Source organism: Rhizobium sp. IY2, from assembly GCF_047532935.1.
Lineage (GTDB): Bacteria > Pseudomonadota > Alphaproteobacteria > Rhizobiales > Rhizobiaceae > Rhizobium > Rhizobium anhuiense.
Genome location: NZ_JBLKNU010000011.1, coordinates 168367 through 258917, shown reverse-complemented (window position 1 = coordinate 258917; position 90551 = coordinate 168367). Strand labels below are relative to the sequence as shown.

The window sequence follows — 90551 nt, the reverse complement described above, 5'->3', positions numbered from 1 at the left end:
CACACCGCAGATATCAGCCGTAGATCAAAATCTCCATAGCCTCCGACTGTGGTCCGCGGGTTCCTTCCTCGGGGACTTTCGTACGCCTGGCGGCGCCCGAAACTCTTCACGTAAGCCGACTGGCAGCTTTTTGGCGCTCACACGCGATAACAGACATCCAGCGAGGAAAGATCAGCGCCATCCCTGACCGATGCGGACGCTTGATCACTATGAGCGTTTCTTCCGCTTTGCGGCCAAAAGCGGTGAGCAAGCGGTAACTATGCGACCAAACACCAACTGTTCGAGTAAGATCTTCAGCTTCGACGGATTTGGGTCTAGAGAGCATTTCCCCGACATCTGAGTTAGTATTGCGACTGAGGAACCGAATTCAGCCACAGGAGAGCTGGTGTGGACGTTGCCGCTTGGTTGCGAGGAATCGGTGTCACAGCCCTTGAATAGCGTCGACCTCTGATAGTGGTGAAGCCTGCCGTCCACTTTTGCCTCGCGCTCCTTGATCGGAAAAGTCGAGATGGGTCGATACCCGAAATTCGAGAATGCTGAACAAGATTCGGGAGCACGCCAACAAGCAGAAATCGCATGAGCTTGATCTCTGCTATGGAATTTCAGCATAGCGGATGATGCTCTGATTTTGGACGTTGGCGACTAATTCATCAGAGCGAGACAAAAATCGGCGGAGCAAAGGTGAGGAATTTGAATCGTTGTATCCTAAGGTGAGATCAATTGTCGGAGGCACACCCTCAAGTGCTCTAGCAACGACATTTGGCGTCAGCATATTTTGCGCATAAAGCGGAATAAGCGTTATTCCACCTGTAGACACGACGAGCGACATTGCTGACGGCAGGCCTTCGCCTTCGTACTCTGCCTTGAGGGTGATCCCAACGTTCGACGCGTAATCTTGGATCACGGATTGCAATACGGGAGAAATTCTAGCCGAACTGACGTAAGTTTCGCGGGCAAGGTCCTGCGGCCGGATCTTTTTGCGCGACGTCAAGCGATGGTCCGCCGGCAGTACGGCGATCAGTGGCTCCTTGGCTAAAAACTTGAAGGACACACCAACACTCTGCGTCTCGGGGCGAAGGAACGCGACGTCCAGCTTGCCTCGCATCAGTGCCAGAGCAAGGTCCGGGGAAGACTGACTGGACAATATGATTTCAACCTCCGGCGCTTCCTCACGAATAATGCGCAATGCATGGGGTAGCCACACGACCTCTTGCCCTGCGAGAAAACCGATAGTGAACGACTGCTTTTCTGGCCGTTCTGCCCGCCGGGCCCCTTCCGCAGCCGCCTCGACTTGCAATAACGCCAGCCGCGCGTGATCAAGAAACACTTTACCGGCGGCGGTGAGCGTCACGCCGCGCGACTGCCGTTCCAGCAGCTTTACACCGACTTCGGTTTCCAGATCGCGAATTTGCCTGCTGAGTGAGGGCTGGGACGTGTGAAGCCGCCGCTCTGCTGCGGTCAGTAAGCTTCCCTCCTCCGCAACAGCAACAAAATAGCGCAAATGCCTCAGCTCCATCGGATCCTCGCTATACCTTTAAGGCATAGCTCGAACGTACAAGGTATTTGTCTTCGATAGAAGGGGGATTTAATTAACGTCGCAATTTCGGGATACAATCGAACGCGCCTCACCGGAGTATTTCGCCTGCGCTTCGAAAAGAAAGATGAGGCATGCGTGGCAATATTGCGTTGATTATTGCAGTGGCGCGTGGATGAATGGCTCTAATTGATTATTTTGACCTTCAAAGGAATGTTTAACAGCGCAGAGGGAGAGACTCGATGCCTACAATCACTACCACGGACGGCGTAAACATCTTCTACAAGGACTGGGGCTCAGGCCAGCCGATCGTTTTCAGCCACGGCTGGCCGCTGTCGGCGGACGATTGGGACGCCCAGATGACCTTCTTCCTTCGCCAGGGCTACCGGGTGATCGCCCACGACCGGCGCGGCCACGGCCGATCCGACCAGCCCGGCACCGGCAACGACATGGACCACTGGGTTGCCGACCTCGCGGCCCTGACCGAGCACCTCAACCTGCGCGACGCGATCCACATCGGCCACTCCACAGGTGGCGGTGAGGTGGCTCGCTATGTCGCTCGCCACCCGGAGCGCGTCTCGAAGGCGGTACTGGTCGCTTCCCTGACGCCGAACATGTACCGGAGCGAGGAAAACCCGTCCGGTCAGCCGCCGGAGTGGTTCGATGCGATCCGAGCGGGCGTGCTGGGCAACCGGTCGCAGTTCTTCCGGTTCGTCCCTGAGAACCCGTTCTACGGTTACAACCTCGACGGGGCCGAGCCTTCGGAGGCGATCATTGCGAACTGGTGGCGCCAGGGCATGGCCGGTGGTGCCCTGGCTCACTACGCGACTGTCGACTCTTGGCTGGAAGATTATACCGAAGACCTCAAGAAGATCACCGTGCCGGTGCTGGTGATGCATGGCGAGGCCGATCAAGTCGTCCCCTTCGCAAGTTCCGTGCCGCGTGCGGTCGACCTGCTCAAGAACGGGTCGCTGAAGACCTACCCGGGCTACCCCCATGGCATGCTGACCACACATGCAGATGTCCTCAACCCCGACCTGCTCTCGTTCATCAGGTCTTGACGACATCGACCGGACCGCGGCCTTCATCCAACGTCGGCCGGACGATCTGTCACCCGGCAGTGCCGGGTGACACCTGTTGGTGCTGGTACGTGGAGCGTCCCCGGAGGGTGCTTCCGACAGTGGCAATTTGCTTGGCGCGTAGTGAAAGATGCAACTTGTCGCGCTTAAATTTTTCGTTGCGGTGGCCGATTACTCCACCGGCCGAAATGGCTCGGCGTCTCGGCTTCGACATCTGGGAATTAAGAGCGGGGGGATGTCCGTCGATTTAATGTCGGAAGTACCACCGGCTTCCGAAGTGCTCATTATAGGCGCTCAGCTCGATGGCAGCTTTTGGAACACTGACCATAGTGTCTGAACGGCTGAAATGAGGCGCAAAGCGGTCATGAATGCAGAGAGCGCCAACGGCAGCTGAGAGCCATCAGCAGTCATTGGTGCCACTTGTGACGTGACGGAATACCAGAAAGTTCCAGCAGCCCCGGGCAATCCTTCGCGCCGCCGAACATTGCGTCTGTCCGCCGACTTTCCTTGAGCCTCAGATCTTCCTGAACGTCAGATAGGCCGAAGAGCGGCCCTCGCGCCGGGCCTTGGTCTCGTAGCGCGTGCTCGGCCAGCCCGCATAGGGGGTGAGCCAATCCGCTGCATTCTCGGCCACCCAGTCGAAGCCGCCATGGTCGCGGCATTTGAGCAGCGTCCAGTTCACATAGGTGTCGATGTCGGAGGCGAAGCAGAACAGGCCGCCGGGCTTCAGCACGCGATGAAAGCGGTCGAGATTGGTCTTCGAGACGAAGCGCCGCTTCCAGTGCTTCCGCTTCGGCCAGGGATCGGGATAGAGCAGATCGATCTGATCGAGCGAGGCGTCCGGCAGCCAGTCGAGCAGCTGTGTCGCGTCGTCATTATAAACGCGGATATTGGACGTGCCGGTCTCGCCGATGCGCGACAGCAGCTTCTGCATGGAATTGACGAAGGGCTCGACGCCGATGAAGCCGGTCGACGGCGTCTCCAGGGCGCGGTGGATCAGATGTTCGCCGCCGCCGAAACCGATTTCCAGCCGCAAGCGCTCGACCGGAACCGGGAAGAGGGACGTCAGCGGCGCCGGGGGCGCCGCCGAGAGATCGATCAGGAATGCCGGCAGCAGGCTGTTCAGCGTCTCGGCCTGCTGTTCGCGCAGAGCCTTGCCTTTGCGGCGACCGAAAAAGGCTTCGGTCGCCCGGCCGCGACGTTCCATATCCGTCATGCTTTATCTCAGGCCTTTACGCTTTCCTTGAGCGCCTTCACGAGGTCGGTGCGCTCCCAGGAGAACGAGCCGTCGCGGCCGGCCTTGCGGCCGAAATGGCCGTAAGCGGAGGTCTTGGCGTAGATCGGCTTGTTGAGGTCGAGATGGCGGCGGATACCGGTCGGCGAAAGGTCCATGTTCTTGCGGATCGCTGCCTCGATCTGATCCTCGGTAACCTTGCCGGTGCCGTGCAGGTCGACATAGATCGACAGCGGCTGGGCGACGCCGATCGCGTAGGAGATCTGGATCGTGCAGCGGTCGGCAAGGCCGGCGGCGACGACGTTCTTGGCAAGGTAACGGGCGGCATAGGCGGCCGAACGGTCGACCTTCGTCGTGTCCTTGCCGGAGAATGCGCCGCCGCCATGCGGAGCGGCACCGCCGTAGGTGTCGACGATGATCTTGCGGCCGGTGAGGCCCGCATCGCCGTCCGGTCCGCCGATGACGAACTTGCCGGTCGGATTGATGTACCACTTGCAATCGTCAGCGATCTTCAGCTCGCCCAGCGCTTCGCGGATATAGGGCTCGACGACGGCGCGAACCTTGTTCGAATCCCAGCTCTCGTCAAGATGCTGGGTCGACAGCACGATCGAGGTTGCTTCCGACGGCTTGCCGTCGACGTAGCGCACGGTCACCTGGCTCTTGGCGTCGGGGCCGAGCTTGGCGACTTCGCCGTCGCCCTTCTTGCGGGCGACTGCCAGCAGCTGCAGGATCTTGTGGGAATAATAGATCGGGGCCGGCATCAGGTCCGGCGTTTCGCGGCAGGCGTAACCGAACATGATGCCCTGGTCGCCGGCGCCCTCGTCGCCCTGCTGGTCGGCGGCGCTGTCGACGCCCTGCGCGATGTCGGCCGACTGCGAATGCAGCAGCACGTCGATCTTGGCCTTCTTCCAATGGAAGCCGTCCTGCTCGTAGCCGATATCCTTGATGGCGCGGCGCGCGGCGGCCTTGAACTTCGACGGGTTGATGACGTCCTTGCCGTCCTTGTCCTTCTTCATCAGGCTCGGCGGCAGGCGGACTTCGCCGGCGATGACGACGCGGTTGGTCGTCGCCAGCGTTTCGCAGGCAATGCGCACGCCCCACGGATTGACGCCGGTCTTGGCCGCTTCGCGGTAGACCAGATCGACGATCTCGTCGGAGATGCGGTCACAGACTTTGTCCGGATGACCCTCGGCAACAGATTCGCTGGTAAAGAGATAATTCGCGCGCATTTCGGGATTCCCCTCAAAGAATAAAAGCCAGCTAGTAGGTACTCAGTTCGAGGCTTGATGACAAGCGCAGAAGGACATAAATATATCTTTATATCTGCGGCAAAGTGACAAATTTTGCCCCAAAAACGCAGAAAAGGCGGCCTTTCGACCGCCTTTCGAATTCCACGCCTGATGTGGTTCAGTCGGCGTCGGCTTCAGCCGCAAGCGCCTTCACCAGCTCCACGACCTTGCGGCGAACCTTGGGATCGGAAATCTTGACGAAGGCGCGGTTGAGCTGCAGGCCTTCCGAGGAAGACAGGAAATCGACGACGTAATTCGAGCTGGAGGCCTCGGCCATGCCGCCCATGGAGCCGGTATGTTCGCCGGGCGCGTCCTCGAAGAAAAAGGAAACCGGAACATTGAGAATGTTCGAGATGTTCTGCAGGCGGCTTGCGCCGACGCGGTTGGTTCCCTTCTCGTATTTCTGGATCTGCTGGAATGTAATGCCGAGACTTTCGCCCAGTTTCTCCTGGCTCATGCCAAGCATCGTTCGGCGGAGACGAATACGGCTGCCAACGTGGATGTCGATGGGATTTGGCTTCTTCTTGTTTTCAATCATGGTCGTGCCCTAGCTAAGAATTTCAACTGTTTCTAACCGGCATGCCCCTGATCCATCCCAAAACGCCACGTTGCAGGCGGTAAGAACCCACCTTCAAACATACGCTAAGAACGCCGATTGTCATCACTATGCAATTTTAGGGGTTTTTGGTCAATTCAACCCGGAAATAAAACCTCTACGAGAAATTAGCGCAATCAAAATGAGCAGCGACTCGGTCAACCAGAAGTATGTTTGCCGGGGGATTGGCGTTCCGTCCCCTTCGCCGAGCCTATCAAGAGTTGCATCGATAAAGCCGGTTTGCTCGAGATCGAGACCGGCGATAATTTCCCCATGTGCGTTCACCAGCGCCGAAATGCCGCTATTGGCATCACGAATCAACGGCAGGCCGGTTTCGACAGCCCGGACCCGCGCCTGCTGGAAATGCTGATAGGGTCCGGGTGTCGCGCCGAACCAGGCATCATTGGTGATATTGAGGATCGCATTGGCGTCTTTGATGTCGCCGGTCATTTCATCGGGGAAAATAATCTCGTAGCAGATCAGCGGATAGAGATTGAGCCCGCCGGGCAGCGCCAGCAGGTGCCGGCTTGCCGCGGCCGAAAATCCTCCCGGTATCTCGACGACATTCTGGATGCCGAATTCGGTGAGCACGTCCTCGAACGGCAGATATTCGCCGAAGGGCACCAGATGCACCTTGTCGGAGGCGGCGATGATCTGGCCGCGGCCGTCGATCACGTAGATGGAATTATAGTAGCGCGCAGGCGTGCCCGGTCCCATCTCCTCGGCGCGGACGGCGCCGGCGATCAGGATCTGGTTGTCGTCGAGCGTATCGGCGATCCGCGTCAGCGCATCCTGATTGTCTGTCAGGATGAAGGGGATCGAGGTTTCCGGCCAGACGATGATGTCGGGCTTGCGTCCGCCATTCCTCGGCGCTTCGGCCGACAGCTTCAGATGCGTCTCGAAGATCGCATTGCGGTCGGCGTCGTTGTCCATCTTCGCCGCCTGATCGATATCAGGCTGCACCAGCCGCACCACCGGCCGCTTGTCCTCGGGCAAGGCTTCCGGCCGCGGCGCGAGATGGAGGGCATAGGCCCCGTAACCGAGATGGGCGGCAAACAGCGCCACGGCGAGCGCGATGCCGCCGCGTGCATCTTGGCGTGTCCCGGCAAGCGCCGGGGCGGAAAAGATGAAGACGGCAAGCGCCGTCACCCCCATCGCCCCGATCACATGCGCCGACTGCATCATCAGCGGAACGGGCATCATGCCGTAGCCGATGGCGTTCCAGGGAAAGCCGGTGAGGATCACGCTTCGCAGCCATTCCATCAGCCCGAAGCCGGCCGCCAGCGCGGCGATCCGCCCCATGCCATCCGACCAGAAGATGCGGGCAAGGGCGGTCGCCAGCCCGTAGAAGATCGCCAGACAGGCCGGCAGCCCGAGGATGGCTAAGGGCAGCGCCCAGGCGAATTCCTCCTGATCGACCAGCAGCGCATGGCCGAGCCACCACAGGCCCGCGACGAAATAGCCGAAGCCGAACAGCCAGCCGGTTGCAAATGCCGGCCACAGCCTGCCGACCAAGCCGCTTTCAGGCGAAGCCGCCACCCCGTCGATCAGCCAGACGAGCAGCGCGAAGGAGATGAACATTGCCGCGAAAAAGCCGATGGGCGGCAGCGCCAGAACCGCAAATGCTCCGGCGGCGATGGCCAGCAGCGACCGTTTGAAACCCCAGACGAGGATAACCCTGTCCGCAAGCCGCTCCATGCGCACTCCCATCAAACCGCGAATCAACCCGTTCGCAGTCTTTCAAAAAAGCGGCTCTTTGTCCTGTTAATGGATGTTAATGCATGTCGCCCGGAGATGTGCGGCGGTGCCGGGACAACGACAGGCACAAAAACCAACAACTGAAGGGCATCGCATCAATCAAATGGAATGCGACGCTCCAACCTTCACGCATCGTGCTTTCCGAAAATCGATTCCAATTTTCGGGCCGAAGCGCTAGTTGGCAGCCGATTCCGCCGGCCGGTCGTCGCCGGTCTCGGAGCCGGGAGTGGAGTCGCCATCCGCCTTGGCGCGGCGGCGCATCGCATGGCGCTTGCGGGTGATACGCAGCCGCTTGATGCGGCGCGGATCGGCGTCGAGAATATGGAATTCGAAGCCGGGCAATGCCTGGACGACCTCGCCGCGCACCGGGATGCGGCCGAGCGCCGAGAAGATCAGCCCGCCCAGCGTATCGACCTCGTCGACCTGCTCGCTGATGTCGAAATCCGGCCCGATCGCTTCGGCGATCTCTTCCAGTTCGACACGAGCATCGGCGATGAAGACGTCTTCGGCGACGCGCTTGAACATCACCTCTTCGTCGTCATGTTCGTCGTCGATGTCGCCGACCACCATTTCGACGATGTCCTCGTGCGAGGCGAGCCCGTCGGTGCCGCCATATTCGTCGATGACCAGCGCCATCTGGGTGCGGTTCACCTGCATGCGGCGCAACAGGTCGGACGCCAGCATCGACGGCGGCACGAACAGGATCTTGCGGATGATGCCGGCCTCGGCCAGCGTCTTCTGCAGGTCGACGCGGGCGAGATCGAAATTTGGCTTGGCCGAACGCGTGGGCTTCTGGATGTTCTCAGGCGCAACCTCGATCGCCGGTACGCCAGCGGCCGGTTTCGCCGGGCCGCGGCGCTTGTTGCGCGCCTGCTTGGCGACATAGGAGAGCAGGTCGCGGATATGCACCATGCCGCGCGGATCGTCGAGCGTATCGGCATAGACGGGCATGCGCGAGCGGCCGGATTCCTCGAACAGGATCATCAATTCGCCGATGGTGATGTTCTGGTCGACCGCCTCGATATCGGCGCGCGGCACCATCACGTCGGCGACGCGCACCTCGCGGAAGCGCAGGATATTGTGCAGCATCGCCCGTTCGTCGGGCGAAAAGGCGTCGTCGCCGGCCGCATCGGTCATCAGCGCGTCGGCGAGATCCTCGCGCAGTCGCGAGCCCTGCTGCGGGCGAAGGATGCGCGCGGCGCGCGACCAGAAGGATTGGGATCGGCCGGATGGCCGACTACTACTGCCCGCCTCGTCCGAAGAGGAGGATGGCTCGGAGTCCTTGGCGTCTGCCGCCGGCTTCGTCGTAAAGTCGCTCATGGTTCCATTTTAAGGTCTTGACCCTCGTAGGGATCAGATAGGCCGAGCTGCGCCAAAATGCGAGTCTCCAGCCCCTCCATAATTTCGGCTTCAGCACTATTCATATGGTCGTAGCCGAGAAGATGCAAGAAACCGTGCACCAGAAGATGGGTCAGGTGGTCGTCGAAACTCTTTTCGAGCTCGTGGGCTTCCCGCTCCACCGTCTCCCGGGCGATGATGATGTCGCCGAGCATCGGACCGGGCATTTTGCCGGGCTGCACCGGAAAGGCCGGAAACGACAGCACATTGGTCGCCTTGTCCTTGCCGCGCCATTCGGCGTTGATGTCCTGGATCGAGGCATCGTCGGTAAAGACGAGCGAAACCTCGGGCGGCATCTTGGGGAAGGGCTGCTTCTCGCTGTCGCGGAGATAGATTGCCGCGGCGCTGAGCACGCGTTCGCAAAACGACAGCAGCGTCTCCTCGCCGGGCCAGCCGATATCCTCGACGCTGATCTGGATGTCGAGTTCGGCCATCAGTCCTGCCGGCTGACGTCTTCGGCTTCGACGGCATAGGTGGAATCATAGGCCCTGACGATGCGCCCGACCAGCGGATGGCGCACGACATCGGTATCCTTGAAGCGCACGATCGAGATGCCCTCGACGCCGTTCAGAAGCTGCAGCGCCTCGACGAGGCCGGATTTGACACCGCGCGGCAGGTCGATCTGGCTCGGGTCGCCGGTGACGATCATGCGCGCATTTTCGCCGAGACGCGTCAGGAACATCTTCATCTGCATCGATGTCGTGTTCTGCGCTTCGTCGAGGATGATGGCGGCGTTGGCCAGCGTCCGGCCGCGCATGAAAGCGAGCGGCGCGATTTCGATGACGCCGGCGGTGATCGCCCGATCGACCTTGTCGGCCGGGATCATGTCATAGAGCGCATCATAGAGCGGGCGAAGATAGGGATCGACCTTTTCTTTCATGTCGCCGGGCAGGAAGCCGAGGCGCTCGCCGGCTTCGACCGCCGGACGCGACAGGATGATCTTTTCGACCGCCCCGCGCTCCAGGAGCTGGGCGGCATGGGCGACGGCGAGATAGGTCTTGCCGGTGCCGGCCGGGCCGACGCCGAAGACCAGCTCGGCACGCTCCAGCGCCCTGATATAGGCGTCCTGGGTCGGGGTGCGGGCGATGATCGTTTTCTTGCGGGTGGAAACCTGTGCCATCGTCAGCTTTGCCTTGCGCTCCATTGTGGGCAGGCTGAGCTGATCGTCGGCGGCGACCGCCATGCGGATTGCGCCCTCGACATCGGATCTTTCCACGCTGCCGCCTTTCTGAAGCTTTTCATAGAGATAGTCGAGCGTGCGCCGCGCCTGGTTGGTGGTCACGATATCGCCTGTGATGACGACCGAATTGCCCCGCGCCCGCGCATCGATATTGAGCCGTTCCTCGAGCAGCTTGAGGTTCTGGTCGAATTGACCGAAGAGCTCGCTAGCGAAGCGGTTGTTCTCGAACGTCAGGACGAAGTGATTGGTATCGCTCGGCGTGCGGGGGTGGCGCGGTGAAGAAGAAACCAATTCTTGTCCGTTCAAGCGGTCGGGCTCCTTGGGTTAAACCGCAGCCTCTGCGCGTTCGGCAAACAGGCTGTTCGTTCCGGTTCCGGTGATTCGCACTTTAATAATGTCACCGATTTGCGATGCTTTTGCATCAACATTCACGGATTGAAGCCAGGGAGAACGTCCGATCAGTTGTTCCGGCATGCGACCGGGCTTTTCGAGCAACAGGTCGATCTCTTTGCCGATGCAGGATTCGGCAAATTCCTGCTGCTGCTTCAGGAGAAGCGTTTGCAGGCGTTCCAGCCGTTCTGCCTTGATCTCTTCCGGCACCTGGTCCTTCAGTTCCGCGCCGGGAGTGCCCGGCCGTGTCGAGTATTTGAACGAGAAGGCCTGTGCATAACGAACCTCCTCCACAAGCCTGAGTGTATCCTCAAAATCCTTGTCTGTCTCCCCCGGAAAGCCGGTGATGAAATCGCCAGACAGGGCGATGTCGGGCCGCACCGTGCGGATGCGCTCGATCAGCGTCAGATATTCGGCCGCCGTGTGGCGTCGGTTCATCGCTTTCAAGATACGGTCCGACCCCGATTGCACCGGCAGGTGCAGATAGGGCATCAGCGCTCTCAAGTCGCGATGGGCGTCGATCAGCCGGTCGTCCATGTCGCGTGGATGGCTGGTGGTATAGCGCAGCCGCGCCAGGCCGGGGATCTCGGCAAGGCGGTAGAGCAGGTCGCCGAGGCTCCACGCCTCGCCACCCGGCCCGGCGCCGTGCCAGGCATTGACGTTCTGCCCGAGCAGGGTGATCTCGCGCACCCCGCCCTCGACGAGCTTTTCAGCTTCCTCGACGATCTGGGAAACCGGCCGCGACACTTCCGAGCCGCGCGTATAGGGCACGACGCAGAACGTGCAGAACTTGTCGCAGCCCTCTTGCACCGTCAGGAAAGCGGTGACGCCGCGGGCGCGGATTTTTCGGCTCTCTGCGATCGGCAGATGCTCGAACTTGTCCTCGATCGCATATTCCGTATCGACGACGCGTTGACCCTGCTTGGCCCGGCGCAGCGCCTCCGGCAGGCGGTGATAGGTCTGCGGGCCGATGACGACGTCGACGGCAGGCGCCCGGCGCAGGATCTCCTCGCCTTCGGCCTGGGCGACGCAGCCGGCAACGCCGATCATCATCTCCCGGCCATCCGCCGCCTTCTTCTTTTTCATCTCGCGCAGCCGCCCGAGCGCCGAATAGACCTTCTCGGCCGCCTTCTCTCTGATGTGACAGGTGTTGAGCAGAACGAGGTCCGCCTCTTCCATGTCTTCGGTCGGCTCATAGCCGTCACGGGCGAGCGCATCGCTCATGCGCGTCGAATCGTAGACGTTCATCTGGCAGCCATAGGTCTTGATGAAGACCTTGCGGCTGTTGCTGCCGTCGGGGATTGCCTCCGGGGCCTGGAGAAGGGCGCTGTCCTGTGTCATGGCGCGCTATTTAGTGGTTTTTGCCGCCCGAGAAAATCGAAATCTTGTTTCAGGAGATTTCCCTCCCGCGCAGGCGGCTGTTCAGGAGGTTGCGGATGCGCAAGGCGATCGTCGCGCTCACCTCCTTGCGATTGGTCTCGGTGCGGTAATCCACCGCCTCGCCGAAGGAAACCTCGGCGTCGATGGCGCCGCATCGGACGATATCGAGGAGATGCGGCAGGAGTTCGATATCACCCGGCCAGGCGGCGAGCGGCCTGTGATAGCGGCCCATGGCGATACCGTGCACGCGGGTATAGGCAACCGCCACCGGCTGCACCACGACGGTTCCCGTTGGCGAATAGGGCACGGCCATCGCGGCGGCGCCGAACAGCGAAGACTTGACCTCCAGCAGCCGGTTGCCGTCCGAGGTCGTGCCCTCGGGGAAGAGCACGACGATCTCGCCGTCGGCCATGCGCCCGGCGATCTCGTTTGCCTGGTGACCGGTCTTGCGCCTCTCCTCGCGCACGACGAAGACGCTCTTCTGCAGCTTGGCGAGCGTGCCGAAGATCGGCCAGTCGCGCACCTCGATCTTGGCGATGAAGGCGACGTCGGCAACGGCCGACATCACCATGATATCCATCCAGGACGAATGGTTGGAACAGAGCATCAGCGGCCGGCGGTCTTCCAGCCTGCCGGTCACGCGGACGCGGATGCCGAGGCAATAGCAGACGATGCGGTGCCAGATGCGCGGGAGCCTGCGGCGCAGCCGCCAGTCGAAATAGAGCGCCAGCAGCTGCAGCGGCATCAGCACGATGCTGGCCGCGAGAATGACGACAGCGGCCAAGGCGATGCGCAGCCAGGCGATCAAATGCTGGTCTCCCGGGCTGCCATTGCTTCAGAGGTCTTCCTTCTTCAACGGAACGCCGTAGAGCTCCAGACGATGGTCGACCAGCCGGAACCCATGCTCGCGGGCAATACGCTCCTGCAGCGCCTCGATCTCGGGCGAACGGAATTCGATCACCGTGCCGGTCTTCAGGTCGATCAGGTGGTCGTGATGTTCTTCCGGCACCGTTTCGTAGCGCGAGCGCCCGTCGCGGAAATCGTGGCGGGCGATGATGCCCGCGTCCTCGAACAGTTTCACGGTGCGGTAGACGGTCGAGATCGAGATCTTCGCATCGACCTTCACCGAGCGGCGGTAGAGTTCTTCGACGTCGGGATGGTCTTCCGAGTCTTCCAGGATGCGCGCGATCACGCGGCGCTGCTCGGTCATGCGCATGCCGCGTTCGGTGCAAAGCTCCTCAAGGGTCTTGGCTACATCAGACATGGCCCGCCTTTAAAGAAATTCGTGTTTCGACAACGCCGCACGGCGTTCGCGCCGGCCTGCATGTCATCTCGCTGACAGGGAACTACCGAAGAACGCGCTTCATGACAAGCGCCGTGGAGAGGGCGCCGTTTTCCTGCTTGTAGTAACCTTGGCGCTCGCCGACTTTTTCGAAGCCGAGCTTGCGGTAGAGGCCAAGCGCTGCGGTATTGCCGTTGTCGACCTCGAGAAACATGCTCTCGCCGCCGCGGGCGCGCGCCTCGCGCATCGCCGCCTGCATCAGCCGCCAGCCAAGCCCGGCGCGGGCGACCTTCGCCTGCACGGCGATCGTCAGGATCTCCGCCTCGCCGGCGACATGGCGGGCAAGAATGAACCCCGGAAGCGGCTTTTTCAGGATGGCGTTGGTCTGGCGCGCGACGAAGCCGAACACGGTGTCCTGCATCAGCAGGCCGTGAAATTCACCGTCGCCCCAGGGCCGGGCGAAGCGCTCGCCGTGCAGGATGGCGACATCGCGGCAATCCTCGCGCTCCATGGCGATGATTTCGAATTCCGGTTTCAGCGTCAGATAGGCTTCCAGCATCGTCATACTCGTCGGGCAATCGCATACCCGGCCTGCGGCTTGGCATCGGGTCCGCGCAGATAAAGGGGCTTCGGCTTTCCGGAATCGGGGGAGGCGGCAGCACCGAGGCGCGCCACCACGGAGATCGGGAATCGGTTGGCGTGATCGCCGCCGGCATCCGCCTTCAGCAGCGGTGTTGCCGAACCGGTGATCTCGCCGTCGAAGCCGGCGGCAAAAGCCTGGGCCTCCCCAATGCTGACCGCCCGGGGGGCGTCGAGCGGAGAACCGTCGGCTGCAAAGGATTGGAGATAGATTTCGTCCCGCTTGGCGTCCATTGCCGCGAGCACCGCGCGATCAGGCGTCTTGTCGCGCTGGGCAGCGGCCATGACTTCGAGCGTGGTAACGCCGACGGCCGGCACATTGAGGGAAAGCGCAAAACCGCGGGCTGCGGCAACACCGACGCGGATACCGGTAAAGGAGCCGGGACCGATGGTGACGGCAAGCCGGTCGATATCAGAAAGGGCAAGTCCCGCCTGATCCAGCGCGCGATCGACGATACCAATCAGATGTTCAGCATGCCCCTTGCCGATCATGTCCGATGCCTCCCCCAGCATCGTATTCCTGCCGCTGTCGTAGACGCCGGCAGCGCAATCTACACCTGCCGTGTCGAGCGCCAGAATGATCATGCCATCAATTTCCGAATAAACCAGTGTCGCCTATCGATAAATTCGCCTGGCCGAACCTGAGATGAACGACAGGGACGAATTCAAGATTTTTAAGCGGCAATCACTTCCTGCACTTCCGGAACGAAATGGCGCAGCAGGTTCTGCACGCCGTGCTTCAGCGTTGCCGTCGAGGATGGGCAGCCGGCGCAAGAACCCTTCATGTTCAAATAGACCTTGCCGTCCTTGAAGCCGCGGAAGGTGATGTCGCCGCCGTCCTGGGCAACGGCCGGGCGCACGCGGGTCTCCAGAAGCTCCTTGATGGTCAGCACGATCGATTCATCGCCTTCGTCGAAGAATTCGTCGCCGGCATCGGCGTCTTCGGAGAGGATGGAGGCATCGCCCATAACCGGCTTGCCGGACATGAAGTGCTCCATGATCGAGCCCAATATAGCCGGCTTAAGATGCTGCCATTCGGCATTGTCCTTGGAGACGGATATGAAATCATAGCCGAAATAGACGCCGGTGACGCCGGGGATTTCGAACAGGCGGGCGGCGAGCGGCGACGCTTCAGCTTCTTGCGCGCTGCGGAACTCGGCCGTGCCGTTTTCCATCACCACCTTGCCCGGCAGGAACTTCTGCGTGGCGGGGTTCGGCGTGGCTTCGGTCTGAATGAACATCTGGTTCTCCATGCGGACGGCCCGTCGGCTCCGCCGTCTTTAGAATTCTTCAAAAGAAGATAAGCCCATTGCCTGAGCTAATCAAGAGACTTGTACTCAAGAAAAGCTAGCAGAGGGCGTCGATTTCCTCGTTGGTCAGCGTATCCGGCAGCACGGTGACCGGGATCGGAAAGGCGGCGGCGCGGCCGGCGACCGACGAGACCAGCGGCCCCGGGCCTTCCTTGGCCGAACCGGCGGCCAGGACCAGGATCGCCACGTCGCGGTCTTCCTCGATCACGGTATTGATCTGTTCGGCGGCACTGCCCTCGCGGATGACGATCTCGGGCTCGATACCGATCGTTTCGCGCACGATCTGGGCGATCTTGGCAACGACCGCCTCGGCCTCCTCGCGCGCTTCCGCCCGCATGATCTCCTCGACTCCAAGCCATTGCTGGAAATCCCCGTCGGGGATGACGTAGAGCAGCACCAGCCCGCCATTGGAATTCTTCGCGCGCCGGCCGGCATAATGAACGGCGCGTTGGCATTCGGGTGTACCGTCGATCACCGCCATGAATTTGCGGCGATGACCTTCGAGCCGTGAGAGTCGTTTCGATACCATGGCGCGGACTCTGACACCCGAAGCGGGAAATTTGCAAGCCCAGTTTTTGCCCTGATGTCCGAGAACAAAATCCTCTTCTCCCGCGGCGGGGAGAAGAGGAGATCTATCTCAGTAGAGGAAGCCGATGACGTCGCGCACCTGGCGCATCGTCACCTCGGCGCGTGCCCTGGCGCGCTCGCCGCCCTGGCGCAGGATCGCGTCGATGTGGCTGGTATCGTCCATCAGCCGGCGCATTTCACCGGTGATCGGCGCCAGCACCTGGATGGCGAGGTCGACCAGCGCCGGCTTGAAGACGGAGAATTGCTGGCCGCCGAATTCGGCGAGCACATCCGCCTTCGACTTGTCGGCAAGTGCGGCATAGATCGCCACCAGATTGTCGGCTTCCGGACGGCCCTGCAGCCCGTCGACCTCGCTCGGCAAACCGTCCGGATCGGTCTTTGCCTTGCGGATCTTCTTCGAGATCGCGTCCTCGTCGTCCATCAGGTTGATGCGCGACAGGTCGGAAGGATCGGATTTCGACATTTTCTTGGTGCCGTCGCGCAGCGACATGACCCGCGGCGCCGGTCCGCCGATCAGCGGCTCGACCATCGGGAAATAGGCGTGCACCGGCTCGTTGCCGACGGTGATGTCGATGCCGTAGTCGGTCCTGCCGATATGCTCGGCATAATCGAGGTTGAACTTCATCGCGATGTCGCGGGCAAGCTCCAGATGCTGCTTCTGGTCCTCACCGACTGGCACATGGGTGGCGCGATAGACGAGAATGTCGGCCGCCATCAGGCTCGGATAGGCGTAAAGCCCGAGCGAGGCCTGCTCGCGGTCCTTGCCGGCCTTATCCTTGAACTGCGTCATGCGGTTCATCCAGCCGATGCGGGCGACGCAGTTGAAGATCCAGGCGAGTTCGGCATGCTGCGGCACGGCCGACTGGTTGAAGACGATATGTTTTTCCGGATCGATGCCGGCGGCGATGAAGGCGGCGGCGATCGAGCGCGTCTGGCTCGGCATGTCCTCATGCACGAGCTGGGCGGTGAGCGCATGCATGTCGACGACGCAATAGATGCAGTCATTGCCTTCCTGCAGCGCCACGAACCGGCGGATCGCGCCGAGATAATTGCCGAGATGCAGATTGCCGGTCGGCTGCACGCCGGAGAATACGAGTTTCTTGAATTCGCTCATGTCGTCCTCAATAGGCTGGTGGAGGGCCCACAGCGCCGCGCGTCTTTTCAGGCGCGCAAAGGACGCTGTAACAGTTCAAATTGCTGCGTTATGCGGCAGGGTTTTCACCCATGTTGCTAACGCCGCGGCTTATGCACGGCCGCCCGGTCGCAATCAAGGGGTTCAGGCCGCGTGATGCTGGATCAGATCGAAGGTGTTGCCGTAGGGATCCGCAAAGACCGCGACCGTGCCGTAGAGCTCATGGCGCGGCGCCTCCAGAAAACGCACGCCGGCGGCCAGCATCGCGGCATGGTCGCGCATGAAATCGTCGGTCTTCAGAAAGAAGCCGACACGCCCGCCCGTTTGATTGCCGATTGCCGCCCGCTGCGCCGCATTTGCCGCCTGCGCCAGCAGAAACGCCGCTCCGTCTTCGCCCTTGGGCTTCACCACCACCCAGCGTTTGCCCTCTGGCTGTCGCTCATCCTGCAGGCAGTCGAAGCCGAGGGCATCGCAATAAAAGGTCTTGGCGCGGTCGTAGTCGTCGACCACGAGGGTGACGAGGAAAAGCGACTGGATCGTCATGTCTATCTCCCGATTGAGACGTTTATTCCATTTTGGATCGGAAATATCCGTTATTTTAAGCCGAATTGATCAAGCTATTTACTCACAATTGAGTATAAAATTTCACAGAAAAGCTTTTTTTGAACTGAAAATCCTCCGCCTGATGCCGGTGCCGTTGGGGTCGCCGGATAGCCGATCGGAGCGACCATGCAGAACGCAACTTTGCTCGCCATGGCAGGCCTTTTCGCCCTACAATCAGCAACGGGTGCTGTCGGTCAAGAGATCAAAAGGCACGCCGTCCATCTTCCCCAACATGAGGCGCGCACCGCCTACACAGTGCAGACCGTCAGCGTCCGGGCCGGCTGCTTTCCCGAACGGCTGCGGGCGATCCTGTCGCATATTGCCGCAAAGACCGGGCGACGCCCGGTAATAACCTCTGGCCACAGACCGCATCCCCGCCGCCATGGCTCCCTACATGGGAAATGCCTGGCGGCCGATATCAGGATGCCCGGTCTCTCGGAACGCACCATCATCGCGGCGGCAAGAAGTGCGCCCGGCATCGGCGGCATCGGCACCTATTGCAATGGCATCGTCCATGTCGACGTCGGACCGCAAAGGCGCTGGGTCGACTGCTAGAGCGCCGTGCGTCCTTTCGGACGCACAAAGGACGCTCTAACACTTTCAATCTTCGCATCGCGCTTTCCGAAAATCGATTCCGATTTTCGGGCCGATGCGCTACAGCGCGATTACGCGTCTTCTGCCGGGGCCGGCTTGCGGTTCAGATTGCGCCTTATCATGCCGAGATCCGCCCCGCCGATCAGGAAGGCGGCGGCGAAATAGACCAGCATGGCGATCGCAATCAGCAGTCCGAGGGCGCCGATCTTGGTGAGAAGCGGCGCGCCGGAGGCGAGCCACGGCGCCCAATATTGCTTGAGGAAGACGATGGCCGCCCCCATGACGGCTGCGGCGACGACCAACAGGGCGGCGCGTTTTGCCAGCGCCCATTCCCATGTCAGATGGCCGCGGCGCAACAGCGTGGTGAACAGCAGCACGGTGCTGATCCAGCCGGCGGTGGCTTCGGCAACGGCGATGCCGGGCGCGCCCATATAGGGGAAGAGGGTCAGCGCCGTGGCGCAGTTGGTGGCGACTGCGATGGCCGAAAAGCGCATCGGCGTCTTGGTGTCCTCGCGGGCATAAAACCCCGGCTGCAGCGCCTTGATCAGCACGAAGGCCGGCAGGCCGATGCCGTAAATCGCCAGGATCGCGCCGACGACGGCGGTGTTTTCCTGATGGAAGGCGCCGCGCTCATAGAGCACGCGGATGATCTCGTCGGAGAGGATCCAGAGCGCGAAGGCGGCGGGAATCGTCAGGAACAGCACGAATTCGATCGAGCGGTTCTGCAGGTTTCCAGCCTCGCGCAAATTGCCGCCCTTCAGCGCCCGGGCAAGCTCCGGCAGAAGCACGACGCCGACGGCCACACCGACGACGCCGAGCGGCAGCTGGTAGATGCGGTCGGCATATTGCAGCGCTGCGATGGCGCCGTCGCGCGAGGAGGCGATCGCCTGGCCGATCAGCTGGTTGATCTGGGTGATGCCGCCGGTCACCGCGGCCGGCACCGCCAGGATCAGCAGCCGCTTGACGTTGGGCGTCATCTTCGGGAAGCGGAAGCCGATGCTCATGCCGGCCGCAAGCACGCCGACATAGACGACGGCGAGCTGCAGCACGCCGGCGGCAAGAACGCCCCAGGAGAGATACCAGGCCGTCGCCAGCGGATCGGCGCCGGTATAGAGCGCATAAAACAGCGCCCCGATCATCACCACGTTGAGGAAAACCGGCGCGATGGCGGCGGCGAAGAAATGATGCAGTGAATTCAGCATGCCGCTCATCATCGCCGTCAGCGACATGCACATCAGATAGGGAAACATCACCGCAGCCATGCGGATGGTGATCGAGAATTTGTCGGGATCGTCGGCAAAACCCGGCGCGATGACGAAGCGCACCAAGAGCGGCATGGCAAGCTCCATCACGATGGTGATGAGCAGCAGCACCGAAAACAACACGCCGAAGACTTCTTCCGAAAAGCGCTTGGCGCCCTCCGTGCCGTTCGCCTCGATCTCCTTGGCAAAGAGCGGCACGAAGGCGGCGTTGAAAGCGCCCTCGGCAAACAGCCGGCGGAAGAGGTTCGGAAAGCGGAAGGCGGCGTAGAAGACGTCGGCCATCGGTCCGGTGCCCAGCGCCGCCGCCATCAGCGTTTCACGGGCGAAGCCGAAGATGCGGCTGCCGAGGGTGGCGCCGCCGACGGTCGCGAATTTCTTGACGAGGCTCATGCGTTGGGGCTCATGCTCATATGGGGGAACCGGCTTTCTTTTCGGCGGAAGTCGGGGTCCGGGCGGTGGCGGCCGGCGCGATGATGCCGGAAGGCATGCGCTCGCGCAGCTCGTCTTCCTCCTCGGCCATGACCGCCTTCATCCGGGCGGTGATGTTGGCGCGCTTGCTGTCGCCGGAGATTTTCTGGCCGACCAGATCGGTGACGTAGAAGGTGTCGATCACCTTCTCGCCGAAGGTGGTGATGCGGGCCGACTGGATGTCGAGCGACAGATCGGAGAGCACGGCGGTGATTTCCGACAGCAATCCCGGCCGGTCGAGGCATTCGACCTCGATGACCGTGAACTTGTTCGACAGGCTGTTGGTGATGTTGACCGACGGCGGAATGACGAAGGCCTTGCTTTTCTTGCGGTTGCGCGTGCGCGTGGCGATGACCTCGGGCAGCCGCTTGCGGCCGGACAGCACATCCTCGATCATCCGGCCGATCGTCGCGGCCCGGCGCAGCTCGTCGGCATCGTCGGGAAATTCGCGGCTGACATGGATGGTGTCGAGCGCCCGCCCGTCCGATGTCGTGAAGATCTGCGCGTCGACGATGTTGGCGCCGGCCGCGGCACAGGCGCCGGCGATGACGGCGAGCAGCCGCGGATGGTCGGGCGACAGCACGGTGATCTCGGTGATCGCATGGAAACTGTCGGTCCGCACCGTGGTGGCGAGCGCCTGGCCCGCTTTGTCGGCCTGACGGATGAAATTCGCGTGGCGAATCTGGTCTTCCAGCGGCACGGAGAGCAGATAGGGCTGGTAGTGCAGCTTGGTATAGGTGTTGCGGTCCTTCTGGCTCCAGTCGGCAAGGGCCGCATGCAGCGCCTCGGCGGCGGCATTGGCCCGCTCCTTGCGGGAAACCTCGGAAAAGCCGCCGGCGAGCAGCAATTCAGTTTCATAATAGAGGGTGCGCAGCAGCTGGCCCTTCCAGCCGTTCCAGACGCCCGGACCGACGGCGCGGATATCGCAGATCGTCAGGATCAACAGCATCTTCAGCCGCTCGAGCGACTGCACCCGATCGGCGAAATCGGTGATCGTCTTGCGGTCGGTGAGGTCGCGGGTCTGCGCCACCATCGACATCGTCAGATGTTCCTCGATCAGCCAGACGACGATTTCGGTCTGTTTCTGCGACAGGGCGAAGCGGGTGCAGAGCTTGCGGGCGACGCGGGCGCCGGCGATCGAATGATCCTCCTGGCGGCCCTTGGCGATGTCGTGGAGAAGAACGGCGAGATAAAGCGCCTCGCGGTCTTCGATGCCCGAGATCAGCTTGTTGGCAAGCGGATGCAGCTCCTCGGCGCGCCCCTTGTCGATCTCGGAGAGAATGTCGACGGTGCGGATCAGATGTTCGTCGACCGTATAGTGGTGATACATGTTGAACTGCATCATCGCGACGATCTTGCCGAATTCGGGGATGAAGCGGCCGAGCACGCCGGCCTCGTTCATGCGGCGCAGGATGAGCGCCGGATCGCGCTTCGACGTCAGGATCGACATGAACAGGCGGTTCGCCTCGTCGTTTTCCCGCAGGCTATTATCGATCAGGGCAAGCGACCGGGTGACGCGTTTCAGCGCGTCCGGATGGAATTCCAGCCCGTTGATGTCGGCGACGTGGAAGAGCCGGATGATGTTGACCGGATCGCGCTTGAAGACTTCCGGATCGGCGAGCGCAATGCGGCCGCGGTCTTCGACGAATTCGACGCTGCCGGCGATCTTGCGGTTGCGATGGGTGAAGCGGCTGATGACGCCGGTCAGGCCGGGGATCGTCTTCGCCTGCTGGTCTTCGAGCGCGGCGCAGAGGATGCGCGTGAGATCGCCGACATCCTTGGCGACCAGGAAATAGTGCTTCATGAAGCGCTCGACGGCCGAAAGGCCCGGGCGGGTGTGATAGCCGAAGGCTTCGGCGATCTCGCGCTGGATGTCGAAGGACAGGCGCTCCTCGGCCTTGCCGGTCAGGAAGTGCATATGGCAACGCACCGCCCAGAGAAAATCGTCGGCTTTCTCGAGCAGACGGTATTCGTGTTTGGACAGCACGCCGAGCTTGACCAGCTCCGCCTGGTCGCGCACGTGATAATAATATTTCGAGATCCAGAACAGCGTGTGCAGGTCGCGAAGCCCGCCCTTGCCTTCCTTGACATTCGGTTCGACGAGATAACGTGTGTCCCCGGCCTTGCGGTGGCGCTCGTCGCGCTCGGCAAGCTTGGCGGCGATGAATTCCGGGCCGGTGCCGGTGACGATCTCCTTGTCGAAGCGGGTCTCGAGTTCGGTTTCCAGCCGCTGCAGGCCGCAGATATAGCGCATCTCGAGGATAGCGGTGCGGATCGTCATGTCGGATTTAGAAAGCGCGATGCATTCCTCCACCGTGCGGGTGGCGTGGCCGACCTTGAAGCCCATGTCCCAGAGCACGTAGAGCATGAATTCGACCGCCTTGTGCGTCTCTTCGGCCGGTCTCGGCAGGAAGAGGAAGAGCAGGTCGATATCCGAACCCGGCGCCAGCGTGTCGCGGCCATAGCCGCCAACGGCGGTGACCGCGAACTTGTCCTTCTGCCGCGGAAAGATATGGGCGGTGGCAAAATTGTAGAGGACGGTGATGATCTGGTCTTGCAGCCAGGAAATCCGGTAGGCGCAATTGAGCCCACCGCCGTCGGCCAAGAGGGCGGCGCGCGCCTTCTGCCGGCCTTCCGCGCTCGCCTTTTTCAGCACCGCCAGAAGATCGGCGCGCAGGAGGTCGGGCCGGTTGCTGTTGGCCTCGGCAACGGCGTCGCACTGCTTCTGCAGCAATTCGACATCGAGGATATTGGAGAAATCGAGGTCGCGCATCGCTGTCGCCGGGGCGGTTTCCTGTTCATGCCGGACTGCCGGTTCACGGTCTGCCGCTTGTTTCGTCTGCATGCGCTATAGCCCCTTTGCCCGGCGATTGACACGGGCTTTCATACTGCAAGAACCTTTAAATTTGGCGAAATGGTGTTGGTTCACGGCAAGAGGCGAGGGCGCTTTGACGCAAGGCGCGGGCTTTTTGCGAAAACTTCAGCTGGCGGCCCGCGCATTCAGCAAATGCAGCACCTGGCGTGTCTCGCCCATGATCTCCTCGATCGTCTGCCTGTCGCATTCGCGATAACCCGCCTTGGCGATCGCGGAGCCGAGCTCGCAGATCACGGCGCAGCAGCGGGTGATTTTCAGCATGCCGATCGGCGAGGTCCAGCCACGCGCATTGCGGTCCTTATCGGCGCGCCGCATCGTGTCGAGCATGGAGCAGATGAGCGAGAGGCGCTCGGTTTCGCGAACCAGTTTTTCCATGAACATGGCGCGCCGCTCCTATTTCAGTTTCTTCTTGAGGTCGTAAAGTGCGTCCATTGCCTCGCGCGGCGTCATATCGTCAAGGCTCATCGCCTTCAGCGCCTCCTCGACCTTGGACGGGCCGCGGGCCGTGTCCTCGCGGCGCACCGCCACCTGGAAGAGCGGCAGGTCGTCGATCAGCTGGCTCGCCGGGTTTTTGCGGTCAGCATCTTCCAGACGGGTAAGCACGTCGCGGGCCCGCGCCACGACCGAGGCCGGCAGCCCGGCAAGGCGCGCGACCTGGATGCCGTAGGAGCGATCCGCCGCCCCCGGCCCGACCTCGTGCAGGAAGATGACGTCGCCGTCCCATTCCTTGACGCGCATCGTGGCGTTCGACAGCCGGCCAAGCTTTTCCGAAAGCACGGTCAGCTCATGGAAATGCGTGGCGAAGAGGCCGCGGCAGCGATTGACCTCATGCAGGTGTTCGACGGCCGCCCAGGCGATCGACAGGCCGTCAAAGGTGGCGGTGCCGCGGCCGATCTCGTCGAGGATGACGAGCGAACGGTCGCTCGCCTGGTTGAGGATCGCAGCCGTTTCCACCATCTCGACCATGAAGGTGGAGCGCCCGCGCGCCAGATCGTCGGAGGCGCCGACGCGGGAGAAAAGCCGGTCGACGATGCCGATATGGGCTGATGTCGCCGGCACGAAGGAGCCCATCTGCGCCAGGATAGCGATCAGCGCGTTCTGGCGCAGAAAGGTCGACTTGCCGCCCATGTTCGGGCCGGTCAAGAGCCAGATCGCCCCGTCCCGGTCGCCGGTCTTCGGCGACAGATCGCAATGATTGGCGACGAAGGGCCCGCCCGCCTGCCGCCGCAGCGCCTGCTCGACGACCGGATGGCGCCCGCCCTCGATGGCAAACATCTTCGAGCCGTCGACCTGCGGGCGGCAATAGGCCTGCTCTTCGGCGAGAAGCGCCAGGCCCGCGGCGACGTCGATGACGGCAAGCGCCTTCGCGCCCGATTTGATCGCCTCGGCTTCCGCAACCACGGCCGCCGTCATCCTGTCGAAGGCTGCAAGTTCGATCGAAAGCGCCCGGTCGGCGGCATTGGCGATGCGGCTTTCGAGATCGGCAAGTTCGGTGGTGGTGAAGCGCATCGCGCTCGCCATTGTCTGGCGGTGGATGAAGCGCGCCTTGGCCTCCGCCGTATCGGTCATCGGCGCAGCATTGCCGGCGGTGACCTCGATGAAATAGCCGAGGATATTGTTGTGCTTGATCTTCAGCGACCGGATGCCGGTTTCCTCGGCATATTGCAATTGCAGGCCGGCGATGACCCGGCGCGACTGGTCGCGCAGCGCCCGGACCTCGTCGAGTTCGGCGCTGGCGCCGTCGCGCAGAAAACCGCCGTCGCGTTTCAACAGCGGCAATTCATCGGCAAGCGTTTCGGCAAGCAGCTTTTCCAAGGCTGCGGGAAGCGCCTGCAGCCCGGACAATGCCTGGCCGAGCTCTTCGGGCAGCATCGCCTTGTCGAGCAGGCCTGCAAGTCCCGCCGCCGCTTCCAGGCCCTGGCGGATCGCCCAGAGATCGCGCGGGCCGCCGCGGTCGAGTGCGAGGCGCGACAGCGCACGCGGCATGTCGGGCACATGTTTCAGCGTGTCGCGCAGATTGCCGCAGAACAGGGGTTCGTCGATCAGGAAACCGATCGAATCGAGCCGCGCATTGATACGGGCAGGGTCGGTCAGCGGCGACATTAGCCGCTCGGCGAGAAGCCTGGCGCCGCCGCCGGTGACGGTGCGGTCGATCGCTTTCAAGAGCGAACCATTGCGATCACCCGAAAGCGTGCGGGCAAGTTCCAGATTGGCGCGCGTGGCGGGGTCGATGAACAGCGTCGAAGCCGCACTTTCCCGCTCCGGTTTTCCAAGCGGCGGGCGCTCGGCGATCTGCGTCTTCTCGACATAGGCGACGGCAGCTGCCGCTGCCGCGAGTTCGGCGCGCGAGAAGGTGCCGAAGCCGTCGAGCGTCGCGACGCCGAAATAACGGGCAATCCGGCCCTCGGCGCTGGCGCTGTCGAAGAGCACGGAAGGCTGCGGTACGGCTGTCCGGCCGAGCACGTCGAAGACCGGCTTGAGCTCTGGATCGTGGAAGATCGTGTCGGGCAGGATGAGTTCGCGCGGATCGATGCGCAGGATATCGGCCAGCAGCCGAGAGGCTTCGGTTTCGGCAAGCCGGAAGACGCCCGTGGAAATATCGATCCAGGCAAGCGCCAGCAAGGGCTCGGCCCCGCCGCGAATGCGGGTCAGCGCCATCAGATAGTTGGACTCCGAGGGCGAAAGCAGCTTTTCCTCGGTGATCGTGCCGGGGGTGACGAGGCGGATGACGTCGCGCTTGACGACGGATTTCGCGCCGCGTTTTTTCGCTTCGGCCGGATCCTCGATCTGCTCGCAGACGGCGACGCGGAAGCCGAGCGAGATCAGCTTCTGCAGATAATCGTCGGCCGCATGCACCGGAACGCCGCACATCGGGATATCCTGGCCCATGTGCTGGCCGCGCTTCGTCAGCGTGATGCCGAGCGCGCGCGACGCTTCCAGCGCGTCCTCGAAGAACAGCTCGTAGAAATCGCCCATCCGGTAGAAGAGCAGCGAACCCGGATTGTTCGCCTTGATCTCGATATATTGCTCCATCATCGGCGTCGCCGAGGCACGGCTTTCCGCCGTGGCGAGCTCGGCAGCCGAAAAGGCTTCATTCCCTGTGTCTATTCGTGCGTTCACGGAGGTGGAGTTTTTCCCAAAAAAACAGGTGCCAACCCTATCCGCCCGCCGCTATAGATGACAACAGCATTTGAGGAAGAGCAAAGCGTCGCCCACAGGACGTTGGAGGATTTATGCCCGATATCGATAAGAAGGACCGGCCGGTGACCTCTGTTACCGACCAGGAGGCGCTCGAATTTCACGCCATGGGCCGGCCCGGCAAGCTGGAGATCAACCCGACCAAGCCGATGGCGACGCAACGCGATCTCTCGCTGGCCTATTCGCCGGGTGTTGCCGTGCCGGTGAAGGCGATCGCCGCCGATCCGCAGACGGCCTATGATTACACGGCGCGCGGCAATATGGTCGCCGTCATATCCAACGGCACGGCAATCCTCGGTCTCGGCAATCTCGGCGCGCTGGCTTCCAAGCCCGTCATGGAAGGCAAGGCGGTGCTCTTCAAGCGCTTCGCCGACGTCGATTCCATCGACCTCGAGATCGATACGGAAAATGTCGACGAGTTCATCAACTGCGTGCGCTTCCTCGGTCCTTCCTTCGGCGGCATCAACCTCGAGGATATCAAGGCACCGGATTGTTTCGTCATCGAAAGCCGGCTGCGCGAGCTGATGGACATTCCCGTCTTCCATGACGACCAGCATGGAACGGCCATCATCGCCGCTGCCGGCCTGATCAACGCGCTGGAGCTGACCGGCCGCGACCTGAAGACGACAAAGCTCGTCTGCAATGGTGCCGGTGCTGCGGCGATCGCCTGCGTCGAACTCATCAAGGCGATGGGGTTTGCCCCTGACAATGTCATCCTCTGCGACACCAAGGGCGTCATCTACCAGGGTCGCACCGAGGGTATGAACCAGTGGAAATCGGCGCATGCGGCAAAGACCGACGCACGCACGCTGGAAGAGGCGATGCAGGGCGCGGACGTCGTTTTCGGCCTGTCGCAGAAAGGTGCGTTTTCGGCCGAGATGATCCGCTCGATGGCCGAGCGGCCGATCATCTTCGCCATGGCCAATCCCGATCCCGAGATCACGCCGGAAGAGGTCGCCCGCATCCGCGACGACGCCATCATGGCGACGGGCCGGTCGGACTATCCGAACCAGGTCAACAACGTCCTCGGCTTTCCCTATATCTTCCGCGGCGCTCTCGATGTCCGTGCCTCGACAATCAACGATGCGATGAAGATCGCCGCTGTCAATGCGCTGGCAAACCTGGCCCGCGAGGACGTGCCCGATGACGTTGTCGCCGCCTATCAGGGCAACCGGCCGCGTTTCGGGTCGCAATACATCATTCCCGTTCCCTTCGATCCCCGCCTGATCTCGGCGATCCCGGTGGCAGTCGCGCAGGCTGCGATCGAAAGCGGCGTCGCCCGCAAGGTCATCACCGACATGGCGGGTTATGCCCGCGAGCTGTCGGCACGCCGCGATCCGATCGCCTCGACGCTCGCCAGCCTCTACGAGCGTGTCCGCCGCCGCCCGAAGCGGATCGTCTTTGCCGAGGCCGAGGAAGAACAGGTCCTGCGCGCAGCTCTTTCCTATGCCAACCAGCAGCTCGGCACCGCCATCCTGCTCGGCCGTGAGGATCTGATCCGGGCGACGGCGGAACGCGCCGGCATCGATCTCAACCGGCCCGGCCTCGAGATCGTCAATGCCCGTATCTCCACCCGCATTGAGGCCTATGTCGATTATCTCTATGCGAGGCTGCAGCGGCACGGTTATCTCTATCGCGATGCCCAGCGGTTGATCCACAACGACCGCAACCACTTCGCCGCCACCATGGTGGCGCTCGGCGACGCCGACGGCATGGTGACGGGCATCACCCGCAATTATTCGACGGCGCTCGAGGATGTACGCCGCTGCATCGACGAGAAGCCCGGCCACCGCATCATCGGCGTGTCGCTGGCGCTCTGCCGCGGCCGCACGGTCTTCGTGGCCGATACGGCGGTGCACGACATGCCGACGGCCGAGCAGCTTGCCGATATTGCCGAGGAGGCCGCGGGTCTGGCGCGGCGCATGGGTTATTCGCCACGCGTCGCCCTGCTTGCCTATTCCACCTTCGGCCATCCCTCGGGCGAACGCTCCGAGCGGGTGCGCGAGGCTGTGAAGATCCTCGACAAGCGTCGCGTCGATTTCGAATATGACGGCGAGATGGCGGCCGACGTCGCTCTGAACCGCAAGGTGATGGAGCAATATCCTTTCTGCCGCCTGTCCGGCCCGGCCAACGTGCTCGTCATGCCGGCTTTCCACTCGGCCTCGATCTCGACCAAGATGCTGCAAGAACTTGGCGGCTCCACGGTGATCGGTCCGATCCTCGTCGGCGTCGACAAGCCGGTGCAGATCACCGCGATGGGCGCCAAGGATTCCGACATCGTCAACATGGCGGCGATCGCCGCCTATGGGGCGGGTTCGTAAACGCGCCTCTTGCGACATATGAGACGGCATTCCGTGCCCGGCCGACTGCCCGTCGGCCGGGCACAAGTTTTCGTGGCAGCTGATGAAGTCTGCTCTTCCGATAAGTCATACTTTTGATACAATAGGCCTGTAGGGGGCGGCATAATTTGCCCGCAGGGACATTGAAAGACCGCGGGCAATCGATGCGGTTTTGCAGCTCAGTTGTTTGATATCAGCCGGTTGGTGTCCCATGCCAGAAAACGCATCCGCCAATTTCATCGCCCGATTTCAGGGGGCAACCTTCGACGATATGGTCGAGGCTCTGACCAGGGGGTTCGGTTCGTTCGATGCATGGCGCAATGGTCGGGAGAAACCGCTCGACTGGAAGGTTGGCTTCTGGGGTGATGAAAGATTGTCGCTGGTCAGCAACCAGGATTCCGGCGGCTGGGGTGCAAGAACGGCCCATGGAACGCCGGAAACGCTGGCAATCATCATGCCGCGGAGGGGCGCTCTGGATGTAACGCTGGGTCGGAACGTGATCCAAGGGACACCTGGGCGGCTCTTGTTGATGAACAATCTCGAGCCGGAACGGGTTTCCGTACGGGCAGCGCCTCACCGGTCGGATACACTGAGCCTGAACTGGACGATCATCGCTCAAACCGTCGCCTCCATACTGGAGACACCCCTGACCGGGCCAATGGACCTGGCGCCGCTCGTCGATCTTTCCACCGCAGCCGGACAGTTGATCGGCAGCCTCGCCCAAACGATCATCATCGGCATGCGCAACAACGGGCCGCTCCTTCACTCGCCAATCGCCATGTTGAACCTGACCCAGGGGTTTGCCGATCTGCTGGTGCGCTCGGTTCCTCATCGGCTCTCGCACCTTCTCGACAGGAAAATCCACCTGATCGCACCCCGGCATGTCCGTCGGGCAGTTGAATTCATGCATGCGAACATCGCACAGCCGTTGACGATGCAGAGCGTCGCGGAGGCGGCCGGCATTTCTATTCGCGCGCTTGAAAGCGGTTTTCGTGCCTTCAAGGGAACCACACCGGCTGCCTACCTCAGGACGATCCGCTTGCAGGCGGTGCGAGAGGATCTGCGCGATCCTTCAAACCGGCAGCCATTGCGGGACATCTGCTTGAAGTGGGGATTCTTTCACTTTGGCCGCTTTGCGGCAACCTATCGGGCGGCCTATGGAGAGAACCCGTCGGACACCAGAAGGCGAGCCGATCTGTGACGGACGATCGTCACTCGAAGTAGACCAAGTTAGCTCGCGAAGCGGCCGGCGTCGGCGCCGTAATAATTCAGGTAGCGGTCGGAAATGCTGGCGATCGGCAGCACGATCAGCACGTCGGTCGTGTTGAAGGCATGGTCGATGACCGCGCTGGAGCCGACCATGGCGCCGAGGCGCAGATAGCCCTTGATCAGCGGCGGCAGGGCCATCAGCGCCCGCTTCGGGTTGATGGCTTCGACCGGCATCAGGTCCATGTTGCGGGCGAGGTCCGGTAGGGCGCCGACGGCCCATTCGTTCTTCGCCAGCACATTGTGGTAGAGGAAGGACAGTGCCAGCGCATGGCTTTCCAGATAGACGCCGGGGAAGGAAGCGCAGCCGAACATGGCGCTCACGCCGTGCTTCAGCGCATAGGCCCAGTTGCCCTGCCACAGAAGTTCGACGGTGCGCTTGGTGCGATATTCCGGCAGCACACAGGAACGGCCGAGTTCCATGAAGCGCTTATCCGGATGTTTGGCAATGAGGCCCTCGATCTCGAATTCGGAAGCCGAGTAAAAACCGCCATTGGCGATGGCGACATCCTGGCGCAACAGCCGGTAGGTGCCGACGATCTGGTCTTCCGGATCGCCCTCGATTGCACGGTCGAGAACGAGAAGATGGTCGCAGAAAGCGTCATACGCGTCGACGTCGCGCTGGCGGCGCATGGCCTCCAGCGGCAGCTGCGCCTTCATTTCGTCGACGAAGACGCGGTAGCGCACAGCCTGGGCGGCATCGATCTCTCGTGCCGTGCGGGCCAGGCGGGTTTCCAGATTGCCGATGCGGCCGAGAATGTCGCCGTCCTTCTGTGCAGCAGCCGTCGAAGGTCGCGCAGCCTCCGCCGTGGTGTCACGATTCAGGATGTCGATGGCGGACATGGCGATTCTCCCGTTGCCGGCTTATCGACGCCATAAAACACTTCTATACGACAGGAAAGTGACATTTTGAATTTCCCAAACGCAAGGAGCGTACCGGTTTCGACGCGCCTTACCGCGCCTCAGCACGGCGGGCGGAAAGTGCGGCGACAGCCTGAACTTCGGTCAGCAGCCGCACCGGGTCGACCGGCTTAACCATGACGCGGTTGGCGCCGTTGAGCAAGACCTGCCGGCGTGATTCGTCGCTCTTGTCGGCGGTGAGAACGATCACCGGCACCGGGGCAAGATCGAGCCGTCTTTCATGGCCCCGCAGGCGCCCCAGCATGTCGATGCCGTTCCCGCCCGGCATCGACAGGTCGCTGATGATGATGTCGGGCCGGGCATTCGCTTCGCAGAGCGCATAGTCGAGCAGCGACTCGAAATCCTCGACATGGCGCACCTTGTGCCCGCCCTTTTCCAGGACGACGCGCACCAGCATGGCATTGATCGGATCATCCTCGCCGAGCAGGATGCTGAGCCCGCTCGCCGCAACCAGCGTCTCCGTCACCGAAAGGCCGAAGCCCGGCTGGTTGTCGTTCAGCGCGTCGCGTTTCTCCATGCCGCGCATGCGCCCGCGCAGCACGTCGATCAGCGACTGCTCGCGCAGCGGCCGGATCAGCCAGGCGTCGAAGAGGTCGAGCGGATGGGCGCTGCGCTCTTCCGGATTGACGAGCAGGACCTTGCGCAGGCCAAGAGCGGCGATGTCGGCGCGGTCGGCAAGATGGGTGGAAAATTCCGCCGACATCCGGTGGTCGATGATGATATCCGTCGGCCGCTTTCCGCTCTTTGCCAAGCCGAGCAGCGTTGCCCGCGCCGTTTCGCCATCGCCGACGAGATGGCAGAAGCCGCCGAGTGTGCTGATCGTCTCGGCAATGGCGGTGCGGGCCGCACCTGCCGGCGCCAGCAGCACGACGCTGTTGCCGGCAAGCAGCGTGTTTCGCCGGTCGGGGCGCTCGCTGCCGATGTCGACGGGGAAGCGGATGGTGAATTCGCTGCCTCTGCCCTTTTCGCTGGCAACCGTCAGCGCGCCGTTGAATTCGCGCATGATGCGAGCGGAGATGGCAAGGCCGAGCCCGGTGCCGCTGCTCTTGTCGGCAAAGGTCCCGCCCTGCTCGAATTCGCCGAAGACGCGCGCCTGTTCCTCGGCCGTCATGCCGGGACCGCTGTCGGTCACGGTGATCAGCAGATCGCCGGCGTCGAGCGACACGCGGATGAAAACGCCGCCGACCTGGGTGAATTTCACGGCATTGCCGATGACGTTGAAGAGAACCTGGCGCAGCCGCGCCGGATCGAAGCTCATATTCTCCGGCACGTCGGACGATACGGTGGCGCCGATCTCGATACCCTTTTCATGCGCCCGGTGGGCGAGCATCTCGACGACGCTTTCCAGAAGCTTGCGCAGCGATTCCGAGCGCGGGTGCAGCGCGAAGCGGCCGACTTCGATGGTGGAGAAATCGAGCAGGTCCTCGACCAGCTGGGTCAGCGCGTGGCCAGACTGGCGGATGTTCGCCAGATAGTCCTGCTGCTCCTGCGTCAGCCGCGTCTCGGCGATCAGATGCGTCATGCCGAGAATGCCGGAAAGCGGGGTGCGCACCTCGTGGCTGACGGTGGCAAGCAGCCTGGATTTGGCGGCGCTGTTATATTCGGCCTTCTGCCGCGCCTCCTCGCGGCCCTGTGCGATCAGCCGCTCGTCGGTGACGTCGCGGGCAACGCTCTGCAGCAGCAGGCGACCGTTTGCCGGGTCACGGGTGACGACGTCGCGCCAGAGGAAGATGCGCTGGCCCTCCGGCGTCGAGATCTCGACGTCGTAGCAGTGCGGGATCGGGCCGGGGCGGAAGGCAAGCCCGATCTCCTCACAGGTTTTGCCCTCCGGACGCAGCCGCCCGGTCAGGCGGCGAAACGTGTCGTTGGCGGAGATGATGCGCCGGTCCATGGTGCGGCCGAGGGTGATGTCGCCGAGCACGTCGTGCACGTCGGCAAACAGCTTTGCGCCATCGTTCGAATCCGTGGATTTGCCGTTGCGCCGTCCGGCCGTGCGCGACCGTACCATCAGCAGGGCGTAGCTGGCGATGACGGCAAGGCCAAGAACGACGAGACCGCCCGAAAGCAGCAGCGGATCGCCGGCATGGGCAAGCAGCATCAGGATCGTTGCGGCAAGCAGGCCGGCGCCGCCCAGCCAGTAGAACAGCAAGCGCCGCGTCGCGGCAGGCCCGTTCTGGCGGTCTTCGGTTCCCCGGGGTGCCGATGCTTTCGGTCGTGAAAAGATGGCCCCGATCCGCTCTTCATGCGGCTTGGCGGCGGGTCCACCGAAGGCGGCGGACAATCTTTCGTGCAACTGTCCCAGGTTGTGCATGGTACCTGGATAACATGAGGCCTCTTCCGAATGCCTTCAGGAATTCGATAAGATTTTAGCGGCCGGTCTTTTTCGGCAGCAGCAACTCATCGAGAATGACACAACCGGCGCCGATGGTGATGAAACTGTCGGCGAGATTGAACACCGCGAAGGACCAGCTTTCGGTGTAAAAAAGAATGTAATCGATCACATGCCCATAGGCGAAGCGGTCGACGAGATTGCCGATCGCCCCGGCGATGATCAGCGCATAACCGAGATGGGCGAGCCAGCGGTCCTTCGCCGTGCGGTACCACAGCCAGATGACGAAGGCGACGATGACGAGCCGCATGCCGACGATGAACCAGCCGTCCATGCCCGACAGCATCGAAAAGGCGACGCCGAGATTGTAGGTGCGGTAAAGCGCCAGCATCGGAACGACCGGCACGACCTCCTGCAGCGGCAGGTAGTGATCGACGGCGATCTTGACGATCTGGTCGATAAGAACGGCGACGACGATGAAGAAAAGAATCGGCGCCGGGCGCGAAAACAGCGCGGGGCGTGCAAGCGTCTGTTCGGTCATTTGCCCTCGGCAAGTGAGAGGAGATGGCGGCGCGCCTCGAAAAGCATGACGGCGGTGGCGACGGCGAGGTTCAGGGAATCGGCGCGGCCCTGCTGCGGAATGCGGGCAAGCGCATCGGCTTCCCTCGCCAACTGGTCCGGCAGGCCGGATTGTTCATTGCCCATCAGGAGCACGACGGGCTTTTTCCGGTAGTCGATCGTGCGGTAATCGACCGCGCCGGCCAGATGCGTCGCGACGATGGAAACGCCGGCCGATTTCCGCCAGGCGATGAATTCCTCGGGGGTCGCCCGCGCCACCGGAACGGCAAAGACCGAGCCCATGGTGGCCCGCACCGTTTCGAGCGAGAAGGGATCGGTCGTTTCTCCCAGCAGAATGATGCCGGAAGCGCCGGCCGCATCCGCTGTCCGGATGATCGTGCCGAGGTTGCCGGGGTCGCGCACCCGGTCGAGCGCCACCCAGGTCTCGCCATCCCTTGGCCGAATATCCCGCAGCGGCTTCCAGCGCTGCTCGAAAATGCCGACGACCATCTGCGGATTGTCGCGGCGGGTGATCGAGGCGATCACCTTTTCGCTGACTTCGAGCACCAGCCCGCCCGAGGCGACGGTCCTGGCCGCCATCTGCTCGACCAGCGGCTTGCCCTTGGCGGCCTTGGCATAGACCAGCGTGCGGATCGTCCAGCCGAGTTCGATCGCATCGATGACGAGCTTCAGTCCTTCGGCGAGGAAAGTACCGCTTTCCTCGCGCGACTTCTTGTTCGTCAGCGCCTTGATGTCCTTGATGATCGGATTGGCGAGCGAGGTGACTTCCTTCACCTGTCCGACCCTGCGCGGTCCCTGATCGTGGAAGTCCTTGCTCATTTCGGCACCCAGCGGGAAAAGAGGGAAGTGGAAAGGGCGCGGCCCTCAGTCTTGCCGTCAGTGCCGGCTTCGCGAATCACCAGCTCGCCGGATTCGACCACGCCGCCGGCGCCGCGCATCGTCTCGCGCATCAGCTCGTGGATCGAATAGAAGCTGGCGCGGATCGAATAGGCCGTCAGCACCAGGCCCACCGCCTTCGGCGACAGGATCTCGCGGCAGATGTCGAGCATCAATGGCAGATGCTCGAACAGATGCCAGACCTCGCCATTGGGGCCGCGGCCGAATTTCGGCGGATCGGTGAGGATGATGTCGTATTGGCTGCCGCGGCGTTCCTCGCGCAGGATGAATTTCATCGCATCCTCGCAGATCCAGCGGATCGGCAGCTTCTCCATCCGCCCGAGCGCCTGGTTTTCGCGCGCCCAGCCGATCGCCTTCTTCGAGGCGTCGACATGGGTGACCTCGGCGCCGGCAGCGGCGGCAACCAGCGAGGCGACTCCGGTATAACCGAAGAGATTCAGCACCTTCAGCGGCCGACCGGCCTTTTCGACCTGCTCCTTCATCCAGCTCCAGTGCACGATCTGCTCGGGGAAGACGCCGACATGACGGAAAGAGGTGAAGCGGCCGAGAAAATCGACGCCGAGCAGATTGAGCGGCCAGGTCTCGCCGAGCGCTTCTTTCGGAAAGCGCCAGCGGCCGGTGCCTTCCTCGTCGGTATCGCCGGTGAAGACGGCATCGACCTTTTCCCAGACATGGGCCGGCAACGATGGCCGCCACAGCGCTTGGGCCTCGGGACGGATGATGCGGTAAGGGCCGTATTGCTCCAGCTTTTCGCCATTGCCGCTGTCGATCAGGTGAAAGTCGCCGGCGCCGAGCGATTCGAGGATGACAGGCACGCGCTCAGCCGGACGCTCGCCGCTGCGCGTCATCAGGGGGCGCATGACGGCAGCCTGCGCGGCAGCCTCGCGCACAGTCTCGCGGGTCGCCGGTGGTCGCGCGACCGGCTTTGGCGGCCGGCCGGCCCGATCGTCCCTGCGGCTTTCACCGGAGGGACCGGATGTCTTCTTCTGGCCCGGCCGGCGTTCTCTTTGTTTCAACGTGCTCTTCCGCGTCTCTGTCGGGGTGTCTTTAGGCTATGCAGTAGCCCAGAAGACCGTGCCGGATCAACTGCGCGCTGGCTGGCCCCCGCGAGAGGGCGGGTTCTGCGGGCACAGCGCCTATTTCAAGCCCTCGGACGCCTCTCTTCGAAGCCAGCTTTCCGCCGCATAAAGTGCAGCGACATGCATCGACTGCATGATGACGGCGCCGGATTGCAGGTCGCTGAGGATGGCGGCAAGATCGGCAAACAGCAGCTCGACCTTCTCGCCAGGGTCGAAACGCGGTTCGCCGGCCCGGCTCAGACCGAGCGCCAGCCAGCTCGTCACCGCGTTGCTGTGGCTGGCCGCATTCGGATAGGAGGTGAGCAGCTTGACGAAGGTCGAGGCTTCATAGCCGGTCTCTTCCCGCAGTTCGCGCTGTGCCGCCGCCAACGCCGCGTCGCCGGTCTCGCCGTGGCCAGTCTTGCCATCGTCTGGTTCGACGCCGCCGGCGACGAGGCCGAGCACGATCTCGCCGCGGCCGTGCCGGTATTCCCGCGTCAGCAGCACCCGCCCGTCGGGCATGACAGGGATGACGTTGATCCAGTCGGGATAATCGAGCACATGGAATGGCGCGATGACGATTCCGTCGGCGGTGACACAATCGTCGCTCCGCACCCGGATCCAGCGGTCCTCATAGGTGATGCGGCTTGCCGTCACGCTCCAGGGCTTCAGTTCGTTCATCGGCCAATTCCTCGCTCGGTATGGTCACGCAGATAACATTCCCCTCCGCCTTGGCAAAGCGCTTTCCCGCTGGATAAGTTGAGCGAATCGAAGATGGGGCTGCCGAATGGATTTCACCGGCGAAGAACGCATCGCCGCACCGCGGGACGTCGTCTGGGCAGCGCTCAACGATCCCGAGATCATGCGCGGCTGCATTCCAGGCTGCCAGGGCATCGAGCGGCTGTCGCCTGATGCCTTCGAGGCGACGATCAAGGTCAAGTTCAGCCTGCTGTCGGCCACCTTCCACGGCTTGCTGACGCTTTCCAATGTCGATGCGCCGAGGAGCTATACGCTGTCGGCCGAAGGCAAGGGCGGTCTTGCCGGTTTCGCCAGGGGCAGCGCCGATGTCGTACTCGAGCAAAGCGGCGTCGAGACCATCCTGCACTATCGGGCGAGGGCCGAGCTCGGCGGAAGGCTTGCCCAGTTCGGCGCTCGCCTGCTCGATTCGACCTCGCAGAAGCTCGCCGAAGGGTTCTTTTCGGATTTCAACGCCGCGGTCATCGCGAAGATGACGGCGGGGTAGGCTTGGCGCGAGCACAGGGTTTGTTTAAATCGACGTCATGACGTGGACCATCAGGCCGCCGCGGGCGGAAGACCAGGAAATGCTCGCGGAGATCTATCTTTCCGTGCGCCGCGAAACATTTGTCTGGGTCGATCCCGGCAAGTTCCATCGCGAGGATTTCGCCGCCCATACCAACGGCGAGACGGTCTTGGTCTGCGAGCATGCGGATGGCAGTGTCGCCGGCTTCCTGTCGCTCTGGCCGGAGGACGATTTCATCCACATGCTCTACCTGAGACCGGAATTCCAAGGGAAGGGCGCCGGCACGGCGCTGCTGCAGGCGCTGCCGGAATGGCCGCAGCACCGGTACCGGCTGAAATGCCTGGTGAAGAACCGGCGGGCGAAGGCGTTCTACCTCTCCCACGGCTTCCAGGTGACCGGCAATGGCGCCTCGCCGGAAGGCGACTATGAGGAACTGAGTTTTTTTCCGGTTTGACGGCGCCCAAAGCCGTTGAAATCGAGCCGATCTTACCGCGACGGCAGCTGCCCGGCGATTTCTTCGGCGCGGTTCTTGTGACGATCGGCCTCACCCTGCCAGCGGATGGCTTCCTTGGCCTCGGTGCGGGCGCGCTTGCGGTGTTTGCCCTGGCTGAACCAGGTGGCGGCCGAGCCGATCAGCATGCCTGATATCAGCGCGATGAACAGGAAGACGAAGAAGGGCGCGGAAACCGCAAGCACCTGGTCCTCCGGCCGGAACGGATTGAAGGCGAGCGTGACGCTCTGCCGGTTGGCGACGCAGAAGACGATGAGGATGACGCCGAGCGGCAGCAGAATCAGCAGGTTGACGATCTTCTTGGCCATTTGAGGTCTCCACGCGGCATATTGCGCTGGTTTTTTTGAAGGGCGCGTTTGATGCTTGGCAGGATAGGAAAACGGCTCTCGAATTCAAGTGCGGTTTCGCCGCAGGCGGCAGCCGCTGCTCAATCCTCTTCGTCGGCCTGGCCGGGATTGAGCCGCTCGCGCAGCTCCTTGCCGGTCTTGAAGAAGGGAACCCACTTCTCCTCGACGAACACCGTATCGCCGGTCCGCGGGTTGCGGCCGGAGCGGGAAGGGCGATTCTTGACCGAAAAGGCCCCAAAGCCGCGCAATTCGACTCGGTTACCCGCAGCCAGTGCATCCGTGATCTCGTCGAGAACCGCGTTGACGATATTTTCGACGTCGCGGTGATAGAGATGCGGGTTGCGTGCCGCAACTATCTGCACCAATTCGGATTTGATCACAGTCGCCCCCTTAAATTATTGATTTCTTATCAATCGCGGCCAACCTGCCAAACTGAAAGCAGCCCGTCAAGAAGCAACTTTGGGGGCAGGATTCCATTAATATCCTGGGTTTTCATGAGATCATCATAACCGAAGATCGTAATCAACCGCGAAACAGCCCCAGCGAGCAGAAACGGCGTATTGCTCTTCTTGTCCCAGTCGACCATCGGCAGGTCGGCATCGACGCCGCGCGATTTGAGATAGGCGCGGATTTCGGGCTCGCCGCCGATCGTATCGACGAGTTTCACCTTCAGCGCCTGGCGGCCGGTATAGATTGTGCCGTCGGCGAGTTTCAGCACCTCGTCGCGCGGCAGCTTGCGCCGGTCGGCGACCAGGTCGACGAACCAGTTATAGCTGTCGACCACCATGTTGCGGATCATCGCCTTGGCCTCTTCGCTCGCCTCATGGAAGGGCGAGGGCTCGGCCTTCAGCGGCGAGGACTTGATCTCCTGCAGCGAGACGCCGATCTTGTCGAGCAGCGGCTGGATCTGCGGATACTGGAAGATGACGCCGATCGAGCCGGTGATCGAGCTGTCGCCGGCAATGATCGTATCGCCGGCGGTGGCGATCATGTAGCCGGCGGAGGCGGCAAGCGTGCGCACGTCGGAGACCACAGGCTTCTTGGCTGATATTGCCCGGATGGCGTTGAAGATTTTTTCGCCGCCATAGGTCGTGCCGCCGGGCGAGGAGATCGAAATCACCGCCGCCTTCACCTGGTCGCTGGTCTCGACCTTCTTCAGCCGCTCCAGAAGCTCGTCGTCGTCGACGATCAGTCCCGATATCGTCACATGGGCAATATGTGGGCGCTGCGTCCCGGCATCGCCGACGGCGAAGTGGTAGAAGGCGAAACCAAGCGCCACGATGAGGGCAACGGCAATGAGGCGCCAGAAGCCGAGCTTGCGGCGCAACCGCCGGCGATCCGCGATGATCGAACTGTCCATAGAAACCTCCAGCGCTGGCCCGGCTTCGGCATGCCGCCGAGAGGTCCGGTAAAATAAGGCGGCCGCGGCGCGTACGAATGCCACTTTTTGATGTTTTTCCGTTTTGTTGCTTGTTGCAGAAAAAATTCCATATTGGCAAGCCAATGTAATAATGCGAAACGAACTGTGATTGGCGGCCGGCTTTGTTAGAGAGGCGCGGCGATCACCGCACATGGACGAGGCCTATGCTCGACACCCTGAAGAACAACGGAAATGCCGCCTTTACAGGGTCCGGCAGAAGCGCCTATGGCGACGCGTTGTTCCATTCTGCCCGCGTGCGCCGGCTGAAGATATTGCTGCCGGTGGCCGCCCTCATCGTCGCGGCAGGCCTCACCGCGGTGGCGTTGATCAGCATCTATCTGCCCGAGAACATCAAGATGGAAGGCGCCAAGATCGAAAACGGCAAGGTCGTGATGGAGAAGCCGGCGATATCAGGACGCAATTCAGACGGCATCAACTATTCGATGCTGGCCGAAAGGGCGCTGCAGGATATCCGCAATCCCGATCTCATCACGCTCGAGACCATCAAGGCCGCCGTGCCGATGAATGACGGGCTGATCGCGCGCGTCGTCGCCTCGACCGCCGATTACAATCGCGCCACCGACAATCTGCATATGACGGCCCCCTTCACCCTCGTGCTGAGCAGTGGCCTCAATGCGCAGTTCCAGTCCGCCCGGCTCGACATCAAGGGCGGAAACATGCGGAGCGACGATCCCGTCACCATCACCAAGGACAATGCCTCCATTGTTGCGCGGACGATGGAGATAACCGATAAGGGGCGGGTGATCACATTCGAGGGGAATGTTCGCATGAATGTCGATCCATCCACCATCCATAAACAGGGCACTTAACCAGCCGGGTCACCATGACAAAAGATTGTCGCATATCCACTTGCAAGACTGGCATGGCATTCATTGCCGGCGCATTTGCCCTTATCCTGACGGCTTCGGGCGCGCCCGCGCAGCAGGCGGCCACGATGTCGGGCATGAAGCTTTCCAACGACCAGCCGATCCAGATCGAAAGCGACAAGCTGGAGATCCACGACCAGGAGCACACCGCGCTCTTCACCGGCAAGGTCAAGGTCGTCCAGGGCACGACGACGATGCAGTCCGGCAAGATGACCGTCTATTACAAGGACAAGGCGGCAAAGCCGGCCGCTGACGGGGCGCAACCTGCGGCCCAGCCGCAGCAGTCGGGCTCGCTTGCATCGGGAAGTGCTGATATCGACAAGATCCTGGTGACCGACAAGGTCCTCCTGACCTCGGGCACGCAGACGGCGACTGCCGATGACGGCAATTTCGACATGGCCTCGCAGACCTTCATCCTCACCGCGGATGAGGGGAATAAGGTCATTCTGTCGGACGGGCCGAACGTCTTTACCGGCTGCAAACTCACGGTTCACATGCAAACCGGCCAGGCGGAGCTTGAAAGCTGCGGCGGGCGTGTCCAGATTCAGCTCGATCCGAAGTCGCAGCCGAGTACGCAGCAGAAGCAGAACTGAGAAGCCGGCCTCCCACGTGAAATTATCATCGCTATCCACCATGTTCGGCAAGCCCGGGCCACAAGCTGCGGGTGCCGCCGACAAGAGCCGCTATCAAGGAACGCTGATCGCGCGCGGTCTGACGAAGACTTATGCGACGCGACGCGTCGTCAACGGCGTCTCGCTGGTGGTGCGCCGCGGCGAGGCCGTCGGCCTGCTCGGCCCGAACGGCGCCGGCAAGACCACCTGTTTTTACATGATCACCGGCCTCGTGCCGGTGGATGAAGGCACGATCGAGATCGACGGCAACGATGTCACGACCATGCCGATGTATCGCCGCTCGCGCCTCGGCGTCGGTTACCTGCCGCAGGAAGCCTCGATCTTCCGCGGCCTGACGGTGGAGGAGAATATCCGCGCCGTCCTCGAAGTGCATGTGAAGGACAAGGCCGAGCGCGAGCAGAAGCTGAACGAGCTTCTGGAGGAATTCCATATCCAGAAGCTGCGCAAGAGTGCCGCCGTCGCCCTGTCGGGCGGTGAGCGCCGCCGCCTTGAAATCGCGCGTGCGCTTGCGACCGATCCGACCTTCATGCTGCTCGACGAACCTTTCGCCGGCGTCGACCCGATCTCTGTCGCCGACATCCAGAACCTCGTTCACCACCTGACGGCGCGCGGCATCGGCGTTCTCATCACCGACCACAATGTGCGCGAGACGCTGGGCCTCATCGACCGGGCCTATATCATCCATGCCGGTGAGGTGCTGACCCACGGCCGGGCCAACGACATCGTCAACAATCCGGAAGTGCGGCGGCTTTACCTCGGCGACAATTTCAGCCTCTGACGCCAGATCCGGATGATTTTGGCCCGGATCGGCCTGAAATCTGGATCTGGATCGAAATCCAGGAATGAGAGTATGATGTCGTTCGAAAACGGCTCACACGCCCCGGCCGCTCGCCCATGCGACTCGGTTTGAGCCAACAGATTGCTTCAATCTGACCAGGAAAGTCTCCAGCCGCAGAAATTCACCTTGTTGGCATAGTTCCGCTTGACCAAATAGAATAAAAAAGCAATTTTTGGGCCAACTTGGATTTCCGCGGCCTGAGGCCTTGATCAGACGCGGTTTCCCGGAGGAATTGAGGGGAGTTTCGCGTCCGTCATGGCACTGTCCGCCAATCTTTTCCTGCGCCAGACCCAGTCCCTGGTGATGACACCGCAACTGATGCAATCCATCCAGTTGCTGCAGATGACGCATTTTGAACTCAACCAGTTCATTGCCCAGGAAGTGGAGAAGAATCCGCTGCTCGAATTCCCGTCGAATGACGGCGAGGCGGGCGGCGAACGCGGCGAAAGCGAAGATGAGCAGTATGCTCATCAGCCGGAGGATGCCGGTTCCGACGACGGCTACGACAACCGCACCGACGCGCTCTCCAGCGACTGGTACGACAATGGCGGCAGCGCCAGCACCAGCCGGCTGAACGACGAACTCGACGCCAACTACACCAATGTCTTTCCCGATGACGGTGCCCCGCAGCGCCTCGATGCGCCGGAGCTCGTCAGCCAGTGGAAATCGATGCCGGGCAGCGGCGAGGGCGCCGATTACGATCTCGACGATTTCGTCGCCGGCCAGGTGTCGCTGCGCGATCATCTCGGCCAGCAGATCCCCTTCGTCCTGCCTGACATGGCCGACCGGCTGATCGCGCAGAATTTCGTCGACCAGCTCGACGACGCCGGTTACCTGCACGCCGATATCGTCGAGGCGGGCGAGAGGCTGGGCACCAGCGTCACGCAGGCCGAGCGCGTGCTTGCCGCCCTGCAGACACTCGATCCGCCGGGTGTTTTCGCCCGCAGCCTTGCCGAATGCCTGGCGATCCAGCTCAGACAGAAGGACCGGTACGATCCCGCCATGCAGGCGCTGGTCGAAAACCTCGAACTTCTGGCGCGGCGCGATTTCGCCACGCTGAAGCGGATATGCGGCGTCGACGAGGAAGATCTTCTCGACATGCTCGGCGAGATCCGCCAGCTCAATCCCAAGCCCGGCAGCGGTTTCGAGGCGGGTGTTTCCGAAGCGATCATGCCGGATGTGGTCGTCAGGTCCTCCTCGGAGGGCGGCTGGCTGGTCGAGCTCAATCCGGATACGCTGCCGCGCGTTCTGGTCAACCAGTCCTATTTTTCCCGCGTGACAAAGAACGGCGAGGATCACGCCTTTCTCGCCGATTGCCTGCAGAGCGCCAATTGGCTGACGCGCAGCCTCGACCAGCGGGCAAAAACCATCATGAAGGTGGCAAGCGAAATCGTTCGCCAGCAGGACGCCTTCCTGCTGCACGGCGTCGACCACCTGCGGCCGCTGAACCTGAAGACGGTCGCCGAGGCGATCAAGATGCATGAATCCACCGTCAGCCGCGTCACATCGAACAAATATATGCTGACGCCGCGCGGCCTCTTCGAACTCAAATATTTCTTCACCGTCTCGATCAGCGCCGTCGAGGGCGGCGACAGCCATTCGGCCGAGGCCGTCCGCCACAAGATCCGCGCGCTGATCATGCAGGAGAGCCCGGACGCGGTGCTTTCCGACGACGATATCGTCGACATGCTGAAGAAGGGCGGCGTCGATCTCGCCCGCCGCACGGTTGCCAAATACCGGGAAGCGATGAACATCGCCTCCTCGGTCCAGCGTCGCCGCGAGAAGCGGGCGCTCGCCAAGGTCGCTGGCTTCTGAGGCGGCATACTTCGAGCTTGATCGAAGCATCCATCTCCAAATCCCCACTATTACGCTGATGTCTTGAACCAACATCGAATGCCGACCATGCAGCCGCAAAATTCCAGCTTTGCCAGAGAGCTTGTCCTGCTGCTGGTGCTGGCGACCCTCTGGGGTTCCTCCTATACCTTCATCAAGATCGGCGTCGAGACGATTCCGCCCGTGACGTTGATCGCCGCACGCACGCTGATTGCCGGCGGTCTTCTGCTGGCCGTCCTCCGCTACCGGCGTGTCCGCCTGCCGCGCGATCACGCGACATGGCGCCGGTTCCTGCTTCAGGCCTGCCTGAACAGCGTCGTCCCCTTCACGCTGATCGCCTGGGCGGAACAATCCGTCGATGCCGGATTGGCGGTGATCCTGAATTCGGCAACGCCGATCTTCACCTTCCTGTTGACCGTGCTGATTACCCGCCATGAGCAGGTGACGTCGCGAAAACTTTGCGGGGTCATGGCCGGGCTCGCCGGCATCTGCCTGGTCATCGGCATCGAAGCGCTCGGCGGTCTCGGCGAAAACCTGATGGCGCAGCTTGCCATCATCCTGGCGACCATTTGTTATGCAGGTGCCGCGATATTCGGCAGAAACTTCAAGGGGCTCGATCCCGCCGTGCCGGCCGCCGGCTCGTTGATCTCAGGCGCGGTCATCCTCTTGCCCGTCAGCCTCGTCGTCGACCGGCCGTGGGAACTCGATCCGTCGGCGGCATCGATGCTGGCGCTGCTTGGCCTCTCCGCCTTTTCGACGGCGCTGGCTTTTGTGATCTATTTCCGCCTCGTCCAGACGCTGGGTTCGGTCGGCACCACCTCGCAAGCCTATCTCAGAGTGCCGATCGGTGTTGCGATCGGCCTGGTCTTCCTCGGCGAAAGCCTCAGCCCGACAGCCTGGATCGGCCTCGTCTGCGTCATGTCCGGTGTGGCCGCCATGACGGTCCCCGCAAAGGCGGGCACAACGAAAGCGCGAAGTGCTTAAAGCCGATCAGATGGCGATTCGCGATGGACCTGCCTCACCGCGCCTTCCATGCACGTTTATCGAGCATCACTTATCGGGAATTTCCACGCTATTGACTTTTTGGTAACCTCTGGCTAGAAGCGCGCCGCAATCGATGCCGTGAACGGCGTCTGGAGTTATCCCCATCATCCCCAAGGCACCAAGGACCCGCAGGCCTAAGCCGATCTTGCTTGAGATTGCGCGAAGTGCTTGGATGAACCTGAGGCTTGGCGTAAACTGATACCCGCAAACGACCATAAGAAGGGAAACTCCATGAGTGTGCGTGTATCCGGGAAACATATGGAAATTGGTGAATCCTTCCGTCAAAAGATCGAGGACCAAATTGGTATGGCCATCACGAAATACTTCGACGGGGGGTATTCCGGCCAAGTGACCGTGGAAAAAGCGAGTTCTCGTTTCTCCGCAGACTGCAAGCTTCATCTCGACAGCGGGGTGGTGCTGCATGCAGCCGGCGAGGCGACCGATCCGCAGCTTGCTTTCGACGCCGCTTCGGAGCGCATCGAAAAGCGCCTGCGCCGCTACAAGCGCAAACTGAAGGACCATCACGCCGGAAACCACCTGAATGGTTTTGCAGAAGTCGCCTACACGGTCATGGATTCTGTTCCTGATCACGAAGATGAAATTGCCGACGATTTCGCTCCGGCGATCGTCGCCGAAAGCACGAAGCAGCTGAAGACCATGTCGGTCGCCACCGCCGTAATGGCGCTCGACATGACCGATGAGCCGCTTCTCCTGTTCCGCAGCCCCGGCAAGGAACATCTGAACATCGTTTACCGTCGGCACGACGGAAATATTGGCTGGATCGATTCAGCCAATATCAAAGGCTGAGATCAGGGTGATGAGCGGCGGTGTTGCCGCCGCTCCTTGCATCATCTGATCCCGGCGACAGAAGGAAAAAGAAATGGCATTGGCAGATTTGCTCCATCAGGATGCGATCATTCCCGCCCTCAGAGTAAATTCCAAGAAACAGTTGCTTCAGGAATTGGCTGCAAGAGCCGCCAGGATCACCGGGCTTTCCGAGCGGGAGATCTTCGACGTCATCCTGCAGCGCGAACGCCTGGGCTCCACCGGCGTCGGCAACGGTATCGCCATTCCCCACGGCAAGCTGGTCAACATCCATTCGATCGTCGGCATCTTCGCCCGGCTGGAGCAGCCGGTCGATTTCGAGGCGCTGGATGACCAGCCTGTCGATCTCGTATTCCTGCTGCTGGCGCCGGAGGGCGCGGGCGCCGACCATCTCAAGGCTCTGTCGCGTATCGCCCGCGTCCTGCGCGATCACGATCTGGTCGCCAAGCTCCGCGCAACCGATTCCGCCTCGGCGATCTATGCCTTCCTCAACGAAGAGCAGACGTCGAACGCCGCTTAACGCCGTATCGATGAACGCTGACATGTGAAAAGGCGCCGGGTTCCCCAGGCGCCTTTTTCAGGATGAGTGGCTGAAACGATCAGAATTCTTCCCAGCTGTCCTGGGCGACGGCCGCCGAACCGCGCGACGGGGCGGCTGCGTGGCGAACCGCAGGCGCGGCCACCCGATGCGAAGAGGCCGCGGCAACAGGCGCGCGCATCCTTTGCGCGACGGAGGCGAGTGCGGCGGAGTTACCCCCCGAGACGCTGAAGCGGGTGGCGAGCGTCTTCAGCGTCTGCGCTTCGTCATTGAGGACCATGCTGGCGGCGGTCGCTTCCTCCACCATGGCCGCATTCTGCTGCGTCACCTGGTCCATCTGGTTCATGGCCTGGTTGATTTCCTTCAGGCCGACAGCCTGTTCGCTGGCCGATGCCGAGATTTGCCGGATGAGGTCGTTGATGCCCATCACCTGTTCGGCGATCTTGTGCAGCGTGCCGCCGGCGCGCCCGACGAGATCGACGCCTTCCTTGACCTGGACAGCCGAGGTGTTGATCAGCGTCTTGATTTCCTTGGCGGCATTGGCCGACCGTTGCGCGAGTTCGCGCACCTCCTGGGCGACGACGGCAAAACCCTTGCCGGCCTCTCCGGCACGCGCGGCCTCGACGCCGGCGTTGAGTGCCAGGAGGTTGGTCTGGAAGGCGATCTCGTCGATGACGCCGATGATCCGCGAAACCTCCGTCGAAGACTGTTCGATCCCTTGCATCGAGGCAATCGCCTTCTGCACCACTTCGCCGGATTTTTCCGCATCCTGGCAGGCGAGGTTGACGTTGTCGGCAGCCGTGCGCGCATTCTCGGCGCTGGAATCGACCTGCGCGGTGAGCTCGTTGAGCGCGGCCGCCGTCTCTTCCAGGCTTGCCGCCTGCTGTTCGGTGCGCTTGGCGAGGTCGGAAGCGCTGCTGCTGATCTCACCGGTGCCGGAGCCGATATTGGCGACGCTGAGGTTCATCGTGTTGATGGTCTCTTCCAGGCTCGCCAGGGCGGCGTTGAAATCCTGTTTCAGCTTGCCGTATTCGCCGGGGAAGTCGTCGGTGATGCGGTGAGCGAGATTGCCCTGCGACAGCTCGGAAAGGCCGGCGCCGACGATCGAAACGATATGGCGCTGCAGCGATAACGATTCCTGGCGTTCCGATTCCGAGCGGCCGCGCTCGGCTTCCGCAGCCTGACGCTCTCGGGCCGCCTCGTCCTCAAGGCGCCGGCTGTCGGCGAGCTTGAAGCGGAAACCTTCGAGCGCCTTGGCGACCGAGCCGATTTCGTCGCTGCGCTCCTGGGCGGCGACCGGTTCGGCATATTGGCCGTCGCTGAGCGCCTTGACGCTGGCGACGAGACCGCCGAGCGGCCGCTGCACGAAAGAGCGGACGGCGAAATAGAGCGCCAGCATGACCGCGCCGAGCACGATCAGGCCATTGACGATCATCATGTAGGTCTGGTCCTGCACCGGGGCGTTGATCGCCGTGTGCGGGACGTCGACGAGCACGACCCAGGTGGCGTTGACGCCGGGAACCGCGAAGGGATAGACGACGCGGTCGAAGGGAGCGAGGCCGTCATAGGTGAGGTTGCTGAGGAGGCCGGGCTGCTTGCTCGACAGCGCCGTCTTGACGATGTCGGCGCCTTCGCCGCTATATTCCTTGGTCATCAGGTCGGGGATCGGCGCGACGATCCAGTTGGCGGCCTGCGACAGCAGCGTGACGCGGCCCGAGCCGAAAGGATGCAGCGCCTGCAGCTTGTCGGTGAGCGACTTCAGCGAAATGTCGACGCCGGCGACGCCGATCATCTTGCCACCCGACATGACCGGATAGGCGATCGAGGTCAGCAGCGTCGGAACATCCGTTCCTTCGGCCATATAGGGCGTCGTGATCGCGCCCTTGCCGCTGTCGGCGGCGAGCTTCCACCATTCGGCGGTATAGTCATTGTCGAAGGTCGAATACTGGATGCCGCCATCCTTGGTCTTCGACCAGTAGGGCGTGAAGGCGCCGTTCTTGTTCGTGCCTTCGTCATTATTGTTGGCGATCTCGGTGGTCTTGCCATCCAGCGCGCCGAGCTGCTCGCAGAACCAGCTGCCGAAGGCGAAGGCGTTCTGTTCGAGATTGGCCTTCAGCACGTTGATCATGCCCTTGCGATCGAGCGACTTGCCTTCATGGCCGCGGCCGACGACGCCCGACATGGTGCGCGCGGCGCTGGCGAGTTCGCCGACATTGGCGGCGATTTCATTGGCGATCGATTTTGCCTCGAGGTTGGCCTGATCCATCGTCAGGATCTGGACCCGATCCCGGGTCTGACCGATGAGGAAAAAATTCGAAACGATGAGAACAAGCGCGATGGCGATGCCGGTGATGACGATGAGTTTCGCCGCAAGCGATTTCATTCGAAGAATGAACATGAGGTCCTCGGACAAGGATGCGCCGAACGGGCATTCTCCGGCGCAGGAGCGAAGGCATCGCCCCGTCATGGAGCCGCCGCGTGGTTGCCGATTCCTGAAAGCGCGAGGAACCTGCGACCGCGGGCAACATCGCCAGAGATCTCTTAAATTTGAATGAAACTTGCTTGATCAAGGCAAGGAAAACCGCCGGAACACCCTGAATTACCGGGGGTTTTGCCGGCGGCTTCGCAAAGGGACGCTTCCTATATTCTGTCTGCGACTTCCTCGCTCCAGGGGATCGAAGGTTGCGCGCCGGCCTTCAGGCACGCGAGCGAACCGGCGACGGCCGCACGGCGCAGCGCCGAGGCAAAATCGAGGCCGTCGTCGAGGCTGGCAGTGAAATAGCCGCAGAAGGTATCTCCCGCGCCGACCGTATCGACGGGTTCGATCTTGAGGCCCTGTGCCCGTGAAATTGCCCCGTCGCGAATGGCGATGACGCCATCGCCGCCGAGCGTCACGATCAGCGTCTGGCCCGTCTCCGCATGCAGGCGGGTAAGGGCGGCCTCGCGCGCTTCAGCGTCCATGCCCTCCTGGCCGGCCAGCCGCTCGAACTCGGTCTCGTTGGCAATGACGATATCGGCGAGCCGGCCGAGTTGGGCCGCATCGGGGATGAGCGGCGCAAGGTTGAGGATGCTGGTGACGCCCTTGGCGCGGGCTGCCGACAGCGCGCGTTCGACGGCGGCCGCCGGCACTTCGAGCTGCAGCATCAGGAGATCGCCTTCGTTCATGCGGCCGACCGCTTTCTCGGCATCGGCAGGCGTGACCAGGCCGTTGGCGCCGGGAACGACGGCAATCATGTTTTCGCCGTCGCCGCCGACAAGGATCAGCGCCGTGCCCGTGGGGCCGTCGACATGCTTGACGAGAGAAAGGTCGGTGCCGGCATCATCGAGCAGGGCCAGCGCATCCGCGGCGAAGCCATCCTTGCCGACGGCGCCGGCCATGTGCACATAGCGGCCGGCGCGGCGCGCTGCCAGCGCCTGGTTGGCGCCCTTGCCGCCGGCGGCCGTGGCAAAGCCGTTGCCGGCCACCGTCTCGCCGGGCTTCGGCAGGCGCTCGGTCGTGGCGATGAGATCCATGTTGATGGATCCGAAAACTGTGATCATCAGGGTGTCCCGTCTTTTGGAGCCTGCAAGTGACGTCATGGCGAAAACTAGGCGCGGTTTTCGGACGGCGTCATGCTCCTGCTGTTTCATGCGGGCGAGACACTGCCCGAAGCGGTCACTCCTCGTCAACCACCCGGAGCTTCAGAAGACCGGTGCGGCTTTCCACCGATTTGGCCGCGGCTTCGCTGTCGCGGGCAGGCTTTGCCTCGCCGCCGCCCGCCTCGAATTCCAGCGCTTCGATCCTGGCGCCGCGCTTGGTGAGCTTGTCGGCTGACGTGACCACCATGTCGATATCCTTCTGCGCCATGGCGAAATGGCCCTGCAGCTTGCGCACCCGCTCGTCGAGCCGGCCGAGATCGTCCATCAGTATCGCCACCTCGCCCTGGATCAGATGCGCCTGCGCCCGCATGCGCTGGTCCTTGAGAACGGCCTGGATGACCTGGATCGACAGCATCAGCAGCGACGGCGAGACAATGACGATGCGCGCCCGGTGCGCCTTCTGCACCACGGCCTCGAAGTGCTCGTGGATCTCGGCGAAGATCGATTCCGAGGGCACGAAGAGAAAGGCCGTATCCTGGGTTTCGCCCTGGATCAGATATTTCTCGGAAATGTCCCGGATATGGATCTCCATGTCGCGGCGGAACTGCTGGCCGGCGATCTTGCCGGCCTCGGGGCTGCCGGCGTCGCGGATCGCGTTCCAGGCTTCGAGCGGAAATTTCGCGTCGATGACAAGCGGCGGCGCGTCGTTCGGCATGCGGATCGTGCAGTCCGGCCGTGAGCCGTTGGAGAGCGTCTGCTGGAAGGTGTAGGCGCCCATCGGCAGGCCGTCGGCGACGATCGTTTCCATCCTCGACTGCCCGAAGGCGCCGCGCGTCTGCTTGTTGGACAGAATGGCCTGCAGCCCGACGACATCCTTGGCGAGGCTCTGGATATTGTTCTGCGCCGCATCGATGACCGCCAGCCGCTCCTGCAGCCGCCGCAGGTTCTCATGCGTCGATTTCGTCTGTTCGGTGATCGTCGAGCTGACGCGCTGCGACATGCCGTCGAGGCGTTGGCTGATCGTCTGGTTGAGTTCGCTCTGCCGCGCGCCGAAGACCTCGGTCATCGCCGCGATGCGGCCCTGCATCTCCGCCTGGATCTTCAAAAGCTCGGCCATGCGCGCTTCGTTTTCCCCGGCGCGGAAGCTCGCCTCCTCTGCCTGTTCGCGGCGAAGGTTGGCGCCGCGCAGCAGAAGCACGATCACCAGCAGGACGAGGGCGGCGAGAACCCCGCCGCCAAGCGTCAGCATGGCCGGACTGATCGAGGCAAGGGAAAGGGCGAGCGATTCGGAATGGACGGTCATACCGCGAGCATAACAGAAGACACGGCAATATATAGATCAAAACGTGAACAGAATTGCCGGCCCTTACGATCTTCACAGGCTGCTGCTCTTCCCAGCTGATGAAGAAGAAATCGCCGCCCGATTTAACGATTGCTCAACCATATTCGCCAAAACCTGTGGCGCAGAAATTCCTTCCCGCGCCTCGCGCCAAGTACAGAGACCCTCCATGACATCCCAGCAGACCGACAGTGCCCTCAGGCAGCGCCTCGATTTCATCGAACTGGATGAGGCGGCGCGCAGGTCGATGCGGGATCTGCGCCCCGTCATATCGGAACTGATCGGCGGCGCCCTCGATAAATTCTACGCCAAGATCGCCAGGACCCCTGCGGTCGCAGGCTTTTTCGCCGATAAGAACCATGTCGGCCATGCCAAGAAGCGCCAGCAGGATCATTGGGCCAATCTTGCCGGCGGTGCGTTCGACGAGAGCTATGTCGACGGGGTCACGGCGGTCGGCCGGACGCATGCCCGCATCGGGCTGGAGCCGCGCTGGTATATCGGCGGTTACGCCATCGTCATGTCCGAACTCGTCAAGGGCATCATGGAGAAACAGTGGCCGTCGGTCTTCGCGCGCCGGCAAGGCAAGCAGCTGGCCGAGAAGCTGTCGGCCGTCATCAAGGCCGGCATGCTCGACATGGATTATTCCATCTCGGTCTATCTCGAGACGCTCGAAGCCAAGCGCCAGGCCCTGGAAGAGGAGCGCGCCCGCGCCGAATCCGACCAGGCAGTCGCGCTGGAACAGCTGCGCCGCGGCCTGGAAGCGCTGTCGCGCGGCGATCTCGAAGCCACCCTGCCGTCCGACCTGCCGGGCAATTTCAGGCAGATGGCCGAGGATTACAACCGCGCCGTCAGGGCGCTAAGCCAGTCCTTCGCCTCCGTGCGCGAGACCTCGGGCCATATCATGAGCGGCGCCGACGTCATTGCCAATGCGACCAACGATCTGGCGCTGCGCACCGCCCAGCAGGCGGCCGGTGTCGAGGAGAGCTCGGCGGCGCTGCAGCAGCTTTCCGTCAGCGTCGGCCAGACGGCCGCCAATGCCGAGAAGGCTTCGGCCGCCGTACGCGAGACGCAAGAGAAGGCGAAGAATTCCGGTGAGCTCGTCACCAGCGCCGTTTCGGCGATGGCCGGCATCGAGAAATCCTCGACCGGGATCTCCAAGATCATCGGCGTCATCGACGAGATCGCCTTCCAGACCAACCTCCTGGCACTGAACGCCGGTGTCGAGGCAGCCCGTGCCGGTGATGCCGGCAAGGGTTTTGCCGTCGTCGCCCAGGAGGTCCGCCAGCTCGCCCAGCGCACGGCGGATGCGGCCAAGGAGGTCAAGAACCTGATCTCGCAGAGCTCGACCCAGGTCAATCAGGGCGTCGGCATCGTCTCCAGCACCGGCGAGGCGCTGAACGACATGATCAGTCGTATCGACATCATCAACCGTTTCGTCGCCGATATCGCCGCCGCCGCCCGCGATCAGGCGACCGGCGTCAACGAGGTCAGCGTGGCGGTCCGCAACATGGGGGCGATCACCCAGCAGAATTCGGACATGGTCGAGCACTCCTCAGCCGAAACCCGCCGCCTCAAGGACGAGGTGGAGAAGCTGATCGAGCTGCTGCGGCGCTTCCGCGCCCGGCCGGAGGGTCATTCCGCCCTCGCTGCCCGCCGGGCGGCCTGAGGAGAATATGGCAAAATTCCAGGCGGGGATGGAAAAAAGCGTATTCCCCGCCTGCCGGATAATTCCATAGTCGGAAAAGATGGGTTATGGGAACGCCATGACCATCAAGCCACTCATCATTCTTCCCGATCCTATTCTCCGCCAGCTGTCCAAGCCGATCGAGCGGGTGGATGCCGACCTGCAGCGTCTCGCCGACGACATGCTGGAAACCATGTATGACGCACCGGGCATCGGCCTTGCCGCAGTCCAGATCGGCGTGCCGCGCCGCATGCTCGTCATCGACGTCTCGCGCGAGGGCGAGGAAAAGCAGCCGCAGGTCTTCATCAATCCGGAGATCGTCACATCGTCCGAGGAGCGCTCCGTCTATGAGGAAGGCTGCCTGTCGATTCCGGATTATTATGCCGAGGTCGAGCGCCCGGCCGTCGTCTCGGTCAAATATCTCGACCGCAACGGCAAGGAACAGACGGTCGAAGCCGATGGCCTGCTCGCCACCTGCCTGCAGCACGAGATCGACCACCTGAACGGCGTGCTCTTCATCGATCACATCTCACGTCTGAAGCGGGAGATGGTCATCAAGAAGTTCACCAAGGCGGCGAAGTCCAAGGCGCTCTGAGCAGCACGTTGAAAACTTATCGGCAAAGCACTATGATATCAGTGATATCATGATGGAGGCGCCGCATGGGTGATTTTCTGATCAGGAATATTTCCGAGGCGATGAAGCGAGACATTGCGGAATCGGCGCAGCGGAGCGGAAACAGCCTTTCTGACGAGGCCAAGGAACTTTTGCGGGAAGCGCTGAAAAGGAAAAACGAAGCAAAGCCCGAGACTTTGTCGGCCTATGAAGCAATACGCGCCGCTTTTGTCAGCGAAAACGCAGTGGACGATGAATTTGCTGCAATCATGGACGAAATCGAGGCCGCGCGGAAAAAGGATTTCGGCCGGCCGTTCGAGGATTTCGAATGATCGTTCTCGATACCAATGTGGTTTCCGAGTTCGCCAGGCCATATCCAAGTGAAAAGGTGAAGGCTTGGATATTGCGGCAGGATAGCTCGCGAATCTGGTTTTGCACGGTCGGCTTGATGGAGCAGATTTATGGAGCCGAAAGGGTTTTCTTGAAGACCGGATCGGACCGCTTCTTCCGGGCTATCCAGAATTTGGTAAAAGGCCAATTTCGTGACCGCATCGTTGGCTGGGATTTGGAAACGGCTATAGTGACTGGTCGCTTGCGGGCGAAACGCGAAAGCATCGGGCGGCCGATTTCGGTCCAGGACGCCATGATCGCCGCTATCTGCCTTGCCAACGGTGCGACGCTCGCCACCCGCAATGTCAAAGATTTCGAGGGGCTTGATCTCAAGCTCGTAAACCCGTTTGAAGACGGCTGATCCTCAGTTGGCGAGATAGAATGTCTCTTCGCATCATCTTCATGGGAACCCCCGAGTTCTCGGTTCCGACCCTGCGCCTGCTCGTCGATGCCGGCCACCGGATCGTTGCGGTCTATACCCAGCCGCCGCGGCCGGGCGGGCGGCGCGGGCTCGATCTGCAGAAATCGCCGGTGCATCAGGCAGCCGAATTGCTCGGTCTGCCGGTTTTCACCCCGGTCAATTTCAAGGACCCAGAGGAGCGCGAGAGGTTTCGCGCCCTCAATGCCGATGTCGGCGTTGTCGTTGCCTACGGATTGTTGCTGCCGGAGGCGATTCTGAACGGCACGAGGGATGGCTGCTACAACGGCCATGCCTCGCTGCTGCCGCGCTGGCGGGGTGCTGCACCCATCCAGCGGGCGATCATGGCGGGCGATGCAAAGACCGGCATGATGGTGATGAAGATGGACAAGGGTCTCGATACCGGCGCCGTGGCGCTGACCCGCGAAGTCGAGATCGGCCCGAACATGACGGCTGGCGAGCTGCACGACCGGCTGATGCTCGTGGGCGCCAAGGCGATGGCGGAAGCCATGGTGAAACTCGAGATGAACGAACTGCCGCTGACGCCGCAGCCGGAAGAGGGCGTGCTCTATGCCGCCAAGATCGACAAGGCCGAGACCCGCATCGATTTCGCCAGAAACGCCAGGGACGTGCACAATCATATCCGCGGCCTGGCGACGTTTCCGGGCGCCTGGTTCGAGCTTGCGATCGGCGGCAAGCCGGAGCGGGTGAAGGTGCTGGCCTCCGAGCTGGCCGAAGGGCAAGGCGCATCAGGCGAATTGCTGACGGACGATCTCGTCGTCGCCTGCGGTTCGGGCGCGGTGCGGCTGACCAGGCTGCAGAAGGCCGGCGGCAAGCCGCTGGCCGCGGCCGATTTCTTGAGAGGCACGCCGCTTGCGGCCGGCACGAGGCTTAGCTGATGCCGCGTTTCCGCATGACCGTCGAATATGACGGCGGCCCCTATGTCGGCTGGCAACGCCAGGAAAATGGTCCCTCGGTGCAGGGCGCGATCGAGGCGGCGGTGCTGTCGCTGACCGGCGAGACGGTGTCGGTGCGCGGCGCCGGCCGCACCGATTCCGGCGTCCATGCGATGGGCCAGGTCATCCATGCCGATCTTTCGAAGGACTGGTCGCCCTACAAGCTGCAGAATGCCTTGAACGCGCATCTGCGGCTGGCCGGCGAGCGCGTCTCCATTCTCGACGTCGAGGCGGTTCCCGAATTCTTCGATGCTCGGTTCTCGGCGCTGCGGCGCCATTATCTCTACCGCATCGTCAGCCGCCGGGCGCCGCTGGCGCTCGACGCCGGCAAGGTCTGGTGGGTGCCGAAGGGGCTCGACCACGAGGTCATGCATACCGCCGCTCAGAGGCTGGTCGGCCGGCACGATTTCTCCACCTTCCGCTCGGCCCATTGCCAGGCAAACAGCCCGGTGCGCACGCTCGACCGGCTGGATGTGACCCGCAATGGCGAATTGATCGAGATCCGCGCCACGGCGCAGAGTTTCCTCCACAACCAGATCCGTTCCTTCGCCGGCACGCTGAAGCTTGCCGGCGAAGGCAAATGGACGCCCGACGATGTCGAGGCGGCGCTTCAGGCGCGTGATCGCAAGGCCTGCGGCCCGGTGGCGCCGCCCGACGGGCTCTATTTCATGCAGGTGGATTATCCCGGCGTCATCATCGACCGCCGCCGGCAGGTCAGCGATACCGATGATGATGCCGATCTTTCGTAGGCCTGATCAGGCGGGATAGATGCCGAGGAAGTGCTGAAGATATTCCGAAAGGATCATCGATGGCACCAGCAGCACCAGCGTCATCGCCCCGACCATCAGCGCGTGACCGTGGCAGATCATCCGCAGAATGCGCGCCAGTGCGAAGACCTGCGCCAGCATGAAGGCCAGCAGCAGCAGCGAGACGAGGCCGACGGAGCCGGGCAGGAAGACCACCATCGCCAGCAGCAGCCCGTTGATGTAGGAGAGCGGCACGCCGAGCCAGTTGACGCTGACGACGACGGGGGCAAAACGCTCGCCCATGCGGAAAGCAAGCAAGAGCAGCCCGGCAAAGACCAATGGCACGAACCAGTTGGCGATCTCGACGAGGCCGAGCCTGAGATAGAAGGCAACATCGACATCGGTTTCCGGCGGCATCGACCGCAGGAAGGCCTGCCGCCACCAGAGCCAGGAAATCCCCATCGGCGGCAGGCACCAGGCTATTGCCCAGAACGAGCGGTTGACGCCGCGCTCGGACATGTCGAGGTAGCGGAAGCCGCACGGATCCAGCCGGATCAGCAGCCAGAGGCCGGCCAGATAATATTGAACTTCTCTAAAGCCCGGCATTGGCGAACCAGCGGGCGATGAAGGTCTCGTAGATCGCCGTCAGCATCTCCAGATCGGCGACCGCGACGCGCTCGTCGACCATGTGCATCGTCTGGCCGACGAGGCCGAATTCGACGACCGGGCAATAATCCTTGATGAAGCGCGCATCCGATGTGCCGCCGGTGGTCGAAAGCTTCGGCGACTGGCAGGCAACGCTTTCGACGGCCGAGGACAGCGAGGCGATCAGCGCATTGTTGCGCGTCAGGAAGACATGGCTCGGCCGGTCGGCCCAGACGATGTCGTATTTCACCGGTTGGCGGCCCGGTCGCAGCGCCCCGTCCCCGGCGGCGGCTTCCAGCCGGCGCAGGATTTCGGCCCGCAGCGTCTCGACCGTCCAGCTGTCGTTGAAGCGGATATTGAAGCTCGCCGACGCCTTGGCGGGAATGACGTTGGTCGCCGGATTGCCGACATCGACCGTGGTCACCTCGAGGTTCGACGGCTGGAAGTCGTCGGTGCCGCCATCGAAGGCCGGATCCATCAGTGCCTGCGTCAGCTGCAGCATGCCGCGCACCGGATTGTCGGCAAGATGCGGATAGGCGGCATGGCCCTGGACGCCATGCACGGTGATCTTGCCCGACAGCGAGCCGCGCCGGCCGATCTTGATCATGTCGCCGAGCCTGTCCGGATTGGTCGGCTCGCCGACCAGGCAGGCATCCCAGCGCTCGCCGCGTTCGGCGGCCCATTGCAGCAGCTTGACCGTGCCGTTGATCGCCGGCCCTTCTTCGTCGCCGGTGATCAGGAAGGAGATCGAGCCGGCCGGCGGCCCGTTTTTCTCGATATGACGGGCGACGGCGGCGACGAAACAGGCGATGCCGCCCTTCATGTCGACGGCGCCGCGGCCGAAAAGCTCGCCTTTCGAAATCTCGGCGGCAAAGGGCGGATGCGTCCAGGCGGCTTCGTCGCCGACCGGCACGACATCGGTATGGCCGGCAAACATCAGATGCGGGCCGTCCTTGCCGAGGCGGGCATAGAGGTTTTCGATATCGGCTGTTCCCTCTTCGCTCGCCTTCACCTTGTCGACGGCAAAGCCGAGCGGCGCAAGCATAGCCTCCAGCGCCGTGAGCGCGCCGCCTTCGGCGGGCGTCACGGAAGGGCAGCGAATCAGCGTCTGGAGATTGGCGACGGGATCGGTAGCGGTCATGGCGGTCGAACTATCCGGCGGGAATGGCAAAGACATGGCAAGGCAGGGCTGCCTCGCGTAAAAAGACGCCGTCTGTTTACCGGATCAATGTCCCGGTGTCATCAATCTCTGAGCAGCTCGTTGATGCCGGTCTTCGAGCGGGTCTGTTCATCGACGCGCTTGACGATGACGGCGCAGTAGAGATGCGGCGCCGGCTTGCCGTTGCCCATCGTCGCATTGCCTGACGGCATCGAGCCGGCGACGACGACGGAATAGGGCGGCACTTCGCCGTAGGTCACCTCGCCGGTGGCGCGATCGACGATCTTGGTCGACTTGCCGATATAGACACCCATGCCGAGCACCGAGCCTTCGCGGATGATGCAGCCTTCGACCACTTCCGAACGGGCGCCGATGAAGCAATTGTCCTCGATGATCGTCGGGCCGGCCTGCATCGGTTCCAGGACGCCGCCGATGCCGACGCCGCCGGAGAGATGCACATGCTTGCCGATCTGCGCGCAGGAACCGACCGTCGCCCAGGTGTCGACCATCGTGCCTTCGCCGACATAGGCGCCGAGATTGACGAAGGAGGGCATCAGGATCGCATTCGGGGCGATATAGGCCGAGCGGCGCACGACGCAGTTCGGCACGGCGCGGAAGCCGGCGGCGCGGAAATGATTCTCGCCCCAGCCTTCGAATTTCGAAGGAACCTTGTCCCACCAGGTGGAATTGCCCGAGCCGCCCTTGACCACTTCCATGTCGTTGAGGCGGAAGGACAAGAGCACGGCCTTCTTCAGCCACTGATTGACCGTCCAGGCGCCGTCGGCACCGCGCGTCGCGACACGGACCGTGCCGGCATCGAGCAGATTGAGTGCTGTCTCGACCGCATCGCGAACCTCGCCCTTCGTCGACATGTTCACATTGTCGCGATTGTCGAAGGCGGCTTCGATGGTCTTTTCGAGGGATGCGAGGTCGGTGGCGCTCATGAGAATTCCTTAAACTTCGATCTTTATCGTGGAGACGGCGAAGTCTCCGGAATTGCGGTTGGCGGGGGTCAATCCTGCTCTACAGCATGAACCCGTAGAACGGAATGATTTTTCCGACAAGATCATATCTGGATTCAAGGCGTTATAGCGACATATCCGGCTTCTTGGCCGGCAATACTGAAAGGCATTACGATATGGCGAAGGGACGAAACGGCGGTTCGCGGCGCAAGGATGGCGTATGGGACCCGCTGAAGAGCAGCTCGACCGACAGGCAGCGTGCCGAAGCCGTGCCGAAGACGCCGCAGACGATGTCGCCGGCCTACCGCCTTGCCTATGTCGACGAGGATTTCCTTTGCCGCGAGGAATTGCGGCCGATCCGCCTGCAGCTGGAGCTGCTGAAGACGGAGATGATGCTGACCGAACGCGGCATCAAGTCGACCGTCGTTATGTTCGGCGGCGCCCGCATTCCCGCCCCCGGCCAGAGCGCCTGGGCAGCCCGCAACGATATCCAGCGCGTCAACCTGGAGGCGGCCTCCGTCTATTATGACGAGGCGCGCAAATTCGCCCGGCTCTGCTCGAAATATTCTGCCACCTTGAATTTCCACGAATATGTCATCGTCACCGGCGGCGGCCCCGGCGTGATGGAGGCCGGCAATCGCGGCGCCGCCGACGAAGGCGCCCCGTCGATCGGCCTCAACATCGTGCTGCCGCACGAGCAGGCGCCGAACGTCTATGTGACGCCGGAGCTCAGCTTCAACTTCCACTATTTCGCCATCCGCAAGATGCATTTCATGGTGCGCGCCAAGGCGATCGCGGTCTTTCCCGGCGGCTTCGGCACGCTCGACGAATTCTTCGAATGCCTGACACTGATCCAGACCGGCCGCATGGAGCGCCTGCCGCTGATCCTCTTCGGCGAGACCTTCTGGCGAAGCATTATCAATTTCGATGCTTTGGCCGAATTCGGCACGATCGCGCCCGACGACGTCAAGCTGATCAGCTTCGTCGATACGGCCGAAGCCGCATGGAAGATCATCCAGGATTTCTACGAACACCGCGAATAAGGACAACAGACGCGGCGTTTCGCCGAACCTCCCACTCTTTCCCCGCCGGAGCGGGGAAAGATATCGGTTTGTCCGGCCTTACAGAAGCGGCCGGTCCGGCATGTCGTCGATCGAGATGACGCCGTCCTTGTTGCGGTCCATCCGGGTGAACAGCTTGTCGATGGCGGCTTCGGCTTCCTGTTTGGAGATCTGGCCGTTCTGATCGGTGTCGACCCGGTGCATCATGATCGAGGCACGCATGATGTTGCCGCCATGGCGCATCCAGCGATGTCCGTCGCGACCCTCGTGGCCTTCGCGAGGCGGCCGTCCCTGGTCGTCATTGTCCGCCGTCTCGGCTGCGGCGTTCGCATCCTTGTTTTCCCCAGCCTCCTGCTTGCGCTGATCTCTCATCGCCTGCATCTGCGCTTTCTGGTACGCTTGGATTTCGCCCGGGGTCAGCGAGCCGTCATTATTGGTGTCGATCGCAGCGAAGACCTTGTCGATGCCGGCGGTCGCCTCGTCCTTGGAGATCTGTCCGTCCTTGTTGGTGTCGAACTGCTTGAGCATGCGGACATAGGTGATTTCGCGGAAGGCGGCAGGTCCCCCACCGTGCATGGGACCGTGCCTGCCGGGATGCTGACGCGGCCCGTCACCGGGTGCGGCATAGCCTGCTCCGGCGGCTGCGCCGAAGATGAGGGTGGAGGAAAGCGCTGCCAGTATCAGCTTGTTGCGGTACATCGTGTTTGCCTTTCGTAAGGTGTCCCCTCACGAAAGAAGCTACGGCAGCAGCCCCGAAAGACCCAGTTAAACATCGGTAAGCTAAGTGAAAACTTCGTAATCAATGCATGTCGCCCAAAACTGTGCAGCGGTTTTGGGACAACGACATGCATCAAATAAAGACTGGCTGTCAGCCGGTAATCTTGCTGAGGAAGGCGGCGAGGTCGTCGGTGACGAAATCGATATGATCCTCTTCGCCGCTGGTCTTTTCCCACCATTCGACGACCGTCTCTTCGAGATTGCGCGGCACCAGCAGCACGGTCTGCATGCCGAGCGCTTTGGGCACCGTCAGGTTGCGCGGCAGATCCTCGAACATGGCCGCCTTGCCGGTTTCGACGCGCTTCAACGCCGTGAACTTGTCGTAGGTCGCCTGCGCCGGCTTCGGCACGTAGTCGGCGGCGACGATGTCGAAGATATCGTCGAAATGCTCGAGAATGCCGAGCGCCTCCGCCGTCATTTCGGCATGCCTGACGCTGCCATTGGTGAAGATGAACTTGCGCCCCGGCAGCGCCTTGATCGCCTCGCCGAGTTCCGGCTGCGGCGTCAGCGCCGAATAGTCGATCGCATGCGCCTTTTCGAGGAAGTCGTTCGGGTCGATGCCGTGATGGATCATCAGGCCCTGCAGCGTCGTGCCGTGGTCGAGATAATATTGCTTCTGCAGCTTGCGCGCCTCTTCCCGCTCCATCTGCAGGAGCGCCGCGACATAGGCCGTCATGTTCTTGTCGATCTGCGCGAACAGATTGACATGATGCGGATAGAGCGTGTTGTCGAGGTCGAAGACCCAGTCTGTGACGTGCGCGAAATCGGCTTTATCAGGTTTGCGGTCGATCTTTGTCATGGCGGTCTTATGGCACGGCTGTTCGCCCAAGGAAATCGACAAGAAGAAATAGACGCCCGATTTTCGGCGGACGGCCGCGGCCGAGGATGCTAGAAAGCCGGCATGCTTTTCGAACGCCCCGATGACGATACGCTTTATGACGCCCTGATCGCGCGCAGCGCCGATTATGAGGGCCAGGCCTATGTCTGCGTGAAGACGACGGGCATCTTCTGCCGGCTGACCTGCCCGGCACGCAAGCCGAAGCGGGAAAATACCATCTTTTTCGACACGATCGCCGCCTGCATGCATTCCGGCTTCCGCCCCTGCCGTCGTTGCAGGCCGCTGGAGCAGCCGGGCAGGGAGCCGATCGTCGACGCACTGCTGGCAGAGCTCGATCGCGCGCCGCAACTGCGCTGGAGCGAGGATGAACTCGTGCGCCGGGGTCACGATCCCTCGACCGTGCGCCGCGCCTTCAAACGGGCGCTCGGCATGACCTTCCACGATATCGTCCGCTATATCAGGCTCGGCGAGGCGGCGCGGCAACTGGCCGACGGCGCGCGTGTCATCGATGCGCAGCTCGATGCGGGATATCAATCCCCAAGTGGTTTTCGAGCGGCTTTTCAGCGGCTCATCGGCAAGGCGCCGGCGCTGTCGCAGAACCGCGAACTGCTTTTTGCCGACTGGTTCGACACGCCGCTCGGCCCGATGATCGCGGTTGCCGACAAGACGCACCTGCATCTCCTCGAATTTCATGACCGTAAGGCGCTGCCGACCGAGCTCGAGGCGTTGCAAAAGCGCGTCCGCTCCTCGGTCGCAATCGGCCGCACGCCTGTTATCGACCAGATCGAGGCTGAGATCAGGGACTATTTCGAGGGGCGGCTGACGGTCTTCAAGACGCCGTTGGCGCTTGGCGGCACGGCCTTCGAAAAACATGTCTGGGCAAAGCTCATTGATATCCCTGCCGGCCAGACGCGCGCCTATGGCGATCTCGCAAGAGAGATGGAACGGCCGGAAGTGGTGCGCGCCGTCGGCCGTGCCAATGGCGCCAACCAGCTCGCCATCATCGTGCCATGCCATCGCATCCTCGGCGCGGACGGATCGCTGACGGGATATGGCGGCGGACTATGGCGCAAGCAATGGCTGCTGCGGCATGAACAGAAAATCAGCGCGCAAGCAGCTGACCAGGCACCTGATCAAGTACCTGATATGGAGGAGACAGCATGAACCAGAACGAAAAGGCCAAGGCATTCGGCGCATTGCATCGGAAGGGCGACCCGGTCGTTCTCTACAATATCTGGGATGCCGGGACGGCCAAGGCGGTTGCTGATGCCGGCGCCAAGGCGCTGGCGACGGGAAGCTGGTCGGTCGCTGCTGCCCATGGCTATGCCGATGGCGAGAAGTTGCCGATGTCGGTGCTGGTCGAGACCGCGAAATCCATCACCTCGGTCATCGACCTGCCGCTTTCGGTCGATTTCGAGGGCGCCTATTCGGCCGAGCCTGAGGGGGCTGCGGCCAATGTGGCAAAACTGGTGGAGGTCGGTGCGGTCGGCATCAATTTCGAGGATCAGGTGGTCACCGGCAGCGGGCTCTATCCCATCGACAGACAGGCGGCCCGCATCCGCGCCATTCGCGCCATGGCCGAAGCCAAAGGCATAGCTTTCTTCATCAACGCCCGCACCGACCTCTTCCTTGCCGAGAGCGATCTTGCCAAACATGCCGGTCTGGTGGATGAGGCGATCGAGCGCGGCAGGGCCTATGCGGCGGCCGGCGGCAGCGGCTTCTTCGTGCCGGGTCTGATCGATCCCGCCTTGATCGAGAAAATCTGTGCGGCATCGCCGCTGCCGGTCAACGTCATGATGAGGACGGGCGCCCCTGACGTGAAAACGTTGGCTGGGCTCGGCGTCGGCCGCATCAGCTATGGTCCGGGACCTTACCGGTCGATGATGGACAAGCTGAAGCAGGAAGCGGCGGCGATCTATAGCCAGCTTTGACGCCGATATCCCTGGCGATAGTCGCGAGATCAGGACGATGCGCCCTTCGCAGCGAAGGGCGCAAGCCTCGATCAGGGAACGATCAGCGTTCCGATGCCGTGCTCGGTGAAGATCTCGAGCAGCACGGAATGCGCGGTCTTGCCGTTCAGGATGACGACACCCTGGACGCCGGCCTTGATCGCATCGATGCAGGTCTCGACCTTCGGGATCATGCCGCCTGAAATCGTGCCGTCGGCGATCAGCGCATGCGCCTCGGCGACGGAAAGCTCCTTGATGAGCTGGCCGTTCTTGTCGAGCACGCCGGGCACATCGGTCAGGAAGAGCAGCCGGGTGGCGTTCAGCGCGCCGGCGATGGCGCCGGCGAAGGTATCGGCATTGATATTGTAGGTCGCGCCGTCGCGGCCAGGCGCCACCGGCGCGATGACCGGGATCATCTCGGAGCGGGCGAGCAGATCGAGCAGCGTGCGGTCGACCTCGACCACTTCGCCGACGAAGCCGAGATCGAGCACGCGCTCGATGTTCGAATCCGGATCCTTCACGGTCTTGCGTGCCTTTTCGGCGAAGACCATGTTGCCGTCCTTGCCGCAAAGGCCGATCGCCCATTCGCCCGTCTGGTTGATCAGCGCGACGATTTCCTTGTTGATCGAGCCGGCGAGCACCATCTCGACGATCTCGACCGTCTTCTGGTCGGTGACGCGAAGCCCGCCTTCGAATTTCGATTCGATGCCCATCTTGTTCAGCATGGCGCCGATCTGCGGGCCGCCGCCGTGAACGACGATCGGGTTGACGCCCGATTGCTTCAAGAGCGCGATGTCGCTGGCAAAGGCCTTGCCGAGCTCGGGATTGCCCATGGCGTGGCCGCCATATTTCACGACAATCGTCTTGTTCTCGTAACGCTGCATGAAGGGCAGCGCCTTGGCCAGAAGCCGTGCCTGCAGTTCGCTTTCGGTTTCGTTCATGGGAACCCCGCAGAATTGATCGCGGCCTTTTATCGCAAGTTTCTGACAGAGGGAATAATCCAGAGGGTAATAGTTTTTCGTATCTGGCGCGGAGCCGGAGCACTTCGCCGCCCGGCGCACGCAAGCTTGAGATGAGGAACGCCATGCAAGGCGATGAGATCGCAGACCTGATCGGCCGCGTCGCACTCGGCGACCGCAGGGCTTTCGTGGCCCTCTACAACCAAACCGGACCGAAACTTTTTGCGGTCTGCCTGCGTATCTTGAAGGATCGCACGGAAGCCGAAGAAGCCCTGCAGGAAGTCTATATCAGCATCTGGCAACGGGCTCGGAGCTTCCAGGCTGCCACGGGTTCGTCGTCGGCGTGGCTGGCCGCAATCGCCCGCAACCGGTCGATCGATGCGCTGCGGGCGCGCAAGCCTGTCGCCGACGAACTCGACAGTGCCTACGATCTTGCCGATGCCGGACCCGACCCGGAAATGCAGACGGTGACGAAGGATGAAGGAAGGCGGATTGACACCTGCATGGAAGAGTTGGAAGCTGATCGTGCGGTCGCGGTGAAACGGGCTTATGTCGAAGGGCTGAGCTATCAGGAACTGGCCGATCAGTTTGGTGTCCCGCTGAACACGATGCGGACCTGGCTCAGGCGCAGCCTCTTGAAACTGAGAGAGTGCATGGAACGATGACATCGCCCGACAAAAGCAAGGGAGACCGCTCCCGCGACGAGGTTCTCGCCGGCGAATATGTGCTTGGCGTCCTGTCGCTGCAGGACCGCCGGGTGGTGGAAGAGCGCATGCGCCACGATCGGCCTTTCGCGGCGATCGTCAGCCGCTGGGAAACCAATCTTTCCGCCTTCAATGACGAGTATGAAGGTGTTGCTCCGAACCGGGAAACCTTCAAGCAGATCGAGGCGCGGCTTTTCGGCGATAGCCAAAAGGCCGCATCCTTTTCGCATGGGCTCTGGAATTCCGCCGTTTTCTGGCGCTCGCTGAGCTTTGCTTGCGTCATCGTCGCCGTCAGTGCCGTCATCTTCGCCTCCGGCGTGGTGCCGCAGCCGCAGGGGCCGGCGCCTTTGGTGGCGTCGCTTTCGGGCCAGAACAGCACCATCAATCTTCTTGCCTCCTATGAGCTGCAGAGCGGCCGGCTGAAGATCGTGCCGGTCGCGGCCGGCAAGCCGGAAGAGAAGTCGCTGGAACTCTGGCTGGTGCCCGGCAGCGGCCTGCCGAAATCGCTCGGCGTCTTCCAGCCGGGCGAAAGCGGCGAACTGGTCATTCCCGCCGATCTGCGCAGCCATATCGCCGATGGTGCAACGCTCGCCGTCAGCCTCGAGCCCTTCGGCGGCTCGCCGACCGGCCAGGCGACCGGCCCGGTGATCGCAAGCGGCCCCCTGCACCGGCCGTAAAATCACGCCGGCCGTAAAAATCATTTTCTCCTGTCTGAAACTCTTCGGCGCGGACCGTCGTAGTTCGAAATGTCCGGACGACGCTCAGGCATAAAGCCGGCGGATGGGGTCCGGTGAGGAGAAAATCATGATCAAGTCCGTATTGCGCGGCTTCGCGCTCGCCACCGCCATGTCGGCTGTCGCCTTTGCTGCCGCCAAGAACCCGATGGTCGGCGGTGCTGCAATGTTCGACAGCAAGAACATCATCGAGAACGCCGTGAATTCCAAGGATCACACGACGCTGGTCGCAGCCGTCAAGGCCGCCGGCCTCGTCGGCACGCTCGAGGGCAAGGGTCCCTTCACCGTCTTCGCGCCGACCAACGAAGCTTTCGCCGCCCTGCCGAAGGGTACCGTCGAAACGCTGCTGAAGCCGGAAAACAAGGCGACGCTCACCAAGGTTCTGACCTGCCACGTCGTTGCCGCCGATGCGATGGCCAAGACCGTTGCCAAGATGATCAAGGATGACGGCGGCGAGCACGACATCAAGACCGTCGGCGGCTGCGTGCTGAAAGCCCGCGAAAGCAAGGGCAAGATCACGCTGACCGATGAAAACGGCGGCGTTTCCCATGTGACCATCGCCGACGTCAAACAGTCGAACGGCGTCATCCACGTCGTCGACAAGGTGCTGCTGCCGAAGATGTAAGTCTCGTATCGACGAAGGCATGGGGCGCTGTTGAGGCGCCCCTAACGCAAATTGACGAGGTGGCTATTGGGCCGCTTCCGCTCTCGGGAAGACGAGGGAGACACTCATGCCGGTGCCAGGGGACGAGCTTACTTCAACCTCGGCGCGGGCATTCTGTTTCAGCGACTGTACGATCATCGCGCTCAGTTTTCCCGGCTGCGGCCAAGTCACATCTTGGGGAAGGCCGACCCCGTTATCAGCAACGGTGATCCTGCACCCGGTATCGCTGACGACACAGCGGAGCGTGATTTCGCCGCCATCACGCCCCACGAAGGCATGCTTCAGCGTATTGGTGAGGAGTTCGTTGATGACGAGGCCGGCCGGCATGGCGACATCGACCGAAACCGGCCAGGTATCGACCTTCATGTCCAGCCGGATCCCTTCCACCGCGTGGGCCGCCATCACCGAGGCGGCAATCTGGCTGACATAGGTGCCAAGATCGACAGTGGCGCCTTTCTCTTCGTCTGACAGCGAGCGATAGAGCAGGGCCAAGGCTTCAATCCGCCCGGCAAGCCGTGCAAACCTCTCGCTTTCCTCATTCTGTTGAGCGTTGCGCGCCTCCATTCGGATGAGCGCCGTGATCATCTGAAGATTGTTCTTCACGCGATGCTGAAGTTCCCGCAGAAGGACATCTTTCTCCGTCAGCAGTTCGCTGAAGCTCTCAGCGGCCGTCGCCTCATTGCGGGCAGCAAAGGCCACCAATCGGAAGAGTGGCGTGTCGTCATCGTCGACGATCGTATTCGACCAGACATCGACAATGACGGTGCTGTCGGGTTCGGCCACCAGCGAGAAGGCGCCAATATAATCCTCCGCAGTTGTCACAGCGGCCGTGAGCGACGCCTCTCCGGAGACAGCGGTGGAGTTCAGTTTAATTTCCGGCCAAGGTTTTCCCTGGACCTCGATTGCCTCAAGCGCCGTCAGCCGTTCGAATTCGAGGTTGACGTAAATCAGCAGCTCGTCGCCACTGAGTTGGGAGACAGCCACTGCGAATGGCACATGATCGAGAAAGTGTCGAAACCGGTCGTCATCAAGGGCTTCGGCAAGATGGGGCAAGTTGCCGACGCCTTCCGGCGAAATCGGCTGGTCTTTGCTATCGGTCATCAAATCTTACTCTTGGACGCGGCTGCTCCCGCACAGCAGGAGAACTAGGGTTGCTTTAAAACCTGCGGGGACGCAAGCGTTGATCGGCGGCACGTCCGCCGATTGCCGGCCACAGGATGATTTAGGCCCGGTCATAGGTAAATGACGTCAGCAGGGTCGTGACGAAATTGCTCGCCCTTTCCTTGACCAGCACTTCCGTCCATTCATCTGTCCCGCGCAGCCGCAAATCCGTGTAGATGCTGTCGACGGCCGCTTCTTCGATACGCTTGATATGGGTCCTGAACGACGCTTCGCCGCCGCCGTGATACATGTCTCTGATCACCATGCGCAGGATCTCCTGAATGGCGATCTGCCAGGCCGTATTGATCGATTGAAGTTCGTTCGCAGTCTCTGCCATTGACGCTTCCTTGGTGCGAGTGAATGCCAGCACGCCTTCGGCATGCTGCAGCGCGCGATCTGCAAGCCCGTCATTTCAGATGCGGTTTAAATCCCGAGCCTTGTCGATCGGGTTGTGATCTCCGCGGGCCCTGGCGCGTTTGGCAATGAGGGCCGAGGTTGCCGATACCCGGTCACTCTGTTCCCTAGCAAGCCGGGCTTCCCGAAGCCGCAACGTCTTCGCCTGTTGCGATTGGGCGTCGGATTCAAGCTCTTCGGCCGCCTGGTTCTTCGCGAAGAATTGGGTCTGGACGTTGCCGAAGGCAATCTCCGCCCGCTGGCGAGATTTGCTGTATGTCTCAGTCATGTTGGCTCCGATATTGGAGGGCTCGACGCGCGAGCGAAAACAAAAAAGGCCAGGCAAATCGCCTGGCCTTGGATTAATAACGTGCTTCCGGCAGTGCCAGTACATCCGTGGTCAAAGGGAAGCAGATACCGATTTAAGCGTTCTGGAGATTGCAGGCGGACATCTTGCCCGACTTGTTGTCACGCTCGAGATCGAAGCCGATCTTCTGGCCTTCGACGAGTTCGCGCATTCCGGCGCGCTCGACGGCGGAGATGTGAACGAAGGCGTCATCGCCGCCATTGTCAGGCTGAATGAAGCCGAAGCCTTTGGTGGAGTTGAACCATTTAACTGTGCCAGTGGCCATGATGATGAACCCTTTCATAGCAATATTGAAGAACCGCAACGCCAAGGCGATGCGGATGATGATAGCGATTTTTGAAAGGAAGTTCGTTCAGAGCGCGGTGCCAATCGCGCGATAACCAAGCCAGCAAGCAAAATTCGATGCTCGCTATCTAGCTCATCAAGCTTGCGTCGTCAACCGTTAGTTTTCCGATTGCGCTGTCTTCAACTTATGGGTGCCGCGGAGACCTTTACACCAAACAGGGCTCCGCGTCCGGGGCGCGTGCGCCTTCTACTTCCAGCGGGCGATGCCGACGGTTTCGCCAATCGCCTGGCGCAGATCGTCCAACCCATCGCCCTTTTCCGAGGAGGTGGAGAGCACGCCGGGATAGGCGGCCGGGCGCTTGCGGATCTTGTCGGCTGTTTCGGCCAGCAGCTTCGGCACGCCGGCCGCCTTGATCTTGTCGGTCTTGGTCAGCACGATCTGGTAGGAGACGGCAGCCTTGTCGAGCAGGTCAAGCACGTCGTCGTCATTCTTCTTGATGCCGTGGCGGCTGTCGATCAGCACGTAGACGCGCTTCAGCGTCGCGCGGCCGCGCAGATAATCGAAAACCAGCTTGGTCCACTTGTCGACCTGCTCCTTCGGCGCCTGCGCATAACCATAGCCCGGCATGTCGACGATCGCCATCGGCGGCAGGTCGCCGCCTTCGCCGGAATAGCCGTCGGGAACGAAATAGTTGAGTTCCTGCGTGCGTCCCGGCGTGTTCGAGGTGCGCGCCAGGCCCTTCTGGCCGACCAGTGCGTTGATCAGCGAGGATTTGCCGACATTCGAGCGCCCGGCGAAGGCCACCTCCAGCGGCCCTTCCGGCGGCAGGAAGTTCAGGGATGGCACGCCGCGGATGAAGATCCATGGGTGGCCGAAGAGCGGCTTTTCGGTGTCGGGCATGCGGGCTCTGCAATCTCTGGGTTGGGTGTCTTACCGGGCTTCATGGTTTTGCGGGCAGATGTCAAGCTTTAGAGGCGGCTTGCAGGGTCTTACCCTGCGTCCTTCTCCGATGCCCGGAAAAGAAAAGCCCCGCCGGAGCGGGGCTTGGCAGGCGTCATTTCGATGGCGCTTCTTTTCGTCGGAACAGGCCCTTCAGATTGTCGAAGAGTTCGACCTTGACGCCGTGGCGCCTCATGATCACCGACTGCTGCAGCACCGAGAGCGTGTTGTTCCAGGCCCAGTAGATGACGAGGCCGGCCGGGAAGCTTGCCAGCATGAACATGAACACCAGCGGCATCCAGTTGAAGATCATCGCCTGGGTCGGATCGGGCGGGGTCGGGTTCATGCGCATCTGCACGAACATGGTGATGCCCATGATCAGCGGCCAGACGCCGAGATGCAGCAAGGTCGGGGCCTCGAAGGGCAGCAGGCCGAACAGATTGACGATCGTCGTCGGATCGGGCGCCGAAAGATCCTTGATCCAGCCGAAGAAGGGCGCATGCCGCATCTCGATGGTGATGTAGATCACCTTGTAGAGCGAGAAGAAGATCGGGATCTGCAGCGCCACCGGCCAGCAGCCGGCGATCGGATTGATCTTCTCGTCCTTGTAGAGCTGCATCGTCGCCTGCTGCAGCCCCATGCGGTCGTCGGCGAATTTCGCCTTCAACTCCTCCATCTTCGGCTGCATGCGCTTCATGTTGGCCATCGAAGCATATTGCTTGCTGGCGAGCGGGAAGAACAGGAGCTTGACGACGATGGTGGTGCACAGGATCGCCACGCCGAAATTGCCGAAGTAGCGGAAGAAGAAGTCCATCAGCTTGAACATCGGCTTGGTGATGAAATAGAACCAGCCCCAGTCGATCAGACGGTCGAACTTCGGAATCGAGTAGCTCGCCTCATAGCCGTCGATGACGGGCACTTCCTTGGCGCCGGCAAAGACGAGGTTCTTCAGCTCGATCGATTGGCCCGGCGCAACGGTGAAGGCATCTTCCTTGTAGTCGGCCTGATAGCGCGGCTGACCGTCGGGAAAATGCGAGAAGCTTGCCTCATAGGGACTGGCCTGCGGCGGGACGATCGTCGCGGCCCAGTATTTGTCGGTGATGCCGAGCCAGCCGCCGGTGGATTTGGCCGGCTTCACGGCTTCCTTCTCGGCGGCGGTATATTTGGTTTCCACCAGGCCGTCATCGCCGATGACGCCGATGAAGCCTTCATGCAGGACGTAGACCGATGGCGTCGTCGGCTTGTTGTAGCGCGTGACGCGGCCGTAGGAATTCAGCGAAGCGGGCGCCTGGCCGGCATTCTGGATCTTGTCGGCGACGGTGAACATGTAGCGTTCATCGACGGAGATGGTGCGGGTGAAGGTCAGGCCCTTGTCGTTCGTATAGGTCAGCGTCACCGGCGTCTTTTCGGTGAGCTTGGCGCCCTCAGGTGCGGTCCAGAGCGTCGAGGGACCGGGAACGCTGCCCGTCGCATCGCTGCCGATATAGCCGAGTTCGGTGAAATAGCCGTCCTTGGTTTCGGCCGGGCTGAACAACGTGATGATCGGGCTCGAGTCGTCGACGGTCTCGTGATAGCCCTTGAGCTTCAGATCGTCGAGGCGGGCGCCGGCAAGGTTGATCGAACCGGAAAGTGCCGGGGTATCGATGACAATGCGCGGCGACTTCTGCAGCGCTTGCTCGAGCGTCGCCGTCGCGGCCGCCTGGCTGGAAGGGGCCGCACCGCTCGGCTGGGCCGGCGCCTGACCGCTTGCTGCGGGCTGCTGCGCCTGCTCGGTCTGCTGCTGCGCCTTCTGGGCTTCCTGCGCCTTGCGCTGGGTCTCGATGCGCGGATTCATATAGAGAAACTGCCAGCCGAGGACGATCAGCACCGAGAGAGCGATCGCAATGAAGTAATTGCGGTTGTTTTCCATCATACGTTCCTGGGGCGTCCGTCTCCGGAGCGCCGGTGTTTCGGCCTGGTTTCCACGCGGGATTTCAGTTCCGCGGCCAATTCTTTGAAGGACGCCTGAAGCACGTCCCTGCGCGCGACAACCACATAGTCGTGTCCGGGCTGCATTGCAAACCCCGCATGAAGCCGCACCGCCTCTTTCAGGCGGCGGCGCATACGGTTCCGTTCGACCGCGTTGCCATGTTTTTTGGTGACTGTAAAACCGACACGGGCTTGGCTGTCGGGTTCCTTCCGGTCGAGGACTTCGAGAAGGAAGAGGCCGCCCCGGCGTTTTTCGCCCTCGCGCGCGGCAAGAAACTGCGGGCGGCTCTTCAGCCGCCCGACAGTGTGTTTCTTCTCACTGGTCGTCAATTCGCCCGCCATCTCTTACCGGGCAATCCGGCCTTAAGCCGAAAGACGCTTGCGGCCCTGCGCGCGGCGGGCAGCGATGACCTTGCGGCCACCCTTCGTGGACATGCGCGCACGGAAGCCGTGGCGACGCTTGCGAACAAGCTTGGATGGTTGGTAGGTACGCTTCATTTATTTGAATACCGCGGAGTGCGGCCCTTCTTGAATTTGCATAATGCAAGGAGCGTTGTTTTTCGAACGGGCGAGCCAAAAAGGCTGAGTGACCGGACGTGCGGCGGCTTATACGGATGAAGCCTTAGAAAGTCAATTATACCCGATAATTTCACTTTGCGCCGTCGGCCCGAAGTAATTTTCGCACTCTGGTGTTAAGAATTTCCGCTTGCTCCGAGCGGTTGTAATTTGGTGCCGCAAGCGATCGATAAGCCTGGTTTGCAGGGGGTTACGTCCCGCGACCGCGTCCAACAGGGATAATTTTCCCTCGGCATAATCGTAAATATTGGAAATCTAACTTTAATAAATGTCGCCGATATTCAGCGCATGAGCTGGAATTTGCTTTCCAGGCAGTGGCGTAGCTAGGAGGGCATTGCATTGAAGATCCGTGGCAAAATTAATCTGCTGGTGTGCGTGATGGGCGCGGTCGCGCTTCTGATCGGCGCAACGGCATTGTCCGCGATGCACGAATACAGTCGCAACCTGACGGCTTACGAACAGGCCGCCACCCGCGCCTATGCCGGCGAACGTCTCAACCGTTTCGTGACGGCCGTGGTGATGGAATCGCGCGGCATTTATGCCGCCAAGACGATCAAGGATACGCCGAATTTTGCCAAGGGCCTGCTGGCCGGCCTCGACGAGATCGACAAGGTCATCGCGGGCTGGGCGCCGCTCGTTCCCGAGGATGAGAAGGACAGTTTTGCCAAGCTTGTCGCCCGCGCTGCGGAATTCCGCACCTTCCGCGCGGAAACGGCCCGCCTCGGTACCGAGGTCGGCCCCGAGGCCGCCAGCCAACAGGGCAACAATGAGGCCAACCGCGCCAACCGCAAGGCGTTCCAGGCGGAAATCGACGCGGTCGTCGCCATCGACAAGGCCGCGCTGCAGACCGTCAACGCCGAGATCGAAAGCTTCCGCTCCTGGGTGCTGATGCTCGTCCTCAGCATCACCGGCATCGGCATTTCGGCCGGCATCGGCATGGGCTTCTACATCGGCACCAGCCATCTGAGCCGCCCGATCAAGCGCGTCACCCATGCGATCAAGGAGGTTGCCGACGGCAATTTCGAGGCCGAGGTTCCTTTCGCCGGACGCCAGGATGAAATCGGCGAGATGGCCGCAGCGGTCGCCGTCTTCAAGGCGAACGGCCTTGCCATCAAGCGCCTGAACGCTCAGGAGGCGGCGATGCGCGCCAAGAGCGACGACCTGCAGTCGAGCATGTCCGTCGTCGTGGCTGCGGCCGCGGCCGGCGATTTCGGCCACCGCATCGATAAGGACTACGAGGACGAGAACCTCAACCAGTTCGCCGGCAACATCAACACGCTGCTGGCGAGCGTCGATGCCGGCATCGGCGAGACCCGCCGCGTCATCGCAAGCCTTGCCGAAGGCGACCTCACCCAGACGATGCGCGGCAGCTTCCAGGGCGCCTTCGCCGAATTGCAGCAGAACGTCAACAATACCTTCGTCACCCTGCAGGCGACGATGCGCGAAGTGCGCGAGACGACGGAAGCGATGAACGGCAACACCGCCGAACTGCGCAATGCCAGCGACGACCTGTCGAAGCGCACCGAGCAGCAGGCGGCTGCCCTCGAACAGACCTCCGCCGCCCTCGACGAGATCACCGCCGTCGTCCAGAATTCCACCGAGCGGGCGCATGAAGCAACCATCATGGTGTCCGAAGCCAAGGAGAATACCGGCCGCTCCGGCGTCGTCGTGCGCAACGCCGTCGAGGCCATGGGCCGCATCGAGCAGGCGTCACGCGAAATCAGCCAGATCATCAACGTCATCGATGAGATCGCCTTCCAGACCAACCTGCTGGCGCTGAATGCCGGCGTCGAGGCCGCTCGCGCCGGCGAGGCCGGAAAGGGCTTTGCGGTGGTCGCCCAGGAAGTGCGCGAACTCGCCCAGCGTTCGGCAACGGCCGCCAAGGACATCAAGGCGCTGATCACCAAGTCAGGCGACGAGGTGCAGGTTGGCGTCAAGCTGGTGCAGGCGACCGGCGAGGCGCTCGCCGAAATCGGCACCCGGGTCATCGCCATCAACGACCATATCCATTCGATTGCGACAGCCGCGACCGAACAGTCGACCGGCCTCAAGGAAGTCAATACCGCCGTCAACCAGATGGACCAAGTAACCCAGCAAAATGCGGCGATGGTGGAAGAGACCTCCGCCGCCACCCACAGGCTTTCGGCCGAAGCCAATGGACTGGTGCACCTCATTGCCCGCTTCAAGCTGTCGGACGGTGCGCCGGCGCCCGTGGCGCTCGTCCGCAGCGAGCCGCACCGGCCGGTCGCCTCGCCCGCCCGCCGGGCGATCGCCAAGGTCGCCCGCGCCTTCGGCGGCAATGCCGCGCCTGCCGAACAGAGCTGGGAAGAGTTCTAAGCTTTACTGATCACGCGCCTTTTAACGCCGCCTCCGGGCGGCGTTCGTTTTTTTGCAAATATTGTTCGGAGTCCTCTTGTGCCACCACCACCCGGTCCGCGCGAAGGCTGCCCCTCACCCTAACCCTCTCCCCGTAAAAACGGGGAGAGGGGACGTGCCCTGCGAAAGGTTGATGGGGAACGGAGAGGTCGCGGCTATCCCCTTCGCCCCGCCTGCGGGGAGAAGGTGCCGGCAGGCGGATGAGGGGCCTTCCTCCTCCCGGGCGCGCGTTTCTTTGTGACGACGTGACGCTGCTCGCAAAGATTTGAAAGCGGAGCATCTTGGTCTAATATAAAGCTCCAGCGGTAAGGGCGGCGCAAATGCCGCCGATCGGGCGAGACGCGAATGCCGATGAAAGACCAGGGCGACAATCCTGCGGCGGAAACCCCGGCGGCCGGCGAGGCTGCAAGGGCGCCGTGCCCGTCTGCCGGCATGTTCGGCGGGCTTTCCGGCAAGCTGCTCTGGCTCACCGTCTTCTTCATCATGCTTGCCGAAATCCTGATCTTCTTCCCCTCGGTCGCCAGCATGCGCATACGCTGGCTGGAGGACAGGCTGAACACGGCCGCTGCCGCCGCCATCGTCATCGACGGGCTGCAGCCGGTCGAGCTGCCGCGGGCACTGCAGAAGGAAACGCTGGAGGCGACCGGCACCAAGGCGATCGTGCTGCGCAAGGACGGCACCTCGCGGCTGCTGGCGACCACCGATATGCCGACCTCCGTCGATGAAGCCTATGATCTCACCGACGTGCCGCCAATGACGGCGATACGCGATGCGCTCGACACGCTGATCTTCGGTGGCAGCAGGATGATCCGCGTCTACGGCCCCGTCGGCGACACCAATACCGGCGTCGAGGTGGTGATGAGGGACAGGCAGTTGCGCACGGCGATGTTCGCCTATTCCCGCAACGTCCTCCTGCTGTCGGTGCTGATCTCCGTCTTCACCGCGACGCTGATCTTCTTTGCGATCAACCGCATCCTGATCGGCCCGATCCGCCGGCTGACCGGCAGCATGCAGCAATTCTCCTCCGATCCGGAAAACCCGGCCCATATCTATATCGGCGACGGCGGCCGCGACGAACTGGCGGTCGCCGGCCGCAACCTCACCTCGATGCAGATGGAGCTGCAGAAGACGCTGAAGCAGCAGAAGAACCTTGCCGCTCTCGGCCTTGCCGTCTCCAAGATCAATCACGACATGCGCAATATCCTGGCGTCGGCGCAGCTGATGTCGGACCGTCTCGTCGATGTCGACGATCCGATGGTCAAGAGCTTCGCCCCGAAGCTGCTGCGCACCATCGACCGCGCCGTCGGCTATACCACCGAGGTGCTGTCCTACGGCAAGGCGAGCGAATCGGCGCCGCGCCGTCGCCATATCCTGCTTTTGGAACTGACCCAGGAGGTCAAGGACATACTGGCGATCGATCCGCAGAGCGGCATCGAATTCGTCGAGCAGATCGGCGCCGATCTCAAGGTCGATGCCGATGGTGAACAGCTCTTCCGCGTCATCCACAATCTCTGCCGCAACGCGCTGCAGGCGCTGACCGCGCCGGGCGAGGGCGCCCCGGGTACCTTGAGGCGCATCACCGTCGCCGCCCAGCGCGTCGGCAGCGTCGTCAGCATCACGGTCGACGATACCGGTCCGGGCATGCCGCTGAAGGCCCGCCAGAACCTCTTTGCCGCCTTCCGCGGTTCCGCCCGCTCCGGCGGCACCGGCCTCGGCCTCACCATTGCCCGCGAGCTGGTGCTGGCCCATGGCGGCACGATCGCGCTGGTGGAAAAGCCGACGGTCGGCACCCAGTTCCGCATCGAGATCCCCGATCGCCCGGTTTCGCTGGAGGATTACCGCAGCCGGACGCATTTGGAAAAGTGACCTCGCCCGGCAAGGCACAGCCGCGAACAGGCAAAGACGCGATTTTTTCAGAAATGCTCTTGCATTGTCCCGAAGGACGTTTTAGAGGATCGCCACGCAAGCGGCACCGCCGCATTTTGCACGCACCCGTAGCTCAGCTGGATAGAGCACCAGACTACGAATCTGGGGGTCAGGAGTTCGAATCTCTTCGGGTGCGCCATTCTTCCCAATTACCATGCCATCGGTCTTCAGGCCCCGGTTACGGACTGGCCATTTGGGTCTGATCGCACTTCAGTTCGTTATTTCCCATGCACATCCTCTAGGTGCGCCCAAGCTCGCAGCTATGCCTATGAGGCGCGTCGCGTCCTACTGGATCGGTGCCGTATGCCAAGCCGCCAGATGGCCTCAGTCGAGTTTGGCCGGCGACGAGAACGGCAAATTGGCGTCCACCACAAAGATGGCGAACTCATCGAGATCGCTTGTTCCGGCATTAAACACTTCCATCGGTGTATCCGCGCCATGACCAACCATGGTCGTTCCGGCTTCGGCATAGGCCATGCCGTGCGGCGTCCTCTGGCCCAGCTTGCCGGCCAGCACATAAAAGGCCTCCGGCCCCGGATGTGAATGGATCGAAGTCTTGGCGCCCGGCACGCCTCCGGCGCGGTTGATGCGCAGCAAATATTCGCTTGCGCTGACCGGTGGGATGGGACCAATCGCGGCGACACTGGTTCCGCCTGGCGTAGAGCCATCCTTTGGTCCAAGCGTGAACAACCACACCTTGCCTGCGACCTCGGCCGCGAGTGACGTCGGGCCTGCGGCGCTTTGGGCCTGGGCCAGCGTTGGGAAATTCTCCAGCCGCCAGAACAATGGTCCGGGCGGCAGTTCCTTCACCTTCTTCTCGACCACTGGTTCGACGAGCAATTTGGCATTTTCGGCCGTCGCGGCGGACGTCGTAAGACCGAAAGCAACCTGCGAAATGAGCAGTATTCCGATCAGGCTCTCTGTGAGGGTTCGCAGGTTCATGGTGGTTCTCCTACCGATTCAACCTTGCATATGGTTTGGGGACGATGGGTCGCGACGCGCGCTTGGTGCGACGTTGGACGCGCACAATGCCAATGTCCCGAACGACTGGTGATCGTTCGGTGAAAAATTGCCGAAAAACAAAGGCGCTGCGGCGGCATTCACGGAGTTGCAGCTGTCTGATATGATAATGGATGTCCCCGCGGCAGGAGGCGGAGGATGGATTCCCGGGCTGCCAGGACGTTCGCGGTTAACGGCGTTATCGTTGATATTGCCGGAGGGATTGTGTGTGACCGGGAAGGGCGCGAGATCGCTCTCAGGCCGCAGGCCTTCCACCTCCTGAAGTCTCTCCTCGAAAACGCCGATCGGCTGGTCACCAAAGATGAGCTGATGCAGGCGGTGTGGCCAGGCGTGTTCGTCACCGATGACAGCCTGGTCCAATGCGTGCGCGATGTACGCCGCGCTCTTCACGATGAGCAACAGGCAGTTCTCAAGGCCGTACCGAAACGCGGATACCGGCTGATGATCACCGCCGCGAACCCGCCTTTGGCGCCGGCAAGGTGGAAATGGACTGCGGGTCTGGGCCTGGTGGTCTTTCTGGCGGCAGGTGCAGTCTGGCTCTTTACAAGTTACGCAATCGAGAAGCGTCCCGACGCGGGGCTGCCATCCATCGCGGTGCTGCCCTTCGACAATTATCGCGGTGACGAGGCGACCGGACGCCTCGCCGATGGCCTCGTCGAGGACATAATCACCGATCTGGCGGGGTTCCCTGAATTCGAGGTGATCGCCCGCAACTCGACTGAACAATACCGGGACAAACCAGCCGAGCCGAATGAGGTGGGCAGGACGCTTGGCGCGAGCTTTATTGTCGAAGGCTCAATTCAACGCCAAGCCGATCGGGTGCGGGTTACAGCACAACTCATCGACGCCAAAACGAACAAGCACCTTTGGTCGCAGCGCTGGGACCGGCCGGACCGGGACCTCTTTGCGATTCAAACGGAGATTGCCGGGCAGGTCTCCAACCGGCTCGGCGGCGGAGGCGGCGTGATCCAGGAGGCAGGCCGGATCGCGGCCCATCGCAAGCCGCCAAGCGACCTTACCGCCTATGAGCTGTACCTGCTCGGCACGGAGAAGCTTGCGAAGATGAATCGCGCTGATGTCGAGGAGGCAATCAAGCTCCTCAAAAGCGCCGCGGAACTGGACCCGGGGCTGGCGCGCGCCTGGGTTGAACTTTATCACGCGTATAGCGTCATGCCGAGTTTTGGCGCCGATTTCGAGGTCAACTTCCGACTGGCCGCCGAGGCCGCCGAGCGCGCGGTCACGCTCGATCCGATGGACGCCGAGGCGCACGCCGTGCTGGGCTTTAGTTTCGGCGACAGGAACGATCTTGCACGCGCCAAAGCGGAATTCGACACGGCGCTGCGCATGGCGCCGAACCAGTTCGAAATTCTGACCTTCTACGCCTTCTTGGCATCCACCTTCGGCGAGCCGCAGCGCGGTGCGGAGATGGTCGATCAGGCAATCCGCCTTAATCCGATCTACCCGGTGTGGAGTACGAGAATCTTTGCTGCTGCCTATTTCATGGCAGGACGCTACGAAGATGCGCTTCGCATGCAGGGTCAAATGGGTCCGGAAAACTACGGTCGACGGATGTGGGTATATCGTCCAGCCGCGCTAGCCGCCACCGGCCGCACGGCGGAAGCGAAAACGGCTCTCACACAAGCACTGAAATGGTTTCCCGATCTCACCATAGAGGGATTTGTGAGCCTTCCTGATACAAATGAAAACGACAGGCGGCGATTGATCGAAACCATGCGACTTGCCGGCTTTCCGCCCTGCGCAAAGCCCGAGGCATTGGCCGGTTTTGTCAAGCCTTTCAGGTTGCCTGAATGCGTCGAGCGTTGAATCTCGCAAGCAGTCTGCGGCGCGGATAGCGGTAACTTCGAGATTGAAACCTAGCTGGCCGGCTCGTTGCAACCGCACAAACCCTGAAATGCGCTACGAATGGTCTCTTCAACGGATGGTCGCTCGGCAGCGGCTTAGAGCGTCAGTGTTTCTGGAAGGAGCCGATTGCACCCAACGCGGCCAACCCAACGGCTCACCTCTAAAATCGGCTATTTTCCCGACATGATTGCGCCGGATTCTAAGCGCTACGATTAAGCATTGCGGTCAACAGGGAGTGGGGGCTTCCAATGCAACGCAGGCTTTCGGCGATCCTCTCGGCTGACATCGTCGGCTACACCCGTTTGATGGAAATCGATGACATCAGCACGCTGAACCGCCTCAAGTCGTTGCGCCATGACCTGGTCGACCCCTGTATTGCGACTCACAACGGACGGATCGTCAAGCTGATGGGTGATGGGATGCTGGTGGAGTTCGCCAGCGTTGCCGATGCCGTAAGGTGCGCCACCGAGATTCAAAGCACGATAGCCAGAGCCGAACCCCAGGAGGCCCAAGACCGCGGTCTCGTATATCGCATCGGGGTCAATCTTGGCTACATCATCGTCGATGGTGACGACATCCATGGTGACGGGGTCAACGTCGCGGCGCGCCTGCAATCCCTCGCCGATCCCGGCGGGGTCGCGATCGCTGGCATCGTGCGCGAGCATATCGGCAGCAAGTTGGGGGTCGACTTCGAGGATTTCGGCCAACATTCCGTGAAGAACCACGAGAGGCCCATACAAGTCCACATGGCGCGCTTCGGACACAGATGGCAGGATTCACCGCCGAAGCGGCCTCCTGCGGCGGTGATCGCCGAAAGCGAAGGCGTGTCTATTGCGGTGCTACCGTTCACCAACATGAGCGGCGATCCGGAACAGGAATACTTCAGTGATGGCATCACCGAGGACATCATTACGGATCTTGCGAAAGTGTCCGCGCTCAGCGTCATCGCCCGCAATTCAAGCTTTATCTACAAAGGTCGCGCCGTGGACATGAAGCAGGTGGGATGCGAACTCGGCGTGCGGTATGTGCTGGAAGGCAGCGTGCGCAAGGCCGGAAACAAAGTGCGCATTGCGGCTCAGCTTATCAACGGAACGGATGGCCGGCACGTGTGGGCGGAGCGATACGATCGCGACCTTGAAGATATATTCGCGCTGCAGGACGAAATCTCCAAGCACATTGTCGACGCGCTTAAGGTCCGGCTCCTCGCAAAGGAGCTTGAGACTATCACCAAGCGGGGAACCGACAATCCGGAGGCCTATCAAATTTATCTGATGGGGCGGTCGTTCTTTAACCGTGGACACGAATCGAGAAGCATAAAGGCAGCCCGGGGTCTGTTCGCGAAGGCCGTCGACCTAGATCCGCGCTATGCACGGGCTTATGCCGGACTGTCCGACTGCGACTCCTACCTTCTGCTCGCCAATGATCCGGCTGCCACATATGACAACATCCTAGACAACGCCAACCGGGCTCTGGAGCTCGATCCAGGTCTCTCCGACGCCCATGCATCGCGAGGCATCGCAATGTTTACCAAGGGCCTGCGGGCTGAGGCCGAGGCAGAGTTCGAGCTCGCCCTCGAACGAGATCCGACCTCTTTCGAGGCGAACTTCTTCTACGGGCGCAATTGTCACGCGCAGGGCCAGTTCGAAAAGGCGCGCGGCCTCTACGAGCGCACTATCGCCTTGAAGCCAGATGATTATCGGGCCTGGGACCAGCTGCGAGCGGTCCATATATCCCTTGGGCACCATCAAGAAGCAGCTCAGTCGGCGCGAGAGTGCCTTCGGCTGATAGAAGGAGAGATTGCCGCACATCCAGACGAGCCGATCCTTATGTGCTATGGCGGCTGTTTGCTGGCGGATCTGGGCGAGATGGAGCGTGGAGCGTCGTGGGCGTCCCGTGCCGCCGCAATCGCTGGGGACGACCTCAGAGTGCTCTATAATCTCGCTTGTTGCTATGCGAAGCTCGGCAAACCTGCTGAGGCCATTGCCTGCCTTGAACGGCAGGCGTCCGGATCGCCTACCTATGTCGCGTCGGTCGTGGCGTGGATGAAGAAGGACAGCGATCTAGATCCTCTCCGGAACCATCCGCGCTACCTGGCTCTCGCCGACCGGCTGGAAGCTCAGCTAGCAGAGCCTCCTGGCCTCATTCCTTGATCGGGATTCCGGCTTCGATCGCAGCGTCGATAAACGCCTGTCGCGCCTCCTGATCGATTGGCTTTCGCCGGCCGCTGCCACCGTGAAGGTCAGGCTGCGGATTCATTCCAACGTTTTCATCGACCATCTCTGCTTCGTGAAAGGCATCGAGGGCTGGCGGATCGTCGCCAAGGTCTGGCATCTGGAAACGGTGAGGGTATCGTTGCCCGCTCCACAACATCAGGCCTTGCCGGGAAGCTGATGGCGCCCCGGCGACGCCTAGAATTCCTGAACGAATTCACACGCCAGCAAGGTTTTGCCTGGCAGGGCATTGCCTTGGCGGGCAACGATGGAGACCTTTCCGGGTCCGGCCATTCCCGGTTCCGGCTGCAGATCTGCCGGCAGTTCGCGCGAATAGCCCTTGGTAGATGCACCCAGCAGGTCCGAGGTCTCCCGCTTCAAGCCGTATTTTGCGGCCAGATCGTCGGCGCGTTCGCCTTCGACCAAAATTCCAACCGCGTTGCTTGCAAAGAAAACCTCGTTCGATTTGAAGCCGTCGCGGCCGATCTGGTTCGGGAGTTTGTAGATCGCCGCACCCAGAGACGACGTGTCTGGTTTGGCCAAAGCCTCCACGACGTCATAGATCTTCATTGCCGATGTCATCGTATAGGGTGGCTTGCAAAGGGCTGCGTCAAAGAACTTGTCATTGGCCGACTCGGCCAGAACCTGTCCGGCCTGAAATGCCGCAAAAGCGACGCACACAGAGAAGGCGGCGGAGCGAATGAATTGAGCGTTGGGCATGGAATATTCCTGAGAGCGCTATGGCGGTTAGCATTCGTTGTAATGCATCGGGATGCTTAGGGGATTCGAAGCAATTGTGCTACCTTAAGTTTAGCCCCTCGACATTTTCTGAAGGGCTGCCAAATGTTGAGCGAAAGGGCGCTGTCGATGGCGAACGGACAATTCGGCTTGCCCGGCTCGGAGTCCGGACAGTTTGGTAGGGCGAAAATGTAAATGACGTCACGAATGCAGGAGCACGTCGTCGAATTTCAGAGCCTCGCCGGCAGTGTGTCATCGATTTCATCAGGCAATCCAAACTCTCTTCTCAAGGCCACGGCCGGCCTGCTGGATGACGCCGATCTGCAGAGCATTGCGCGCGCCGACTACGGCAATGACAGCGAAGAACATCTCGCCCGGCTCGTCGATATCGCCCGGCTGTGCGAATTGCCGTCGCCATTGCAATGGCATCCCCGCGAGGTTCTGGAACTGACCCGGTGGTCTGAACCCGGGCAGCAGGGTCCCGGCATGGTGGCGAACCTATCCAGGCAATGCGCGTTTGCGTGCACGGTTCTGCTCGTCTCCTATGGCGACCCGCGCAACGCGGGTGCTTCTTATGGCGGCAACCAGACACTCATAAACTTGATCGGCAGCCTGGAAGCCCTCGGCTTGGATGTCGAGGATGACGTTCTGTCGCTGTTATTCTGGCTGATTCCGCGCCTGCCGGAACATGAAGCGGGAGAGATCCCCTTCTTCGGGCTGGCCATGCTGTGGTTCGCGCTTGGCCGTCCGCACCAATGGAACGACGCAGCGCTTCTCGGTCTCTGCGAGTGGATCATGGTCGCCGAAGAGGCCGCCAGGCGCCGCAGATCCCCCGGCATGGATGCAAGCGGAGCGTGGCTGGTTTCGGGAACCGGCTATGACACCCATTGCGACCGGTGGCGGAAATTGGGGCGGAGGCTGGCGGATCGGCTCGACATGCGTCACGGCCCTGAGGTCAGAGAGGCTGTCCAATTGATCGGAGCAATGCTGGCATGACTGCGTCTGATGAGGAACTGGCCCAGCAATTGTACAAACAGAAGCGTTATAAGGAAGCCTTGCCTCTGCTGGAGGAGGCGGCAAATGCCGGATCTGCCTGGGCTCATGGAGTGTTGGGTTGGATGTATTGGTATGGCCATGCTGTTCGAAAGGATAAAGATCAATCGCTTCACCACTACCAGTTGGCCTATGACGGTGGAAACGAGTCCGCTGCTCATCCTCTTGGGCTCAGCCATTTCGACGCTGGACGCGCCGAACTCGCGCTGGAATGGTTCCGGAGAGACCGGCATCACCCGATATCGTCGCTCTATTGGCAATACAGGACGATCGAGGCGCATCCCCATTTGGCGCGGCATGCCGACGAAGCCGATGACATTCTGTTGGCTGCAGCCAATGGCGGCCACCTGTTCGCGAAACGTGATGTGGCTTTTCGAATGATGAAAGGGCACAAGCGTTTTGGCACACGACGCCAGGGTGTGTTTCTATGGTTGGGTCTCTATCCCGATCTGTTCCGTCTGGCCCGTGCCGATTCCTATGATGAACGGCTCCGCTAAAGCATGTCGCACAAAACTGCGGAGAGAGAGATTGTAGTGACGTCTTTCGAAGACAGGAGAACCCATGATCGCAGCCTATATCGATGAAATCATCATGTTTTGCGCCGGCTTGTGGATGGCGTCCGTCGGCTTTGGTTATCTGCCCTTTCCCGGCAATCCGGCCAGCCGGCCGCCGGTGGTCCGCCACTTCAAGTGGATGGGTCCCCTGCTGCTTGCCATCGCCATCATTCTGGCCGCCGCCTCATAGGCTCATCCGCAATGAACGATATGTTGGCCTGCCCGTCCTGCGGATCGGATAAAACCGAATCGATCGTCCATGGCGGTTCGTACATTCTTCGATGCGCCGCCTGCGGCGAAGCAATCGTCGCGACATCGTTCATGGCGATGCTCGACTCGGATCACCGGTGTTCAGCCTTTGTCGATCCGAGTCCGGGAAAACACCCTGCGCCAGATATGCTCGTCGCCGATGGACCGCTCCGGCAGATCGCAACGGCAATCAGCGCTGCGGCGAGGGATGGAACTTTGATACGTCTGATCCCCGAAGCAAAGGATTGAAGCCCCGCGTCGTTCCCCCGTTCATTTTGCCATCGGCGATTGACCCGGCGGCTGAAGTGAGGGGCAGCTGACCAGGGCGCAGCCGATGATGCCGCCGGGAAGGCAGACTGCACAGGTGGCGCCTTCATGGGCGTAGCCGGACGACAATCTTGGCGCCGGGAGCCTTCAGCTGTTCCGCCAGCGCTTCCAAATCTTTCCGATCCGTTCCCGACAGAACAATGCGGCCATCCATGATCGGCTCCCTCATCCAGGGTTCCATGACGACATTGTCGTTGATCAGCATCTGCGTTTGTCGCCCCAATGCCGCCTGGGTGAAATCGCGGAATTCGGCAGCGCCTTCCGGGGTGAGCTCGATATTCAGTCCGTGGTCGTAGGACCCAGGGGACAGGGTTACCTCTGCGCTCTTCACCTCAAGCGAGACAGGTGCGATTGCCTTGGCCCCGTCATCATCTGCGGCAGCGGCCGTATCTTGTGATGCCGTTGGCGGCGCAGGAGGTGTCGAAAGCTCATCCAGGATGCCCGGCCCGGTCTTGGCCGATGGCAGCGGCTCGATGCCCAAATCAGGCGTCTGCAAGTCTTTTGCCGTCAGCACGGCAGGCAGCGGCAGCTTGGCCGGCATGTCCTCGCGTTGGATATGGGTGTATGTGCGAAACGTTGCGTCTCCCGTCGTAACGGTCACGATCTCCGACGCTTCGAGCGTCGAGCCATCGTTCAGGGACACCACGAGTTCGACGCTTCGGTTCTTGCTGGCGCGTTTGACGGAAGCCAGCTGATCGGCCGTCAGGCTCTTTGCCCGCTCGGCAAAGCTGCTCATCAAATTTGCGATCACCGGCCGCTGCGACTGACTGAACGCTGCGGCATCGGCTTCCTCCGACAGCGAAAGGGTTGCCGTGCCTGCGGTTGCGTCGGTCGATTTCAGGGTCCAGGTCGAGGTCACCGGGACATTGACGCCGCCATAGTCCTCGTCTCGGGATGCCACCGAGGCCTGTCCCATTTCCATCGTCTCCGCCTGGTAGGATTGCCCTGTGGCAAGCAGTTGCGCTTCCGGCACCAGGGCGGTAACAATCAGCAGAGGGTTCGCCTCTATCTTGTTGATGATGTCATAGACCCCGTTTTCCCGTGCCGCGGAGACGCCGGCTGCGGGAGCGCCGCCGGCGGCCATCTCCTGCATATGCGCCACGATCTGATCGGCATCGGAGAGAGTGCGCGGGTTGCCGTTCAGGTCGGTTTCGAATTCGAGCGTGGCGGTGCCATAGGCTGTGAGGGAAGTCCGATAGAGCAGGTTCATCTGATAACTATCGGCAAGGCCAGCGGTGCCTTCCGGCAAATCGGCGCTGAGGGACCAGCGGACCCGCATGCCGTCTTCATCCCGCGACAGCACCGTCATACGCTGGCGAAACGCGCCGCGCATCGTCATGGCCGAGGCGCCTGGCTTGTCGAACCAGAACGACATATCGGTTTCAGACGCTTTTTGAACGCGGTAGCTGCGCTCGACGCCCGTCGCCGGCGCGTAGCCCGGGATCTCCATGCCGTCGGCGGACCATGCTGGATGGGAGAGTGTGAGGCACAGGAAAAACCAGACAAAACTCTTCCTGTACAATGACGTCATGCTGGCAAGGCCTCTGAACATTGAAGGTTGCGGCATCTTCCGGCTGCCGGTAGCGAGCATATTTGCCGATGAAGAGGATGGGTAGTACCCCTGTCGCAATAATCGTTTTGCGCGAAGCCGCTTCAGGTTTTCAACATCGAGATCGGGAGATTAAGGTTAACTTCTCAGCGGCCGCTCCGGTCTCTGCCCCAAGACAGCGAAGCGAAAGGCCCCCAAGACAGCGAATCGAAAAACTATTGCTCGTCCGGATGGTCTTTCATATAGGCTTCCCTTTCTTCCTTCCCGAACAAGGATGAGTAATAGCCGCTGCAAACCAGGTATGAGCACTCATCCGGGTTGCCCGTTTGCCATCCCGGCTGGCAGAGGACGACGCGACGGAATTTGGCGTTGCAAAGCCCGTGGTTTGCCAGGAGCCGCGGATCGTTTCCGAAATACGCGCTTATGGCGTCCTGGTGAGTCCATGCGGGAACGATTTTCCAATCAGCGGCGCCGCCCTCAGCGCTCACATTGCCGGTCGCACAGAACGACCAATTCGAGATCACGACCGGCTGATCGCAGGGAAAGGCCTGGACGGCGCTTGCCAGCAAGATCGAAAACAAGACCAGCAATCGCTTGCCGCAAACCACCACGCTCTTTTTTCCCATGCCGATCATTCGCATCGCGCTCCTACCCTTCGAGATTCAGCGCCCTGATCCTAGCAGACGCAACCGAACGATGTAAGATCGAAACTAAGAATATTTTCCTAGTTCATGGATCGTTCTTGCGCTAGGTTGCCGTGATTGCAACCATGGAATGCCGGATGTCGAGCAAATTTTTCCTTATCGGCGAGTTGGTCGCCGGGACGAGCCTGGGCCGTCGCCCGCTTTATGAACAGAATTCCCGGTCTCGCAGGGTGAGTAGATTGCCGAAGGATCGACCGGCAACGCGGGCGAGGGGCTGATGGTCAAATTCAACCCTCGCGACAAAAGCCGAACCAGTCAGGGAAAGACGCGGGCGATGGTGCGCAAGCATACTGCTCCGCCAAGCGGCACGGATAACGGGTGCCTTCGCTGGCAATGGTTCACCATTCAGTTGCTGGAATCTGCGGCCTTCACGACATTGAGCGCGAATGCCTGCCGCGCCTTTTTCCGCATCGTCATCGAGCACACGTCCCACGCCGCCTTGGAAAACGGCAAGCTTGTCGTGACCCATCCGCAGTTCGTTTCCTACGGCGTGACCGGCGAATATGTGGCCGATGCGCTCGATGAGCTGGAATATAAGGGGCTGATAAAAGTTCGCCGCGGCCGGGCGGGCAGCGGGGTCGCGCATCCCAACCGGTTCACGCTCACCTTTGTCGGTGATCATGAAGGCGCGCCGCCCACCGACGAGTGGAAGCGGTGCACGGCCGAAAGATGCCGGAAATGGTCCGAGACCGACCGCAAGATTGCCGCCGACAAACGCGGGCGCCTCGGCAGGAAGAAAAAAACGCCACTTCGGGATCCCGAAATTCCCCCACTTCGGGATTCCGAAATTCGCCGCGCTTCGTGAGGCGTCGGCATCAGGAAATATGGAATGATTTCAATAGTGCAGCCAATTTCGGGATTCCGCAGTGCTATATAGATTTTGGTGGGGAGTTACTGTCGAAGGCACTTGGCGACGATCAGGAACTCCGTCTCCCGTCCCCCGATCCTTCCGGCCGAAACTGTGCGCAGCAGAAGGCCGAAAGCCTCATAGAGCCAATAAAGCGGGGGAATTCTGTCTTTGAGCGCATGCACCTGGGTCGACACATATTCGCCGACGAAGACGATATCCATGCCGAGTTCCTTCAATGTCTGGGCAATCTCCGAATGGGATGCCTCGGCGGCGTGCTCGACGCGAAACGGCGCATAGCCCGGCTTCCCCGCGTTTTTCTGCCGCAGCACGTAGCGATAGAACAGGACATGGCTCCACCAGGGTGTGAGGTCGGTGAAGATCCCCTTGGCGGAACTGAGGATCGGACCTTTGACGAACACCAGACCGCCGGGAGACAAGGTATCATGGGCTCTCAACAAGGCGGAGCGCGGGTTTTCCAAATGCTCGAGAACGTCCCAGAACACGCAGGCGTCGAAGCGGCGATCTCCATAGTCGATGGTTTGAGCATCGCCGAGGATCCTTTCCGCGGCGTCCTTGTTCTTCTCGAGCTGCTCCTTGGAGATGTCCAGGACCGTATATCGCGCGCCTTTTAGTGGGATATGCGTGCGAGAGCCGCCCCCAACCTCAAGGATATCCGTGTTGATCTTGCTGGAAAACGCTGATTGTGCATGTGACAGTGCGTCGTTTACCCACGGCGAAGCCATAATCTTCCTCCCCCGGAGAGATTAGTGTCTACTATTGTAAGTAAGCATCAATGTAATAATTTAGCAATATTTTAAACATATTCGGGGCGCCCGCCATTCTTGGCCCGCATCCCCGAAATAGACAAGCGGCGGCTTTTGTCTGAAAGGGTGATTTGCCTAGTTTCGCGCAACCTTCCTGATGTATCCGCAGCTCTGATGATCTCAGAGGCGCTTCGGCCGGAGGAATGCATGATGGTGGGAATTTTTCGGGCTCTGGCTGCCCTGGCGATGATGACGGCGCTTGCCGGCTGTGTCGACCATGCCAATGATCCCGTGCTCCTGGCAGTCGGCGTGCCGGTCAACCCGCCTTCTGTTGCGCACGGCATTTGCATGACCGACGGCAACGCCATGTATGACGAGGCGCGGAAGCAGTATCAGCTGCGCGCCCAGCTGACCGGTTATGCCGGGGCCGATGAACTTGAGGCGGAAACCACGGCGCGCGCCGCCGCCCATCGTCAATATGTCGCCTGCCTCTCCGGCCAGGGCTACCGGACATTATACGCGAATTGAGAACAGAGAATTCACGGTGCAGCCCGGCTGCTCTTTGAGCTCCTCTTCTGATCGCGACTTTTCACGTTTTTCGGCGATTTAGTCACGCCGGATCGCCTGCAATCACGAGTTTTGGAATTGCATGTGAGCCACGGAACTCCGCCGGTGGGGAAGGCATTCTCCCGAGATAAATCCAGTAAGGAGGGTTTATCATGAAAATGCTCAGACTTGCCCCTTCCACCGCCGCGCTCGCCACCCTTCTCGCCATCGCCTCGATTGCATCAGTGCAGGCGGCTCCCGTCCAGACGGCTTTCCCGCCCGGTATTTCGGAGGTAAAAACGGTGCAATATAAACCACATGCCGGATCCTGGCATGGTTATCAGGGCTTCCGCACCGAACGCCCCGGCACCCGCCGCCATTCCGATGGCTATTGGTATCCGCTGGCCGCCTTCGGCGTCGAAGCCGGCACCACGGGCTCCATTATCCGCGAGCCGGTGAACAGGCCGGCAGCACCGGAAATGTGCAACCCTACGTTTTCTGGATCGATCGGCCCCGGCAGCATGCCGTGTGATAACGGCTATTGAGCCGGCACAGGAAAGAGGCGGCGACGAGCCGCCTTTTTCTTGCTCGGCGTGCCGCTCACATATCCGTGACCTCTGTTTCGGCGTCGCCGCTCGCGGGGCGAGGGGACGTGCCCCGCGAAAGGTTAGTGGGAACGGAGAGGTCGCGGCATGGTCCCTTCGCCCCGTTTGCGGGGGTCCGAAGGACGGGTCGAGACCCGTGGCTCGACCCCGGTCGGCGCCGCGCAACGGTTACGCCCATATCTTGCATCAAATGCAAAAATGCAATAAGTACAGAATCAAACAATATTGGATGCCGGCGCTGCAATAAGCCGCATCGAAGAGCGATTGACCTGTCTGCCTTGGAATTGCCATGCTCGCCGCGATGGTCGCTTTTCATAATCAATCGAATTTCAGACAGGTGGGATAGTCATGACCGCAAAGGCCGCATGCTCCGATTTCCTGCATTTTTTCCGCTCATGGATCAGCAACCCGCTTCGCGTCGCGGCCATCGCGCCGTCGGGCGATTCGCTGGCCAGGATCATGACCAGTGAAATTGCCGCACTTGACGGGCCGATCATCGAGCTCGGCCCGGGCACCGGCGTCTTCACCCGCGCGCTTTTGGCGCGCGGCGTCAGTGAGGCGGATCTGACGCTGATTGAATACGGTCCGGAGTTCATAAACTCTCTGCAGGCGCGTTTCCCCACGGCGCGTGTGTTGCAGATGGACGCGGCCCAGCTCGCTCATGCCGATATTTTCGACGGCGAACCGGTTGGCGCTGTCGTCAGCGGCCTGCCGCTGCTCTCCATGTCGCCGCGCAAGATCGCCTCGATCATGGCGGGCGCCTTCGCCTATATGCGGCCGGGCGGGGCGGTCTATCAATTTACCTACGGTCCGCGCTGCCCGGTGCCGCGGCCGATCCTCGACCGTCTCGGCCTGAAGGCGGTGCGCATCGGCGGCACGGTCCGCAACCTGCCGCCGGCCTCCGTTTACAGGATTTCGCGCCGTAAGCCGCTGGAACTGTCGCGCGAGCGCTTCAACTATCGCAACAGCGAGACCGAAATCGACGATGTCGCCGCTTTTTCCAACGAAACCGGCGGCTGAATTGTGATGCCGGGCAGGAATGGCTGAGAGCAAGCGGACGGAGACGGGGGAGGGCCGGCGGGAACGCAAGCGGCGGCAGACGCGCGAGCGCATCGAAAACGCGGCGATGGCCCTCTTTCTCCAGCGCGGCTTCGACGCCACGACGATCGAAGACATCACCGAGGCGGCTGATGTCTCCAAGCGCAGTTTCTTCGACTATTTCCCCTCCAAGGAAGAGGTGGTTTTCGCCTGGCAGGATAGCTTTGCCGATCGGCTGATGGCGGAAATCGCCGCAAGGCCTGCAGAGGAATCCTCCGTCGAGGCGGTCGAGGCCGCGATCACCACAACCGTCATCGCTTCCGTCGACGAGCGTGGCCTGGCGCTCGGCGAACTCATCCGTTGCACGCCGGCGCTGAAAGCCCGCGACCAGCTGAAATACGCCAAGCTCGAACAGAAGCTCGCCGAGGCGCTGCTGCTGCGCAGGGGAAATGACTCGGAGCAGCGGTCGCGGATGCGCGTCCTGGCGGCAATCGTCATCGGCGCGCTGCGCGTCGGCGGCGAACTCTGGCAGCAGCGCCCGGCAGGCGCCTCGCCGCAGGATTTCGCGCATGAGATCTTCGCCGAGCTTTGGAAAATGCTGGCGGAGTTCGGCGACCAGGCGAAGACCAGGCTTTGACGTAGGGCGCCTCGCAGTCGCCTGTACGCGCTGCGCGTCCGTCCGACGGCAATGTTTTCATCGCCGTCACTGTTATCCCTGCAGTGCCATCCTATATGTGCAAGCGTCGCAGCGACCACATTCTCATTCATCATCTCGATGGGCGGGTCATCACCATGCCGGCATTCCTTTCGATCAGGGCGCATTCGCGCTCGAAGGCATCCCAAAAGCCCAGGCATCTCCGACCGTTTCATCGACTTTCAGTGATCTATTGACCCAAGAGAGGAAAGACCATGTCCAGTTACAACGCAGCCAAGTCAGGCACCTTCAAGATCGGCGGCGAGATCGAGGTCAACCGTCTCGGATACGGCGCCATGCGCGTG

92 protein-coding genes and 1 tRNA gene (1 of these 93 running past the window's edge) are annotated in these 90551 nt (G+C 61.7%); 41 read left to right on the top strand and 52 right to left on the bottom strand.

Annotated elements, in window-relative coordinates; genetic code table 11:
* Positions 1-592: 592 nt before the first annotated feature.
* Entirely contained in the window at positions 593-1516 is a 924-nt protein-coding gene (locus ACMUVN_RS27725) for a LysR family transcriptional regulator (protein WP_063474776.1), read from the bottom strand.
* Positions 1517-1776: 260 nt separating this feature from the next.
* Here ACMUVN_RS27725 and ACMUVN_RS27720 point away from each other — a divergent pair, with 260 nt between their 5' ends.
* Positions 1777-2595, top strand: coding sequence for an alpha/beta fold hydrolase (locus tag ACMUVN_RS27720; RefSeq protein ID WP_047617206.1), 819 nt, complete (start codon positions 1777-1779; stop codon positions 2593-2595).
* Positions 2596-3127: 532 nt separating this feature from the next.
* On the opposite strand, the gene trmB is transcribed toward ACMUVN_RS27720, so the two are convergent.
* The 16 genes from trmB to ACMUVN_RS27640 form a co-directional block, all read right to left on the bottom strand.
* Positions 3128-3829, bottom strand: a complete 702-nt coding sequence (gene trmB, locus ACMUVN_RS27715; RefSeq protein WP_047617202.1) for a tRNA (guanine(46)-N(7))-methyltransferase TrmB — start codon at positions 3827-3829, stop codon at positions 3128-3130.
* Positions 3830-3837: 8 nt separating this feature from the next.
* The gene (metK, locus tag ACMUVN_RS27710) at positions 3838-5076 is read right to left on the bottom strand and encodes a methionine adenosyltransferase (protein ID WP_018485328.1); all 1239 of its coding nucleotides are present in this window, start codon (positions 5074-5076) and stop codon (positions 3838-3840) included.
* 178 nt (positions 5077-5254) lie between these two features.
* A complete protein-coding gene (locus ACMUVN_RS27705; protein ID WP_028757650.1) occupies positions 5255-5674 on the bottom strand; it encodes a helix-turn-helix domain-containing protein in 420 nt (139 codons plus the stop codon).
* A 150-nt stretch (positions 5675-5824) separates the two neighbouring features.
* Positions 5825-7429 (bottom strand): apolipoprotein N-acyltransferase, encoded by a 1605-nt coding sequence (gene lnt, locus ACMUVN_RS27700; RefSeq protein WP_063474775.1) that lies wholly within the window; start codon positions 7427-7429, stop codon positions 5825-5827.
* A gap of 234 nt (positions 7430-7663) precedes the next feature.
* Positions 7664-8809, bottom strand: a complete 1146-nt coding sequence (locus ACMUVN_RS27695; RefSeq protein WP_047617198.1) for a hemolysin family protein — start codon at positions 8807-8809, stop codon at positions 7664-7666.
* Positions 8806-9321, bottom strand: a complete 516-nt coding sequence (gene ybeY / locus ACMUVN_RS27690; RefSeq protein ID WP_028757285.1) for an rRNA maturation RNase YbeY — start codon at positions 9319-9321, stop codon at positions 8806-8808. The genes ACMUVN_RS27695 and ybeY overlap by 4 nt, the downstream gene beginning before the upstream one ends.
* The gene (locus ACMUVN_RS27685) at positions 9321-10373 is read right to left on the bottom strand and encodes a PhoH family protein (RefSeq protein WP_028757284.1); all 1053 of its coding nucleotides are present in this window, start codon (positions 10371-10373) and stop codon (positions 9321-9323) included. The genes ybeY and ACMUVN_RS27685 overlap by 1 nt, the downstream gene beginning before the upstream one ends.
* A gap of 18 nt (positions 10374-10391) precedes the next feature.
* On the bottom strand, positions 10392-11798 hold the full coding sequence (gene miaB, locus ACMUVN_RS27680; RefSeq protein ID WP_063474774.1) for a tRNA (N6-isopentenyl adenosine(37)-C2)-methylthiotransferase MiaB: 1407 nt from the start codon (positions 11796-11798) through the stop codon (positions 10392-10394).
* Between the two features lie 49 nt (positions 11799-11847).
* Positions 11848-12645 (bottom strand): lysophospholipid acyltransferase family protein, encoded by a 798-nt coding sequence (locus tag ACMUVN_RS27675; RefSeq protein ID WP_047617195.1) that lies wholly within the window; start codon positions 12643-12645, stop codon positions 11848-11850.
* Between the two features lie 27 nt (positions 12646-12672).
* Positions 12673-13101, bottom strand: a complete 429-nt coding sequence (locus tag ACMUVN_RS27670; RefSeq protein WP_007633774.1) for a Fur family transcriptional regulator — start codon at positions 13099-13101, stop codon at positions 12673-12675.
* Positions 13102-13183: 82 nt separating this feature from the next.
* Positions 13184-13684: a GNAT family N-acetyltransferase gene (locus ACMUVN_RS27665; RefSeq protein WP_174824480.1), complete on the bottom strand. Its 501-nt coding sequence runs from the start codon at positions 13682-13684 to the stop codon at positions 13184-13186.
* Complete coding sequence (gene tsaB, locus ACMUVN_RS27660) at positions 13681-14343, bottom strand: tRNA (adenosine(37)-N6)-threonylcarbamoyltransferase complex dimerization subunit type 1 TsaB (RefSeq protein WP_063474773.1); 663 nt, start codon at positions 14341-14343, stop codon at positions 13681-13683. The genes ACMUVN_RS27665 and tsaB overlap by 4 nt, the downstream gene beginning before the upstream one ends.
* Positions 14344-14432: 89 nt before the next feature.
* Entirely contained in the window at positions 14433-14999 is a 567-nt protein-coding gene (locus ACMUVN_RS27655) for a NifU family protein (RefSeq protein WP_028755485.1), read from the bottom strand.
* A 106-nt stretch (positions 15000-15105) separates the two neighbouring features.
* The gene (locus ACMUVN_RS27650; protein ID WP_028755484.1) at positions 15106-15597 is read right to left on the bottom strand and encodes a universal stress protein; all 492 of its coding nucleotides are present in this window, start codon (positions 15595-15597) and stop codon (positions 15106-15108) included.
* Positions 15598-15705: 108 nt separating this feature from the next.
* The gene (gene trpS, locus ACMUVN_RS27645; protein ID WP_028755483.1) at positions 15706-16770 is read right to left on the bottom strand and encodes a tryptophan--tRNA ligase; all 1065 of its coding nucleotides are present in this window, start codon (positions 16768-16770) and stop codon (positions 15706-15708) included.
* A gap of 162 nt (positions 16771-16932) precedes the next feature.
* Positions 16933-17331 (bottom strand): VOC family protein, encoded by a 399-nt coding sequence (locus ACMUVN_RS27640; protein ID WP_028755482.1) that lies wholly within the window; start codon positions 17329-17331, stop codon positions 16933-16935.
* Positions 17332-17517: 186 nt separating this feature from the next.
* Between ACMUVN_RS27640 and ACMUVN_RS27635 the strand changes: the two genes are divergently transcribed.
* Positions 17518-17946, top strand: a complete 429-nt coding sequence (locus ACMUVN_RS27635) for a YcbK family protein (RefSeq protein ID WP_049810846.1) — start codon at positions 17518-17520, stop codon at positions 17944-17946.
* A 110-nt stretch (positions 17947-18056) separates the two neighbouring features.
* Here ACMUVN_RS27635 and murJ read toward each other — a convergent pair whose 3' ends face one another.
* The 4 genes from murJ to mutS all read right to left on the bottom strand — a co-directional run bounded on the left by murJ (position 18057) and on the right by mutS (position 25710).
* The gene (gene murJ / locus ACMUVN_RS27630) at positions 18057-19637 is read right to left on the bottom strand and encodes a murein biosynthesis integral membrane protein MurJ (protein WP_028755480.1); all 1581 of its coding nucleotides are present in this window, start codon (positions 19635-19637) and stop codon (positions 18057-18059) included.
* Positions 19638-19653: 16 nt separating this feature from the next.
* Positions 19654-22560: a [protein-PII] uridylyltransferase gene (locus tag ACMUVN_RS27625; protein WP_414815729.1), complete on the bottom strand. Its 2907-nt coding sequence runs from the start codon at positions 22558-22560 to the stop codon at positions 19654-19656.
* Between the two features lie 135 nt (positions 22561-22695).
* Complete coding sequence (locus ACMUVN_RS27620; protein ID WP_028755478.1) at positions 22696-22971, bottom strand: hypothetical protein; 276 nt, start codon at positions 22969-22971, stop codon at positions 22696-22698.
* Between the two features lie 12 nt (positions 22972-22983).
* Positions 22984-25710 (bottom strand): DNA mismatch repair protein MutS, encoded by a 2727-nt coding sequence (gene mutS / locus ACMUVN_RS27615; protein ID WP_028755477.1) that lies wholly within the window; start codon positions 25708-25710, stop codon positions 22984-22986.
* 113 nt (positions 25711-25823) lie between these two features.
* On the opposite strand from mutS, the gene ACMUVN_RS27610 reads away from it, so the two are divergent.
* Both ACMUVN_RS27610 and ACMUVN_RS27605 read left to right on the top strand, forming a co-directional pair.
* Positions 25824-28109, top strand: coding sequence for an NADP-dependent malic enzyme (locus tag ACMUVN_RS27610; protein WP_028755476.1), 2286 nt, complete (start codon positions 25824-25826; stop codon positions 28107-28109).
* Positions 28110-28338: 229 nt separating this feature from the next.
* Positions 28339-29328, top strand: coding sequence for a helix-turn-helix transcriptional regulator (locus tag ACMUVN_RS27605; protein WP_028755475.1), 990 nt, complete (start codon positions 28339-28341; stop codon positions 29326-29328).
* A gap of 29 nt (positions 29329-29357) precedes the next feature.
* Here ACMUVN_RS27605 and ACMUVN_RS27600 read toward each other — a convergent pair whose 3' ends face one another.
* From ACMUVN_RS27600 to ACMUVN_RS27575, 6 genes are all read right to left on the bottom strand, one after another.
* On the bottom strand, positions 29358-30236 hold the full coding sequence (locus ACMUVN_RS27600; protein WP_028755474.1) for a GNAT family N-acetyltransferase: 879 nt from the start codon (positions 30234-30236) through the stop codon (positions 29358-29360).
* A 109-nt stretch (positions 30237-30345) separates the two neighbouring features.
* Complete coding sequence (locus tag ACMUVN_RS27595; RefSeq protein WP_183906106.1) at positions 30346-32625, bottom strand: ATP-binding protein; 2280 nt, start codon at positions 32623-32625, stop codon at positions 30346-30348.
* Between the two features lie 55 nt (positions 32626-32680).
* Positions 32681-33184, bottom strand: a complete 504-nt coding sequence (gene lspA / locus ACMUVN_RS27590; RefSeq protein ID WP_028755472.1) for a signal peptidase II — start codon at positions 33182-33184, stop codon at positions 32681-32683.
* Positions 33181-34041, bottom strand: a complete 861-nt coding sequence (locus tag ACMUVN_RS27585) for a TrmH family RNA methyltransferase (protein WP_028755471.1) — start codon at positions 34039-34041, stop codon at positions 33181-33183. The genes lspA and ACMUVN_RS27585 overlap by 4 nt, the downstream gene beginning before the upstream one ends.
* Positions 34038-35135 (bottom strand): class I SAM-dependent methyltransferase, encoded by a 1098-nt coding sequence (locus ACMUVN_RS27580; protein WP_028755470.1) that lies wholly within the window; start codon positions 35133-35135, stop codon positions 34038-34040. Before ACMUVN_RS27580 ends, ACMUVN_RS27585 begins: the two co-directional genes overlap by 4 nt.
* 120 nt (positions 35136-35255) lie before the next feature.
* Positions 35256-35858: an NUDIX hydrolase gene (locus ACMUVN_RS27575; RefSeq protein WP_097543232.1), complete on the bottom strand. Its 603-nt coding sequence runs from the start codon at positions 35856-35858 to the stop codon at positions 35256-35258.
* 106 nt (positions 35859-35964) lie between these two features.
* Here ACMUVN_RS27575 and ACMUVN_RS27570 point away from each other — a divergent pair, with 106 nt between their 5' ends.
* A complete protein-coding gene (locus ACMUVN_RS27570) occupies positions 35965-36420 on the top strand; it encodes an SRPBCC family protein (RefSeq protein ID WP_183906107.1) in 456 nt (151 codons plus the stop codon).
* A 37-nt stretch (positions 36421-36457) separates the two neighbouring features.
* Positions 36458-36892: a GNAT family N-acetyltransferase gene (locus tag ACMUVN_RS27565; RefSeq protein ID WP_028755467.1), complete on the top strand. Its 435-nt coding sequence runs from the start codon at positions 36458-36460 to the stop codon at positions 36890-36892.
* A gap of 32 nt (positions 36893-36924) precedes the next feature.
* Here ACMUVN_RS27565 and ACMUVN_RS27560 read toward each other — a convergent pair whose 3' ends face one another.
* The 3 genes from ACMUVN_RS27560 to sppA all read right to left on the bottom strand — a co-directional run bounded on the left by ACMUVN_RS27560 (position 36925) and on the right by sppA (position 38656).
* Complete coding sequence (locus ACMUVN_RS27560; RefSeq protein ID WP_028755466.1) at positions 36925-37257, bottom strand: LapA family protein; 333 nt, start codon at positions 37255-37257, stop codon at positions 36925-36927.
* Positions 37258-37376: 119 nt separating this feature from the next.
* Positions 37377-37676 (bottom strand): integration host factor subunit beta, encoded by a 300-nt coding sequence (locus ACMUVN_RS27555; protein ID WP_003544934.1) that lies wholly within the window; start codon positions 37674-37676, stop codon positions 37377-37379.
* A gap of 29 nt (positions 37677-37705) precedes the next feature.
* Positions 37706-38656 carry a signal peptide peptidase SppA gene (sppA, locus tag ACMUVN_RS27550; RefSeq protein WP_028755465.1) on the bottom strand — a complete coding sequence of 317 codons (951 nt, stop codon included), beginning with the start codon at positions 38654-38656 and terminating at the stop codon, positions 37706-37708.
* A gap of 224 nt (positions 38657-38880) precedes the next feature.
* Here sppA and lptC point away from each other — a divergent pair, with 224 nt between their 5' ends.
* From lptC to ptsN, 7 genes are all read left to right on the top strand, one after another.
* Positions 38881-39546 (top strand): LPS export ABC transporter periplasmic protein LptC, encoded by a 666-nt coding sequence (gene lptC, locus ACMUVN_RS27545; RefSeq protein ID WP_025554407.1) that lies wholly within the window; start codon positions 38881-38883, stop codon positions 39544-39546.
* A gap of 14 nt (positions 39547-39560) precedes the next feature.
* Positions 39561-40196, top strand: coding sequence for an LptA/OstA family protein (locus ACMUVN_RS27540; protein WP_047617172.1), 636 nt, complete (start codon positions 39561-39563; stop codon positions 40194-40196).
* 40 nt (positions 40197-40236) lie between these two features.
* On the top strand, positions 40237-41013 hold the full coding sequence (lptB, locus tag ACMUVN_RS27535) for an LPS export ABC transporter ATP-binding protein (protein WP_003556077.1): 777 nt from the start codon (positions 40237-40239) through the stop codon (positions 41011-41013).
* Between the two features lie 315 nt (positions 41014-41328).
* Positions 41329-42888 carry an RNA polymerase factor sigma-54 gene (rpoN, locus tag ACMUVN_RS27530; protein WP_047617170.1) on the top strand — a complete coding sequence of 520 codons (1560 nt, stop codon included), beginning with the start codon at positions 41329-41331 and terminating at the stop codon, positions 42886-42888.
* A gap of 78 nt (positions 42889-42966) precedes the next feature.
* The gene (locus tag ACMUVN_RS27525) at positions 42967-43890 is read left to right on the top strand and encodes a DMT family transporter (RefSeq protein WP_127431037.1); all 924 of its coding nucleotides are present in this window, start codon (positions 42967-42969) and stop codon (positions 43888-43890) included.
* Between the two features lie 291 nt (positions 43891-44181).
* Complete coding sequence (gene hpf, locus ACMUVN_RS27520) at positions 44182-44757, top strand: ribosome hibernation-promoting factor, HPF/YfiA family (RefSeq protein ID WP_025554397.1); 576 nt, start codon at positions 44182-44184, stop codon at positions 44755-44757.
* 73 nt (positions 44758-44830) lie between these two features.
* Positions 44831-45295 (top strand): PTS IIA-like nitrogen regulatory protein PtsN, encoded by a 465-nt coding sequence (ptsN, locus tag ACMUVN_RS27515; protein ID WP_003570770.1) that lies wholly within the window; start codon positions 44831-44833, stop codon positions 45293-45295.
* 79 nt (positions 45296-45374) lie between these two features.
* On the opposite strand, the gene ACMUVN_RS27510 is transcribed toward ptsN, so the two are convergent.
* The 3 genes from ACMUVN_RS27510 to ACMUVN_RS27500 all read right to left on the bottom strand — a co-directional run bounded on the left by ACMUVN_RS27510 (position 45375) and on the right by ACMUVN_RS27500 (position 50195).
* Positions 45375-47711: a methyl-accepting chemotaxis protein gene (locus tag ACMUVN_RS27510; protein ID WP_414815727.1), complete on the bottom strand. Its 2337-nt coding sequence runs from the start codon at positions 47709-47711 to the stop codon at positions 45375-45377.
* Positions 47712-47953: 242 nt separating this feature from the next.
* Positions 47954-48853, bottom strand: a complete 900-nt coding sequence (locus ACMUVN_RS27505; RefSeq protein WP_025554389.1) for a ribokinase — start codon at positions 48851-48853, stop codon at positions 47954-47956.
* A 115-nt stretch (positions 48854-48968) separates the two neighbouring features.
* Complete coding sequence (locus ACMUVN_RS27500; protein ID WP_414815726.1) at positions 48969-50195, bottom strand: DNA recombination protein RmuC; 1227 nt, start codon at positions 50193-50195, stop codon at positions 48969-48971.
* A gap of 205 nt (positions 50196-50400) precedes the next feature.
* On the opposite strand from ACMUVN_RS27500, the gene ACMUVN_RS27495 reads away from it, so the two are divergent.
* The 6 genes from ACMUVN_RS27495 (at position 50401) to truA (ending at position 55041) form a co-directional block, all read left to right on the top strand.
* Entirely contained in the window at positions 50401-51897 is a 1497-nt protein-coding gene (locus ACMUVN_RS27495; RefSeq protein ID WP_414815725.1) for a methyl-accepting chemotaxis protein, read from the top strand.
* Positions 51898-51994: 97 nt separating this feature from the next.
* Complete coding sequence (gene def / locus ACMUVN_RS27490; RefSeq protein WP_414815724.1) at positions 51995-52510, top strand: peptide deformylase; 516 nt, start codon at positions 51995-51997, stop codon at positions 52508-52510.
* A gap of 65 nt (positions 52511-52575) precedes the next feature.
* Positions 52576-52860, top strand: coding sequence for a FitA-like ribbon-helix-helix domain-containing protein (locus ACMUVN_RS27485; protein ID WP_025554648.1), 285 nt, complete (start codon positions 52576-52578; stop codon positions 52858-52860).
* Entirely contained in the window at positions 52857-53279 is a 423-nt protein-coding gene (locus ACMUVN_RS27480; protein WP_047617160.1) for a type II toxin-antitoxin system VapC family toxin, read from the top strand. The genes ACMUVN_RS27485 and ACMUVN_RS27480 overlap by 4 nt, the downstream gene beginning before the upstream one ends.
* Before the next feature lie 20 nt (positions 53280-53299).
* Complete coding sequence (gene fmt / locus ACMUVN_RS27475; RefSeq protein WP_414815723.1) at positions 53300-54235, top strand: methionyl-tRNA formyltransferase; 936 nt, start codon at positions 53300-53302, stop codon at positions 54233-54235.
* Positions 54235-55041, top strand: a complete 807-nt coding sequence (gene truA / locus ACMUVN_RS27470) for a tRNA pseudouridine(38-40) synthase TruA (RefSeq protein WP_414815722.1) — start codon at positions 54235-54237, stop codon at positions 55039-55041. Before fmt ends, truA begins: the two co-directional genes overlap by 1 nt.
* Positions 55042-55047: 6 nt before the next feature.
* Here the strand turns inward: truA and ACMUVN_RS27465 are convergent, their stop codons facing one another.
* The 3 genes from ACMUVN_RS27465 to dapD form a co-directional block, all read right to left on the bottom strand.
* On the bottom strand, positions 55048-55644 hold the full coding sequence (locus ACMUVN_RS27465) for a hypothetical protein (protein ID WP_414815721.1): 597 nt from the start codon (positions 55642-55644) through the stop codon (positions 55048-55050).
* Positions 55631-56824, bottom strand: coding sequence for a succinyl-diaminopimelate desuccinylase (dapE, locus tag ACMUVN_RS27460; protein WP_183903709.1), 1194 nt, complete (start codon positions 56822-56824; stop codon positions 55631-55633). The genes ACMUVN_RS27465 and dapE overlap by 14 nt, the downstream gene beginning before the upstream one ends.
* A gap of 101 nt (positions 56825-56925) precedes the next feature.
* Positions 56926-57786, bottom strand: coding sequence for a 2,3,4,5-tetrahydropyridine-2,6-dicarboxylate N-succinyltransferase (dapD, locus tag ACMUVN_RS27455; RefSeq protein WP_048338222.1), 861 nt, complete (start codon positions 57784-57786; stop codon positions 56926-56928).
* Positions 57787-57980: 194 nt separating this feature from the next.
* Between dapD and ACMUVN_RS27450 the strand changes: the two genes are divergently transcribed.
* Positions 57981-58847 (top strand): LOG family protein, encoded by an 867-nt coding sequence (locus ACMUVN_RS27450; protein ID WP_025603433.1) that lies wholly within the window; start codon positions 57981-57983, stop codon positions 58845-58847.
* A gap of 78 nt (positions 58848-58925) precedes the next feature.
* Here ACMUVN_RS27450 and ACMUVN_RS27445 read toward each other — a convergent pair whose 3' ends face one another.
* Both ACMUVN_RS27445 and ACMUVN_RS27440 read right to left on the bottom strand, forming a co-directional pair.
* The gene (locus ACMUVN_RS27445) at positions 58926-59564 is read right to left on the bottom strand and encodes an EF-hand domain-containing protein (RefSeq protein WP_025554967.1); all 639 of its coding nucleotides are present in this window, start codon (positions 59562-59564) and stop codon (positions 58926-58928) included.
* A gap of 169 nt (positions 59565-59733) precedes the next feature.
* Positions 59734-60441, bottom strand: a complete 708-nt coding sequence (locus ACMUVN_RS27440; protein ID WP_028755463.1) for a pyrimidine 5'-nucleotidase — start codon at positions 60439-60441, stop codon at positions 59734-59736.
* A gap of 102 nt (positions 60442-60543) precedes the next feature.
* On the opposite strand from ACMUVN_RS27440, the gene ACMUVN_RS27435 reads away from it, so the two are divergent.
* Positions 60544-61644 carry a bifunctional transcriptional activator/DNA repair enzyme AdaA gene (locus tag ACMUVN_RS27435; protein ID WP_414815720.1) on the top strand — a complete coding sequence of 367 codons (1101 nt, stop codon included), beginning with the start codon at positions 60544-60546 and terminating at the stop codon, positions 61642-61644.
* A complete protein-coding gene (locus tag ACMUVN_RS27430; RefSeq protein ID WP_414815719.1) occupies positions 61641-62411 on the top strand; it encodes an isocitrate lyase/PEP mutase family protein in 771 nt (256 codons plus the stop codon). The genes ACMUVN_RS27435 and ACMUVN_RS27430 overlap by 4 nt, the downstream gene beginning before the upstream one ends.
* Before the next feature lie 71 nt (positions 62412-62482).
* Here the strand turns inward: ACMUVN_RS27430 and argB are convergent, their stop codons facing one another.
* Complete coding sequence (gene argB, locus ACMUVN_RS27425; RefSeq protein WP_025554810.1) at positions 62483-63370, bottom strand: acetylglutamate kinase; 888 nt, start codon at positions 63368-63370, stop codon at positions 62483-62485.
* Positions 63371-63513: 143 nt separating this feature from the next.
* On the opposite strand from argB, the gene ACMUVN_RS27420 reads away from it, so the two are divergent.
* The 3 genes from ACMUVN_RS27420 to ACMUVN_RS27410 all read left to right on the top strand — a co-directional run bounded on the left by ACMUVN_RS27420 (position 63514) and on the right by ACMUVN_RS27410 (position 65451).
* Positions 63514-64053, top strand: a complete 540-nt coding sequence (locus ACMUVN_RS27420; protein ID WP_025554809.1) for a sigma-70 family RNA polymerase sigma factor — start codon at positions 63514-63516, stop codon at positions 64051-64053.
* Entirely contained in the window at positions 64050-64769 is a 720-nt protein-coding gene (locus tag ACMUVN_RS27415) for an anti-sigma factor domain-containing protein (protein ID WP_028755462.1), read from the top strand. Before ACMUVN_RS27420 ends, ACMUVN_RS27415 begins: the two co-directional genes overlap by 4 nt.
* 127 nt (positions 64770-64896) lie before the next feature.
* Positions 64897-65451, top strand: coding sequence for a fasciclin domain-containing protein (locus ACMUVN_RS27410; RefSeq protein WP_028755461.1), 555 nt, complete (start codon positions 64897-64899; stop codon positions 65449-65451).
* Between the two features lie 63 nt (positions 65452-65514).
* On the opposite strand, the gene ACMUVN_RS27405 is transcribed toward ACMUVN_RS27410, so the two are convergent.
* The 8 genes from ACMUVN_RS27405 to rpmH form a co-directional block, all read right to left on the bottom strand.
* On the bottom strand, positions 65515-66591 hold the full coding sequence (locus tag ACMUVN_RS27405; protein WP_047617141.1) for a sensor histidine kinase: 1077 nt from the start codon (positions 66589-66591) through the stop codon (positions 65515-65517).
* Positions 66592-66712: 121 nt separating this feature from the next.
* Entirely contained in the window at positions 66713-66988 is a 276-nt protein-coding gene (locus ACMUVN_RS27400; RefSeq protein WP_024323874.1) for a hypothetical protein, read from the bottom strand.
* Between the two features lie 75 nt (positions 66989-67063).
* Positions 67064-67333, bottom strand: a complete 270-nt coding sequence (locus tag ACMUVN_RS27395; protein ID WP_414815718.1) for a hypothetical protein — start codon at positions 67331-67333, stop codon at positions 67064-67066.
* 133 nt (positions 67334-67466) lie between these two features.
* On the bottom strand, positions 67467-67676 hold the full coding sequence (locus ACMUVN_RS27390; RefSeq protein ID WP_003545000.1) for a cold-shock protein: 210 nt from the start codon (positions 67674-67676) through the stop codon (positions 67467-67469).
* A 267-nt stretch (positions 67677-67943) separates the two neighbouring features.
* Entirely contained in the window at positions 67944-68597 is a 654-nt protein-coding gene (yihA, locus tag ACMUVN_RS27385; protein WP_028755459.1) for a ribosome biogenesis GTP-binding protein YihA/YsxC, read from the bottom strand.
* 154 nt (positions 68598-68751) lie between these two features.
* A complete protein-coding gene (gene yidC, locus ACMUVN_RS27380) occupies positions 68752-70545 on the bottom strand; it encodes a membrane protein insertase YidC (RefSeq protein ID WP_047617137.1) in 1794 nt (597 codons plus the stop codon).
* A complete protein-coding gene (gene rnpA, locus ACMUVN_RS27375) occupies positions 70545-70946 on the bottom strand; it encodes a ribonuclease P protein component (protein WP_028755457.1) in 402 nt (133 codons plus the stop codon). The genes yidC and rnpA overlap by 1 nt, the downstream gene beginning before the upstream one ends.
* Before the next feature lie 21 nt (positions 70947-70967).
* Positions 70968-71102 carry a 50S ribosomal protein L34 gene (gene rpmH, locus ACMUVN_RS27370; protein ID WP_008524438.1) on the bottom strand — a complete coding sequence of 45 codons (135 nt, stop codon included), beginning with the start codon at positions 71100-71102 and terminating at the stop codon, positions 70968-70970.
* 417 nt (positions 71103-71519) lie between these two features.
* Here rpmH and ACMUVN_RS27365 point away from each other — a divergent pair, with 417 nt between their 5' ends.
* From ACMUVN_RS27365 to ACMUVN_RS27355, 3 genes are all read left to right on the top strand, one after another.
* Positions 71520-73517, top strand: a complete 1998-nt coding sequence (locus tag ACMUVN_RS27365) for a methyl-accepting chemotaxis protein (RefSeq protein ID WP_414815717.1) — start codon at positions 71520-71522, stop codon at positions 73515-73517.
* A gap of 384 nt (positions 73518-73901) precedes the next feature.
* Positions 73902-75422 (top strand): ATP-binding protein, encoded by a 1521-nt coding sequence (locus tag ACMUVN_RS27360; RefSeq protein ID WP_414815716.1) that lies wholly within the window; start codon positions 73902-73904, stop codon positions 75420-75422.
* A 122-nt stretch (positions 75423-75544) separates the two neighbouring features.
* Positions 75545-75621 (top strand) — tRNA-Arg (locus ACMUVN_RS27355).
* 185 nt (positions 75622-75806) lie between these two features.
* Here the strand turns inward: ACMUVN_RS27355 and ACMUVN_RS27350 are convergent.
* Positions 75807-76424, bottom strand: coding sequence for a hypothetical protein (locus ACMUVN_RS27350; protein WP_028755454.1), 618 nt, complete (start codon positions 76422-76424; stop codon positions 75807-75809).
* A 216-nt stretch (positions 76425-76640) separates the two neighbouring features.
* On the opposite strand from ACMUVN_RS27350, the gene ACMUVN_RS27345 reads away from it, so the two are divergent.
* The 3 genes from ACMUVN_RS27345 to ACMUVN_RS27335 all read left to right on the top strand — a co-directional run bounded on the left by ACMUVN_RS27345 (position 76641) and on the right by ACMUVN_RS27335 (position 80756).
* Positions 76641-78326, top strand: coding sequence for a winged helix-turn-helix domain-containing protein (locus tag ACMUVN_RS27345; protein WP_414815715.1), 1686 nt, complete (start codon positions 76641-76643; stop codon positions 78324-78326).
* A 287-nt stretch (positions 78327-78613) separates the two neighbouring features.
* The gene (locus ACMUVN_RS27340; RefSeq protein WP_414815714.1) at positions 78614-80515 is read left to right on the top strand and encodes an adenylate/guanylate cyclase domain-containing protein; all 1902 of its coding nucleotides are present in this window, start codon (positions 78614-78616) and stop codon (positions 80513-80515) included.
* A gap of 82 nt (positions 80516-80597) precedes the next feature.
* A complete protein-coding gene (locus tag ACMUVN_RS27335) occupies positions 80598-80756 on the top strand; it encodes a nuclear transport factor 2 family protein (RefSeq protein WP_414815713.1) in 159 nt (52 codons plus the stop codon).
* A gap of 17 nt (positions 80757-80773) precedes the next feature.
* Here ACMUVN_RS27335 and ACMUVN_RS27330 read toward each other — a convergent pair whose 3' ends face one another.
* Positions 80774-81295 carry a hypothetical protein gene (locus ACMUVN_RS27330; RefSeq protein WP_028755451.1) on the bottom strand — a complete coding sequence of 174 codons (522 nt, stop codon included), beginning with the start codon at positions 81293-81295 and terminating at the stop codon, positions 80774-80776.
* Positions 81296-81508: 213 nt separating this feature from the next.
* On the opposite strand from ACMUVN_RS27330, the gene ACMUVN_RS27325 reads away from it, so the two are divergent.
* From ACMUVN_RS27325 to ACMUVN_RS27310, 4 genes are all read left to right on the top strand, one after another.
* Positions 81509-82309 (top strand): hypothetical protein, encoded by an 801-nt coding sequence (locus tag ACMUVN_RS27325; RefSeq protein WP_028755450.1) that lies wholly within the window; start codon positions 81509-81511, stop codon positions 82307-82309.
* The gene (locus ACMUVN_RS27320) at positions 82306-82863 is read left to right on the top strand and encodes a sel1 repeat family protein (protein ID WP_414815712.1); all 558 of its coding nucleotides are present in this window, start codon (positions 82306-82308) and stop codon (positions 82861-82863) included. Before ACMUVN_RS27325 ends, ACMUVN_RS27320 begins: the two co-directional genes overlap by 4 nt.
* Positions 82864-82927: 64 nt before the next feature.
* Positions 82928-83110, top strand: a complete 183-nt coding sequence (locus ACMUVN_RS27315) for a hypothetical protein (protein WP_047617130.1) — start codon at positions 82928-82930, stop codon at positions 83108-83110.
* Between the two features lie 11 nt (positions 83111-83121).
* The gene (locus tag ACMUVN_RS27310; RefSeq protein WP_414815711.1) at positions 83122-83418 is read left to right on the top strand and encodes a hypothetical protein; all 297 of its coding nucleotides are present in this window, start codon (positions 83122-83124) and stop codon (positions 83416-83418) included.
* A 124-nt stretch (positions 83419-83542) separates the two neighbouring features.
* Here the strand turns inward: ACMUVN_RS27310 and ACMUVN_RS27305 are convergent, their stop codons facing one another.
* Together ACMUVN_RS27305 and ACMUVN_RS27300 are read right to left on the bottom strand one after the other, a co-directional pair.
* Positions 83543-85027 carry a SecDF P1 head subdomain-containing protein gene (locus tag ACMUVN_RS27305; protein ID WP_414815710.1) on the bottom strand — a complete coding sequence of 495 codons (1485 nt, stop codon included), beginning with the start codon at positions 85025-85027 and terminating at the stop codon, positions 83543-83545.
* 233 nt (positions 85028-85260) lie between these two features.
* The gene (locus ACMUVN_RS27300) at positions 85261-85686 is read right to left on the bottom strand and encodes a hypothetical protein (RefSeq protein ID WP_127431022.1); all 426 of its coding nucleotides are present in this window, start codon (positions 85684-85686) and stop codon (positions 85261-85263) included.
* Between the two features lie 280 nt (positions 85687-85966).
* Here ACMUVN_RS27300 and ACMUVN_RS27295 point away from each other — a divergent pair, with 280 nt between their 5' ends.
* Entirely contained in the window at positions 85967-86554 is a 588-nt protein-coding gene (locus ACMUVN_RS27295) for a hypothetical protein (RefSeq protein ID WP_127431021.1), read from the top strand.
* A gap of 86 nt (positions 86555-86640) precedes the next feature.
* On the opposite strand, the gene ACMUVN_RS27290 is transcribed toward ACMUVN_RS27295, so the two are convergent.
* Positions 86641-87342, bottom strand: coding sequence for a class I SAM-dependent methyltransferase (locus ACMUVN_RS27290; RefSeq protein ID WP_047617123.1), 702 nt, complete (start codon positions 87340-87342; stop codon positions 86641-86643).
* 228 nt (positions 87343-87570) lie between these two features.
* Between ACMUVN_RS27290 and ACMUVN_RS27285 the strand changes: the two genes are divergently transcribed.
* From ACMUVN_RS27285 to ACMUVN_RS27265, 5 genes are all read left to right on the top strand, one after another.
* On the top strand, positions 87571-87891 hold the full coding sequence (locus tag ACMUVN_RS27285) for a hypothetical protein (RefSeq protein ID WP_028755442.1): 321 nt from the start codon (positions 87571-87573) through the stop codon (positions 87889-87891).
* A gap of 191 nt (positions 87892-88082) precedes the next feature.
* A complete protein-coding gene (locus ACMUVN_RS27280) occupies positions 88083-88454 on the top strand; it encodes a hypothetical protein (RefSeq protein WP_028755441.1) in 372 nt (123 codons plus the stop codon).
* 408 nt (positions 88455-88862) lie between these two features.
* A complete protein-coding gene (locus ACMUVN_RS27275) occupies positions 88863-89534 on the top strand; it encodes a class I SAM-dependent methyltransferase (RefSeq protein WP_028755440.1) in 672 nt (223 codons plus the stop codon).
* A gap of 19 nt (positions 89535-89553) precedes the next feature.
* A complete protein-coding gene (locus ACMUVN_RS27270; RefSeq protein WP_127431016.1) occupies positions 89554-90189 on the top strand; it encodes a TetR family transcriptional regulator in 636 nt (211 codons plus the stop codon).
* Positions 90190-90461: 272 nt separating this feature from the next.
* Positions 90462-90551, top strand: the start of a protein-coding gene (locus tag ACMUVN_RS27265; protein WP_168332449.1) for an aldo/keto reductase. 792 nt of this gene lie beyond the right edge of the window; only the first 90 of its 882 coding nucleotides appear in the window; the start codon lies at positions 90462-90464; its stop codon lies off the right edge, out of view.

Coding starts and splice junctions, on each gene's coding strand:
- lptC (WP_025554407.1), top strand. CDS start 38,881: ATGCTCGACACCCTGAAGAACAACGGAAATGCCGCCTTTACAGGGTCC.
- rpoN (WP_047617170.1), top strand. CDS start 41,329: ATGGCACTGTCCGCCAATCTTTTCCTGCGCCAGACCCAGTCCCTGGTG.
- truA (WP_414815722.1), top strand. CDS start 54,235: ATGCCGCGTTTCCGCATGACCGTCGAATATGACGGCGGCCCCTATGTC.
- ACMUVN_RS27275 (WP_028755440.1), top strand. CDS start 88,863: ATGACCGCAAAGGCCGCATGCTCCGATTTCCTGCATTTTTTCCGCTCA.
- dapD (WP_048338222.1), bottom strand. CDS start 57,786: ATGAGCGCCACCGACCTCGCATCCCTCGAAAAGACCATCGAAGCCGCC.
- def (WP_414815724.1), top strand. CDS start 51,995: ATGACCATCAAGCCACTCATCATTCTTCCCGATCCTATTCTCCGCCAG.
- metK (WP_018485328.1), bottom strand. CDS start 5,076: ATGCGCGCGAATTATCTCTTTACCAGCGAATCTGTTGCCGAGGGTCAT.
- ACMUVN_RS27640 (WP_028755482.1), bottom strand. CDS start 17,331: ATGACGATCCAGTCGCTTTTCCTCGTCACCCTCGTGGTCGACGACTAC.
- murJ (WP_028755480.1), bottom strand. CDS start 19,637: ATGAGCCTCGTCAAGAAATTCGCGACCGTCGGCGGCGCCACCCTCGGC.
- ACMUVN_RS27610 (WP_028755476.1), top strand. CDS start 25,824: ATGCCCGATATCGATAAGAAGGACCGGCCGGTGACCTCTGTTACCGAC.
- ACMUVN_RS27350 (WP_028755454.1), bottom strand. CDS start 76,424: ATGAACCTGCGAACCCTCACAGAGAGCCTGATCGGAATACTGCTCATT.
- ACMUVN_RS27725 (WP_063474776.1), bottom strand. CDS start 1,516: ATGGAGCTGAGGCATTTGCGCTATTTTGTTGCTGTTGCGGAGGAGGGA.
- ACMUVN_RS27330 (WP_028755451.1), bottom strand. CDS start 81,295: ATGCCCAACGCTCAATTCATTCGCTCCGCCGCCTTCTCTGTGTGCGTC.
- ACMUVN_RS27525 (WP_127431037.1), top strand. CDS start 42,967: ATGCCGACCATGCAGCCGCAAAATTCCAGCTTTGCCAGAGAGCTTGTC.
- lnt (WP_063474775.1), bottom strand. CDS start 7,429: ATGGAGCGGCTTGCGGACAGGGTTATCCTCGTCTGGGGTTTCAAACGG.
- ACMUVN_RS27445 (WP_025554967.1), bottom strand. CDS start 59,564: ATGTACCGCAACAAGCTGATACTGGCAGCGCTTTCCTCCACCCTCATC.
- lptB (WP_003556077.1), top strand. CDS start 40,237: ATGTTCGGCAAGCCCGGGCCACAAGCTGCGGGTGCCGCCGACAAGAGC.
- ACMUVN_RS27305 (WP_414815710.1), bottom strand. CDS start 85,027: ATGACGTCATTGTACAGGAAGAGTTTTGTCTGGTTTTTCCTGTGCCTC.
- ACMUVN_RS27340 (WP_414815714.1), top strand. CDS start 78,614: ATGCAACGCAGGCTTTCGGCGATCCTCTCGGCTGACATCGTCGGCTAC.
- ACMUVN_RS27570 (WP_183906107.1), top strand. CDS start 35,965: ATGGATTTCACCGGCGAAGAACGCATCGCCGCACCGCGGGACGTCGTC.
- ACMUVN_RS27670 (WP_007633774.1), bottom strand. CDS start 13,101: ATGTCTGATGTAGCCAAGACCCTTGAGGAGCTTTGCACCGAACGCGGC.
- ACMUVN_RS27395 (WP_414815718.1), bottom strand. CDS start 67,333: ATGACTGAGACATACAGCAAATCTCGCCAGCGGGCGGAGATTGCCTTC.
- argB (WP_025554810.1), bottom strand. CDS start 63,370: ATGAACGAAACCGAAAGCGAACTGCAGGCACGGCTTCTGGCCAAGGCG.
- ACMUVN_RS27390 (WP_003545000.1), bottom strand. CDS start 67,676: ATGGCCACTGGCACAGTTAAATGGTTCAACTCCACCAAAGGCTTCGGC.
- ACMUVN_RS27270 (WP_127431016.1), top strand. CDS start 89,554: ATGGCTGAGAGCAAGCGGACGGAGACGGGGGAGGGCCGGCGGGAACGC.
- ACMUVN_RS27450 (WP_025603433.1), top strand. CDS start 57,981: ATGGCGAAGGGACGAAACGGCGGTTCGCGGCGCAAGGATGGCGTATGG.
- sppA (WP_028755465.1), bottom strand. CDS start 38,656: ATGGACAGTTCGATCATCGCGGATCGCCGGCGGTTGCGCCGCAAGCTC.
- trpS (WP_028755483.1), bottom strand. CDS start 16,770: ATGAGCGAATTCAAGAAACTCGTATTCTCCGGCGTGCAGCCGACCGGC.
- yihA (WP_028755459.1), bottom strand. CDS start 68,597: ATGCCCGACACCGAAAAGCCGCTCTTCGGCCACCCATGGATCTTCATC.
- ACMUVN_RS27605 (WP_028755475.1), top strand. CDS start 28,339: ATGCCAGAAAACGCATCCGCCAATTTCATCGCCCGATTTCAGGGGGCA.
- ACMUVN_RS27655 (WP_028755485.1), bottom strand. CDS start 14,999: ATGTTCATTCAGACCGAAGCCACGCCGAACCCCGCCACGCAGAAGTTC.
- rpmH (WP_008524438.1), bottom strand. CDS start 71,102: ATGAAGCGTACCTACCAACCATCCAAGCTTGTTCGCAAGCGTCGCCAC.
- ACMUVN_RS27410 (WP_028755461.1), top strand. CDS start 64,897: ATGATCAAGTCCGTATTGCGCGGCTTCGCGCTCGCCACCGCCATGTCG.
- ACMUVN_RS27565 (WP_028755467.1), top strand. CDS start 36,458: ATGACGTGGACCATCAGGCCGCCGCGGGCGGAAGACCAGGAAATGCTC.
- ACMUVN_RS27480 (WP_047617160.1), top strand. CDS start 52,857: ATGATCGTTCTCGATACCAATGTGGTTTCCGAGTTCGCCAGGCCATAT.
- ACMUVN_RS27635 (WP_049810846.1), top strand. CDS start 17,518: ATGCAGAACGCAACTTTGCTCGCCATGGCAGGCCTTTTCGCCCTACAA.
- ACMUVN_RS27540 (WP_047617172.1), top strand. CDS start 39,561: ATGACAAAAGATTGTCGCATATCCACTTGCAAGACTGGCATGGCATTC.
- ACMUVN_RS27510 (WP_414815727.1), bottom strand. CDS start 47,711: ATGTTCATTCTTCGAATGAAATCGCTTGCGGCGAAACTCATCGTCATC.
- ACMUVN_RS27295 (WP_127431021.1), top strand. CDS start 85,967: ATGGTCAAATTCAACCCTCGCGACAAAAGCCGAACCAGTCAGGGAAAG.
- tsaB (WP_063474773.1), bottom strand. CDS start 14,343: ATGATCATTCTGGCGCTCGACACGGCAGGTGTAGATTGCGCTGCCGGC.
- ACMUVN_RS27585 (WP_028755471.1), bottom strand. CDS start 34,041: ATGAGCAAGGACTTCCACGATCAGGGACCGCGCAGGGTCGGACAGGTG.
- ACMUVN_RS27440 (WP_028755463.1), bottom strand. CDS start 60,441: ATGACAAAGATCGACCGCAAACCTGATAAAGCCGATTTCGCGCACGTC.
- ACMUVN_RS27430 (WP_414815719.1), top strand. CDS start 61,641: ATGAACCAGAACGAAAAGGCCAAGGCATTCGGCGCATTGCATCGGAAG.
- ACMUVN_RS27280 (WP_028755441.1), top strand. CDS start 88,083: ATGAAAATGCTCAGACTTGCCCCTTCCACCGCCGCGCTCGCCACCCTT.
- ACMUVN_RS27505 (WP_025554389.1), bottom strand. CDS start 48,853: ATGATCACAGTTTTCGGATCCATCAACATGGATCTCATCGCCACGACC.
- dapE (WP_183903709.1), bottom strand. CDS start 56,824: ATGACCGCTACCGATCCCGTCGCCAATCTCCAGACGCTGATTCGCTGC.
- ACMUVN_RS27705 (WP_028757650.1), bottom strand. CDS start 5,674: ATGATTGAAAACAAGAAGAAGCCAAATCCCATCGACATCCACGTTGGC.
- ACMUVN_RS27320 (WP_414815712.1), top strand. CDS start 82,306: ATGACTGCGTCTGATGAGGAACTGGCCCAGCAATTGTACAAACAGAAG.
- ACMUVN_RS27345 (WP_414815715.1), top strand. CDS start 76,641: ATGGATTCCCGGGCTGCCAGGACGTTCGCGGTTAACGGCGTTATCGTT.
- ACMUVN_RS27435 (WP_414815720.1), top strand. CDS start 60,544: ATGCTTTTCGAACGCCCCGATGACGATACGCTTTATGACGCCCTGATC.
- ACMUVN_RS27400 (WP_024323874.1), bottom strand. CDS start 66,988: ATGGCAGAGACTGCGAACGAACTTCAATCGATCAATACGGCCTGGCAG.
- miaB (WP_063474774.1), bottom strand. CDS start 11,798: ATGACACAGGACAGCGCCCTTCTCCAGGCCCCGGAGGCAATCCCCGAC.
- ACMUVN_RS27315 (WP_047617130.1), top strand. CDS start 82,928: ATGATCGCAGCCTATATCGATGAAATCATCATGTTTTGCGCCGGCTTG.
- ACMUVN_RS27420 (WP_025554809.1), top strand. CDS start 63,514: ATGCAAGGCGATGAGATCGCAGACCTGATCGGCCGCGTCGCACTCGGC.
- ACMUVN_RS27290 (WP_047617123.1), bottom strand. CDS start 87,342: ATGGCTTCGCCGTGGGTAAACGACGCACTGTCACATGCACAATCAGCG.
- yidC (WP_047617137.1), bottom strand. CDS start 70,545: ATGGAAAACAACCGCAATTACTTCATTGCGATCGCTCTCTCGGTGCTG.
- ACMUVN_RS27575 (WP_097543232.1), bottom strand. CDS start 35,858: ATGAACGAACTGAAGCCCTGGAGCGTGACGGCAAGCCGCATCACCTAT.
- lspA (WP_028755472.1), bottom strand. CDS start 33,184: ATGACCGAACAGACGCTTGCACGCCCCGCGCTGTTTTCGCGCCCGGCG.
- ACMUVN_RS27560 (WP_028755466.1), bottom strand. CDS start 37,257: ATGGCCAAGAAGATCGTCAACCTGCTGATTCTGCTGCCGCTCGGCGTC.
- ACMUVN_RS27405 (WP_047617141.1), bottom strand. CDS start 66,591: ATGACCGATAGCAAAGACCAGCCGATTTCGCCGGAAGGCGTCGGCAAC.
- rnpA (WP_028755457.1), bottom strand. CDS start 70,946: ATGGCGGGCGAATTGACGACCAGTGAGAAGAAACACACTGTCGGGCGG.
- ACMUVN_RS27650 (WP_028755484.1), bottom strand. CDS start 15,597: ATGGTATCGAAACGACTCTCACGGCTCGAAGGTCATCGCCGCAAATTC.
- ACMUVN_RS27485 (WP_025554648.1), top strand. CDS start 52,576: ATGGGTGATTTTCTGATCAGGAATATTTCCGAGGCGATGAAGCGAGAC.
- ptsN (WP_003570770.1), top strand. CDS start 44,831: ATGGCATTGGCAGATTTGCTCCATCAGGATGCGATCATTCCCGCCCTC.
- ACMUVN_RS27665 (WP_174824480.1), bottom strand. CDS start 13,684: ATGACGATGCTGGAAGCCTATCTGACGCTGAAACCGGAATTCGAAATC.
- ACMUVN_RS27495 (WP_414815725.1), top strand. CDS start 50,401: ATGACATCCCAGCAGACCGACAGTGCCCTCAGGCAGCGCCTCGATTTC.
- fmt (WP_414815723.1), top strand. CDS start 53,300: ATGTCTCTTCGCATCATCTTCATGGGAACCCCCGAGTTCTCGGTTCCG.
- ACMUVN_RS27625 (WP_414815729.1), bottom strand. CDS start 22,560: ATGCAGACGAAACAAGCGGCAGACCGTGAACCGGCAGTCCGGCATGAA.
- ACMUVN_RS27325 (WP_028755450.1), top strand. CDS start 81,509: ATGACGTCACGAATGCAGGAGCACGTCGTCGAATTTCAGAGCCTCGCC.
- ACMUVN_RS27595 (WP_183906106.1), bottom strand. CDS start 32,625: ATGCACAACCTGGGACAGTTGCACGAAAGATTGTCCGCCGCCTTCGGT.
- ACMUVN_RS27310 (WP_414815711.1), top strand. CDS start 83,122: ATGAACGATATGTTGGCCTGCCCGTCCTGCGGATCGGATAAAACCGAA.
- ACMUVN_RS27360 (WP_414815716.1), top strand. CDS start 73,902: ATGCCGATGAAAGACCAGGGCGACAATCCTGCGGCGGAAACCCCGGCG.
- ACMUVN_RS27600 (WP_028755474.1), bottom strand. CDS start 30,236: ATGTCCGCCATCGACATCCTGAATCGTGACACCACGGCGGAGGCTGCG.
- ACMUVN_RS27285 (WP_028755442.1), top strand. CDS start 87,571: ATGATGGTGGGAATTTTTCGGGCTCTGGCTGCCCTGGCGATGATGACG.
- ACMUVN_RS27415 (WP_028755462.1), top strand. CDS start 64,050: ATGACATCGCCCGACAAAAGCAAGGGAGACCGCTCCCGCGACGAGGTT.
- ybeY (WP_028757285.1), bottom strand. CDS start 9,321: ATGGCCGAACTCGACATCCAGATCAGCGTCGAGGATATCGGCTGGCCC.
- trmB (WP_047617202.1), bottom strand. CDS start 3,829: ATGACGGATATGGAACGTCGCGGCCGGGCGACCGAAGCCTTTTTCGGT.
- ACMUVN_RS27620 (WP_028755478.1), bottom strand. CDS start 22,971: ATGTTCATGGAAAAACTGGTTCGCGAAACCGAGCGCCTCTCGCTCATC.
- ACMUVN_RS27695 (WP_047617198.1), bottom strand. CDS start 8,809: ATGAGCGACTTTACGACGAAGCCGGCGGCAGACGCCAAGGACTCCGAG.
- hpf (WP_025554397.1), top strand. CDS start 44,182: ATGAGTGTGCGTGTATCCGGGAAACATATGGAAATTGGTGAATCCTTC.
- ACMUVN_RS27720 (WP_047617206.1), top strand. CDS start 1,777: ATGCCTACAATCACTACCACGGACGGCGTAAACATCTTCTACAAGGAC.
- ACMUVN_RS27500 (WP_414815726.1), bottom strand. CDS start 50,195: ATGACCGTCCATTCCGAATCGCTCGCCCTTTCCCTTGCCTCGATCAGT.
- ACMUVN_RS27300 (WP_127431022.1), bottom strand. CDS start 85,686: ATGCGAATGATCGGCATGGGAAAAAAGAGCGTGGTGGTTTGCGGCAAG.
- ACMUVN_RS27465 (WP_414815721.1), bottom strand. CDS start 55,644: ATGCCGGGCTTTAGAGAAGTTCAATATTATCTGGCCGGCCTCTGGCTG.